We start from the raw sequence: 111,151 nt of genomic DNA, 5'->3' as shown, positions 1-111,151 counted from the left end.
CCGACGCCCCCTCGCAGCACCCACGCCCCCTCGCACGCACGTACCTACGGAGGGGCACCGACGCTGCGAGGGGGCGTCGACGCATCCCAGGCTCGTGCGAAGTGCGGACCGCCGTCAGCCTGGACCCGGTGGCGAGCCCGGCGTGCGCCACGTGTGGCGCGCATGCGCGCCTACTGTCGTCGAGGCCCCCTCGCAGCGCCCACGCCCCCTCGCACGCACGTACCTACGGAGGGGCACCGACGCTGCGAGGGGGCCTCGACGCATCCCCGGCTCGTGCGAACCGAAGTCAGCCCTGCATCCCGCGCTCGCGATGCAGCCCCGCATCGCCCGGCAGGCCGGCATCGCCCAGCGCTGCGGTCGAGGGCAGATCCGTCGCCGGCACCGCTCCCCAGTCCGCGGGGACGCGCCCCGACGCCCAGCGGCTCAGCACGCCCTCCGGCACGTCCTCGCGCACGAGCGAGAACGCGAGGTGGTCGCGCCAGTCGCCGTCGATGTGGATGAACCGACGGCGCATCCCCTCATAGCGGAAGCCGAGCTTCTGCACGACCCGCAGGCTCGGCCGGTTCTCCGGCCGCAGGCAGATCTCGATCCGGTGCAACCCCAGCTCGTTGAACGCGAGGTCGGTCGCCATCGCGACGGCGGCGGGAGTGATCCCGTGCCCCGCGAAGCGCTCGCTCACCCAGTAGCCGATCGTCGCGGAGCACAGGGATCCACGCATGACGCCCCAGATGTTGAGCTGACCCGCGATCTTGCCGTCGTACTCCATCACGAACGGATAGCCGGTGCCGTCACGGTACTGCTGCAGCAGGCGCCGGATGCTCACCCGCATGTCGATGCCCGTCTGCAGGCCGGGCAGCGTGGCCTCCCACGGCTGCAGCCAGCGCCGGTTGGTGATCAGCTCGTGCTGCAGCGAGCGCGCGTCCTTGGCCCGGATGAGCCGCAGCTCGACCGGTCCGTGCCGCATCGGTGCCGAGACGTCCACGTTCCGCTCAGATCCTCTCCGTGTACTCCTTGAGCCAGACTCGCAGGTCCGGCCCGAGGTCGTCGCGGTCCGCGGCGAGCTGCACGATCGCCTTGATGTACTCCAGCCGGTCGCCGGTGTCATACCGTCGTCCGCGGAAGATCACGCCGTGCACGCCGGGACCGTCGGGATCCGCTGCGAACTCCTGCAGCGCGTCGGTGAGCTGGATCTCTCCGCCCTTGCCCGGCGGCGTGCGCTCGAGGATCTCGAAGATCGAGGGCGGCAGCACGTAACGGCCGATGACCGCGAGGTTCGACGGCGCCTCCTCGCGCGTGGGCTTCTCGACCAGCCCCGTGACGCGCCGGACATCGTCCGACGCCCCCTCCGGGATGCCGTCGGGATCAGCCGTGCCGTACAGGTGGATCTGGTCGGGATCCACCTCCATGAGCGCGATCACCGCCGCGCCGCTCCGCTCGTGCTCGGCGATCATCGCGGTCAGCAGCGGGTCGCGCTCATCCATGAGGTCGTCGCCGAGCAGGACGACGAAGGAGCTGTCTCCGACATGCGTGCGGGCGCGGAGCACCGCATGTCCGAGGCCCTTGGGCTCGCCCTGGCGCAGGTAGTGGATGTCGGCCATGTCGCTGGACGCGACGACGCGGGCGAGCCGGCGGTGATCGCCCTTCTGAGTCAGCTTGCCCTCGAGCTCCGGCATCTGGTCGAAGTGATCGGAGATCGCGTTCTTGTTGCGGCCGATGATGACGAGGATGTCGTCGATGCCCGCCGCCACGGCCTCCTCGACCACGTACTGGATCGCGGGCTTGTCGACGACGGGGAGCATCTCCTTGGGCATCGCCTTCGTCGCGGGCAGGAAGCGCGTGCCCAGGCCGGCCGCGGGGATGACCGCCTTGATGCGTGCCTTCGTCATCTGCTCAGCTTACGGGCGCGGAGCGACTTCGGGCTGGAGCGGGCTCAGCGGCTCCCCGGTAGAATCGAGGCCATGCCGGGCGATATCGACCATGCGAAGCGCGCGCTGCGCGCCGATCTGCGCGAGCGCCGCAACCTGCTGTCGGACCAGCAGCGCGCCGCCGCCGAGACCGCCCTCACGGCGCGACTCGACCAACTGATCGCCGCGACCGGCGCTCGTTCGATCTCCTGCTTCCTCTCCACCACGACCGAGCCCGGCACGCGCGCGTTCATCCGCGCGGCTCTCACCCGGGGCATCCGGGTGCTGCTGCCGATCACCCGCGAGGACGGCCTGCTCGACTGGGCGGTGGCCGGATCCGACGAGGAGATCACGATGGGTCTGCACGGGCTGCCGGAGCCCACCGGCGAGATCCTCAACCCGATGGCGCTGGACGAGGTGGATCTGCTGCTGATCCCTGCAGCCGCCGTCGACCGCACCGGGATGCGGATGGGCTGGGGACGCGGCTACTTCGACCGCACGCTCGGCTCGATGCAGAAGTGCCCTCCCGTGTACGCCGTCGTCTTCGACTCCGAGATCCTCGACGACGTGCCCCACGACGTGCACGATCAGCCGGTCACCGGCGCCGTCACGCCGCTGCGCACCGTCGTCTTCCCTCTGACCTGACCCTCCGAACCGAGACCTGCGAGGCCCCATGCCCACCTACTCCTACGCCTGCACCGCCTGCGGGCACCGCTTCGACGCCGTGCAGTCGTTCTCCGACAGCACCCTCACCGAGTGCCCCGAATGTCAGGGCCGCCTGCGCAAGGAGTACGGATCGATCGGCGTGACCTTCAACGGCTCGGGCTTCTATCGCACCGACTCGCGTGCGGGATCTGGGGTTTCCTCCTCGACGGGGGCATCATCGAAGTCGGAATCGACGGCGAGCGCCACACCTGCGCCCGCCTCCGCACCGGCCTCTGGATCCTGAGGCCGACCATTCAGGGGAGAGAAAAAGCATGATCAAGGGCTTCAAAGACTTCATCCTTCGCGGGAACGTCATCGATCTGGCCGTCGCGGTCGTCATCGGCGGCGCGTTCACTGCGGTCGTCACTGCCATCGTCGACAGCATCATCAACCCGATCGTCGCCCTGTTCTACCAGCCGGACAAGAATGGCAACTTCGGCCCGACGATCCACGGCATCTACAACCAGCCGGTCACGTTCCCGATCGGCGGCCTCATCACCGCGGTGATCAGCTTCCTCGCAGTGGCGCTCGTCGTCTACTTCGTGTTCGTCGTCCCCATGAACCACTTCAAGGAGCGCCAGGCGGCGAAGGCCGGCCTGCCCGAGGACGCCGAAGCAGTGCCGACCGAGCAGGAGCTGCTCATCCAGATCCGCGACCTGCTCGAGAAGCAGAAGTCGGCCTGATCGGACTGGTTGCTGAGCGCGGAGCGCAGCGACAGGACGAAGCACCGACGCCCCGGCGCCCTCGTGGCGACCGGGGCGTCGTCGTCGGCGCGCGTCCGGCGCCTCAGTAGTGCGGCGGGACCTCGCGGCGCAGCGCCGCGTCGTTCGGACCCGAGGCGCCCTTGGCCCCGGCGCCGGACTCGCGGTCGCGCTCGTCGGGTTCGGCGTGCGTGCCGGGGGCGGGTGTCAGGCGCGCGCGGCGCGACCCTCGCACGCGCACGACGCGCTGCCGGGATCCCGAGTCGGCGGAATCCGCCTCGGCCGGCTCTGGCGACACGGACGGTTCGTCGTCAGGCATCGTCCACATCGAGCGGCTGGGTGTCGCCGTCCACGCGCGGTGCGTCGAGGGGCACCCCGAGCACCTCGCCGATCCGGCGCGCGACCCCGGCGGGATCGCTGTACAGATCGAAGGCGTGCACGCGGATGTAGTGCCATCCCAGCCGCCGCAGCACCTGGGGGCGCAGCCGCAGGGTCTCGCGGAGCGATTCGGCACGCGACTCCGGATCCGGCTCGATCACGACCGCCTTGCCGGCGTGCTGCGCCACGAGCGGCAGCAGACCGCGGTAGTCGACGTCGACCGAGACCCCGATACGGCGCAGCTCACGGGCGAGCGCGAGGGTCAGCGGATCCGCCTGGTCCTCGGCGCGCTCCTCGCGGGCGTGCCCGGCGAGATCGCCGAGGATCGACATGAGCGTGGCCGCGCCGTGATCCAGGCGCCCCTCGTCGAACGAGGACGGACGGATCGACGACACGATCACCATCGAGCGACGCGCCCTGGTCATGCCGATCGTGAGCAGGCGATCGCCGTCGGGAGAAGACAGGTCGCCGAAATCGCTGAGCACGCGGCCGTGCTTGGTGACGCCGTAGCCGAGCGAGAAGACGACGCGGTCGCGGCTCTCGGCAGCGGCCTCCTCGAGCGTCAGCACGATGAAGGGCTCCTGCGTGTCCCTGCCGACGAACTCGGCCACGTCGCTGCGGCCCGCGAAGGCGATCGACACCGCGGCGAAGACCCGCTCGGCGTGCGTGCGGCTGGCCGTGACGACCATGAGCGACTCCGTGGGGCGGTGCACCGCATGCTCGACCACGAGCGTCACGATGCGCGCGACCTCGGCCTCGGGACTCTCCATCGCGCCCGTCTCGGGGTGCGGGATGCCCACACCGCCCTCGACATAGTCCACCGTCAGCGATCCGCGGCCGAGGTAGGACCCCGCCCACGGCAGCGACACGATCTCGCCGCCGTAGAAGGCGTCGTTGATGAGCGAGGCCAGATCCTCGCCGCCGGCGCGGTAGCTGCGCGTCAGCGTGACCACGGGCAGCAGCTCGGAGAGGCGCTCGAACACCGAGACGTCGTCGAACGGCTCCTCCTCGTCGCGGTCCTCCGCGGGCATCGTGGCGACCTGGAACGCGGTCGGCTTCTGCAGCACGGGGTCGCCGAATGCGACGATCTGACGGGCGCGGCGGATCGCCGGCGTCGCCTCCGCGAGGTTGATCGCCGCGGCGTCGACGAGGATCACGGCGTCGAACTCCACGGAGTCCGGCAGATCCGGCACCTGATAGGGCGAGGCGATCCACACCGGCGCGAGCACGCGCATGAGCGTGGGGGCCGCGGCCACGAGCTCGGCGACCGTGGTGCGGTGCTGCGTGAGCCCGTGTCGGAGGTTCTGCGCCTCCGCGGCCTCGTCCACGATCGAGATCCGCCACTGGCCGCTCAGCTGCCAGGCGAGCAGCGGGCCGGCAGCCCCGGCGTGCGCCTCGTCCACGAGGCGGAAGTCGCGCTCGAGCTGGTCGACGACCGAGGTGTTCGCCCCCAGCAGGGAGCGGTTCTGTCTCAGCGCCTGCTCGAGCAGGGACTGCCACCAGGCGTACTCCAGCTCCGCGCCCACCCGATCCTCCGAGAGGTGCCGGGTGGACAGGTCGATGAGGAGCGGCTCGAGCCCGAGCCCAGCCAGCTCGTCGCGGATGCGGGCGCGCTCGATGAGGTTGTCGAAGACGTCCGACTTGGCTGCGAGTCCGGCGAGCGTGCGCAGCAGGCGCGCGACCGGAAGCGTCGCGAGCGGCTCGCGGCGTCCCAGAGCCGTGTCGAGCTCGGCGAGCTGCGCATCGACGTCGCGCCAGGCGACGGACACGTCGGCGAGTCCGAGCGGCACCTCTGGTGCGACGCCGGCATCGACATAGCGCTGCCATTCGGTGCGCTGGGACTGGATGCGCGTGAGCGCGTCGTGCATGTCTCCCACGTGCGCACCGGGGCGCACGTACTCCTTGGCGAGCTGGCGCAGCCGACGACGATTCGCGCCGGTCATCGCCGCGCTGTCCCGGCGGCTGCCATGCGCCTTGATGAGCTCCCCGAGCGGCCGCTCGAACACGGCAGGAGTGAAGTGGTCGAGCGAGTCGCGGATCCCCCGGAGCAGGCGCAGGTACTCGCCGAGCTCCGTGATCGTCGCGAACGGGCGCATGTGCGTCTGGGCGACGAGTTCGTAGCCCAGCTCGAGCAGCTCCGGCACGGTGCGCGCGTGCAGGGTCTCGGCGAGCGCGTGCACGCGGTGCGCTTCGTCCGACGAGGAGAACACGACCCCGTACCAGGGCGAGTCGTCGGGCCCGAACCGGAACTCCCCCAGCCGCGCGGCCTGCGCCAGCGCCTCGGCGGCGTGCGTGCGGTCCTCCGCGAGGTTCTGCAGCGCGGGGCGTCCGAGCCGCGCCGTCGTGGTCGGCGGCGTCGGGAGCAGCGCCAGCCGGGTGAGCATGCGGGTCGCGTCGAGCACGCTCGCGCCCAGCGCAGGATCCGTCTCGGTCAGCGCGCGGCGGTAGTCGCGCAGCACCGTCCGCAGCCGCAGCAGGGCGTCGTCGATCTCGGCCAGTTTGGGGGCCGCGGCCTTCTCGTTGCGCCCGATCGCGCGCACCAGATCCCGGCGCACCGAGGCCGGCGAGACGGCGAACCCGTCCAGCCCGATCCCGCTCAGGCGGTGCCGCACGCCGTCGAGCGTCGAGCGGCGGGGAGAGACGACGAGCACGCGCTTGCCCGCGCGCACCAGCTCGCCGATCGCGTTGATCACGGTCTGCGTCCCGCCGGTTCCGGGGAGCGTCGAGACCGTGAGGGAATGTCCTGCCGCGATCCGGGCGAGCACCTGCTCCTGCTCGTTGTCGGCATCGAGCAGGAGGTTGTCCGAAGCCGGGGCGCGGTCATCGGGCCCGGCCGTGGACGGCTGCGGTCCCGGCGCCGAGACGCGCTCGCGGTCGGCCGCGTGGCCGGCCAGGGCGTTGAGCATCGGGTGGTCGAGGTCGTGCGCGTCGCGGGCCATCGCGGTGCCGACGTCGGCGAACGTGGACACCATCATGCGCGGCTGCACCGAGAACGTGTCGACGGATGAGGTGGCCGCGCGCAGCATGTCGATCGCCGGCTGCGGCGCGAACACGCCGTTCTGGTAGGCGAGCGCTGCGAGGCGGGCGTCGTCGATTGTGATCCCGAAGTGATCGCGCGCGATGCGCACGAGCTCGGGGTTGAGGAAGAACTGCCCGTGCAGCTTCAGCTCGTAGTCCGCGTAGTGCCGGCGGATCGCGAGCGGACGCAGCAGCATCGGGGCGGCGTAGTCGACGCCGCCGATCCGCCAGGTGCACAGGCCGACCGCGAGGTGCACGGCATCGAGGCCGCGCACGGTGCGCAGCTCGGTGTTCTTCGCCGTGATCCGGTCGGCGGCGAGGCGAGCGCCGCGGAGCCCCACCTCGTCGCGGAACAGGTTGGACAGCAGCGTGGAACGGCCCGTGATGAACTGCGGCAGGCTGCCGGGGTGAGCGCGCGAGATGTCGATCCCGCCCGCGGCGATGTCGCGATAGGCGGTCAGCGGCGAGGGACCCCCGAGCTCTGCTGCTTCCGCCCTGAGACGGGCCCGTTCCGCCGTCGCCGCGTGCACCGCCTGCACGCCCGGCTCTGCCACATCGACGTCGCCGGGCGTCACGGACTTCTCCTCCGCGTTCTTCCCGTCACGTCGCCACACACGACAAAGACTAGGCGTGGTGGATGGGCAGAACCGTCAGATCCACTGGGTTTCGCCGGATTCAGGTGCTTTCCCCCTCCACAGCGGGCCTTTTCCGGATTATTCGCACCGATTGCGGATCCGGCCGTCGTGCGCGCACGCGGTGACCGAGGATGGGTGCATGACCTACCGCTACGACTTCGCCGACACCCCGTTCGGGGACGCGCTGTGTGTGTTCTCCGACGAGGGGCTGGTGGCGTTCGACCTGCCGGAGGGGATGCACCGCGGCTCCCCCTGGGCGCTCGAGGCGACCGCGCGGATGCTGCACGCCGTGCCGGAACCCGATCCTGGTGCGAGCGCGGAGATCGACGAGCTTCTGCACGCGTACTTCTCCGGAGAGCCGATCCGCTTCGATCGGGAGTTCACCCTGGACTGGCGGCTCGCGAACGGGTTCACCCGCGCCGCACTGCAGTCCGTGTGCGAGATCCCCTGGGGCGAGAGCGCGAGCTACGGCGAGATCGCGGCGATGGCGGGCAGTCCGGGTGCCGCCAGGGCGGTGGGGACCGCTTGCAGGAACACACCCTTCTCGATCGTGGTGCCTGTGCACCGCGTGGTGCGCGCGGACGGCTCGCCCGGCGAGTACGGCGCGCATCCCGAACGCAAGCGATACCTCCTCGACTTGGAGGCGGATGCGGCTGCCCGAGCCCGTCCCGTGCACGACGTCCGCCCCGGCGTGTAGGCCGCTGGGGCGGACGCTCTCCCTTTCCAGAGAGGCACTGTCGCTGTGCCGCTATTGCGCCAGCACCCGCACGTTCCGGACGCAGGGGAAATGACGGATCCGGCACGGGCTCCCTCAGCCCCGTCGGCATTCTCCGGCACACCCTCATACCTGCCCGAGTGATAGCGTCGACGCTACAAAACGACGGGGCGGACACCCCGGAAGCTGGTAGTCGGGTGAACTCGTTCGAGACCGTCGGATCCGACGCGGATCTGGTCGCGCAGGCGGTGCGCGAGCTCATCCGGCGCACCCGTTTCCCTGTCGCATTCGGCGGGCTGCTCGACAGCGGCGAAGTCCCCGTCACCGCGATCGTCGGCTCCCGCACGCGGAGCCTCGAGGGGCTCCGCGTGCAGCCGCAGCGCGGGCTCGGCGGGCGCGCGATGATCGAACTGCGCCCGCGCATGACGCACGACTACGGCGCCTCGCAGCAGATCACGCACGACTACGACGGCTTCGTCCTGGGCGAGGGGCTGCGCACCCTGCTCGCGATCCCGGTGATCGTGTCGGGGCGGCCGCGCGGTGTGCTGTACGCGGGAGCGTGGGAGGAGCCGCCGGCGGGTGGGATCACCACCGCCCCGGCGATGCAGATCGCCGATGCGCTCGCCGGTGAACTGCGCATCCGCGAGGAGGTGGAGAGACGCCTGCGCTCGGCGAGCGCGCCCACTCCCCCACCAGCGCTGAGTCCCGCGCACCGCGAGGAGCTGCGGGAGAGTTTCGCCGAGCTGCGATCGATCGCCGCCCTCGTGCCGGATGAGACCGTGCGCGAACGCCTCGGAGAGCTCGAGCGGCGACTGCTGGCCCTGTCCGCACCCTCACCGCTCCCTCGCCTTTCCGAGGTGCGCCTGTCCCCGCGAGAGTTGGACGTGCTGAGCTGCGCGGCCCTCGGGCAGACCAACGCACAGGTGGCCGCCGAGCTGGGACTGCGCGAATCGACGGTGAAGGCGTATCTGGGCACGGCGATGGCGAAGCTCGACGCCCCGACCCGGCATGCCGCCGTCGCGCGGGCGCGGAGGGACGGGCTGATCCCGTGAGCCGGGGTGCCCTGCTCCTGCCCAGGCGGCCGCGGTAGTCTCGACACAGCGCACTGCGCACCCGGACGAGGCGGGCCAGTACCCGGACAGCGAAAAGACTGGCTCTCAGGAGGCCCGCCATGGCGTGGATCGTGCTCATCATCTCCGGAGTCCTCGAGGCCGTCTGGGCGACGGCCCTCGGCAAGGCCGAGGGGTTCACCCGGCTCTGGCCCAGCATCGTCTTCGTGATCGGCCTGGCCGCATCGATGTTCGGGCTGGCCTGGGCGATGCGGGAGATCCCGACCGCCACCGCCTATGCGGTGTGGGTCGGCATCGGAGCCTCGCTCACCGTCATCTGGGCCATGATCACCGGCGATTCCGATGTGTCCTGGATCCGGATCCTGTTGATCCTCGGTCTGGTGGGATGCATTGTCGGATTGAAGTTGATCGATCCGGGACATTCATGACATTCCGCATTCCAATCATTGCCATAGACAATTCCTGCACGTAGATTTGTCGCCATGGCACGCAAAATCGTTCATCAGCTCGTCGACGATATCGACGGTTCCGTTCTTGAGGTGGGCGAGGGCGAGACCGTGCATTTCTCGCTCGACGGCTCCGCCTATGAAATCGACCTGACCAGCGCGCACGCCGCAGACCTGCGCGCGGCGCTCGCTCCGTTCATCGCCTCGGGTCGGCGCACACAGCGCGCGGCGGCCGGCCGTCCGTCCGCGGCGGCCAAGCGCCCGAACCGCAACCCGGAGACCGCGGCGATCCGCTCCTGGGCCGGCGACAACGGCTACAAGCTCTCCGAGCGCGGCCGCATTCCGGCCGATGTGATCGAGGCGTACCGCGCCGCGCACTGATCGCGAAGCATGACAGAAGGGGCCGTCCTGCGGGACGGTCCCTTCTGTTTTGCCGGCGCTCCGCATCTCCATTCGCCTGTCGCGGTCGACAAAGCAGAAGAAGACCACCCCTCCGGGGCGGTCTTCTTCTGCTTGTGCCCCCGACAGGATTCGAACCTGCGACCTGCCCTTTAGGAGAGGGCCGCTCTATCCGACTGAGCTACGAAGGCGCCCTCCCAGTCTAACGAGCGCACGCGGCTCTATGCCGCCATCGCCAGGTAAGGCTCCCAGCGGGGGTCGCCCCGTTCGGATCCGCGCACCGTCCAACCGGTCCCCCGCGGCGGGGCGGGCGTCAGCCGCAGCTCCCAGCCCATCTCCTGCGGGGTGCGGTCGCTCTTGACGTTGTTGCAGCGCAGGCAGCAGGCGACGAGGTTCTCCCAGGAGTTCTTGCCACCGCGCGAGCGCGGCAGCACGTGATCGATGGTGGAGGCCGACTTCCCGCAGTAGCCGCAGCGATTGCCGTCCCGGCGCAGCACTCCGCGTCTCGTGACGGGCGTGTACCGGGCTCTCGGCATCCGCACGTAACGGCTCAGCACGATCACGGCGGGCCGTTCGAAACGTCCGCTCGCCGCCCAGACGGGATCGTCGACGGCGCACTCGACGACGGACGCCTTCTTGTTCATGACCAGCACGATCGCGCGTCTGAACGACACGACCGCGAGCGGTTCGTACCCAGCGTTGAGCACCAGTGTGCGCATCCTGCATCCCTTCGATCCGACCGGGACGGCTTCCCGGTCTCTCGACCGTGCGCAGACGGAGGGTCCGCAGGATACGAAAACGGCGCTGTCTACGAGAGACAGCGCCGTGAACGCACGGGTGATCCGTGCAGATCCTGCGGGCAATGCCGAAGAACGAGTCGACCGAGTGCTTCCGTGGTTCGGATGCTCGGTATTCGTCCCATCGTGTTCCTCCGCCCTTGCGACGACGGAATCAGGCTAACCCATGCCTCGACGACGACGCGGAGAACTTCCGGTGAACGCCGTGTCGGATCAGCGGACGTTGACCTGGAGCCACGCGAGCGGGTCGATCTCGGTGTTGTTCACGAGCACCTCGAAGTGCAGGCAGGATCCGGACACCCAGCCCGTGTTCCCGACCTCGCCCAGGTACTGACCGGCGGTCACGCACTGACCGACCCCGACAGCCCGGCTGCCGTAGTTCATGTGCCCGTACAGCGTGGAGATCGCGGCAGATCCGCTCAGCGCCGGGTGAGCGAGCTCGATCGTCTCGCCGTAGCCGCCGTAGCTGCTCTCGGAGATCGTGACGCAGCCGTCGGCGGCTGCGTAGATCGGAGTGCCGATCGGCGCGGCGAAGTCCTGGCCCATGTGGCTGCGACCGCTGCGGGCCGCGCCGAAGCCGTCGCTCAGCGTGTAGGAGCCGGCCGCCATCGGGTAGATGACCTGCCCGGGATTCGCGATCGGCGCCATGTTGCTGCGGACCGACGCGACGGTCGGCTTGGCGGCTGCGGCTTCCGCCGCGGCCTTGGCGGCGGCGACGGCGGCCGCCTCCGCCTTCTTCTGCTCGATCTCCTGCGGAGTCGTCGCGGTGAAGGAACCGCGCGTGCCGGCGACGGCCGTCGCCTCGGACGCGACGACGATCGACTGCGCGTGGCCGGCGGCGATCTGCTGAGCGGTCGCCGGTGAGGCAGTCGCAGGTGCGGCGCCGGTCGCGAGGGCGGGCAGGGCGATCGCGGTCACCAGTGCTCCCACCGCGGCGAGGACCGCGAAGGTGCGGATCGGGCGCACCACGGATCGGGAGACCGGGTTCTTCGCACGCTTCGGGGTTCGCGTGTCGACGGACGTTTCGGTCTGTTCGATTTCTGCAGCCAAGGGCTTCCTCCAGGCCTCGGCGCCGTGCGTCGGCTCGTCCGCATTCACGTGCACGTCGGGATTTCGACGCACATCAGGATGACCACGGCGGTGACGAGCCGGGAGGCGGCCGCCGAGGTTATCGCCGACGGGCTTCTCGTCGGCGACCTCCCCGACGTTACCCGATCGTGATGAATCTGTCACCCCCTGATCCGGGATGACCGATCCGAGCGACCGGCGGAGACGGCGGATGCCGGTCAGCCCGCGTTCGCGGCGAGCCAGGGCTCGGGGTCGATGACCGAGCCGCCGATGCGCACCTCGAAGTGCAGGTGGGATCCGTAGGAGTTGCCGGTATTGCCGACGAGACCGATGAGCTGGCCCGCGGAGACCTGGTCGCCCGCCTCCACCATGCGGCTGCCGTAGACCATGTGACCGTAGCGGGTCTCCACCATGGTGCCGTTGAGATTGCTCATGATCATCATCGAGACGCCGTATCCGCCGATGCTCTCGGCCGAGGCCGTCACCGTACCGGCGGCGGCGGCGTAGATCGGGGTGCCCTCGGGGGCGATCATATCCCAGCCCTCGTGGCCGCGACCGGAGCCGGGGCCTTCGCCAGGGGTGAAGCTGGTGACCGGGTAGCGCACTGCACCGGAACCCGGGGCGACCAGTGCCATGCCGGCGAGGGACGGACGGGAGCTGCTGGTCGACGCGGTCGACGCGGCGGCGGCAGCAGCAGCCGAAGCGGCCCGCGCTGCAGCGGCTTCTTCGGCCTTGCGCTTCTCGATCTCGTCAGGAGTGGTCGCGGTGAACTGCCCGCGCGTGCTCGGGGCCTGTGTGGCCTCGGACGCGACCACGATCGACTGCGCATTGCCTGCTGCCAGCTGCTCGGTGGTCACCGGAGCGGCATCCGCCGCACCGCTCGTCGAGACGAACGCCGGGAGAGCGATCGCGGCGACCAGGGCGCCGACCGCACCGAGGATGGCGACGGTCCGCACAGGGCGCACGAATGCACTGGACCGGGTCGCGGCCTTCTGGCGCGTGGTGGCGTCGGCGCTCGTCTGGCTCGTGGTCTCGATCGTGGTCTCAGGCAAAGTCTGTCCTCCGGCCTCTGCGCCTCGGGCGCCGGTCCGTCGTCGATCGGGTCGGTCCGCACAGGGTTCGGACGCATGTCTCCCACGGCGGCGACGGGCCGATGAGGCGAGCGCCGTGGAGTCCGTCGACGGGCTTCTGCCGACGGCCCTCTCGACGCTACCGGAAAGTCACGAACGTGTCACGCTGCCCCAAGGATCCGCTGAACGCCTGTTTCCTGCGGATCCCGCGGTGCGCACACAGGCGATGTCCAGCCGGCGAGCCTCTCAGACGGCCGCAGAGCCCCTCAGGCGACCAGGAAGATGTGCGAGGCGAGCTCGACCGGGAGCTCGAGCCCCTCGTCCTGCCCGTCCACCTCGATGAGCACGTAGCCCTCGTTGAAGCGGAACCGGCCACGCGCACCCGGGACGACGCCCGCATCGCGCAGCTGCTCCAGCAGCTCGGGATCCACCTGCGCGGGCTCGGCGAGACGGCGCACCGTGCCCTCGGTGGGCGTGCCGACAGTGTTCATGTGCTCGACGAGGCCGATCACGCCCTCGTCGAAGGTGCGTGCCGGGGCGCCGCCGAGCTGGTCCAGACCGGGGATCGGGTTGCCGTACGGCGACTCGGTGGGGTGCCCCAGCAGCTCGACCAGACGGCGCTCCACCTGCTCGCTCATGACGTGCTCCCAGCGGCAAGCCTCCTCGTGCACGTAGGCCCAGTCGAGGCCGATCACGTCGGAGAGCAGGCGCTCGGCGAGACGGTGCTTGCGCATCACGTCCACCGCCTTGCGGCGCCCGGCCTCGGTGAGCTCGAGGCGACGATCCTCTGAGACGACGACGAGGCCGTCGCGCTCCATCCGACCGACCGTCTGCGACACCGTGGGACCGGAGTGCCCGAGGCGCTCGGAGATCCGCGCGCGCAGGGGGACGATGTTCTCCTCCTCGAGTTCGAGGATGGTGCGGAGGTACATCTCCGTGGTGTCGATCAGATCTGCCATCGATCCCCCTTGTCGTGCCGCGGATGCGGTCGCCTGCTGTTAGGCAAGCCTACCTTCTGCGGATATGCTCCGGCTCTGCACCGCGACGCGGCATCGCATGCCCGGCAGCGCAGGATCGCCGTGCGACGACGCAGAGCCCGTCGCACGGTGTCACACGGGCAGGGTCGCCCTCTCGACGGCACCTAGAATCTGTGCATGGCGATCGAGATTCCCCGCGAACTTCTGCCCGTCGACGGCCGCTTCGGATGCGGCCCGTCCAAGATCCGTCCCGAGCAGGTGAGCGCACTCGCCGCCGTCGGGTCGAGCCTGCTGGGCACCTCGCACCGCCAGGCGCCGGTGAAGAACCTCGTCCGCAGCGTCCGCGAGCAGCTCGCCGCCCTGTTCCGCCTCCCCGAGGGCTACGAGATCATCGTCGGCAACGGCGGATCCACCGCGTTCTGGGATGCGGCTGCCTTCGGTCTCATCGAGAACCGCGCGCAAAACCTCGTCTCGGGCGAGTTCGGCGGAAAGTTCGCGAAGGCGGCGGCGGCACCGTGGCTGCAGGCGCCCGATGTGCGCAATGCCGAGCCCGGATCGCGCGCGGCGGCCGAGATCGTCGAGGGCATCGACGTCTACGCCTGGCCGCACAACGAGACCTCGACCGGTGTCGCCTCCCCGATCCGCCGGGTCGCCGCGGACGGCGCGCTCACCGTGATCGACGCGACCAGCGCCGCAGGCGGGATCGACTTCGACGTGACCGAGACCGACGTCTACTACTTCGCCCCGCAGAAAAACCTCGGATCCGACGGGGGTCTCTGGTTCGCTGCCGTGTCGCCCGCCGCCGTCGAGCGGATCGAGCGGATCGCCGCGTCCGGACGCTACATCCCCGAGTTCCTCAGCCTGAAGAACGCGGTCGACAACTCCCGTCTCGAGCAGACGCTCAACACCCCTGCCCTGACCACGCTGCATCTGCTCGACTCGCAGCTGCAGTGGATCAACGGCAACGGCGGACTCGCCTGGGCCGCCGCACGCACGAACGAGTCCTCCCAGGAGCTGTACCGCTGGGCGGAGGAGAGCGCCGTGGCGACGCCGTTCGTCGCCGACCCCGCAGACCGCTCCCCCGTCGTCGCCACGATCGACTTCGACGATTCGGTCGACGCGGCGGCCGTCGCCAAGACGCTGCGCGCGAACGGCATCGTCGACACCGAGCCGTACCGCAAGCTCGGCCGCAACCAGCTGCGCATCGCGACCTTCGTCTCGATCGAGCCGGACGATGTGCGCCAGCTCATCCGCTCGATCGACTACGTGCTGGAGCACCAGGGCTCCTGAGCCCCGGCTGAGATACGAGAGAAGGCGCCCCCGGCAGGGGGCGCCTTCTCTCGTATCGAGTCTCACCCGGGCGCTGCCCGAGGGGACGGATGCTCACTCCTCTTCGGAGTCGTCGTCCTCATCGTCGGAGTCGTCATCGGAGTCGTCCTCGTCATCGGAGTCGTCCTCGTCCGAGTCATCCTCGTCGTCCGAGTCATCGTCGTCGTCCGACGAGTCGTCGAGCTCATCGATGTCCACGCCGTCGAGGTCGCCGGCGTGCAGACGCGGCGCCGCCTCGTCGTCGTCCAGCTCATCCTCGTCGAGCTCGTCCTCGTCGAGATCGTCGTCGTCGATGTCGTCGACGTCGGATCCCTCCTCGAGGTCATCGCCGGGAAGCTCATCGGATCCGCTCGCCTCCGCGTCGTGCTGGGCCGAAGCGGCGAGCTCGGCCTGGTGCGCGCGGTAGTCGGCGAGACGCTCGGCCCACGGCACCCACTCTGGCGCGAGCAGGGCGCCGTCGCCCGGCAGCAGTTCGGCCTCCAGCACGGTCGGCTCCTCGTCGCCGACCTGGGCGACGGACACGGTCCAGTACCAGCCCGGATAGCCGCCGAGCCTGTTCTCGAAGCGCAGCGAGACCACGCCGTCGACCTCGGGGAGGTAGCCGGCGGCCGGCCCCACGGACGCTGCGGGGGTGATCTCGTGCAGAGCGGCGAGCGCGAGATCGCGCGCGCCCAGCAGGCGCTCGCTCACGAACGGGGCGGCAACGGGCTCATCGATCGAGAAGCGCTCCTCGACCGCGGGCGCGATCGTCTCGGCCGCGGTCTGCCCCGGCTCGACCGGCTGGGCGCCGGTGCCATCGCTCTCAGGCATCGAAGTCCTCGGCCACGTTTCGCAGCACGGCGGCGATCTTGCGGCCGTGGCTGGACGAGGGATAGCGGCCGCGGCGGAGATCCCCGCCGATGCCGTCGAGCAGCTTCACGAGGTCCTCGACGATCACGGCCATGTCGTCCGCGGACTTGCGCTTGGTCTTCGCGAGGCTCACGGGAGCCTCGAGTACGCGTACGGACAGCGCCTGCAGACCGCGCTTGCCGTCGGCGACACCGAATTCGACTCGGGTGCCGGCCTTGACCGCGGACCCGGCGGGGAGGGACGTGGCGTGCAGGAAGACGTCCTGGCCGTCATCGGTGGTGATGAAGCCGAACCCCTTCTCGTCGTCGTAGAACCTGACCTTGCCGGTGGGCATGGGAGAACCTCGCTGCATTACTCGGGCGCCGGATCCGTGCGGATCCGATCGGGACGCGTGCGGAAGCCCCGCACCCCACCAGCCTACCGGTCACGGAGCGGGTAGGCTGGGACGGATGAGCACTCGGCAGCCTGCCCCCGAGCCCGAGATCCGCCGGATCGATCGGTTCCTGACGTTCGGCGCGCTGACGCTGGCCGCACTCTCCGTGATCTGCTTCTTCGTGATCATCATCGCGACCGCGGTGGGGATGAAGCAGGCCGACTTCGCGCACGGCGCGTGGCCGGTCGTCGGGGTCTTCCCGTTCTGGGGTCTGCCGATCGCCTTCGTGATGATCGTCGTGCTGCTCATCATGAGCTTCGTGCGGAGAGGCCGCGCGGCGCGGCGCTCCTGACGCCGCCGCGAGCTGTTCTCCCCATGAGCACCCATGCGCGCCTTCTCGCCGAGGCGCTGTCCGCGCGCACCGACGAGGAACTCGCCGCGCTCTTCGGTCGTCGAGAGGTGCGCCCCGAAGCCGGCTGGAACGACTTCTTCGACGCCGCGGAGGCGCTGCTCGATCCGTCATCTCTGATGCGCATCCTGCCGCGGCTGACCCGCGCCGAGGCCCGCGGACTCGTGGCAGCGGCATCCGGCGCGGATCCCGGTCCCGTCGCGGAGGCCCTCCGCTCGCTCGCGCTCCTCTCGCCCTCGGGTGCGACGCTGCCGCCGTCGGTGGCGGCCGCGGTCGCCGGACGCGATGCACCGGCCGCAGCGGTCGAGGCCGCCCCGGCATCCGGCGCCCTCGCCGGGAACGCCGAGGAGCCCTCGGCGGCCCGGGCGGCCGAACGAGCGTTCACGACGGTCGCCACCCTCGCCGACGCTCTGCTCCTCGCCGAAGAGGGGCCGCTCGCGCTGCTCGCCGGAGGCACGGTCGGCCTCTCCGAGAAGCGCCGGCTGAGCGAACGCGGCCTCCCCGACGACCCGGCGCTCCTCGACGACGTGCTGGCGGTCGGCACGGCCGCCGGCCTGCTCCGGCCGATCGATCGCACCCTGCTCCTCTCCGCCGCCGGCGCGGCATGGCTCCGGCTCCCCGGCCCGGAGCGGTGGTCGCAGCTGGTCTCCGGCTTCCGCGACGCACTCCCCGATGTGCTGCGGACCGCGGACGGCGGCTGGATCCCGCTGCGGGCATGGGCGGACGAGCACCCCTGGGACTCCGCCTGGCCCGCTCGTACCGGCGCCCTGCTCCGGCAGGCGCGGCTGCTCGGCCTCGTGATGGACGAGCGCGCGAGCCCCGAGGCTCTCGAGACCCCGTGGGCCGAGGCGCCGCGGCGCGGAGCGGATCCGGATCCGGCCGCCCTCGCCGCCTACGTTCCCGCAGAGGTCGATCGGATCTTCCTGCAGAACGACCTCACCGCGATCGCACCGGGGCCCCTGCTGCCCGCCCTCGACCTGCGGCTCCGTGGCATGGCCGCGCGGGAGTCGGCCAGCCAGGCCTCCTCCTACCGCTTCACCGCCGATTCGCTCAGCACGGCGCTGTCCGCCGGCGAGACGGAGGACGGCGTCCTGGCGTTCCTCGAGGAGATCTCGCTCACCGGCGTGCCTCAGCCGCTGCGCTACCTGCTGGCGCAGAGCGCGAGCAGGCACGGCCAGGTGCAGGTGGGCACGGACGCGGAGACCGGGCGCACCCGCGTACGCAGCCGCGACCCGCACCTGCTGCAGGCGATCGGCGTGGATCAGGCCCTGCGTCCGCTGGGGCTCGTCCCCGAGGACAGCGCGGAGGACGGCATCGTGCTGACCACGCGCGTCAACCGCGACACCGTGTTCTGGGCGCTCACCGATGAGCACTACCCCGCCGCCCTCGTGGATGCGGAAGGGGCCGTCGAGCGTCCGGTGCGCACCACCGCGGAGAGCGCACCCGCGCCGCCCTCCGACACGCAGCGCTACGAGGCGCTCCTCGCGCATCTGCGCGAGGCCCGTGAAGGCGACGCGGACGCCGCCTGGCTGGAGCGCGAGCTCGAGCACGCCGCGAAGCAGCGCGCCGTGCTCGCCGTCGAGGTGGCGATGCCCGATGGCACGGCACGGGAGCTCGTGCTCGAGGTGACCGGTTTCGGCGGCGGACGCCTGCGCGGCCGCGATCGCGCGAGCGACGTCGAGCGCACCCTGCCCATCCGCTCGATCCTCTCCACCCGCGCGATCGAGGACCCCGGATCCTGATGCGGCCCCGTCGGCCGCGCGGTTCGAGGGTGCCCCGCGACGACCGCGCCCGGTGGCGGGCGCCCGCTCCCCGGGACGACCGGTAGACTGATCCGCTATGTCTGATGGCCCGCTGATCGTCCAGAGCGACCGCACCGTACTGCTCGAGGTCGCGCACCCCGACGCCGAGAGCGCCCGGCACGAACTCGCGATCTTCGCCGAGCTGGAGCGCGCGCCCGAGCACATCCACACCTACCGGGTCACCCGGCTGGGACTGTGGAACGCGCGCGCGGCCGGGCACACGGCCGAGGACATGCTGGAGACCCTGGACCGCTGGTCGCGGTTCCCGGTGCCGCCGTCCGTGTCGGTCGACATCCGCGAGACCGTGAACCGCTACGGCAGGCTCGTGATCGAGCGGGACGACGAGGGCCTCCTCATCCTGCGCTCCACCGACCCCGCCGTGCTCACCCAGGTCGCCGGGAACAAGCGGATCCAGCCGCTGCTCGTGGGGCACCCCTCCCCCGATACCTACGTCATCGACGCCTGGGCCCGCGGGCAGATCAAGCAGGAGCTGCTGAAGATCGGCTGGCCCGCCGAGGACCTCGCCGGCTACACACCGGGCACCCCGCACGAGATCACCCTGGCCGAAGACGGCTGGACGATGCGGCCCTATCAGCAGGATGCGGTCGACGCGTTCTCGAAGGACGGATCCGGCGTCGTCGTGCTCCCCTGCGGCGCCGGCAAGACGATCGTCGGCGCCGGCGCGATGGCCGCGACCAAGACCACCACGCTCATCCTCGTCACGAACGCCGTCTCGGCACGGCAATGGCGCGACGAGCTCATCAAGCGCACCAGCCTGACCGCCGAGGAGATCGGCGAGTACTCCGGGCAGGTGAAGGAGGTCAAGCCGGTCACGATCGCGACCTACCAGATCCTCACCGCGAAGCGGAAGGGCCAGTACGCGCACCTGTCGCTGCTGGACGAGATGGACTGGGGACTCGTGGTCTACGACGAGGTGCACCTGCTGCCCGCTCCGGTGTTCAAGCTCACCGCCGACCTGCAGGCACGGCGTCGGATCGGCCTCACCGCCACGCTCGTGCGCGAGGACGGCCGTGAGGGCGACGTGTTCAGCCTCATCGGGCCGAAGCGCTTCGACGCGCCGTGGAAGCAGATCGAGGCGCAGGGCTTCATATCCCCCGCCGCCTGCTACGAGGTGCGAGTGGACCTGCCGCCGGACGACCGGCTCGAGTACGCCGCCGCAACGGACGACGAGCGCTACCGCCTCGCCGCCTCGGCGCCGGCCAAGATCACCGCCGTGCGCGAGCTCATCGCGAAGCACCCCGGGGAGCGCATCCTCGTGATCGGGCAGTACCTCGACCAGCTCGAGGAGCTGTCCCAGGCGCTCAACGCGCCGTCGATCACCGGGGCCACCCCCGTCGACGAGCGCGAGGCGCTGTACCGCCAGTTCCGCGAGGGCGAGATCGAGCTGCTCGTGGTGTCGAAGGTCGCGAACTTCTCGATCGACCTGCCGGAGGCCTCGGTCGCGATCCAGGTCTCCGGATCCTTCGGCTCCCGACAGGAGGAGGCGCAGCGGCTCGGACGCCTGCTGCGCCCCAAGCAGTCGGGGCACACGGCGAGCTTCTACACGCTGATCGCCCGCGACACGGTCGATCAGGACTACGCGCAGAACCGCCAGCGCTTCCTCGCGGAGCAGGGCTACAGCTACACGATCCTGGACGCCCACGAGCTCGAGGCCGCCTGACCTCGCCCCCTTCTTGCCCCTCTCTCTTCCGCGAGACTCCAACTCCGCGACGAGACTGCAGGCCTCGCGCGCAGTCTCGTCGCCCATTTGGAGTCTCGCGGTAGGACGCACTCATGCCACGACCTCAGGCGGACGGATCCTCGCCCGGCCTGAGCCCGCAGCGCCAGCAGGGTGCGGCCGGGTCATCCAACAGCGCGCCGCACTCGGGGCACACCTTCGAGAGCCAGCACGCCGCGTCTCCTCCGCGCTCGTCATCCACGGTCCCCGCGCTCCTTCCTCCCCCGGCCATGACCGCGCCATGACCGCGAGACTGCAACTCCGCGACGAGACTGCAGCCCACAGGCGCAGTCTCGTCGCCCATTTGGAGTCTCGCGGTCAGGATGGGGCCCAGCGCGGGGGGCCGGCGGGGTCAGGTCTGCGGGATGACCGTCAGCACGCGGGCGGTGAACTCCGCGAAGGCGGCCATGAACTGGCGCAGGAACTCCTCGGTCCCGGGCGTCGTGACACGGCCGTCGTCGTCGATGAGGCCCGGCGAGTAGTGGATGTAGGCCTCGGGCGCGGTCATCTGCCGGGCGTTGAGGAAGCCCAGCGTCGCACGCAGCGACTGCTGACCGACCGCCGTGCCGATCGCGCCCATCGACGCGCCCACGACGCCGGTCGGCTTGTGCGCCCACACGTTCTGCCCCCACGGCCTGCTGCCCCAGTCGATCGCGTTCTTCAGGGGCCCCGGTAGCGAACGGTTGTACTCCGGCGTGACGAACAGCACCGCGTCCGCGCTCGCCACCGCCGCCTTGAAGTCGAGGGCGACCTGCGGATAGTCGGCGTCGAAGTCGCGGTTGTACAGCGGCAGGTCGGCGTAGGAGATCTCGAAGAACTCGAAGCCCTCTGGAGCCAGATGCTTCAGCGCGTTCGCGAGTCGGCGGTTGATGGATTCCCGGGAGAGGCTGCCGATGACGACGCCGACACGGTACGGTCCTTCGTGCTCGATGATGTCGATCTTCATGGGACTCACTCTGCACCCGGAGGAGGCCGATCGTCACGCATCCTGAGCCGTCGCATAGCCATTCCCTAGGGAAGTTCCGCCCGCAATCAGCGCGAACACGGATCGGGTCACCATAATGGGGGCATGACTGAAGCGCGCATCCTGGTCGTCGACGACGAACCCAACATCCGCGATGTCCTCTCCACGGGCCTGAGCTTCGCCGGCTTCTCGGTGAAGACCGTCGCCAACGGCGCCGCCACGATCTCGGCCGTGCTGGAGGAGGAGCCCGACCTCATCATCCTCGACGTGATGCTCCCCGACATGAACGGGTTCAGCGTCACGAAGCGACTGCGAGGCGCCGGATTCACGGCGCCGATCCTGTTCCTCACGGCGAAGGACGACACCGAGGACAAGATCGAGGGCCTGAACGCCGGGGGCGACGACTACGTCACCAAGCCCTTCGCCCTCGACGAGATCGTCGCTCGCGCCCAGGCGATCCTGCGTCGCACGATGCAGGCGGATGAGGAGTCCGTGATCCGCGCCGGCGAGCTGTCGATGGATCAGGACACGCACGACGTGTTCGTCGGATCCAGCCCGATCGAGCTCAGTCCGACGGAGTTCAAGCTCCTCCGGTACCTCATGCTCAACCCCAACCGCGTGCTGTCGAAGGCACAGATCCTCGACCACGTCTGGGAGTACGACTTCAACGGCGACGCGGGCATCGTGGAGAGCTACATCTCGTACCTCCGCCGCAAGATCGACCCGCACACCGAGGAGCCGGTCATCCAGACCAAGCGCGGCTTCGGCTACATGCTCAAAGTGGGGAAGTCCGCGTAACGGATGGCAGAGCCCGACGCGATCACGCGATGGTGGCGCCGGATCAGCCTTCGTGCGAAGGTGACCGGCGTCACCGTCGGCGTGCTCGCGCTCGGCCTGGTCGTCACCGGGATCGGCACCATGCCGATCCTGCGCAACCTGCTCATCGACAACGTCGAGTCCCAGCTGCCGACCCTCGTGACGAGCGACCTCGCCACGATCACCCCTGACGGATACGGCGCGTTCAGCGTCACCCTCAAGGACGAGACCCTCGGCCTCGCCGACTACTTCGTCGCCGTCTACGACACGGGCGGTGCGCTCGTGTACGCGGGCGGCGGCGCGCCGAAGGCCGTCAAGCCCGAGTTCCCGACCTCCTATCCCCTGGCCCGCGCGACGCTCGACGCCGGACGCACGGAGCCGATGGTCCTGCGAGGCGCGGACGGATCCGAGTTCCGCGCGGCGGTCGCCGTGCGCGAGGATCCCAGCACCAACATCACCTACACGCAGATGGTCGCGGTCTCGCTGGACGAGCCGGACCGGATCCTCGCGACGTTCTTCGGCGTGTTCACCACCGTGGCGCTCGTGACGATCATCATCGCCGCGCTGGCGACCCGAGGACTGGTGACACTGGCGTTCCGCCGACTGGGGCGCGTGGAGTCCACCGCGATGGCGATCGCCGCGGGCGACTTCAGCCAGCGTCTCACGGACCTCGAGCCGACCACCGAGGTGGGGCGGCTGAACGGCGCCATCAACACGATGCTCGACCGCCTCGACGCGGCGATCTCCCAGCGCGACCGCTCCGTGCAGCAGATGCGCCGCTTCGTCGGCGACGCCAGCCACGAGCTGCGCACGCCGCTCGTGAGCGTTCGCGGCTACGCCGAGCTCTACCGGATGGGCGCGATCAAGCCCGGTGAGGACACCGCGCGCGCGATGGACCGGATCGAGAAGGAGGCGCTGCGGATGGGCGTGCTCGTCGAGGATCTGCTCGCCCTCGCCCGCCTGGACGAGCAGCGCGAGCTGACCATCGAACCGCTCGACCTGCGCCCGCTCGCGCAGGACGCCGCACTCGACCTGCGCGCGGCCGCACCGGAGCGCCCCGTCACGGTCGTCGACATGACCGCAGAAGCGCATCCCACGGATCCGCCCGTTCGTTCCGCCACTGCGATCACGCGGCCTGCCCCCGTGACGCGCAGCACGCCCACGCGCGGCCGCATACCGGCGATCCTGCGCCGTCGTCCGAGGGACGGCGACCCGGTTCCCGAGATCGACTTCTCCGAAGCGATCGTCGCCCCCGTCTCCACCCCGCCGATCGTGCTCGGCGAGGAGAACAAGGTGCGCCAGGTGATCGCGAACCTGCTGGGCAACGCCCGGCGCTTCTCCCCCGGCGATTCCCCGATCGAGGTCGTCGTCGGCGCGGATCGGCGCAGGGACGTGGGCTGGTTCTCGATCGTGGATCACGGCGAGGGCGTCCCCGAGCAGATCAGGGATCAGATCTTCCAGCGCTTCTGGCGCGCCGACTCCTCGCGCACCAGGGACACCGGCGGCGCCGGCCTCGGCCTCGCGATTGTGGCGTCCATCGTGCGGGCGCTCAACGGTTCTGTGCAGGTGACCGAGACGCCGGGTGGCGGCGCGACGTTCACGGTGTCGCTGCCGCTCGCTCCGCCGCGGGCGACGCCCGAGCACCTCCTACAGGACACGCAGCCCATCGAGCCGCTCGATCTCTCGCGCTGAGCGCGCTCCTCGCCGATGCCCGGATGGGTCCGCACATCTCTGGCTCCCGCGGGGCTCCGCACGGATTGCGTGATGAGCCCGCACCGGCGTCGTCCTGATCCTTATCGTCGAACGCATCCGATGCACCTCGACGAAAGGATCCCCATGACCGTCTTCAGCGTCGACACCGACGCGGTCTCCGCCACCAGGCTCTCCGCCCAGGCCACCGCCGACCGGCTGCAGAGCGACGCGGCGACCATGCTCTCGCAGATGACCCTGCTGCAGTCGTCCTGGCGCGGCCCCGCCGCGCTCGCCTGCCAGAACGCCACCGAGCAGTGGCGGGGCGCGCAGGCCCACGTGGAGCAGGCCCTCGCCGCGATCGCGCATGCCCTCGGATCCGCCGAGCAGTTCTATGCCCAGGCCGAGATCGAGTCCGCCGCGCTGTTCCGCTGACCAGGCACCGGGCGCGGCGACGAGCCGCGGACGCACCACGGACCCGCGCCGCCGCGCGCTCGCTCCGCGCACGGAGAAGGCCCCCGGGACGGATCCCGGGGGCCTTCTCGAAAGGGGGATGGACTCAGAAGTCCATGCCGCCGGACGGGTCGGCCGGCATGGCCGACGCCTTCTCCGGCTTGTCGGCGACGACGGCCTCGGTGGTGAGGAACAGGCCGGCGATCGACGCGGCGTTCTGCAGCGCCGAGCGGGTGACCTTGGCCGGGTCGATGATGCCCTGTGCGAACATGTCGCCGTACTCGCCGGTCGCGGCGTTGAGGCCGTGACCCGTCGGGAGCTCGGAGACCTTGTGCGCGACGACACCCGGCTCGAGACCGGCGTTGAGCGCGATCTGCTTGAGCGGCGCCTCGATCGCGACGCGAACGATGTTCGCGCCGGTCGCCTCGTCGCCCGCGAGCTCGAGGCTGTTGAGGGCCTTCGTGCCGGACTGGATCAGCGCGACGCCACCACCGGCGACGATGCCCTCCTCGACGGCAGCCTTCGCGTTGCGGACGGCGTCCTCGATGCGGTGCTTGCGCTCCTTGAGCTCGACCTCGGTGGCCGCGCCCGCCTTGATGACGGCCACGCCGCCGGCGAGCTTGGCGAGGCGCTCCTGCAGCTTCTCGCGGTCGTAGTCGCTGTCGGTGTTCTCGATCTCGCGACGGATCTGGGTGACGCGACCGGCGATCTGCTCGGCGTCGCCGGCACCCTCGACGATCGTGGTCTCGTCCTTGGTGACGATGACCTTGCGCGCACGGCCCAGCAGGTCGAGGGTCGCGTTCTCGAGCTTGAGACCGACCTCCTCGGTGATCACGGTGCCACCGGTGAGGATGGCGATGTCCTGCAGCTGCGCCTTGCGACGGTCGCCGAAGCCCGGAGCCTTGACGGCGACGGACTTGAAGATGCCGCGGATCTTGTTCAGCACCAGGGTCGCGAGGGCTTCGCCCTCGACGTCCTCGGCGATGATGACGAGCTCCTTGCCGTCCTGGATCACCTTGTCGACGACGGGCAGAAGGTCCTTGATGTTGGAGATCTTCTGGTTCGCGATGAGGATGTACGCGTCCTCGAAGACGGCCTCCTGGCGGTCCGGGTCCGTGACGAAGTACGGGTTCAGGTAGCCCTTGTCGAAGCGCATGCCCTCGGTGAGCTCGAGCTCGGTGCCGAAGGTCTGGGACTCCTCGACCGTGACCACGCCCTCCTTGCCGACCTTGTCGATGGCCTCGGCGATGAGCTCGCCGATCTCCGGGTCGGCGGCCGAGATCGACGCAGTGGCGGCGATCTGCTCCTTCGACTCGATCTCCTTGGCGGAGGCGAGCAGCTCGGCGGTGATGGCGGCGACGGCCTTCTCGATGCCCTTCTTCAGGCTGATCGGGTCGGCACCGGCGGCCACGTTGCGCAGGCCCTCGCGGACGAGCGCCTGTGCGAGCACGGTGGCGGTCGTGGTGCCGTCTCCGGCGACGTCGTCGGTCTTCTTCGCGACCTCCTTGACGAGCTCCGCGCCGATCTTCTCGTACGGGTCGTCGAGCTCGATCTCCTTGGCGATGGACACGCCGTCGTTCGTGATCGTGGGGGCGCCCCACTTCTTCTCGAGCACGACGTTGCGGCCACGCGGGCCGAGGGTCACCTTGACCGCGTCGGCCAGGATGTTCAGGCCGCGCTCGAGACCGCGGCGGGCCTCCTCATCGAAAGCGATGATCTTTGCCATGAGTTCTGTCGTCCCTCCTGGACGTAGACATTGGGTTTAGCACTCAGAACAGTCGAGTGCTAAACCCAGTCTGGCACTCGCCCCCTGTGAGTGCAAGCCGCGGAGGGAGCGACCGGGCTCAGCCCGTCGAACCGTCGCCCGAGGTGTCCGCGGGGGTCGGCTCGGTCGTCGGAGCGTTCTTCGCGAGATCCTGCCCGAGCACCACCGTCAACTGCTTCTGGCCGGCCACGACGTCGTCGCCGTACTGGTCGCTCACGGCGATCTTCGTCGCTCCGATGAGGTTCGCGAGCGCCTGCGCCGCTGACTTGTCCGCCTCGGTCTTGTAGTAGACCGTCGTCGCCGGGAAATCCTGCGTGCTGGCGTCGCTCGCGGCCACCGCGTTCCCGGCGAACCCGGCGGCGACGATCGTGTCGCGCGTGCTCGCGGCGAGGCCGTTCGCCGTGGTTGCATTCAGCACCAGCACGGCGTACGACGTGTCCAGCGCCGGAGCGGAGGCGGTCGCCGTCCGTGAGACGCTGGGCATCGGCGTGCCGCTGTCGAAGCTGATCCTGCCCATGGCGAGCATCGCGGCGAAGATGCCGATGGCGATGAGCACCGCGGTCGCCACGGCGGCCCAGAGCAGCACGAACCAGCCGCGCATCCCGGGGTTCTCGGCGCGGTGGGCGCCGACCCGGCCCTGGGCGTGCGGGATCACGTCGAATCGGTCGCGGGCGGATTCAGGCATTCCATGATGTTATCCGGGGTGCTCCTGCGGTTTCCGTGAACGACAGGCCGGAGTACGAGCGAGTCCTCGGCTCAGCGGGCGGAGAGCGCGGTGCGTCCGGCCCGTCGTGCGGCCGCATCCTCGCGGATCCGGCGAAGACGACGCACCAGCATCGGATCCTCGACCAGCGCCTGCTCGGAATCGATGACCCGGTCCAGAAGCTGGTAGTACCGCGCCGGGGTGAGCTCCAGCTCGGCCCGGATCGCCTCCTCCTTGGCACTGGAGTGCCCGGGGCGCCGTGCCTCGAACGCGAGGATGACGCGCTCGCGGTCGCTCAGGAGGTCGGTCACCATCCCAGGCTACGTCCCGAGAGATGCCGTTCGAGGACGGCGCGCCTGCCCGTGGCCCCTCGGCGCGCGGAACGCGGGAGAATGGATCCGACCCCGGGAGGATCCATGTCGCATCGCGTGACCAAGACCGACGCCGAATGGCGGGCCGAGCTCGACCCGCAGCAGTACGCCGTGCTGCGCGAGGCCGCGACTGAACGGGCGTGGACCGGCGAGCTGCTCGACGAGCACCGCGCAGGCCTCTACACCTGCGGCGCGTGCGGTTCCGAGCTGTTCCGCAGCGGCACGAAGTTCGACTCCGGCTGCGGCTGGCCGAGCTTCTACGAGTCCGTCCGCCCCGAGGCCGTGCAGCTCATCGAGGACACCAGCCTCGGGATGACCCGCACCGAGGTGCGCTGCGCGAACTGCGGTTCGCACCTGGGCCACGTCTTCCCGGACGGGTTCGGCACGCCGACCGGGGACCGCTACTGCATGAACTCGATCGCGCTGTCCTTCCAGCCGGACGAATCCGCCACCGAGGCATGAGCGCGCTCGAGGCCGTCCGACGCCGGCAGTCCTGGTCCAAAGTGACCCCGGAGGCGCCGACGCGCGAACAGCTGCTGCCGCTGATCGCCGCCGCCGGCCGGGTCGCCGATCACTCCTCGCTCCGGCCGTGGCGCCTGATCGAGCTGCGCGGGGAGGACCGGGAGCGGCTGGGATCCGCGATCGCGGAGGCGACGGGCGACTCCTCTCCGTCGTCCAAGCCGCTGCGCGCCTCCCTTCTGATCGCCGTCGTCGCCAGCTACCGGCGCAGCGACAAGGTGCCGCGCTGGGAGCAGGAGGCGGTCGCCTCCGGCGTCGCGCACGTGCTCAGCCTGCTGCTCGACGAGGCCGGCTGGGGCGTCATCTGGCGCACGGGCGGCTACACCCGCACCGCGGCCGTGGCGCGCACGCACGGGCTCGGACCCGACGAGGAGCTGCTCGGATGGCTCTACGTGGGCGGCAAGCCGGGCAAGGAGCCGGGTCGACGCTCGCCCGTCGATGCCGAGGCCGTGCTCTCCCGCATGCCGGCCGAGCGCGCGGACGACGACGACGGGCCGGCGCAGGATCCCGGAAGGCCCGACGCCTGCGGGAAGAAGGCGAAGAAGAAGGCGAAGAAGAGGGCGAAGAAGGCCGCCAGGAAGGCCGAGAAGCGCGCCGAGAAGCGGAAGAAGGCCGAGAAGGCGGAGCGAAGGCTCAGGCAGGCCGAGAAGCGGAGCTGAGCCGACGGCGGCTCCGCCACGGCAGCGCGGCCAGCACCGACAGCACCGCGGCGAGCACCATGACGACGACCTGCCATGCGGCGGGTCCCGCAGCAGGCGGCCAGATCAGATCGATCAGCACCGACACCGCGAGCTGACCGAGTACCGCGCCGAGCCCCATCAGCAGCACTCCCGTACGGGCCACGATGACGACGCCCAGCAGGATGTAGGACGCGCCGAGCAGCCCGCCCAGGTAGAGCCACAGATCGCCGGGGAACGCCGCCGGCAACGGCTCTGGCGCTCCCGTGACGAGCAGGCTCGCGCCCGCCGACACGGACAGGACGAGCACTCCCCCGACGAAGCTCATGTACGTCGCGCCGAGGGGCGAGGCGATGCGCTGTCCGAGTCTGCCGTTCACGGCGGACTGGAACGCGATGCCCGCGCCGGTGAGGAACGGCAGCACCAGCATCCACCACGGCGCCCGGCCGAGCACGTCTCCGCCGAGCGAGACGCCGACCGCGATGAGGGCGCACGCGCCGCCGATGAGCCTTCCGGGGGTGATGGCCACCACGCCGGCAGGCCCGAAGCCGAACCGGTCCAGCAGCAGGCCGTGGAGCGTCTGACCAGCCACCACGCCGACGCTGAACAGGGCGACCCCGAGCACGCCCGCGACGAGTCCCTGCGTCGACACGGTCAGCGCGCCGCAGGCGCCGCCCAGCAGCATCCACCACGGCACGTCTCCGGTGCGGATCCCGCGCCAGAGGCGCCCGAGCGCCGCGCGTCCGGAGCGCGTGAGCAGCACGGGGAAGCTGAGCAGCACCAGGCCCACGGCGAAGGACACCCAGCCGGCGAGGATCCCGTTGTCGAGGTGCACCCCCAGCTGCCCGTTCACGCGCGCCTGGATCGCCGTCATCGCACCGATCGCGACTGCTCCGCCGAGCGCCAGCGCGGTGCGGCCGCGCCTCGGCGTCGGGGTGTGCACTGTCACTGTCCCGAGCCTACCGCCGCACGTCGGCGCTCTGCCCTCGCCGATGTCCGAGGGCGGAGGTACGCTCCCTCCATGTGCGCGAGCTACGGTCTGGATCCCCGGTTCAGCGATCAGCAGCTGATCGAGGAGGCCGACGACGAACTCATGGAGGGCATCCGCGCCTGGGCGCGGCGAAACGCGGATGAGACCCTGCGCCCCACCGGACGACTGCTGCGCAATCTCAATCCGATCCTCGTGCCCTCGGAGTCGCGGACGCCGCAGCTCGAGGAGGCATGGTGGGGCTTCCTCGTCGATGGCAGACCCTCGCGCTTCCCGTCCATCAACACGCGCTCCGAGCGCCTGCAGGAGCGTCCGGGAAGCCTGCGCGGTCGAGCGATCGTGCCCGCCACGCGCTGGTTCGAGATGCGGAAGCCGTCGAAGACCTGGCACGAATTCGGCCTGGACGGCGCTCTGTTCGGCATGGCGGCGGTGACGCAGCGCGGGCGCGCCGAAGACGGATCCTGGTTCACGTGCTACTCGATCGTGATGCAGCCCGCGCCCGCGCGCCTGGCCGGGATCCACGACCGCATGCCCGTTCTGCTGCCGGCGGCGTTCGCACAGGACTGGCTGGACGGCGCACCCACGCGCGAGCTCATGGACGACGCGCTGCTGGCCTCGGCGGACGCGACGCAGTGGGTGCAGACCGCATCCATGACCGCGTCCCCCTGAGCGGGATCGGAGCCTCCTGCCGGACTCGAACCGGCCACCTGCGGTTTACAAGGCCGCTGCTCTACCAGATGAGCTAAGGAGGCGAGAGTGGCCCGAGAGCCGCTCCCAGCGTAGCAATGCGCGACGCCCCGGCACGCACGCACCGGGGCGGATCCGCACGCTACTTCGCGGTCGAGGGCGACGGCGTGGGCGAGACCGTCGGGGCGCTCGTGCCGTAGTACGAGTCGCTCGCGACGGACAGCACGAACTGGCTGAACTCGGCGGCGTCCGTGAGGGACCCGGCGTAGACCTGGCCGTTCACGACGATCGTCGGCGCGCCACTCAGGGCGCCCTTCTTCGAACCGGGCAGCGGGCCGTCCACGGCCCGCTGCGTGACGTCCTTCACCCAGGAGTCGTAGGTGCTCTCGTCGACGCAGTTCTGCAGGCCCTTGGCGTCCTTGACGCCGCTCGAGACGGCGAGGTCGATGAGTTCCTTGTCGCTCTTGCCGTCGGTGTCCTGCTTCGGCTGATCGATGAGGAGCGCGTGGTTGAACGCGTAGAAGACGTCGGGCTGCATCGAGGCGACGCAGGCCGCGGCGGACGCGGCGCGCAGCGAGTACTTGGTGCCGTTGGAGTTCGCGGTCAGCAGCGCGACGGGGTGGTACGTCACGGTGGCCGCATCCTGATCGACCCAGGTGGCGAGCTGCTTCGCGTTCGCGCGCTCGAAGTCGCTGGCGCCCGGCGAGAGGTAGTCGACGTAGACGTGAATGTCGACCGTGCCCGCGGTGGCCGTCGGATCGGGCGTCGGCGAAGCGGTTTCGGTCGCCGCAGGCGTGCCGGCGGTGGACGGAGACGGAGTGGGGGTGCTCGCGGACCCGGCGCGCGCCGCGGCGAGATCCTCCTTGGTCACGACGACGCCGTCGTCCTGGAGATTCGACGGGGTGAGCGACGGCTTCGACACGGCGGAGCCCACGGCCCAGGCCACGGCGCCGCCCGCGGCGCCGACCACGACGATCGCGACCACGGCGATGATCACTCGTCGCATGATCCGGGCGCGGGACTGCTTGGCGTTCACCTGCTGGGCCTTCTCCCGCACGGCCGCACGAGAGTGCGAGGGCGTGGGGACGTTCGGCGTTTCGTCGCTCGACATCGTTCCTCTTGATTCCTCGGGATGGGCATCCCCGTTCGCCAGCACCGACGGGAGCGGCACGGCACGGGTTCGATGCTAGCCAGGGAGGCTGAGAAATGACCAGACGGCCCCTGGTCGGAGCCTGCGAGATCCCGTTCGGAAAGCGCTTCGCCGGTGACGCTGGACCGGTCGGGAGCTCTCATGTCATACTGATCCCGGTCCGATGGCGGGCCACGGCGGGTTCACCCTCGTCGCTTTTTCACTACGGATCGTCCGGCACGTACCTGCCGGTGAAGGAGAAGACAATGGCAACTGTGACCTTCGACGAGGCCACCCGGCTCTACCCCGGCGGCACCCGCCCCGCGGTCGACAAGCTGAACATCGAGATCGCCGACGGCGAGTTCCTGGTTCTGGTCGGCCCCTCCGGCTGCGGAAAGTCCACCTCCCTGCGCATGCTCGCCGGCCTCGAAGAGGTCAACGCGGGCCGCATCCTCATCGGCGACCGCGACGTGACCGACGTCCCGCCGAAGGACCGCGACATCGCGATGGTGTTCCAGAACTACGCGCTGTACCCGCACATGACCGTCGCCGAGAACATGGGCTTCGCGCTCAAGATCGCCGGCGTCGGCAAGGAGGAGCGCGCCGCCCGCGTCCTCGAGGCCGCCAAGCTGCTCGACCTCGAGCCCTACCTGACCCGCAAGCCGAAGGCTCTCTCCGGCGGCCAGCGTCAGCGCGTCGCCATGGGCCGCGCGATCGTGCGCCAGCCCCAGGTGTTCCTCATGGACGAGCCGCTGTCGAACCTCGACGCCAAGCTCCGCGTGCAGACCCGCACCCAGATCGCCTCGCTGCAGCGCCGCCTCGGCGTCACCACGGTCTACGTCACGCACGACCAGACCGAGGCGCTCACCATGGGCGACCGGATCGCCGTGCTGAAGGACGGCCTGCTGCAGCAGGTCGGATCGCCGCGCGACCTGTACGAGAACCCGCAGAACGTCTTCGTCGCCGGCTTCATCGGCTCCCCCGCGATGAACCTGTTCACCTCCGACCTCGCCGACGGCGGCGTGCAGTTCGGCTCCGAGGTCGTCCCGCTCGACCGTGAGACGGTCAGCGGCGCCACGGGTTCGCAGGTCACGATCGGCGTGCGCCCTGAGGACATCACCGTGGGACCTGCCGACGGCAAGGGCCTCTCGGTGGTCGTCGACCTCGTCGAGGAGCTCGGCGCGGACGGCTACCTCTACGGACACACCGAGATCAACGGCAAGCGCACCGACCTGGTCGCGCGCGTCGACGGTCGCAACCACCCGAACGCGGGCGAGACCGTCACGCTCGCGGCGAACCCGGGCCACGCGCACGCCTTCGACCTCGAGTCGGGCGAGCGCCTGAACAAGAAGCCGATCGCCGCTTCCTGATCACCGTCTGATCGACGCGGCGCGGGGGATTTCCCCCGCGCCGCGTCGTCGTCTCCCCCGCCGATCCCCCCGAGGAGCACCGTTGAAGGACGCGCTGACCATCACCGCGAGCGCCGTGGATCCCGGCCTGCTGTCACTGCCCTGGTCGCAGCCGCTGTCGAAATGGCCGTCCGAGGTGATCGTCTCGCTCCCGAAGGGTCTCTCCCGTCACCTGGTGCGCTTCGCGGATCTGTCCGGATCCGTCGTCGCGGTGAAGGAGACCACGGAGGAGATGGCGCGCCGCGAGTACGAGATGCTGGGCAACCTCGCCCGCCTCGACGTGCCCTGCGTGTCCCGCGTCGCGGTGATCGCCGGTCGCACGGACGGCAAGGGCGAAGCTCTGCCGGCGGCCCTGGTGACCTCGCACCTGCGCTTCTCGATGCCGTACCGGGCGCTGTTCACCCGGGTGCTGCGGCCGGACACCGCCACACGCCTCGTCGACGCGCTCGCGCTGCTGCTCGTGCGGCTGCACAACGTCGGCTTCTACTGGGGCGACGTATCGCTGTCGAACGCGCTGTTCCGCCGCGACGCCGGGGCGTTCGCGGCCTACCTCGTCGACGCCGAGACCGGCGAGCTGCACGAGGAGGGGCTGACCGACGGCCAGCGCGCCTACGACCTGGATCTGGCCCGCACCAACATCGCAGGGGAGATCCTTGATCTCGCCGCCGGCGGACGGCTCGAGCGGGGCGTGGACGCGGTCGCGATCGCGGACGGCATCGTGTCGTCGTACCGGTCCCTGTGGGCCGCGCTGACCGCGCACGAGTCGTTCGCCGCGGGCGAGGCCTGGCGGATCACGGAGCGCGTGGAGCGGCTGAACGCGCTCGGCTTCGACATCGGCGAGATGTCGATCCAGACCACCGCGGACGGCACCAGGGTGGAGATCGAGCCGAAGGTCGTCGACGCCGGCCACCATCAGCGCCGGCTCATCCGCCTGACCGGCCTCGATGTTGAGGAGAACCAGGCCCGGCGACTGCTGAACGACCTGGACGAGTTCCGCGCCCGCTCCACCAAGCAGTGGGCGGACGAGGAGATGTACGCGCACGAATGGCTCACGCGCGTGTTCGAGCCGGTGGTGCGCGCGATCCCCTACGACCTGCGCGCCAAGCTCGAGCCTGCCGAGGTGTTCCACCAGGTGCTCGAGCACCGCTGGTACATGTCGCAGGCGCGGGGGCGGTCGGTGCCCCTGGCCGAAGTGCTGACCTCGTACATCAACGACGTGCTGCGGCATCGCCGCGACGAGGCGACGATCATGGGCCCGCCGACCGAGACCATGTCGCTCCCGGTGATCACCGGATCCGTCCCCGTCGACGACGATCCCGACATCGACTGGCGCGACCTCGTCTGACCCCCCGGGATCTTGCTGCCCCTATCGACCGCGAGACTCCATCTGGGCGACGAGACTGCGCTGCTGGAGCGCATTCTCGTCGCGGAGATGGAGTCTCGCGGTCAGATCGGTGGTGTCGGGCGGGGTCAGTAACCGACGGTGAAGCGCTCGCGGCTGTGCTTGCCGTTCTCGATCTCGTCGACGACGGCGATCGCGAAGTCGGCGCCGGAGATGGTCGAGTTGCCGTCGGCGTCGCGCACGACCACGTCGCCGCCGTCGCGGTAGGAGCCGGTGCGCTCGCCCTCGGCCCAGGGTCCGAAGACCTCGGCGGGGTGCACGAAGAACCAGTCCAGCGAGGCGTCGGCGTTCTGCAGCAGCGCGAGGGAGTCGACGCCGACCTGCGCCTCGTGCTTGTACTCGTCGGGGAAGTCGAGATCGATCAGGCGCGGGCCGCCGGGCGCCGAAAGGCTGCCGCCGGCGCCGCCGACGACGCTCACGCGCGTGGCCGTGCCGCTGAGCTTGTCGACCAGCGCGGACAGGGCGGGGAGGACGGCCTGCTCCATGTCGCCGCGCGGGGACAGCGCGGACACCACGACGTCGGCGTTCTCGAACACGTCGCCGAGGGTGTCGAGGTCGGTCACCGAGCCCTGCACGTTCGTGACGCCGTCGACGGGAGCGGACGGCTCGGAGCGCGAGATCGAGACGACCTCGTGTCCGCGCGACGCGGCTTCCTGGACGATGTGACGACCGGCGTAGCCGGTTCCTCCGATGACGACGATGCGAGCCATGCGCGTTCCTTCCGTTCCCGTCCCGGTTGTTTCTGCACCGGGTACGGGAGATGCAAGGATCCGCGACCGCGCGCTATTCCGCGTCGGACGGATCCTGCACGGATGTGCACGGGCGGTCAACGCGATGCGCTGTCGGTCATGCGCCCCGCGGCACGCGCCCTGGGCCGCGCCGGCCCGCCCGCGCACGCGCCCCGCACGGCACGGCACGCCCACGGCGCCGTGCGGTCTCGCGGAGGTCAGCCCTTCGCGGCGCGGACGGTCGAGACCTGGTACAGCGCGACCGAGGCGGCGATGCCGGCGTTGAGCGACTCGGTGGCCGCCGAGATCGGGATCGAGACGATCTGGTCGCAGGTCTCCGTGACGAGGCGCGAGAGGCCCTTGCCCTCGGATCCGACCACGATGACGACGGGTCGATCCGCGAGCTCGATCGCCGGCAGCGAGACGTCGCCGCCGCCGTCGAGGCCCAGCACGAACACGCCCTGCTTCTTGAACTCCTTGAGCATGGACGTGAGGTTCGCGGCGAGCGCGACGGGGATGCGGGCCGCGGCTCCGGCGCTGGTCTTCCACGCGGCGGAGTTCACGCTCGCCGAGCGGCGCTGCGGCAGGATCACGCCGTGCCCGCCGAACGCAGCCGTCGAGCGGATGATCGCGCCGAGGTTGCGGGGGTCGGTGATCCCGTCCAGCGCCACGAACAGCGGGGTCTGGCCGCGGTCGATGATCTCCTCGAGCAGGTCCTGCGGGTGCGCGTACTCGTACGGCGGCACCTTGAGCGCGACGCCCTGGTGCACGCCGTCGAAGCCGGCCATGCGGTCCAGCTCCTGACGGGTGACCTCGAGCACGGGGATCTCGCGGTGCCGGGCGATCGCGAGCATCTCCTTGACGCGGTCGTCCATCTCCACGCGCTGCGCTATGTACATCGTGGTCGCGGGGATCTTGGTGCGCAGCGCCTCGAGCACCGAGTTGCGCCCGGTGACCGTCTCGGTGTCGTTCGAGGCCGAGGACGAGGACACGCGACGGTTCGGGTTGGATCCACCCTGCGGCTTCTGACCCGCGCCCGATCGTGCGCCGGGGCGACCCTTGCCGCCCGCGGCGGCGAAGCGCTCCTGCGCCGCCTTGCGCTTGCCGGCGACGTGCCAGGCGCGGTCTTCGGCCTTCGGCGTGTTGCCGCGGCCCTCGAGAGCCTTGCGGCCGTTGCCGCCGCTGCCCTTGGTGGCGCCCTTCTTCTTGCTGTTGCCCGCTCCGGGCCTGCTCGGCTTAGCCATCGATACTCCAATGAGTTCCGTCTGGAGTGTCCTCCAGGGTGATGCCCGCCGCACCGATCGCATCGCGGATGCGGTCGGCGGCGGGCCAGTCCTTGTCCGCACGGGCCTGCGCGCGCTGGGCGATCATCGCCTGCACGAGCGCGTCCAGCGCGGTGGTGGTCTTCGTGTCGGATCCGGACGCCCGCCACTCGGGCGAGAACGGATCGATCCCGAGCGCGCCGGTCATCGCCCGCACGGCGCTCAGCGATGCACGAACCCCGTCGGCATCGCCGCGGTCCAGCGCAGCGTTGCCCGCGCGCACGGTCTCGTGCAGCACGGCGAGCGCCTGCGGCACGCCGAGATCATCGTCCATCGCGGACGCGAACGAGGCAGGAAGCGATCCCGTCGCCACCCCGCCGTGCCCGCCGTGCCCGCCGTGCCCGCCGACGATCCGCTGCGCCCGCTCCAGGAAGGTGCGGATCCGGCCCAGCGCCGCCTCGGCCTCGCTCCACGACGAGTCGGAGAGATCGAGGCTCGAGCGGTAGTGCGCCGCGGCCAGCGCGTAGCGCACGACGAGCGGATCGTGCTGCCCGAGCACATCGGCCGCGAGGGTGAAGTTGCCGAGCGACTTCGACATCTTCTGCCCGTCGACGGTCACGAGGCCGTTGTGCACCCAGTACCGGGCGAACGCGTCGCCCGCCGCGGTCGACTGCGCCAGCTCGTTCTCGTGGTGCGGGAAGCGCAGGTCGAGACCGCCGCCGTGGATGTCGAACTCGGCGCCGAGGTAGCGCCGCGCCATGGCGGAGCACTCGATGTGCCAGCCGGGACGCCCGGCGCCCCAAGGGGACGCCCAGGTCGCATCGGCCGGCTCGCCGGGCTTCGTTCCCTTCCAGAGGGCGAAGTCCTGCGGGTTGCGCTTGCCACGAGGATCCGCGTCCTCCGCGGCCTCCATCGCGTCGACGGACTGATGCGTGAGCTCGCCGTACCCGGCCCAGCTGCGCACGTCGAAGTAGACGTCGCCCGATCCGTCGGCGGCCGGGTAGGCGTGACCGCGCTCGATGAGGCGCTGGATGAGCTCCTGCATCTGCGGGATCGAGGCCGTCGCCCTCGGCTCGTACGTGGGCGGCTGGATCCCGACGGCGGCGTACGCCGCCGAGAACTCCTGCTCCATCCGGTAGGCCAGGCCCCACCACGGTTCGGCGTCGGTCGCGTTCGCGAGCACCTTGTCGTCGATGTCGGTGACGTTGCGGACGAACGTGACGCGTCCGTAGCGCAGCTGCAGCCAGCGCCGCAGCAGGTCGAAGCTCAGCGCCGCGCGCACGTGCCCGATGTGCGGGCCGGACTGCACCGTGGGTCCGCACACGTAGATCGTCACGTTCGAGGGATCGAGCGGAACGAAGTCGCGCAGTTCCTGCGCGCGCGTGTCATGGAGGCGGATCGTCACCGCACAAGCCTACCGGGGCGCCCCTGCGAGACCGCGGCGGGTTTCCGAGGCGATCGCGCGAGAGGCTCGCGCGATCGCCCCTGGGGTCCGTCCGCGATCAGGGACGCAGCAGGATCTTGCCTTCGCGCCCGGCGCGGAGGTTGTCCTCCGAGGCCTCGGCGACCCGGTCGAACGGGAGCACGGCGGAGACCGGGAGGGTGAGCACGCCCTCGCGGATGCGCTGCAGCAGCTCTCCGAAGAGCGCGCCGCGCTGGTCCGCGGGCATCGCTGCGGCGACCTTGGAGCCCCAGAAGCCGCGCACGGTCAGCTGCTTGAAGATCACGTCGCCCGAGGAGATCCGCATGGTCGGCGACGCCATCGCGCCGAACACGACGAGCAGACCGCCCTCGCCCAGCATCGCGGCGACCTGACCGCTCGCGTCGCCGCCGACGGAGTCGATGCCGGCGCGGATCGCCGCGCCGGCGGTGAGTGCGCGCACCTGGTCCTGCCAGTCCTCCGCGTCTGTCGCGACGACGTTCTGCACGCCCTGCGCCTCGAGCTCCGCGATCCCCTCCGCGCGGCGGACCAGGCTGACCACGTGCACGCCGCGGGCGGCGCCGAGCTGTGCGACCATGCGCCCGACGGCGCCGTTGGCCGCGTTCTGGATCATCCAGTCGCCTGCCGCGAGGCCCAGCGAGTCCAGCACGCTGATCGCGCTGAACGGCATGGATCCGAGCTGCGCGGCCTGCTCGTCCGGGATGTCGTCCGGCACCGGGATCAGCCCTGCGGCGGGGGCCAGCACGAACTCCGCCCAGGCGCCGAAGGCGCCGCCTACGGTGACCCTGCGACCGAGAAGCGCGGCGTCGACGCCCTCGCCGACCGCGTCGACGATCCCGACCGCCTCCGTGCCGGAACGGGCCGGCAGCTCGGGCTTGTAGCCGTAGAGGCCGCGCACGGTCAACAGGTCGTGGTTGTGCACGGTGGCCAGCAGCACCCGCAGTCGCACCTGCCCCGGCCCGGGCTCGGGTGTCGGCACGTCCTGCACGGACAGGACTTCGGCGGGATCCCCGAAGGAGGAGTGGACGAGTGCGCGCATGACGATGACCTCTCTGCGACGTCTGCTGAATGCGGCGGGTGGCCGCGGCATCCAGCGTAAGCACGTGCGCACCGGATCGGATCCGAATCCGGAGGATCCCTACGGTTATGGATTCAGCTCTGGGCGATCGGATGCACGAGAGCCACAGCCGTGACCGCGATGCCCTCGCCGCGCCCCGGGAAGCCGAGCCCGTCCGTCGTCGTGGCGGAGACCGCGACGGGCACCCCGCCGAGCGCCGCTGACAGGGCCTGCTCCGCCTCGGCGCGACGCGCGCTGAACCGCGGCCGATTGCCTTGGAACTGGACCGAGACGTTGCCGATCGCGAACCCGGCCTCGGCGAGGATCTCGGCGGTGCGGGCGAGGAACACATCGCCGTGCGCGCCCGCATATTCGGGGTGCGCCGTGCCGAAGTGCTGCCCGATGTCACCGAGCCCGGCCGCACCCAGCAGCGCATCCACGATCGCGTGGGCGACCGCATCGCCGTCCGAGTGCCCTTCGAGTGCGGGCTCGCCCGGCCAGTCCAGGCCGGCGAGGCGCAGGGTGCCCTCCGAGGCGAAGGCATGCACATCGGTGCCGATGCCGATCCGAGGGACCACGGGCCCCGAGACCGGGTGCTGTGCCGAGGACGAGAGGATCATGCGGGCGCGCTCCAGGTCGTGCGGGGTGGTGATCTTGAAGGCCTCCTCGGATCCGAGGACGTGACGCACCACTCCCCCGGCAGCCGCGAAGAGCGCCGCATCGTCGGTGTACTCGACGCCCTCGTCCGCGGCCCGCGCGTACGCGGCCACGAGCTCCGCCCGAGGGAAGCCCTGCGGCGTCTGCGCCGCGGCGAGCTCTGCACGGTCGACCGGGGCGACCACGTCCTCGCCGTGCACGCGCTTGAGCGTGTCGACGACCGGCAGCGCGGGGATCACGCCGACGCCGGGACGGACAGCCGTCGCCACCGCGCCGAACTGCGCGGGCGGGGTGAGCGCGCGGGCGGCGTCGTGCACGAGCACCGCGTCGATGCCGTCGGCGAGTAGAGAGAGCCCCGCAGCCACCGAGTGCTGCCGAGTGTCGCCGCCCGGGACGATCTGCACGGGCCCGTCGCCCGCCATCGCCGAGACCTCGGCCTCGCGCCCAGCAGGCACGACGAGGATCACCTGGGACGGCGCCGCGGCGAGGACGCCCTCGAGCGCGTGCTCCAGGATCGTGCGGGGGCCGAGCGGCACGAACGCCTTGGGCGCGCCCGCCGCGAGCCGGGTGCCGGAGCCGGCGGCCACGATGATCACGGCGACGCGTGCGAGCGGCGAAGGGAGGTCGTTCACGCTCTCACGTTAGCGCCGGATCCTCCGCTCCCCCGCGTCCGGATCTTCTCGCAAGAAAACCTTGCGTGAACGAGTACTTGATCTGATACAGTACTTGACATGAACGATGACGCCTTCTCCGCGGACCTTCTGCGCGGGCATACCGACACGATCGTGCTCGGCATGCTCCGCGGCGGCGACCGCTACGGCTTCGAGATCTACAAGACCATCCGGGACGCCACCGGAGGGGACCACGAGATCAAGGAGGCCACCCTGTACGCGACCTACCGCCGTCTGGAGAAGGACGGGCTGGTCGAGTCCTATTGGGGCGACGAGACGCAGGGCGGCCGTCGCAAGTACTACCGGATCACCGACGCGGGCCGCGCGGTGTACCGACGTAACGTCGCGGCCTGGGTCGCCACCCGCCGCGTGATCGACACGCTTCTGGACGCGAAGGACTGAGCACATGAACACCGACATCCACCGCCTCCTGGACGAGGCCTTCGCCGGGATCGAGATGACTCCGGCCGCACAGGACCTGAAGGAGGAGATCCGCGCGAACCTCGCCGCGCAGGTCGACGAGCGGATCGCCGCAGGCGCCTCGCCCGCCGAAGCCGCGCAGAGCGCGATCGCCGAGCTCGGCGACGTGCGCGCGCTGCTCGAGGACGAGCCTTCCGCCGGCGCATCCGATGCGCCGGGCTGGGAAGCGCTCACCGCCCGCAACAGGGTGCGGCCGAAGCCAGGGTTCGTGGTGCGCACCGTGCTGCTGAGCCTCATCGCGGCGGCCGCCCTCGTCGGGATCCTCCTCACGGTGCTGCTCGTGCAGCCTGCCGCGCCGCTCGCCGTCGCCGGGCTCGGTGCCGTCGTCGCGGTCGCGCTCGGCATCGTCACGGCGGACGCCCTGCTGCAGGAGACCACGACGAACCACCCGCTGCCGGCTTCCCGTGCGGTCGGCTTCGGCCTGGCCACCGGCGGCACCCTGCTCGCGCTGGGCCTCGGCGGCGGCTTCGCGCTGGCCCTCGACCAGCTCTGGCTCGTGATCCTCGCGGCCGTGCTCCTGGTCGGATCCATCGCGCTGTTCTCGTACCTCGGGGCGACGCAGACCAACCGGCACAAGGCCTGGACCCGCGGCGCCATGAGGCAGATGCCGCCGAACCGCTTCGAGACGGAGCCGGAGTCCGCCGCCCGCTTCGGGATCTACACGGCGGTGATCTGGTTCCTCACCCTCGCGGTGATCGTCGTGCTCGTCTTCACGGTCGGCTGGTGGTGGGCGCCCGTCGCCTTCATCGCAGGCCTCGCCGCCATGATGCTGCTCGTGGCAGGCATGCTCTTCGCACCGCGCAGCGGCGACCGCCGCTGACCGGTCCGGCGGATCCGGTCCCGTCACTGCGGTGAGACCGGATCCACCCTCCCCCACAACCCAGAGAAACCCTCAGAACGGAAGGGATGTTCGTCATGCCCGCACACCAGCGCATCGACGGCGACGCGATCGTCGCCGAAGACCTCGTCAAGGAGTACCGCGGCCGCGGTCGCCGCCCCGCCGTCCGCGCCCTGGACGGCCTGAGCTTCGCGGTTCCGGCCGGACGCGTCTTCGGACTGCTCGGCCCGAACGGCGCCGGCAAATCCACCACCACCAAGATCCTCACCACCCTGTCCCGGGCGACCGCCGGCCGCGCCCGCGTGGCCGGACACGACGTGACCGACGCCCCCGGCGACGTGCGCGCGGCGATCGGCTACGTCTCGCAGGGCACCGGAACGGATCCGAATCTCACGGCGACGGAGAACCTCGAGATCGCCGGACGCATGCGCGGCCTGGGCGGCTCCGACGCCAGGGCGCGCACCGCGCGACTGCTGACCGAGTTCGGACTCGACGACGCGACCCGCCGGCCCGTGCGCACGTTCTCGGGCGGGATGCGGCGGCGCCTCGACGTCGCTGCGGCCCTCGTGCACCGCCCGCAGGTGCTCTTCCTCGACGAGCCCACCACGGGCCTCGACCCCGAGGCCCGTGCGGTCATGTGGGCCGAGATCCGGCGCCTGTCCGGCGAGGAGGCCCTCACCGTGGTGCTCACCACGCACTACATGGAAGAGGCGGACCGGCTCGCCGACGAGCTGCTGCTGGTGAACCGCGGGCGCGCCGTCGCCCAGGGCACACCGGACGAGCTCAAGGCCGCGCTGCACGGCGACGCGGTCCGCGTGACGCTCATCGAACCGGATCCGGTCGCCGTCCGCGCCGCGGTCTCACGCGTCCCCGGGTTGCGCGACGTGCTCGTGGAAGCAGCCGGCGTCGACGGTCTGCTCGTCGCCCGCACGGACGACGCCGCCTCCGCGGTCGGCGCGGTCATCGCCGCCCTCGACGGCGCCGGGATCCGCTACGGCCAGGTCGCGGCATCCCACCCCACCCTCGACGACGTGTACCTGCACTTCGTCGGCCACACTTTCGGCGACGCTCCCGCGTCCGCCCTCACGGAAGAAGTCGCCGCATGAGCGCGATCACCCTCTCCCCCGCCTTCGTCGGCGCCCCTGTGCGGCCCGACTGGTTCACGCAGACAGGTCAGGTGCTGCGCCGCTGGTCGATCGTCTCGATCCGTCAGGCCTGGGGCCCCGTCATGAGCCTCATCCAGCCGGTCATCTGGATCCTGCTGTTCGGGCAGGTGTTCCGCACGCTGGGCGCCCTCCCGCAATTCGGCGGACACGGCTACATCGACTACCTGGTTCCGGGGATCCTGATGATGACGGTGCTGTACTCGGGCGCATGGGCCGGCACCGGCTACATCGACGACATCGACTCCGGAGTCATGGACCAGTACCTGACCTCGCCGCTGCGGCGCTCGTCGATCATCGCGGGCCAGCTCCTGCAGCAGCTCGTGATCAACGTCCTGCAGTCGCTCGTGGTCCTCGGCATCGGCTGGCTCGGCGGCGCCCGCTACCCCGGCGGCATCGGCGGTATGCTCGTCGCGCTGGGCGTCGCGACGCTGCTCGCGACGATCTTCTGCTGCGCCTCCACGGCGGTCGCGCTCATCTCGCGCAGTCAGATCGCACTCATCAGCCTGTCGCAGCTGATCGTGCTGCCTGCGACGTTCCTGTCGACGACGATGATGCCCGCGACGGCCATGCCGGAATGGGTGCAGAACGTGTCCCGGTGGAACCCGATGACCTGGGCGGTCGAACTCGGTCGCGGCGGCCTCACCGGCTCGTATCCGGCCCAGGGCTGGTGGCAGGCCGGCGGCCTCGTCGTGCTGGCCGTGCTCGCGTTCACCTGGGCGCTGAGCGCGATCCGCAGCTACCAGCGTTCGATCTGACGCCCGCCGGTCCTGCCGCAGGCGCGAAGAAGGGGTGGATGCCATCGCATCCACCCCTTCTCACGCAGAACTCAGGAGGCGAGGACCTCGTCGAGCAGCGCCCCGGCCTTCTCCTCGTCGGTCTTCTCCGCGAGCGCGAGCTCGGAGGTGAGGATCTGACGGGCCTTGGCAAGCATGCGCTTCTCACCCGCGGACAGCCCGCGGTCCTGGTCACGGCGCCACAGGTCGCGGACGACCTCGCTGACCTTGATCACATCGCCCGAGGCGAGTTTCTCGAGGTTCGCCTTGTAGCGGCGCGACCAGTTGGTCGGCTCCTCGGTGAACGGGGCGCGCAGCACCTCGAACACCCGGTCCAGCCCCTCTTGTCCGATCACATCGCGAACGCCGACCAGGTCGACGTTCTCCGCAGGCACCTCGATGATGAGGTCTCCCTGCGTGACGTTCAGCTTCAGGTACTTCTTGGTCTCCCCCTTGATCACACGGTCCTTGACCTCGATGATCGTCGCGGCGCCGTGGTGCGGATAGACCACGGTCTCACCAACCTCAAAAAGCATAAAGTCGTGTCCTTTCGGCAACCTCCAGGATACCACAGCGGGAATGCGCTAAGGTTCGCGCCCCCCGCACCGGCCGACCGTCCCGCGCGCGAGCGGGGCGAGCCGTGCGGCGCGAGCGCGTGCCCCTAGAATGGTGCTGGATCATCACGTGAATTTTCTGGAGGACCCGTGAAATCGCGCCTTGCTGCGTCCATCGCCCTCAGCGCCCTCGTCATCGTCGGCGCCACCGGGTGCGCCGGGATCACTCCGCAGGCGACCACCATCGACTACTCCGCCTCCGACGGCGCGAACGTGCCGAAGAGCGGTCCGATCGAGGTCCGCAACGCCTTCGTCGTCGTGGATGAGGCCGGCACGCTCGGCAACCTCGTCGCCGGCCTGGTCAACACCACCTCGGACGCCCAGACGATCCACATCTCGATCGGCGACGGCCCGAGCCAGAGCGTGCGCATCGCGGGCCAGAAGTCGGTCAGCCTCGGAGGCGACGACGCGAAGCCGATGACCTTCGAGAACCTCGAGACCAAGGCTGGGGAGACCATCGACGTCTACTTCCAGTCCGGCGACGCCGAGGGGATCAAGTACGCGATCCCCGTGCTCGACGGCACCCTCCCGTACTACTCGCAGCTGGTGCCGACCGCGCAGCCGAGCCCGACCACGAAGCCGGTCGCGCCGGCGGTCGAGCCGACCCCGACGGCCAGTGAGACCCCGGTCGGCTGAGCCCTTCCCGTTCTCCGCAGAGAGCCCCCGCATCCGTGAGGATCCGGGGGCTCTCTCGTGCGCGTCGGCGATCCGCCGCGAGCGGCGGATTCAGCCTTCGAAGCGGTATCCGAGCCCGCGCACGGTGACCAGCATCACCGGCTCGGACGGGTTCTGCTCGATGCGCGAGCGGATCCGCTTGATGTGCACGTCGAGCGTCTTGGTGTCGCCGAAGTAGTCGCTGCCCCATACCCGGTCGATCAGCTGGCCGCGGGTGAGCACCCTGCCGGAGTTGCGCATGAGCACCTCGAGCAGCTCGAACTCCTTGAGGGGCATGTTGATCACCTCGCCGTCGACGGCGACGGTGTGCCGATCGAGATCGACGGTGACGCGACCGCCCTCGAGGATCCGCTCATCGACATCCTCCTCGGCCTGCACGACCCGCCGCAGCACGGCGCGCATACGGGCGAGCAGCTCGCGCGACGAGTAGGGCTTGGTGATGTAGTCGTCGGCGCCGAGCTCGAGCCCCACGACGATGTCCACCTCGGAGTCCTTCGCGGTGAGCATGATGATCGGCACGGCGGATCCGGTGCGGATCTGCCGGCACACCTCGGTGCCGGGCATCCCCGGCAGCATCAGGTCGAGCAGGACGATGTCGGCCCCGCTCTCGCGGAACAGGGCGAGAGCGGTGGGACCGTCCTCGGCGATCTCGACCTCATAGCCCTCGCGGCGCAGCAGGTACGCGAGAGGGTCGGCGAGATCGGGTTCGTCTTCGACGAGGAGGATGCGGGTCATACGAGTTCTCCGGTATCGGTGCGGATCGGGTCCGTGGTCGTCGCGGGCGACGCGGCGAGGCGCGCTGCCTTGCGCGCCTGGCGCTTCTTCTTGCTCTTGTCCTTGGGCGGCTTCTTGCGCTTGACCCCGTCGTCATCGACATCGGGCGCCGCGATCTGCGGCAGGCGCATGGTGAAGGTGGATCCGCGGCCGGGGCGCGACCACAGCCGCACCTCGCCGCCATGTCGCTGCGTGGCGTGCTTCACGATCGACAGTCCGAGACCGGTGCCTCCGGTGCGCCGCGAGCGGGCTTCGTCGGCGCGGTAGAACCGCTCGAAGATGCGGTCGCGGTCGGCCTCGTCGATGCCGATCCCCTGGTCCGAGACCGAGATCTCGACCACGCCGTCGCCGACCCGCACGCCGACACCCACGCGCGATCCGCGCGGCGAGTAGACGATCGCGTTGGCGATGAGGTTGCCGACCGCCTCGATGAGGATCTGCACGTCGCCCTGCACCCACGCGCCGCGGTCGCCCCCTCGGGTGAGTTCGACGCCTGCGGAGGCCGCCTGCACCGCATGGCCCTCGACGCTCGTGGCGATGACCTCGTCGATCGCGACAGGGCCGAACGCGCCGAGTCCGTCGGAGGACTGCAGCCGGGAGAGGCTCATGATCCGCCCGGTGAGCTGTCCGAGTCGTCCCGCCTCGGCCTGGATCCTGGTGGCGAACGCGCGCACCTGAGCGGGATCCTCTGCGGCCGACTCGATCGCCTCGGCCAGCAGGCTCACCGCTCCGACCGGGGTCTTCAGCTCGTGACTCGTGTTGGCGACGAAGTCGGTGCGCATCTGCTCGAGACGCTCCTGCTCCGTGACATCGCGGATGATGAGCAGGCTCAGCCGGGGTCCGATGCGGCTCGCCCGCGCCGCGACCAGGCGCGGATCGAGGTTGCGTCCGCCGCGCGTCAGGCGCAGCGTGCTCGTCTGCGAGCCGCCCTCGCGCACGGAGCGCACGAGCTGGCGCAGCTCCGGATTCTCCAGCGTGGCCCCGACTCCGATGCCGAAGCGTGCGGCCGCCGTGCTCGCGGCCGTGACGAGACCCGAGGGGTCGACCGCGCAGGCCGCGTCGTCCATGGCCGCCAGCACGTCGGTGAGGCCGTCCGGAAGCTCGCTGGACGCCTGCTGCTCCGCGGCGGTCCGCGCCCGCATCGCGGCCACGATCATCGCGGCGATGCCTGCGCCGATCGCGACTCCCAGCCCGAGGGCGAGGAGGGCGAGCAGAGTGCTGTCCATGGGTCCAGCGTAGAGGTCGTTCACCCCCCGGATCCGCGAGTTCCCGCCTCTCGCACCCCCTGGCGCGCTAGTGTTCACGAGGACGGCACCAATCGTTAACCTTCGCCGAAGAGAATCGCCACGTGCGTGTCACGACCCGTGACGGGCACCGTCCCGTGCCCGCTCTGCGGGCCGCCGTGCGACTCAGACCATCCGGTGCCCCGGGTCACAGAACGAAAGGTGCGCAGCCATGCGCGAAGTCTTCCACCAGTCCCTCGAGGACCTGCAGTCGCAGCTCGTCGAGATCGCCGACCTCGTGGCCGTGTCGATCGAGAAGGCCACCCGCTCGTTCGCGACCAGCGATGTCGCCCTGGCCGAAGAGGTCATCGCCGACGACGCCCGGATCGACGAGCTCGCGGTCGCGCTCGACGAGCAGGCCATCGAGATCCTCGCCCGCCAACAGCCGGTCGCCCGCGATCTGCGCATCGTCGTCACCGCGCTGCGCGTGAGCGCCTCGCTCGAGCGCATGGGCGACATGTCGGAGCACATCGCGCAGCTCGCGCGGCTGCGCTTCCCCGAGCGCGCCATCCCGAAGGGCCTCAAGGGCACCTTCACCCGCATGGGCGAGCTGGACGTGGAGATCGCGCGCACCCTCGCCGCGCTGCTCCGCACACAGGACCTGCGCTACGCGGACACCATCCGCAACGCGGACGACGACGTGGACGAGCTGCACGCGAGCGTCTTCGAGAAGGTGCTCAGCGACAACTGGAAGGGCGAGGCCGGCGCGACGGTCGACGCCACCCTTGCCAGCCGGTACCACGAGCGCTTCGCCGACCACGCGGTCGCCGTCGCGAAGAAGGTCGTCTACCTGGCCACCGGCGACTGGGCCGTCGACGAGGAGGACATCGCCCTCGCCGTCGAGGCGCAGCACGAGGCGGAGTCCGGATCCGGCCACGCCTGATCCCCCGGCTTCGAAGATCCGCCCCACCGTTCGATTCGGTTCGGGGCGGATCTTCTCGTTTCGGGGCGCACCACGGCCGGGAATTCCGGGAGGGCGCGCCCCGAAACGACGGATCCCGCCCCGAACCGGCTCAGAGAACCGGTAGGGACGGGATCGACGTCTGCGGGGTTACTTCTTGCCCTGGTTCGCCACGGCGGCGGCGCCGGCGGCGGCGGCCTCCGGGTCGAGGTAGCGGCCGGGCCCGGTGGGGACGTTGTTCTCGTCGAGCTCGTAGACCAGCGGGATGCCGGTGGGGATGTTCAGCTCGGCGATGTCGTCGTCGCTGATGCCCTCGAGGTGCTTCACGAGTCCGCGCAGCGAGTTGCCGTGAGCCGTCACGAGCACGGTCTTGCCCGCCTCGAGATCAGGCACGATCGCGGAGGACCAGTACGGCAGCAGCCGGTCGATGACGAGCTTGAGAGACTCGGTGCGCGGAACCTCGCCGTCGATGCCCGCGTAGCGCGGGTCGTTCACCTGGCTGTACTCGCTCGCGTCGTCGAGCGGGGGCGGCGGCACGTCGAAGGAGCGACGCCACAGCTGGAACTGCTCGGGACCGAACTCCTCGAGCGTCTGCGCCTTGTCCTTGCCCTGCAGAGCGCCGTAGTGGCGCTCGTTGAGCCGCCAGGAGCGGGTCACGGGGATCCACAGCCGGTCGGCGGCGTCGAGCGCGATGTCCGCGGTCTGGATCGCACGGCTGAGCAGCGAGGTGTGCAGCACGTCGGGCAGAATTCCCGACTCGGCCAGCAGCTCTCCGCCGCGGCGGGCCTCGTTCTTGCCCTGCTCGGTCAGGCGGACGTCCACCCAGCCGGTGAACAGGTTCAGTTCGTTCCATTCGCTCTGCCCATGACGGAGCAGGATGAGGGTGCGCGTCATGGTTCCAGCCTACGGCGTGCACCGCGCCGCTCCGAAGCCGGGGGTCCTCGCATGACGGAGATCGCTTAGGCGGCGCATAGCAGGCGCACAGGCCGGGACCCGGTCGCCCCGAGAGGATCCTTCTGTCAGCCACGAGAGGATCCGGACATGAGCACCTTCCCCGACCCGACCCGCACCCCGGATGGCCCCGCGTACGAGGGCCGCCTGCTCGACCGCCCGGACGAGGAGGTCGTGGATCAGGGTGCACCGTTCGACATCCGCACCCTGATGTCGCGTCGCATGGTGCTGAGCATCGTCGGGCTCGGCGCAGGCGGCGCCGTGCTGGCGGCGTGCGCGCCGCTCGCGTCGAGCGCCGCATCGACGGCGACCTCGACGGCGGTCCCCACGGTCACCAGCACGCCGGTCCCCTCCGCGACGCCGACCGCGACCACGGCGGTGCCGGCCGCGGAGGTCCCCGACGAGACGGCGGGTCCGTACCCCGGCGACGGTTCGAACGGTCCGGATGCCCTCGCCGACTCCGGGATCGTGCGTCAGGACATCCGCTCGTCGATCGGCGGCGGCGCCACGGCACCTGGTGTGCCGCTGACGTTCTCCCTGAACGTCCTCGACATGGCGAACGGGGATGCGCCGTTCGCGGGCGTGGCCGTCTACGCGTGGCACTGCAACGCCGCAGGCGGCTACTCGATGTACTCGTCCGGCATCCAGGACGAGACGTATCTGCGCGGGGTGCAGGTCGCCGACGCGGACGGGCGGGTGTCGTTCACCTCGATCTTCCCCGGCTGCTACTCGGGCCGGTGGCCGCACATCCACTTCGAGGTGTATCCGAACGCGGCCGCCGTCACGGATTCCGCGAACGCGATCGCGACCTCCCAGATCGCCCTGCCGCAGTCCGCCTGCGAGACCGTGTACGCGACCGGGGGCTACGACGGATCGACGCAGAACCTCGCACAGACCTCGCTCTCGTCCGACAACGTCTTCGGAGACGACGGCGGCGCACTGCAGATCGCCGCGATGACCGGCGATGCCACGAGCGGCTACACGGCCACGCTCACGGTGCGCGTCGACACCAGGACGGCTCCGACCAGCGGATCGATGGGCGGCGCCCCGCGCTGACCCTCGGGGCTACGGCCCCGTCGGCGTCTGCTCAGCCGCCGACGTCAGGTCCTTCCGGTACCAGCGATCGGCGTACGGCTCGGCGTTGAACGCCTCGACCGAGCGGAAGCCGAGCCCCTCGTACATCGCACACGCCTCGACGAGATCGGAGCGGGTGTTCAGCCGCAGCGAGCGAGCGCCACGGTCGCGAGCCGCCTCCTCGAGCGCGAGGATCAGCCGACGCGCGATCCCCCTCCCCCGCGCCGACGGCAGGGTGAAGACCTTGGTGAGCTCGGCGTCGCCTTCCACGAAGCGCGCCCCGGCGCACGCGACCGCGGCTCCGCCGTCCCGGGCCAGGAGCAGAATCCCGGTGTCGCCCTGGAGGTCGTCGTACGGCTCGTCCGCGAGTGCCACGGAGAGTTCGCCGTCCGTGGCGGGCCTGCCGTGGTACCTCGAGACCACCTCGGTCAGGTAGGTGCGCACGATCCCGTCCGCATCCGCCGTCCCGGGGACCCCGATCTCGATCGTCTGCACAGAGACAAGCCTAGGACGCCGGGACCATGCCGGACGCCGGGACCGGGCAGGATGGAGGCATGGCGTCCTCTCCGCTCGGCCGGCCCACCCGCGGCACGACCGGCACCAACCGGCTGCGGCGCAACGACCGCTGGATCGCCGCGTCACCCGCCTTCCGCCGCGCGGCGGATCCACTCGTGATCGATCTCGGCTTCGGGGCGAGCGGGGTGACCGCGTTCGAGCTCGCCGCCCGGCTCGTCCGGGTGCGCGCGGACGCCGAGGTGCTCGGGCTCGAGCTGGATCCGGCACGTGTCGCCACGGCACGGGCGCAGCTCGCCGAGCTCCGCGGTGGCGCGGGGCACTTCGCCGCCGACCTGCCGGTGTCCTTCGCTCGCGGCGGCTTCGAGGTGCCGCTGCCCGACAGCCGGCGCCCCGCGGTGATCCGCGCCATGAACGTGCTGCGGCAGTACGACGAGGGCGACGTCCCGGACGCGTGGGCGCGGATGGCGTCGCGCCTGGCACCGGGCGGGCTGCTCGTGGAGGGCACGTGCGACGAGATCGGCCGCATCGCGAGCTTCATCGACGTGGATCCCGACGGTTTCGCGCAGCGCTTCACGCTGTCGCTCCGGCTCGCGGATCTGGATCGGCCGTCGATCGTCGCCGAGCGCCTGCCCAAGGCCCTCATCCACCACAACGTGCCGGGCGAGCGGATCCACACCCTGCTCGCGGATCTCGACCGCGAGTGGGAGCGCGCCGCTCCCCTGTCCGCGTTCGGGGCGACACAGCGCTTCCTCGCCGCCGTCGCCGCTCTCCGCGACGCCGGGTATCCGGTGCTCGGCACGCGCTCCCGCTGGCGCCTCGGCGAGCTGACGGTGCCGTGGAGCGCGGTCGCAACCGGCTGAGCATCCTGCACAGCGAGGCCGAAGAGCCGTCTCTGCACAGATCTCGAACGACGCCCCCGTGGGTACAAGTGCCCGTCTATGCTGGCCCTCATCGCGGCGGATGCACAGAATGGAGGCATGTACATGTCCACGGACACTCTCGCGCTGATCGGCAGCGGCCTCGGCGGCCTGCTGACCCTCGGCGTCGCGATGTTCGCGGGCTTCGCCTGGGTGATCCGCCGGATCGACACGGTCGAGCGGAAGCTCGACGCGAGGATCGACACCCTCGAGCAGAGACTCGACGCGAGGATCGACGCGGTCGAGCGGAACCTGTCCGATTTCCGGACGACCGTCGAGCACGAGTTCACCGACGTCAAGGTCGCGATCGCCCGCATCGAGGGTCCCCGCCCCCGCCTCATCGTCGGGCGTTAGCGCCGGGCCTCCTCAGGCCTCAGGGAATGTCGCGCCGGTCAGCCGCAGGAGCGGCCGGGCCTTGACCACGGTCTCGGCGTACTCCTCATCGGGGTCCGAGAGCGAGACGATCGCCCCGCCGACGCCGTAGTCGAAGCCGCCGTCGTGCGCGACCAGGGTGCGGATCACGACGCTGAGGTCCACCGAGCCGTCGAACGAGAAGTAGCCCAGGGCGCCGCTGTACAGTCCACGCGCGGCGCCCTCGAGCCGATCCAGGATCGTCATCGTGCGCAGCTTCGGCGCGCCGGTCATGGAACCGGGAGGGAACACGGCGCGCACGCACGCCACAGGGCTGTCGGCGAGCCGGGAGCGCACGGTGCTGACGAGCTGATGCACCGTGGCATAGCTCTCCACCCGGAACAGGCCGTCGACGTGCACGGATCCGAGCTCCGCCGTGCGCCCGAGGTCGTGGCGGACGAGATCCACGATCATGAGGTTCTCCGCGCGGTCCTTCTCCGACGCGGCGAGCTCCGCACGGATCCGCTCGTCCTCCTCCGGGGTGCCGCCGCGCGGACGGGTGCCCTTGATCGGACGGGACTCGACGGCGCCGTCCGCCGTGATCCGCACGAACCGCTCGGGCGACGTGCTCAGCACGCTCACCCCGCCGATACGCAGGAACGCGCCGAACGGCGCCGGGTTCTGCGCGCGCAGCGCGAGGTAGGCGGCGAGCGGATCCCCCGCGCCGGGCGCTGCGGCGTGCAGCAGGTTGGTCAGGCAGGCCTCGTAGGTCTCGCCCGCCGCGATCTCTTCCTGCGCCTCGGCGATCAATCGCAGATACTCGGCGCGGGAGTGCCGGGCGGTGAGAGCGAGCGGCGGCGCGACGAAGGGATCCTGATCCGGTCCCGCCGAGTCGGACGACGCCTCGAGCGCGGCGATCCTGGCCGAGGTGCTGATGAGCCAGGCCTCGTCGTCGAGGGAGAGCAGATGGATCCGCTCCTCCTCGTGGTCGACGACGACCGCGCGATCGAGGCGGACCAGCACTGCGTCGGGCGTGGCCGCGCGACGCTGATGCGGGGATCCGCACTCCGCGCGCAGCTCGTAGCCGAGCGCTCCGACCCACCCCAGAGCGAAGGGCAGGTCGCCCTGCTCGGTCGCGGTGGCCGCGAGTTCGGCGTCGAGCCAGTCGAAGAATCCGGTTCGCAGCTCGCGCTCCTGCGCGCCGTCGCGCACGGTCACCGTGCCCGCCTGCACGTCCGCGATCGCGGTCGGCAGGTCCTCCCCGCCGCCGAGGATCGAGTACCGCGCCCGGGGATCCCCTGGGCGGTTCCCGTCCAACCACACGGCCTGCGCCGCCTCGCCGAACAGACCGGTGAACAGCCGCTCGGTCGTGACGCGCAGGGGCAGCGCGCGCCGCCGCAGGGCGCGTCGCGCGACCGGAGCGTGAGATACGGGCGCCGAGGACACATCCATGGGAGCAGGCTGGGTCCGCGGCGACGCCGTCGCCCGCGCGAACGCGACGAAGTTCGCCATCATGTGCGTGCCGTCGAACGTCCCGATCGACTCGGGGTGGAACTGCACCCCCCACAGCGGCAGCTCGCGGTGCCGGATCCCCATGATCACGCCATCGTCCGCGCGCGCGGTGACGACCAGCTCGTCCGGGACGTCGTCGATCATGAGCGAGTGATAGCGCACCACCTCGACGGGTGACGGGAGGCCTTCGAACGGACCGGTGCCGTCGTGCGCGACCGGGGAGGGCCTCCCGTGCCGCGGTTCGGGGGCGCGCCGCACCGTGGCGCCGAAGGCGTGCCCGATCCCCTGATGCCCGAGGCACACCCCGAGCAGCGGGATGCGCCGCTCGGCCGCGATCCGGATCGCATCGGCGCAGATTCCGAAGTCCCCGGGGACGCGGGGATCCCCCGGTCCCGGCGAGAGCACGACCGCGTCGTACCGGTCCAGGACGGACGGATCCCACTCGGCCCAGTCGTTGTGCACGACATCGGGCGCCCGGCCCGCGGTCGCCGCGATCTGGTGCACGAGGTTGTACGTGAACGAGTCGTAGTTGTCGATCAGCAGGATGCGCAGCGACCGGGGCTCACCGCGCTCCGCCCCCGGGGCGGCGTCGGTCCCCGCGCTCTCGATGTCCGAGCCCACCGGTCGCACCGCGTCAGTGCGCGTCGCGCGGATCCGGCGCCGACGGGCGGCGCGACAGCCGCGTCAGCCGCGGGATCTCGGCCGTCGCTCCGGCGTCGCCGGGGACGATGACCTCCTGCGCGGCCGCGATGTCGCCGTCCGGCGTGCGCACCACGAGGTCTCCGACCGGCGCGCGACGCGACAGGATCGCCAACGCGATCGGGCCGAGCTCGTGGTGCCGGGCGGCCGAGGTGATGTGCCCGACCTCGTCCTCGGCGCCATCCGCCCCGACGACCAGCACCGGAGCGCCCGCATCCGGCAGCAGGCTCTCGCTGCCGTCCAGGTGCAGGGCCGCGATGCGGCGGGGCGGATGCCCGAGGTTGTGCACCTTCGCCACCGTCTCCTGGCCCCGATAGCAGCCCTTGTTCAGATGCACGGCGCTGCGGATCCAGTCCGTCTCGTGCGGGAGCGAGCGCTCGTCCACCTCGGCAACCCAGCGGGGGCGCCAGGCGGCGATCCGCAGGGCCTCCGCGGCGAGCGCGCCGGCCCAGATCGTCTCGGAATCCGCGGCGAGCACGGCCGCCGCGGGCTCGTCGAGCACCGCCGTACGCCAGTGGTAGCCGGAGCCGGGGTGCTCGCCGACGTGGTACTGATGCCCGCCGGGCTGCACGGTCGGCCACGGATCCGTCCAGACGACGGCCTGCTGCTGGGGGGCGAGCGCGGCGCTCTCCGCGCGCCGCTCCGCGCTCCCGCCGGCGAAGAAGCCGACGACGAGAAGTTCCGGTCGCACCGCGACCTTCACGTCCGCACGGAACACCATGCGCTGCAGCCAGGTCGCCAACGGCTCGGCGTCGGCGGTGTCGGCGATGAGCCAGGTCGAGGAGCCGTCGTCGAAGACCGCGGCGACGTGCTCGACGCGCCCCTGCGGATCCAGCACGAGCAGCTCGGTACTCTGCCCGGCCCGCAAGCGGGCGACGGCCTGGGTGGTGATCGAGTCGAGCCAGGTGAGCCGCTCGGATCCGGTGAGCTCGATCACGGTGCGGTCGCCGAGCGGCACCAGTGCCTCACCGCGCTCGAGCGCGCGCTGCTCACGGGAGGGATCCCCGAAGTGCAGGACGACCCCGCCGTCCGCGATCGCCCCGGAGAGGGGCGGGAAGCCGGCCACGATCAGACCTTCGCAAGCCGGGCGGACGCGTGCGAGCGCAGTCCCGCTCCGAGCGCGGCGATGTCCCAGGCCCAGAGCAGGTGGCCGTCGACCAGGCCGTACATCCGGGTCGCGGCGCCGTACTCCTTGGCGCCTTCTGCGCGGACGACGGCATCGGTGGCGATGTCGATGCGCGGTCCGTCGATGCGGCCGAGGTAGAGCTCGAGCATGCCGTCCGAGTGGGCGATCGACACCTCGATCGCGAAACCGCCCTCGGGCCGTCGCAGCGCTTCCACGTCGTCCACGGTGCGCTCGGCGGTCCGGACCTCGCGCGGCGGGAGCAGCCCCGGCCCCGAGTCCTGCGCGTCCGCGGGGCGCGCCAGGCGCCAGAACCCGGTTTCGGCCACGAGCGCCATCGGCTCGCCGTCCTCCGGGGTGAAGGTCGCGGTCGCCGCGTAGTTCAGGAACGGCCCGCCGTCGTGGCTGAAGCTCACGCGGTGCGCGAACTCGCCCTGGTAGCGGTGCGCGTCATCGTCGCCGTCGGGTCCTGGGACCTCGTAGTCGATGACGCCACTGCCCTCCCAGACGCCGAGCAGCCAGGACAGCGGCACGATGTCGGCGGGCAGGTCGGAGGGGAGATCGAGCACGAGAAGCCTTCTCTCAGCAGTTGTCGCGAGGCGGGCGCTGATCAGCGCTGACCGCGGAACAGGTTGACCAGAACGGCCCCTGCGCAGAAGGTGATCGCGAGCCCCGCGAGGACCAGCAGGCCGACGAAGAAGAGTTCGAGCGCGACGATGTCCATGCGACTACTCTATGCCGTCCGAAGCCCCTGCCGCGCCGGGCAGGGCCTCCTGTGACGCACCAGGGTTCAGGCGCCGAACAGCGCCGCGATGCCGAAGCCCGCGGAGACGATCCCCATCACCAGGAGCGCGCCGAGGCTCCCGGCGGAGACGCGCAGGATGAACCCGCGGGTCTCGCCGCGGAAGAGCTGGACGGCGAAGGACAGCAGCACGCAGATGCCGAACCCGATCGCGTACCAGGTCATCAGGCGGTCGTCTGGTGCGACGACCCCGATCAGGATCGCCCCCACCGCGGCGACGGCCCAGGTGACGACGAGCCCGACGAAGGGACTGCGCGGAGCGAGGACGGGATCGGCCATGCGCCCATTGTCACCCATCCGCGCTGTGCGTGCGGTCCTGAGTAAGGTGTCAGCAGGAAAGGATCCGCGTGGCGCAACTGCTGGTTCTGACGTCGTCTCCTGCCGAGGCGCCGGTTCTGCCCGCCCTGGAGCTGCTCGGACATCGTGTCCGCACGATCCCGGCGCAGCCCGCGGAGCTCGTGACGGCCCCCGACGCGGATGCCGTGATCGTGGATGCGCGCACCGACCTCGTGGCGGCCAAGTCGCTGTGCACGCTGATCCGCACCACGGGACTGCGCGGGCCTCTGCTGCTGGTCGTGACCGAGGGCGGGATGACCGCGGTGAACGGCGAATGGCGCATCGACGACGTGCTGCTCACCGATGCAGGACCCGCGGAGATCGACGCCCGCATCCGGCTCGCCCTGTCCAGGGAGGCTCCGTCCGCCGAGCCCGTCAAGGTGCAGACATCGGGGCTGACGATCGACGAGCAGTCCTACTCGGCCAAGCTGCGCGGCACCCCGCTGGATCTCACGTACAAGGAGTTCCAGCTGCTGCACTTCCTCGCCACGCACCCCTCCCGCGTGTTCACGCGCGAGCAGCTGCTCAGCGAGGTCTGGGGCTACGACTACTTCGGCGGCACCCGCACGGTCGATGTGCACGTGCGGCGGCTGCGGGCCAAGCTCGGCGACCAGGAGCACATCATCGGCACCGTGCGCAACGTCGGCTACCGCTTCAACGTCGACGAGGACGAGGTCCGCCCGGTCGCCCCCGGCCCCCGCTGAGCGGGCCCCGCGACGGCACGACCCCGCCCTGGGCACGGATCTCGGATCCGGATCTCGACGCGTTCACCTCCAGGCAACGTCATCCTGCAATGATGGGCGCATGATCGATCCCGCACTGGCAGACTCCGGACTCGGCGACGCCGAGGACGATGACTTCGACGAGCTCATCGCGCCGGACGACTCGCTCCTCCCGGAGTCCCGCTACCTCGACCGCGAGCTGAGCTGGCTGGCGTTCAATCAGCGCGTGCTGGAGCTCGCCGAGGACGAGACGCTCCCCGTGCTCGAGCGGGCGAACTTCCTCGCGATCTTCGCGAGCAACCTGGACGAGTTCTTCATGGTGCGCGTCGCCGGCCTCAAGCGCCGCATCGTCACGGGCCTGGCCGTGCCCACCAACGTCGGCCGAGCCCCCGCCGACGTCCTGGCCGACATCTCCGCGGATGCGCACACGCTGCAGCGGCGCCATGCCGCCGCATGGACCGGGATGATCCGCCCGGCGCTGGCGGCCGAGGGCATCACGATCGTGGACTGGGACGACCTGGACGGCGAGGCCAAGGCCGAGCTCACCGACTACTTCCAGGCCAACGTCTTCCCGGTGCTGATGCCGCTCGCCGTCGACCCCGCGCATCCGTTCCCGTACATCTCGGGCCTGTCGCTGAACCTCGCGATCCGGATCCGCAACGCCCGCACCGGCCGCCAGGAATTCGCGCGGCTCAAGGTCCCGCCCATGCTGCCTCGCTTCGTCGAGGTGCCCTCGGTGGATGGCGAGCTGCGCTTCATCCGCCTGGAGGAGCTCATCGCGAACCACCTCGACGACCTCTTCCCCGGGATGGAGGTGCTCGACCACCATGCGTTCCGCCTCACGCGCAACGAGGACGTGGAGATCGAGGAGGACGAGTCGGAGAACCTCATCCAGGCGCTCGAGGCCGAGCTGCTGCGCCGCCGCTTCGGCCCCCCGATCCGCCTCGAGATCACCGACGACATGGACGACGTGACGCTCGATCTGCTCATCAACGAGCTCGACATCACCGACCAGGAGGTCTACCGGCTCCCCGGGCCCCTCGACCTGCGCGGCCTGTTCGGGCTGGGCCGGATCGATCGCCCCGACCTGCGGTACACGCCGCACGTGCCCACGACCGCGCTCGCGTTCAAGCCGGGCGCGAACGAGCGCATCGACATCTTCAAGGCGATCCGCAAGGCGGACGTGCTCGTGCACCACCCCTACGAGTCGTTCACGACGAGCGTCGTGGCGTTCCTCGAGCAGGCGGCGCGGGATCCGCACGTGCTCGCCATCAAGCAGACGCTGTACCGCACCTCGGGAGACAGCCCGATCGTGCAGGCGCTCATCGACGCCGCAGAGTCCGGCAAGCAGGTGCTCGCGCTCGTCGAGGTGAAGGCCCGCTTCGACGAGGCGAACAACATCGTCTGGGCGCGCAAGCTCGAGAAGGCCGGCGTGCACGTCGTGTACGGCCTGGTCGGGCTGAAGACGCACTGCAAGCTCGTCAACGTCATCCGCGAGGAGGACGGTGTGCTGCGCAGCTACAGCCACATCGGCACGGGCAACTACAACCCGAAGACCAGTCGCATCTACGAGGACTTCGGGCTGTTCACAGCCGACCCTCAGGTCGGCAAGGACCTCACCCGTCTGTTCAACGAGCTCAGCGGCTATGCGATCGAGAAGAAGTTCAAGCGTCTCCTCGTCGCCCCGCTGCACCTGAGGAAGGGCCTGCTCCGGCACATCGAGAAGGAGCGCGAGAACGCTCTCGACGGCAAGCCGGCGCACATCCGGATCAAGGTGAACTCGATGGTCGACGAGCAGATCATCGACGCCCTGTACCGGGCGAGCGCGGCGGGCGTGCCCGTAGACGTGTGGGTGCGCGGCATCTGCAGCCTGCGCACGGATCTGCCAGGCATCACCGACAACATCACCGTCCGCTCGATCCTCGGGCGCTACCTCGAGCACTCGCGCATCTTCGCGTTCCACAACGACGGCGATCCGCAGGTCTTCATCGGCAGCGCCGACATGATGCACCGCAACCTCGACCGCCGGGTCGAGGCGCTCGTGCGGGTCACCGATCCGGCCCACATCGACGAGCTGCTGGGGTTCTTCGACCTCGCCCTCTCCCCCGAGACGTCGTCCTGGCACCTGGGAGCAGACGGGGTATGGACCCGGCGCGCGTTCTCCGAGGTTGGCGCTCCGCTCGTCGACCTGCAGGATAGGACCATGTCGCAGATCCAGCAGCGTCGCAGGGCCAGGGCGGTGCGATGACCCCCAGCCCCCTCGGACCCTCCGCCGCCACCGCGGACACCACGGGTGTCACCGTCGTCGCAGACCGCCCCGACCGCGCCGTGTACGCGGCCGGCGGCCTGGTGTGGCGTGTCGTGGAGGACAAGCTGCGGATCCTGCTGATCCATCGCACGAAGTACCGGGACGTGACCCTCCCCAAGGGAAAGGTCGACCCTGGCGAGATGCTCGCGGAGACCGCGGTGCGGGAGATCTTCGAGGAGACCGGGATCCGGGTCTCGCTCGGTGCTCCGGTGGGCGTCTCCCGGTACACGATGGCCAACCGCAAGCAGAAGGTCGTGCACTACTGGGCTGCGGAGGCCACCGACGAGGCCGTGCGGGCGTCCGCGTTCGTACCCAACCGCGAGATCGCCGCCCTCGAATGGGTGAGCCTGAAGAAGGCGCGGGCGCGGCTCAGCTACCCGGTCGACGTCGAGATCCTGGACGCGTTCGCGAAGCTCGTCGACGACGGAGCCCTGCGCACCTTCCCGCTCGTCGTGCTGCGGCATGCGAAGGCCGCCAACCGCGGGGTGTGGCTCGGATCCGACGCGTCGCGTCCGCTGACCCCGCGCGGCCACGCCCAGTCGAAGGCGATCGTGGGGCCCCTGCGGGCGTTCGGCGTCGAACGGATCGTGTCCAGCGACGCCCGTCGCTGCGTGGAGACCGTGATGCCCCTGTCCAAGGCCATCGGGCACAAGGTCCGCAAGACCGATCTGCTCAGCCAGGACCTCTGGGAGGAGGGCCTGTCGGATCCGCGCACCGTGATCGGGAAGCGCGTGCGCTCGGGCAAGCCCGCCGTCCTGTGCAGTCACGGACCGGTGCTGCCCGACATCATGCGCGAGATCGCGCTGGCCACGGGCACGATGCACGGCTCCTATCTCGGCAGCGCCTCCGCCCTCGAGGTCGGGGCGTTCAGCGTGGTGCATCTCAGTGCGACCAACCCCGGATCCGGCATCATCTCGATCGAGACGCACCTGCCCAAGATCTGAACGGGCGCAGATCGTCGTTCACCCCCCGTTTACCTTCGATCTTTGATCGCGTAACAGACGACGCATATCGTCTGGCGTGGCCCTGCACCAGGGCACACTCGACACAGCGAAGGACTTACATAGTGAAGCTCAACCGCATCACCACGATCGGCGCAGCCGGCGTGCTCGCCGCGATCGCGCTCGCGGGCTGCTCCTCGACGCCCAGCAGCACGAGCAGCGACTCCCCCTCTGCGGCTCCGACCTCGAGCGCGATCACCTCGAAGGTCGACGCCTCACTGACCGGCACGATCACCTCGGGTGGCTCGAGCGCTCAGGCGAACGCGCAGGCTGCGTGGACCGCTGCGTACAACGCTCAGGTCAAGGGCGTCACCATCAACTACGACAAGTCCCAGGGCTCCGGCGGCGGCGTCACCAACTTCCTCAGCGGCGCGTACGACTTCGCTGGTTCCGACTCGCCCCTGAACGCCGACCAGACCACGCAGTCGAAGGCCCTGTGCACCGAGGGCGGCATCAACATCCCCGTCTACCTCGACGGCGTCGCCATCGTCTTCAACGTCCCGGGTGTGACCGACCTCAAGCTCAGCGGCGAGACCATCGCGAAGATCTTCTCCCTGAAGATCACCGACTGGTCCGACGCGGCGATCACCAAGGACAACGGCACGGCGCTCCCCGCCGGCAAGATCACCACGGTGGCGCGCTCGGACGGCTCTGGCACCACGGCGAACTTCACCAACTACCTCGCCGGCACGCAGTCTTCCGTCTGGACCTTCCCCGCGGGCAAGGACTGGCCGGTCGAGGGCGACGTCTCCAAGCAGAAGGGCGGCTCGGGCGTCGTTCAGGCTGTCGAGGCCGGCTCGGGCACCATCGGCTACGCCGACCACTCCGCGATCGGCAAGCTCGCCAGCGCGTCGATCCTGCAGGACGGCAAGGCCATCGCGTTCAGCCCCGAGGCCGTCTCGAAGACGTTCGACGTCGCCGCGGTCGACGCCTCCAACGGCGTCAAGGGTGACCTGTCGAAGAAGTTCGACTACTCGAAGCTGACCGCCGAGACCTACCCGATCCCGCTGGTCTCCTACGCGATCGCGTGCACCACGTTCAAGACCCCGGCCCAGGCCGCACTCGTGAAGAGCTACATCGGCTTCATCGACAGCACGATCGGCCAGCAGGTCGCCGTGAAGAACGCCGGCGCCGCGCCCCTCCCGGACTCCGTCCTGAAGGCGGCCCAGGAGTCGCTCGCGACCATCAAGTAAGCATCAGGCCGGCCCGGGTCGGCTCTTCGGAGCCGACCCGGGCTGGGCAGGGCAGCCGACCCGCTCGGAGGCCCTGCCGAGTTTTCGTGCTGGCCCGATCCCTCTCCTGCCCTTGGCCGGAGCACAAAGAAAGACGCGCACACACATGCGAGATCTAGAGTGGCACCGTGACTGACGTCGCGCAGCGTGAACAGGCGACCACGGTCGCCCCCGAGAAGCTCATCGGCAAGCGTCGCGCCGGCGACAGGTTCTTCCTCGGTCTGTCGACGACGGCCGCCGTGTCCATCATGGTGATCCTCGCCGGTGTCGCGATCTTCCTGATCCTCAAGGGACTTCCCGCCATCACGGCGAACTGGGAGACGAACTCCGACCTCGCCGGCTACCAGAACAAGAACTGGGGCAGCTTCTGGAACTACGTTGCCCCGCTGCTCTGGGGCAGCATCTGGTCGGCGCTGATCGCTCTCGTCCTGGGCGCCCCCGTCGCGATCGGCATCGCGCTGTTCATCTCGCACTATGCGCCCCGCCGGCTCGCCAGCGGCCTCGCGTATGTGGTCGACCTGCTCGCCGCCGTGCCGTCCATCGTGTTCGGCCTGTGGGGCGTCATCGTGATGCGCCCCTTCCTGCTGCCGCTCGCGGAGTTCCTCAACCAGTACTTCGGCTGGATCCCCCTCTTCCAGGGGCCGGTGTCGAGCACGGGCTCGACCATGCTCGCCGGAGGCGTCGTCCTCGCGGTGATGATCCTGCCGATCGTCACCGCGCTGACCCGCGAGATCTTCCTGCAGACGCCGCGGCTGAACGAGGAGGCCGCCCTCGCGCTCGGCGCGACGCGCTGGGAGATGATCCGGCTGGCCGTCTTCCCCTATGCGCGCAGCGGCATGGTCTCCGCCATCCTTCTGGGACTCGGGCGGGCGCTCGGCGAGACGATGGCGATCGCGCTGATCATCTCGCCGTCGCTGCTGTTCTCGGTCGCCGTGCTCACCGACGGATACAACTCCCAGACGATCGCCGCGAACATCGCGAACAACTTCCCGATCGCCACCGACCTGCAGCGCTCCGCGCTGATCGGCACCGGCCTCATGCTCTTCGTGGTGTCGCTCGCCGTCAACATGATCGCTCGCGGCATCCTCGGCCGCTCCGACCGCAAGGCACGCACGTCGCCGAAGATTGGAAAGCGCGTATGACCGCCGTCAGTCCTGCGCCGGCCGCGGCACAGCCGCTGAGCCTCACCAGCGGACAGCTGCCCCGCTGGATCGAACCCGTGCTCGCGATCGGCACCGCCGTCGTCGTGGCGGCCGTGCTCCTGGTGATCCAGCTGTTCAACCCGGCGGTGTGGCTCGTGCTCACCGCCGTGATCTACCTCATCGCCGTCGGCATCGGATCCGGCATCGTTGAGGGCCGCCGCAAGGCCGTCGACCGCATCGTCCGCGGCCTCGTGGTGTGCGCCTTCGTCCTCGCCGTGGCTCCGCTGATCTCGACGCTCTGGACCGTGGTGGCGCAGGGGCTCAAGGTGCTGACCTGGGACTTCGTGACCAAGGTCGGCGGAAGCGTGTTCGATCCGAACACGCTCGCCGTGACGAACACCCCCGGCGCGCTGCAGGCGGTCGTCGGAACGCTGATCATCACCGGGATCGCCGCGCTGATCTCGGTGCCGATCGGCATCCTCGCCGCCGTCTACCTGACGGAGTACGCGCAGCCGAGCAACCCGCTGCGCCGCACGATCACGTTCCTCGTGGACGTCATGACGGGCATCCCCTCGATCGTGGCCGGTCTCTTCGCATTCTCGCTGTTCGCGCTCATCGTCGGCCCGAAGGCGTTCAGCGGCTTCTCCGCCTCGATCGCCCTCTGCGTGCTGATGATCCCGATCGTGATCCGCTCCACCGAGGAGATGATCCGGCTGGTGCCGAACGAGCTGCGGGAGGCCTCGCTGGCGCTCGGCGTGCCGCGAGCGACGACCATCATCAAGGTGGTGCTCCGCACGGCCGCGAGCGGCATCGTGACGGGCGTCGTCCTCGCGGTGGCCCGCGTCATCGGCGAGACCGCACCGATCTTCATCGCCGCGAGCTTCACCGACAACTTCAACGCGAATCCCTTCAGCGGGCCTATGCAGACCCTTCCGGTGATGGCCTACACGGCCTACAGCTTCCCGGGCAAGGACATCCCGGCCTCTCAGGCGCAGGCCTGGGGCGCCGCCCTGCTGCTGGTCATCGTCGTCGTCATCTTCAACCTCATCGCTCGGATCGTCGCGAAGGCATTCGCGCCGAAGAGCCGCTAACTCAGGAAGGCACGCAGCGTGTCCAAGAGCATCGAAGTCAACGATCTGAACGTCTTCTACAGCGACTTCCTCGCCGTCGAGGGTGTGTCCATGAACATCGAGCCCCGCACGGTGACCGCTTTCATCGGCCCGTCGGGCTGCGGGAAGTCGACGTTCCTGCGCACCCTCAACCGGATGCACGAGGTCATCCCCGGCGCGACCGTCAAGGGGAACGTGTACATCGACGGCGAGGACCTGTACGCGCCCGGCGTCGACCCGGTGCTCGTGCGCCGCCAGGTGGGCATGGTGTTCCAGCGGCCGAACCCCTTCCCGACGATGTCGATCAAGGAGAACGTGCTGGCCGGGGTCCGCCTCAACAACAAGCGGATCTCCGCCTCCGACGCGAACGACCTCGTCGAGAAGTCGCTGCGCGGCGCCAACCTGTGGAACGAGGTCAAGGACCGCCTCGACAAGCCGGGAGCGGGTCTCTCCGGCGGTCAGCAGCAGCGTCTCTGCATCGCGCGGACCATCGCCGTCTCCCCGCAGGTCGTGCTGATGGACGAGCCCTGCTCGGCCCTCGACCCGATCTCGACCTTCGCCATCGAGGAGCTCATCACCGAGCTGAAGAACGAGTTCACGATCGTGATCGTGACGCACAACATGCAGCAGGCCTCGCGCGTGAGCGACAAGACGGCCTTCTTCAACATCGCCGGCACGGGCAAGCCCGGCAAGCTCATCGAGTTCTCCGACACCGCGACGATCTTCACGTCGCCGAAGGAGCAGGCGACCGAGGACTACGTCTCCGGCCGCTTCGGGTGATTCCGGCCTGATCCGTCACGAGGGGCTCGGCGCTGCGGCGCCGGGCCCCTCGTGCGTCGCGGGACGCCGCGATCAGCGGTACTCGGGATTGGCCTCGTAGCCCCAGCGTTCGCCCTCGTTCCAGGCTTTGCGGAGGTTCCCGTAGGCGGGGATGCCCCCGGCATCCTTGAGCCGGCGCGCGGTGTGCAGCAGATTCCAGGTCATGAACGTGGTGTTGCGGTTCGTGAAGTCGTTCTCCGGGCCGCCCGAACCCGGATCCAGATAGCTCGGGCCGGGTCCGATGGCACCGATCCAGCCGGCATCCGCCGCGGGCGGGATCGTGAATCCGATGTGCTGCAGGCTGTACAGGATCGACATCGCGGCGTGCTTCACGCCGTCCTCGTTGCCGGTGATGATCGCGCCGCCGGCCTTGCCGTAGTAGACGTACTGGCCCTTGTCGTTGAACAGACCGCTCATCGCGTAGAGCCGCTCGATGAGCTTGCGGGTGATCGAGGCGTTGTCCCCGAGCCACAGCGGCCCGCCCACCACGAGGATGTCCGCAGCGTCGATCAGCGGCCAGATCCCGTCCGGCCACTCATCGCTCGCCCAGCCGTGCTCGCGCATGTCGGGATAGACGCCGGTGGCGACGTCGTGATCGATGAAGCGGATGTTGTCGACGGTGACGCCCTGTGACCGCATGAGCGCGATGCTGCGATCCATCAGGCCCTGTGTGTGGCTGAGTTCGGGGCTGCGTTTCAGGGTGCAGTTGACGAACACGGCGCGGAGATCGTCGTAAGCCGCCGGAGCGGACGGTTGCTCTGCCATGGGGGCAGACTACGACCATCCCCCTCGGCCGACCAGCCCTCTCGCGAAGCTCCCCGCCACCCGGAGGCGAGGATCCGTGCGAGCGACGCGGAAGGCCTCCGGACCTTCCCTCGTCCGGAGGCCTTCTTCATCGCATGTCGGGTCAGATACCGGGCATCTCGATAAGCTGATCGGCTGCCGGCGCCTCGATCGTCACCGGCTCACCCCACTGGGAGTACTCGATCGTCGTCTTCGCAGCGCCCATGTTCATCACCGCGCGACGGATCAGATCCTTGCCGTCGATGTACAGATCGTAAGTGAGCGTGTCACCGATCTGCGCTGCCTGAGCCGCCTGCACTCCCTGTGCGGCAAGCAGCTTCTTGGTGTCGAGGGTCAGGGCGTAGTGCGTGGTGTCAGCCCCGTCGACCTTCTCGGTGCCGGCGACCGTGAATTCCTTCACTGCCGCAGCGGCGTTCTTCATCTGATTCGCCGCGTTGCTCTGCCCGAGCATGGCCTGCATCTGAGCGGCGAGGGGGTTGCTGCCATCGGTCGAGATCTTGACGTACTTGTCCTGGGTCATCGCGCCCATGTTCATGTAGAAGGTGCCGTCGACGAGGAACACCTTGACCTCCTGCCCACCGACGGACATGTTCAGATGCATGCGCAGCTTCTGCGGATCCGGGTCCATCATCAACTCGCCGGTCGAGGACACGTCCTTCCCCTGCGTCGACATGGTCTGGGTGATGTGCGCGGTCTTCGCCGCCGACATGGCGTCACTCACCCGCTGAGCGAAATCGCCTGCCGTCATCGGCTTCTTGCCGGTCTGCTGCTGTTCGACGGAGCTCTTGGTGCTCTCGGTCGCGGTGCCTCCCCCGGAACTGCAGGCGGTGATGCCGAATCCTGCGACAAGAGCGATGGTCGTCGTCGCGACGGCGCGTTTCCAGAGTGAGCTCATGGGGGAATTCTATGGGTGCGCTGAGACCGCTCCCGGCCAGCGACGCGCCCGACCCGCGCGCCGGAGCAGCTCAGTCGCGCGCGGAGAGGAGGTAGGCGTTCAAGCCGTCGGTGAAGGCGTGGTCGACCGCGAGGCCCACGCCGTCGATCGCTGTGATCGGTGCGGCGAGGCGCACGCTGGAAAGGAGCCAGGCCTGATCGGCGGTCGCGAGATCGGCGGTGGGCACGGTCGCGTACTCCGTGGCATACCCCTGCGCCTCCAGATGCGCGAACAGGCTGATCTGGGTGGTGCCCTGAAGGATCCCGCCGTGCGGGGCGGGAGTGACGAAGCGGTCGCCGCAACGCAGGATGAGCGATGCGGTGGGCGCCTCGAGCACGACGCCGTCCGTGGTGACGAAGATCGCGTCGTCGGCTCCGCGCAGGTGGGCCTCGCGGAGGGCCGCCATGTTCACCGCGTACGAGAGCGTCTTCGCCCCGAGCAGCAGCCACGGCGAGCGCTCGGCGGCGCCGCTGTCGTAGCCGCGGTCGAGCGTGACGACGCGGATGCCCTCCGTGCGCGCGGCGGCGAAGTCCGCGGCCGGCGCGGCGGTGACCCAGGCGGTGGGCGCCGGTCCGTGATCGACGCCGCGGCTCAGGATGAGCTTGATCACCCATTCGCCGGGGCCGCACTCCGCGGCCGCGAGCGCCACAGCCTGCCGCCATTGCTCGCGGTGCGGCTCGGGCAGGTCGCACAGCGCGGCCGAATGAGCCAGTCGCTGCACGTGCGGCTCGACCTCCTGGGCGTGGCCGTCGATGACGCCGATCGACTCGAAGATGCCGTCGCCGCGCTGCGTGCTCAGCTCGCCCACGCTGAGCGCCGGAGCGCTCGGATCGATCCTGCGGAAGCTGTCGCTGAAATCCGCCCGCTCCTCGTCCGTGGACTCGGCGGGCGTGATCAGCAGGGCGAATCGGGCTGCGGCCATGGTCCGAGCCTAGGGCGTGGACGACCCGCCCGGCGTCGGGGACGACGGGAATACCGCCGCCCCCGACGCGTTACACTTGATCGGCCGGGCCGCATAACCCCGGGCTCCATTTTTCGCCGCTGCGAGCGGCCTTCCGCCGAGAGGCGTTCTTGCGGCCCGGCTTCTTCATGCCCCGGCCACTGCGGCCCCCGATCTCACAGGTACGGGCGCGTGATCAGCTCGAGATAGTGCCCTGACGGATCCAGCAGGTACACCCCTCGGCCGTCGTGCTCGTGATTGATCTCGCCCGGCCTGGCGCGCTGCGGATCCGCCCAGTGCGCGATCCCCCGCTCGGTGATCGTCGCGTAGGCGCGATCGAAGAGCTCGTCGTCGACGAGATAGGCGTAGTGCTGCGGCGGGAACTCGATCGGCGGGGCCGCGAACTGCAGCAGGATCCCGCCTCCGATCTGCACGTTCGTGAACGGGCCCCAGGACGGGGCCTCATCGGCTTCGAGCAGGTCGCGGTAGAACTCCGCCATCTCCGCGGCGTCGGTGGACGCGATGATCGTGTGGTTGAAATGCGCTGTCATGTCTCTCCTCTGTGTCTGTTCTGCACTGTCGGGGACGGGCAGAGCGAGGAGGGGCGCGGCTCAGTCGGCGACCAGATCGCCGATCCGGGAACGGCCCGCGCGGGCCTGACTGGTCATCATCGGCTCCAGCCTAACCCGGGAGCCGGCCGGGATCCGCTCAGTTCAGCGATCCGTCGCGCCAGGCTCCGGCGGAGGCGGTGAGGTCCTGCGCATAGGCGCTGAGGCGCGACGCGCGGGTGGTGAGTTCGCTCGCGCGCGCCGGTTCGGTGTGCTCGTAGTCGTCGGCGACGTGGGTCGCGCCCGAGGCCTGCACCCGGCAGAACGCGGCCGCCCGCTCGAGCGCGATCGCGAAGTCGCCGGAGAACGCGCCGTGCAGGATCGTGTCGATCAGCCCGACGAGCTCCTCCGGGCCGGCCGGCACCGGCGCCCCCGCGACCAGTGCGTCGACCGAGGGCAGCTCGATGCGCCCCCGCTCGTGCAGGAGCGCGGCCAGGGAGGCGTCGGCGTGGATCGACGCCTGCAGCAGATACAACCGCCAGAGTGCCCCGGGCAGGGACACGGCGGGACTCTTCGCCCAGAGTTCCGCGACCTCGTCGATGCCGTGCTCGGTCGCGTACGCGACAAGACGCTCCGCACTGACTCCGCTGTCGTCCGCCCTCACCCGTGTCAGGAGCGCCGACGCCGTGGCGTGCGCCATCCGCGTCTGCTCCGCCGGATCGTGGGATCCGAGCAGGTAGTCGAACGTCTCCGGCGAGAGGCGGACGGGGCGGTGGAAGGGTGCGGGCACCGACCCAGGCTACGCGCGCTGCCCGACGCAGGGCACCCAGTCGCGACCGATAGACTCGGGAGTACGGGCCTCTAGCTCAGTTGGCAGAGCATCGGACTTCAACACAATAGGAGCGCCTCGGGGGAAACCCCGGGGATGACACCACTCAAAGTCGGGGAACCCTTCCTGGGAGACCAGTTGGCAATCCCGAGCCAAGCCGGACGCGAGTCCGGAAGGTGTAGAGACTGGACGGGTGGCACCTACAGCGAAAGCCAGGGTGAAGGGACAGTCCAGACCACGAACGCCCACCGGGCGGCGGCGAAAGCCGAAGTGGCAGGTTAATCCGCGGGTCGTGGGTTCGAGCCCCACGGGGCCCACCGTGAAGAGGGGCCCGGTCATCGAATGACCGGGCCCCTCTTGTCACTCTGATCGCCGGAACGTCCGCGGTTCCGCTTATCGTCCTGTCATCGACGGGAGGGCCGAGCATGAGGCAGAACCGTGAGCAGGCTGAAGCGACGGCGTCCGAAAAGCGGTGCGGCACATGTAATCAGGTCAAGCCGCTGACAGAGTTCAATCGAAAGTCATCGCGCATCGATGGTCGCCAAGAAGTGTGCCGTGCTTGCAATCGTGAATCTTCGCGGCGCTACTACAGGGAGAACCGCGACCGCCACTTGGCCGTCATCCGCGCGCGAACGCACGCCCAGCGCCACGAGAGCCGCGCGTTCGTGGCGGACTACCTCGCCGATCATCCCTGCGTCGGCTGCGGCGTCGAAGATCTACGAGTGCTTGATTTCGATCATCGGCCGAACAGCGGTAAGCGCGACGGCGTCATGCAGCTCGTGCGCGACGGGTTCAGCATCGCAATCATTGCGGACGAGATCGCGAAGTGCGATGTCCGCTGCCGCAACTGCCACGCGATCGTCACATATGAGCGGATGGGAGGCAACTGGCGAAGCATCGCGATGGCACTCCGTCATGTGGATGCTTGTGCCGCCACGGCTCCCACTCTGTGAGACGACCGGCGGAGGGCCGTCCCCTCAGCTTCGGTGCACAGCGCCGAGACGTCGAGGCGATTGCCATTGTTCACTTCTGCGATGCATATGCAGGTCTAGGACCAACCCCGTCGGCTATCAGCACCCCGCCGCGTCGGAGCGCGGCTCACGCCGGGTCGGGCTGCCCGCCTTCTCCGAGAGTCGGCAGCATCCAGCGCACGAGCTCGCGGACGGTGCCGCGGAAACGCACATCGTCGGGCTCACTCGCCCAGGTGCGCAGGCGCAGCAGCGTGTCGGTATCGGTCGGGTCGAGCTCGGTCAGGAGCATGTCGACCTCGGCGGCCGACGCCTGCTGCGCGCGCCGGGCGGTGGCCGCGCTGGCCATGGTGACGCCGATCAGCGCCTCGTAGCAGGCGGCGGCGCGCTCGACCGTGAGCCCCCGCTCCAGGAACTGACGGAGCAGCGCGTTGACCATGCCGACCATCTGCGCCCAGGGCCGGGAGTCGAGGCGCGCGGGGATGGCCTCGGGGTGGGCGATGAGCAGGACCCGCAGATCCACGAACAGCGCGACCAGGGCGCCGACGGGGTCGGCGGCGATGGCGAGGTCGGGAACGCGGATGTCGTCGAGCATCCGGGAGACGGCGGCGTCCGCGATCTCCTCGACCGACGCGAAGTACGAGTAGAGCGTCGAGGAGCGCACACCCAAGCGCTTCGCCAGCGAGCGGGTCGAGAGCGATGCGAAGCCGTCCTCGACGATGAGCGAGACCGCGGCGTCGATGACGGCGTCAGCCGTGAGCTTGCGCGGTCGGCCCCTCGCTGCGGGCGGATGCTCTGAAGTCACGCTCCCCACTTTACAGATCGGATGATCGGAATATAATTCCGATCAACTGATCGAAAAGGAGCGCTCATGAGCGAGTGGGCAACGAGGCCTCTTCGGGTGGCGCTGGCGATCCGGGGCGCGATCGTCGCCCCCGTCCGCCGCGCACTGATCCGACTGACCCGCCGCACGGCGGTTCCGCCGACCTGGCGGACGCCCACCGGTCCGCATCCGGTCGGCGTGCGGGATGCCCTGATCTCCGGTCTCGGCCCTGCGCCCACCGACGGGGTGATCCGGATCTGGTATCCGGCGGTCGCGGGAACCGGCGGGGATCCGCGCGAGTACTTCGGCGGCCCGGACGAACAGCGGACGATGGTGCGCGGGCTGCGCGCACTGCTCTCCGCACCAGGGGTGCGCGCGCTCGGCACGCGGCGCACGGCCTCGCGTCCCGACGCCGCACCCGCGACGACGGGCGCACCGGTCGTCGTTTTCTCCCACGGCTTCACGGGGTTCGTCGGGCAGAACACGCATCTGTGCGAGCATCTGGCGTCGGCGGGGTACGTCGTCGTCTCCGTCGCCTATCCCGGAGCCGCCGCCGCGATCGCCGGCCCGGACGGATCCGAGCGCGTGATGACCCCGACGGAGCGACGCCGGCTCACCAGCCCCGAGTTCATGCGCACGATCGCGGCCCTCCTGACCGCCCGGACCGTCGCCGCCGAAGACGCCGCACTGGCCCGTGCGGCCACGGTCGATGCGCAGGCCGCCGAGAACGCGCGGTGGATCCGTCACCTCTCCGCCGTCCTCGATGCGCTGACCTCCGCGGAAGGGCGTGCGCGGCGCGTGGACGCCACCGCCGCACAGCTGCTCGACGCCGCCGACTGGTCGCGCCTGGCGCTGGTCGGCATGTCGTTCGGAGGGTCGACGAGCGCGAACCTCGCCCAGGTCGACCTGCGGGTCTCGGCCGCGGTCAACCTCGACGGACTGCAACAGGGAGAGCTGCTGCGTCTGCATGACGCCCGGGTCCCGATGCTGGTCATGTCGTCTGCCGGGTCGCGACTGCGCTCCGGCAGGGTCATCACCGACCTCCACTACGCGGCACCGGGATCACACGCCCCGGTGCAGCGCGTACTCGTCCCCGACGCCCGGCACCACGCCTTCACCGACCTGGTCGAATTCGGCTCCGGTCCCGCCCGTCGGCTGCTCGAGCTGGGCACGGTCGACGCCGGACGGATGCTCGCCCTGGTCGCGGACAGCACGCTCGAGTTCTTGGACCATGCGCTGCGCCCTGTCGCCTCGGCGAGCGCCGCAGGAGAGGTCGGACGATGAGGCTCGACGAGTACGCACGTCAGGACGCGACCGGCCTGGCGGTCCTCCTCCGCAAGGGCGAGGTCAGACCGGCTGAGCTCTCCGCCTGCGCGGCGTCGGCCGCCGAGGCCGTGAACCCCGCGATCAACGCTCTCGTCGGCCCGATCGACGAGGCCGCGCCGTGGACGCCCGGCAGCCCCTTCTCCGGCGTGCCCGTGCTCAGCAAGTCCGGGCATGGCAGGGCCGGTGGTCCGCTCGGAGCGGGGTCGCGCCTGCTCGCGGGCCGGACCGTTCCCGCCGATGACCTGTTCTCCGCTCGTATCCGCGCGACCGGTGTCGCCTTCGTCGGCGCGACGACGGCGCCCGAGTTCGGCCTCTACGCGGTGACCGAGTCGCGGCTGCACGGCGCGACACGCAACCCCTGGGATCCCTCCCGGTCGTCGGGCGGATCCAGCGGCGGGGCGTCTGCGGCCGTCGCCGCGGGCATCGTTCCTGTCGCCACGAGCGGGGACGGCGGCGGTTCGATCCGCACCCCCGCGCATTGCACCGGGGTCTTCGGCTTGAAGCCCAGCCGTGGCCGGACGCCGTTCGAGGCCAACCACTTCTTCAACCTCTCGGTGAACCATGTCACGACGCGCACCGTGCGCGACTCGGCCGCGTTCCTCGACGCCACGCAAGGGGCGCATCCGGGGGCCCGGTATCTGATCCCGCCGGCGTCCCGGCCGTTCGCGACCGAGGTCGGCAGGGAGCCGGGGCGGCTCCGCATCGGCTTCGCCACTGCGCTCCCCGGCTTCGCGACAGCGGGCCCGGACTGCGCCGAAGCCGTCGGCCGCACCGCGGCCCTGCTCGAAGGCCTCGGCCATGACGTCGCCGAGGCCTCCCCGGCCGTCACCTGGGCCGGGTTCTTCGACGCGTTCCTGCGGGCGTGGACGCACGCCGTGCCCTGGTCGATCGATCGCCTCGAGCGGATGCTCGGGCGGCCCGCCGGACCAGAGGAGCTGGAACTCATGACGTCGCGCTACCGGCGCCATGGCGAGACGGTGACGGTGGCCGACCTGCTCGACGCCGATCAGGTCTTCCGCGCCGCGACGCACGCGGTCGACGACTACTTCGCCGCGTTCGATCTCTGGCTGACCCCCGCTGCCGTCACACCGGCACCGCTGATCGGCGAGTTCGATCCCTCCGGCACCGACGAGACCGCCGTCGACTACTCGTACCGGGTGCTGCGCGACTACTCGGCCTTCACGCCGCTCCTGAACGTGACAGGGCACCCGGCCGCTTCGATCCCGGTCCCGCACAGCACCGGCGGCCTGCCGATCGGCGTACAGCTCGTGGGGCGCGCCGCGGGCGAAGCCGAGCTGCTGCGTCTGTGCGCCCAGCTGGAAGCGGCGAGCCCGTGGCAGCGGCGAACACCGCCGATCTGGGCCGGATCGACGTGGAGAGGAGGGGAGGCATGACCACTCACGCCGACTCCCCTGTCCGGCCCGGCGGCGATTGGCGGCTTCTCGCCGGAGCCTCGCTGGTCCTCGCCTTCAGCGCCGTCGGATTCCTCGTGCAGACCTTCGGCGTGTTCTCCGCGGCGATCGAGCACGAGTTCGGCTGGTCGCGCACCGAGACCTATGGCGTCCTCACGATCGCGACGCTGCTCTCGCCTGTGCTGATCCCCGTGACCGGATGGGCCGCCGACCGCCTGAATCTGCGCGCGCTGGTCATCACGGCGCTGATCGTCGAGGTGGTGTCCCTGCTCGCCGTCGGCCTTCTGCCGGTCGGCCGGATCGGGTTCGCCGTGGGGTTCCTCGTGACCTATGCCGCGAGCTTCGGCGCAAGCGCGGTCCCCCTGGCCAAAGCCGTCGGCGCCGCGTTCTCGGAGCGCCACGGCGCCGCCCTCGGAATGCTGTTCGCCGGCGCCTGCCTCGGCGCGATCGCCAACCCCCTCATCGCCGGCGCGCTCATCGGCGCCATCGGCTGGCAAGGAGCCTTCGCCGCGCTCGGCGTGCAGACCGCGGTCCTCGCCGCGCTTCCCGCGCTCCTGTTCATCCGGCCTGCGCACACGGGCGTCTCGTCCCCCACCGGCACGACCCGCCCCGCAGGCTGGGGCACCCTGTTCCGCAGCCGCACCCTCTACGCGATCCTCGGCTGGGGCTTCTTCGCCGCGCTCGGGTACGGCGGCATTCAGGGTCACCTCGTGCCTCTCCTGGAGGAGCGGACGCACACCGCGGCCGAGGCGGTGATGGGGCAGAGCCTGCTCGGCGTCGGACTGCTGGTGGGCAACCTCGCGGCCGGGCTGCTGCTCGATCGCATCCCCACCCGCCCCCTCGCGAGCCTCATGCTCGCCATCCCGGTGACGGCGCTGCTCGCCCTGGCTCTGCTGCCCCCTGGGCCGTCCGACATCGTCATCACCACCGGAATCGGCGTCGCGACCGGGACGGAGACGGCGATGCTCGCCTTCGTCGTGTCGCACTATCTGCCGAGCGCGGTCAACGGGCGCGCGCTGAGCGTCGGCATGGTGGCCGTCGCACTCGGAGGAGGCGTGAGCACCCTGCTCGGAGCCGTGACGCACGACACGACGGGCGACTACCGACTCTTCCTCCTGCTCTGTGCGGCATTCCTCGCCGTCGCGGCGGCGTGGCCGTGGGGGCTTCGCGAGCAGGCGGCAGAAGCGCGGCCTCTCGCAGCGCCGGCACCTGCGGGCGAGGCGGTGAGCTGACGGCTACTCCCGCGCCGCACCTCCGGGCAGCGGCGCACCAGCCTGCCGCGCGAACAGGGCGATGGCCCGCTCCGCGTCGGCGACCGAGATGCTGCCGCCGGCCACGATGTGCAGGCCGTAGGCGTCTTCCAGGGCGACGAAGTTCATCGCGATGTCGTCGATCGGGCCGGTCAGCGCGAAGTCTCCGCCGTCCGCACCGGCCTGCAGGATCCGCCGGTACAGCCCGAGCTGCTCGCCGTAGAGCCGCTGCACGAGCTCGTCGTGCAGCGGCGACTTGCCCGCGAGCACGTCGAACTCGTAGAGCAGTCGCATGAGCGCGTCGTCCGGGCCGCTCGGCAGACCGGCGCGGATCGCGATCGCGAGCTGCTCGGCCGGGCGCTCCGCCTGGGCCACGAGAGCCTCGCGCTCTTCGCCCACCCGGCGCATGCCGGCGGCGTGGGCCTCGACCAGGATCGCATCGAGATCCTCGTAGTAGTACAGCAGCGCGCCCCGGGTGACCCCGGCCTGATTCGCGACATCCGTCAGCGAGAGGTTGCGCAGCCCGTGCTCGGCGGCGGCGTCGAGCGCCGCGTCGACCACTTCGCGACGGCGCTGCTCCTGGGTGCTCGGGCGTGCCATGAAGCCAGTATCGCAGTCCCGTCGAGGGATCCGGATCCGATCGGAAGAGTTTCTTGACATCTGAGTGAATTAATTTACTCTTGAGTCAAAGAACTGCGGCGGCTCCTCCTGAGCAGCGCCGCCCCGAGACGTTGGAGCACCGACATGGCGGTCGACACCCTCTACACCGGCGGACGCGTCCGCACCTTCGATCCCGAGCAGCCGTGGGCCGAGGCCATCGGCATCACGGGCGACCGGATCACCTACGTGGGCTCCGCTGCGGAGGCACCGGCGAGCCTGCGCACGGTCGCGCTCGAGGGCCGCCTGGTCACCCCCGGCGTCGCCGACACCCACAACCACCTGCTACTCGGCTACGACGACCTCGCCGTGAGCCTCGACCAGGTGCAGAGCCTCGACGTCGTGCGCTCGCGCATCGCGAAGTTCGCCGAGGCGCACCCCGGCCTGGAGTGGATCTGCGCCGAGAACGCCCTCTACTCGGTCGTCGAAGGGCGCCGTCCGCGCGCCGATGACCTCGCCGGCGTCACCGACAGGCCTGTCTTCATCACCACCTACGACCAGCATTCGGTGTGGCTGAACCGGCCGGCGCTCGCGAAGCTCGGCATCCTGGGCGGCGGCGACATCGCCTGGGGCAACCCCGAGATCGACCACCGCACGGGCGAGCCGACGGGCTGGGTCACCGACTTCTACACGAGCGCCATGACGACCGACGGCCTCGCCGAGCTGCAGCGGGACATCCCGATGTACTCCCCCGACCGGCGCTACCGCAAGATCGTGAACAGCCTCGACATGGCCCGGCGCTTCGGCATCACGACCGTGGTCGAGCCGCAGGTTCCGCTCGCCGAGCTGCCGCTGTTCGACCGGGCCGAGCGCGAGGGCAAGCTCACCTCGCGGACGATCGCGGCGATCTACCACCCGGTGGGATCCGACGGCGATTTCCGCTCCCGGATCACCGAGGCGATCAAAGAGACCCCGCAGCACGACCGCTTCCGTCTGGGCATGGTGAAGCTGTACGCCGACGACGTGATCGAGCCGCACACCGCGGCGATGCTGGAGGACTACGCGAACCGTCCCGGTCATCGCGGGCACACGAGCCTCGAGCCGCTCGAGTTCACCCGGCTGTTCGTCGAGCTCGATCGCCTGGGCTACCAGGTGCACACGCACGCGACGGGCGACTGGGGAATCAGGCTCACCCTCGACGCGATCGAGGCCGCCCAGCGCGCCAACGGCACGCGAGACGCCCGGCACGGCATCGTGCACGTGGAGTGCCTGGCCCCGGAGGACCTCCCCCGCTTCCGCGACCTGGGCGTCGTCGCGGCGATGCAGCCTCGCCACGCCTCCCCCGACCTCGTCGCAGGCACCTGGATGGAGAACGTCGGAGAAGCACGCTGGGATCGTGCCTGGCGGTTCCGCTCCATGGTCGACTCCGGCGCGCGCGTCACGTTCTCGAGCGACTGGCAGGTGGGCGAGATGGATCCGCTCGTCGGCGTCTACAGCGCGATGACCCGCGCGCGTCTCGACGGCGGCGACGCCTGGACCGCCGATGAGCGCCTCGATCTCGACCGCACGCTCGAGGCTTACACGAAGGGCGGCGCGGGAGCGTTCCACCACGAGAACAGCCTCGGGATGCTCCGCACCGGATACCTCGCCGACCTCGTCGTGTGGTCGGGCGATCTCTACGCCATGGAGCCCGCGGAGATCCTCGCCCAGCGCGCCGACCTCACCGTCGTCGGCGGCACCGCGGTGCATGACGCCCGCGGCGAGCTCGGCGGCGCCGCGGCCGCGGCGCCCGTCCAGGACCCGGGCGGAGCCGGGCAGAGCTGCACCGAGCCCGCCGCCGACCACCACTGCCACTCGCACACCCACTGAGGACGATCCCCACGATGTCAACGCTGCCATCCCATTCCGCTGTCGCCGCCGGCGACGATCAGCTCGCCCACGTCGTCACGCACGAGCAGGGAGCACTCAAGCGCACCCTGAAACTGCGCCACCTCGTCTTCATCGGCCTCGCCTACATGGCGCCGCTCGCGGTGTTCGACATGTTCGGGATCGTGGCCGACCAGACCAGCGGCCACGTGCCGCTCGCCTACCTGGTGGTGCTGGTCGCGGTCCTCTTCACCGCGTTCAGCTACTCGCGCATGGTCCGCTTCTTCCCGATCGCCGGATCCGCGTACACCTATGCCAAGGAGAGCATCCATCCGTCCGTGGGCTTCCTGGTGGGCTGGGCAGCGACCCTCGACTACCTGCTGCTGCCCATGATCAACGCGATCCTCTCCGGGATCTACATGGGCGCGATCGCCCCCGGCGTGCCGTTCTGGGTATGGGTGCTGCTCACCGTCGGCATCTGCACGGCGCTCAACCTCGTCGGCGTGCGTCTCGCGGCCAGCATGAACGTCATCCTCGTCGGGATCCAGCTCGTCGTCGCCGTGCTCTTCGTGGTGCTCGCGGTCGTGAACATCGCGAACGGCGCCAACGGTGCGGCGTTCACGATGCGACCGTTCTTCTCCGACGACGTCCAGGCCGCGGCCCTCGCCGGCGGCGCCGCCATCCTGGCCCTGTCGTTCCTCGGCTTCGATGCCGTCTCCACCCTCGCGGAGGAGGCGAAGCGTCCCACCAAGGACATCCCCCGGGCCATCTTCATCATCGTCGCCGCAGCCGGTGCGTTCTTCCTCACCGTGACCTACGTGATGCAGACACTGTTCCCCGACGTCACGAAGCTGGAGAACATCGTCGGCGCCTCCCCCGAGATCGCCAAGTACATCGGCGGCGCCGCATTCCAGGCGATCTTCGTCGGCGGCTACATGATGGCGGTGCTGGGCTGCGGCATCACGCAGCAGATGAGCGCGGCGCGCCTGCTGTACGCGATGGGCCGCGACGGCGCCCTGCCCAAGCGCCTGTTCAGCCGCGTGAACCCGCGCACCGGAGTCCCGGTCGCGAACGTCCTCATCGTCGCCGCGATCGCCCTGACCGCGCTGTTCGTGAACCTCGCGCAGGCGTCGTCGATGATCAACTTCGGCGCGTTCATCGCCTTCACGTTCGTGAACCTCTCGGTGATCTTCGTGTTCTTCCGGTTCATCTCGAAGCGCACGATCGGATCCTGGATCGGCTTCGTCGTCATCCCCGCGATCGGCGTCGTGATCAACGTGGCACTCTGGCTGAGCCTGGACGGGATCTCGATGATCATCGGCGGCGCCTGGACCGCGATCGGGGTCGTCTACCTGCTCGTCAAGACGCGCGGCTTCCGGGCCGCTCCGCCCGACCTGACGGGTCCGATCAACGTCGGCATGTACGACTGACGGCCGGGCTGAAGGGCCGCCGGCATCCCCGGCCGGCGGCTGAAGTCGCGGACTCAGTCCACGATGGGCGCGGCGCGCGCCTCCTCGACCCCGACTGAGGCCACCGCCTCCAATGCGCGTTCGAGGACCTGCAGGTCTTCGACGGTCTCGACCGAGGACACCCGGCCCCACACCAGCGTCATGAACTGGAAGACCGTGTTCTCGTAACGAGTGCCGTCCGGCAGGTCACCCGAGACAAGGGACCGCACGGCGATGCGCGTGTTCCAGGGGCCGCCGTTCACGAGCACGTCCTGAACCTCGAATCGCGCACCCGGTAGGAGTCTCACGACGCGTTCCCACCAGCGCAGCATCGACTCCCTGGACGTGCGAACCCCGCCGAGTGCGTGGTCGCCGTGGAAGCGATAGGTGAACGAGGGGGCGAGCCCGTCGACCATCGTCCGATAGTCGCCGTCGTTGATCTGGTCGAACGTGGCGCGCACTCTCGCACGGACGATCCGCGTGTACACCATGGTCCCGCTCCTCATCGATGATTATATACGTTACGATGAGTCACATTATGGTGACCGCCGGACGTCCCCGCAAGAGCTCGATCGACGACGCGATCCTGCTGGCCACCGCCGAACTCATCTCGGAACGCGGGTACGCCCGCCTCACGGTCGGTGCGATCATCGAACGGGCCGGCACGAACAAGCCGGCGTTCTACCGCCGCTTCCAGAACGTGGCCGAGGTCGTCCCCCACGTGCTGGCGTACCGCCACGGCGTCGATACCGACATCGACACCGGCTCCCTCGTCGACGACCTGATCGAAGTGCAGCGACGCCAGAAGAGCCTGTTCACCGACCCGGTGGTGACGCGGGGCATCGCGGGCTGGCTGGCCGAGGTGGAAGCCGATCCTGAACTCGGTCGGCCCTTCTTCGAGCACTACCTCGGCCCTCGCCGCGCTTACACCCGAGTGATCCTGGAACGCGCCGCGTACCGCGGGGAGATCACGCAGGTCGGCGATTCCGCCTGGATCGCCGACCTGCTGACCGGTCCGCTCCTCATGCGCGTGGCCTTTCCCGGCATGCCACCGATCGATGGCGCACTCCTTGCGCTGACCATTCACAGTGCGCTCGACTCCCTCGGCTATTCCGGCGATCGGCTGCCGCTGTCCTCGCTCGACCGCGCGCAGGAGAGGCGGATCGCCGGCGACTCTCTGTAACACCGCTTGCATGGAAAACCTGAGTCATCTAGGTTTTCAGGCGAACTGGTGTCACCCGACTTGTGCTCAACGGTGAGCACGAGCGGACACCGTTCCAGCCGAAGGAGGCAGAGCGATGAGTTCAGTCAGCGGGTCAGCCGCAGGCAATCCCTCAGGGATGACGGCGGCGAGCACGGTCGTTTCACACGAACATCACTGGTTCAAGGAGCCCAATGAACCGGCCCCGAAGAAGTACGTCGCGTGGTTGTTCATCGCGCAGTTCGTGTTCTTCGTCGCACTGCTGGGGCCGGCGATCGTGGGCGTCGGCATCAAGATCTCGTCACTCGTGGCGTCCGGGGCCATCCCCGAGAACGGCGCCACCGGCGCGGCGGCCGTCCTCGGCGGATTCGGCGCCCTGTTCGCCACGGCCGCGAACGTCATCTTCGGACGGTTGTCCGATCGCACGACGAGCCGCTGGGGTCGCCGACGCATCTGGATCGTGGGCGGAACGCTCATCATGACGGTCGGCCTCGGGGTCATGGCGGTCGGTCCTGACCTGCTGTGGGCGACCGTCGGCTGGTCGATCGCACAGCTCGGCGCGAACATGACACTGGCGCCGTTCATCGCGACCCTCGCGGACCAGGTTCCGCGCGTCCAGCGCGGATCGGTCGCCGCCTGGCTGGGCATCGCTCAGAACGCCGGCGTCGTCGGCGGCGTCTACGTCGCGCAGTGGTTCCTGAACAATCTGGTGATCATGTTCGTCGGTCCGGCGCTGCTTGCGATCGTCGCCATGGCGCTCTTCGCCTTCGTCCTCCCCGACAAGGTGCTGCCCGTCAAGCCGCCGGCCGCGACGTTCCGGGACTGGTGGGAGACCTTCTGGGTGAGCCCGCGGAAGTACCCCGACTATGCGCTGGCCTGGTGGTCCCGATTCCTCATCACGTTCGCCAGCTTCGGCTTCACCGCGTTCCGCTTCTTCTACCTGCAGAATCACATCGGCATCAAGAACCCCGCGGACATCGTGGGAGTCATCTCGCTCAGCACGCTGATCTTCACCGGCACCCTCGTCGTGGCCGCCTACGCGGCGGGAAAACTGTCGGACAGGCTCAACCGCCGCAAGATCTTCGTGTGGAGCTCGACGGTCCTGTTCGCGATCGGCACGGTGTCGTTGATCCTCATCAAGGACGTGCCGTCGTTCTACATCCTCGAGGCACTGATGGGCGTCGCCTATGGCATCTACGTCGGAGTCGATCTGGCGCTGGTCGTCGACGTGCTCCCCAACCCCGACGACTCCGGAAAGGACCTGGGCGTGTTCAACATCGCGAACGCGCTCCCTCAGACGATCGCCCCGATGGTGGGCGGCATCCTCGTGTACGTCGGCGACCCGACGGGCAACAACTACACCCTGTGGTTCTCGGTGCTGGGCGTGGCCGCATTGATCGGCGCTCTGGTGATCTTCCCCATCAAGAAGGTCCGGTAACCGCGGGATCAGGCGTTCGGGAGCGGCAGCCGCCAGCGTCGGTGCCCGCCGCTCCCGCTCGCCGTCGGCTCCTGATGCCGCATCGCCTAGACTCCGACCGAGGCAGTTCTGCGTCAGGTGCGCTGCCGCACGGATGACGGTTGTTGTGGAGGGCCAATGGTTCGCGGCTCATATGCCAAGGGCATCGCCAAGCGGGCGGAGATCCTCGAGGTCGCACTCGATGTGGTCGCCGAGATGGGGTGCCGCAACGCACCCAACGTCGAGATCGCTCGTCGGGTCGGGCTGACCCAGGCGGGGCTCATGCACCACTTCGGCTCCCGAGAGGAGCTGTACATGGCCGTGCTCCGTGCTCGCGACGAGCGCGACACCGAGGCCCATTGGATCAACGAACCGAACTTCGCCGGCTTCCTCCGCGTGATCGAGCACAACACGACGGTTCCGGGACTGGTGCAGTTGTACGTCGAGTTCTCCGCAGAGGCGAGCATCGGCAAGCACCCGGCGCACGAGTTCTTCGTCGAGCGCTACGAGTGGGTCCGGCAGTCGACGAAGCAAGCGGTGCGAGTCGCACAGGACAGCGGTGAGTTCGGACCGAACGTCGATGCCGACATCGTCGCCGACCTCGTCGTCGCCACCGCCGACGGCCTGCAGCAGCAGTGGCTGCTGGATCGCTCGATCGACATGGTGGCGAGGCTCCAGACGCTGTGGAACGGGATCGCCACCCTGTCGAAGCTCCCCCGCGAGAACTAGCCCCCCTGGACTTCCCCTCTCCTTCCGAGTCGTCCCCGTCAGCGCACGCCATAGGGTGCGCTGACGGGGACGACTCGGTGGTGGGGAGTGTGCTCCCAGGGTTCAGCTGAGTCGTCGGGGTGCAGATGACGTCGAGGCCACGCATTGTTGCCCGGAACACGGGTTGCCGACGCGGCGATCCCGTGCGCTCGGCAGTCCGCCGTGCGCTCGGCGGGCAGCGGCCGGCTGCGACAGCAGGATCGGCGGAGGATCCCGCCGTTCCAGAAACACGCTTGCCATCGAATACCTGAGCATGGCAGGTTTTGAGCTGCGGGCCCCGATCTCGTCACAGAGCCGTGACGAGCACCCCGCAGATTGAGAGAAGCATTCATGAGAAGAAGCCTCATCCGCGTCGCCGTGGCCACCGCGGCCATCGTCGCGGCGACCACGCTCACCGGACTGCCGGCCACCGCAGCCCCGACGAGCGACACTGTGAGCGCGGGCAACGACAAGTCCGACAAGAAGGCGGTCGTCATCTATCTGACCCGTCATGGACGCACCATCCTGAATCAGACCGACACCGTGCAGGGCTGGGCGGACTCGCCGCTGCTCGTCGGCACCCAGCCCGTGGCGACCGCGCCTGTCGCGAAGCTCGATGAGGGCCGCCCGCTGGCGGCCGCGGTCGGCGCGCGCCTCAAGGCGACGGTGAGCAGGTTCGACGCGGCGTACTCCGGAGATGGGAAGCGTCATTTCGAGACCGCGACCTATCTCCTGCAGGGCGCAGACCAGGCCCGGCTCGCGGTCACCCAGGACTGGCGCCTGCGCGAGATGAACTTCGGCCGGTACGAGGGCAAGGAGAACAAGGAGATGTGGTCGGCCGCGGTCGAGCACCTCGGCTACACGATCGATCACGACGCCGCGCCGACGGCCCCCGCCGACGCGACGGGACAGAACGGCGGTTGGCAGACGATGCAGGGAATCGCGATCACGCAGCAGGGCCTGTACGGCATGATGGCAGCGATCAAGGCCGTGGCCGATGCTCCGCAGCTGGGCCTTCCGGCCGAGGACTGCGCAGACGTGAACTCCCGGATGACCGCGGCGCTGACCGAGATCGCCACGAAGGCCAAGAAGAAGGACAGTGCGATCCTCGTGGTGTCCAGCGGCATCTCGATCAAGTGCTTTGCAAATGGACCCGACATGCGCACGGTCGATGGCGGAACACCAGGAATGCCCCCGGCAGGCGTCCCGAACCTCGGCGTGACGAAGGTCATCTACAAGGACGGCGGCTTCAGGATCGACGGGGCCGTCGGAAGCAAGGACTACTACCCGCAGCCGTGACCAGCACACCCTGATCGTCATGAGCGGGGGTCAGGACTCCGTCCTCCTTCCTGACCCCCGCTTCGGCGGCACGCCGGAGTTCGCGTTCTACACTCGTCGCGCGCGGTGCCTCCGCACGGCGTCGCGATTGGCGCAGCGCACGGAGCAGTAGCGCTGCCGTCCGTTGCGGGTCACATCGGCCACGACGTTCGTGCACGGCGCTGCCGCGCAGCGCCCGAGCCGGGACATCCCCCGCGTGACCAGGTGCAAGGATGTGCCGACCATGATCACGGCGCGCAGCACGCGCGGCAGCGAATCCTCCTCGCCGCGGTAGTGCAGATGCCAGCCCTCGCCGTCGTGATCCGTGAGCCGCGGATACGCCGCCGCGGCCGCCATCTCCGCGTTCAACAGCACCGCGCGCTCTTCCGGCGCCGACGCATCAACGACGCGGAGCCAGTCGTCGATCACCCTTCGCGTGTCGGCGTGATCCCCGGGACCCGCGGGGAAGACCATCGTCATCCCGAAATCGCGGGTGCGTTCCTCGATGCCGGCACGATCGGACGGCCAATCGTTGGCGAGCGATGCGGCCATCAGCACCGCGTACTCACCGTAAGGGTTGAGATGCATAATGGCATTACATCATCGTGGAGGCATGACCGCCGCATCCTCTGCCGACACCGCGTCGATTCCGCTCGCGCCTCCGGATCCGTCTCGTCCCGCCCTGGCACATGAGCACGCCTGGGTGACGCGATCTCGACACCGAACGACCGACGGCACGCTGCTGTACGTGCACTGCGTGGGGTGCGGCGCGCAGCGTGTGGACCTGCTTGCGACGGGCGCCGCAGCCCCGACCGCGCTCAGTCGCGCGCTAGGAGCCGGCGAGACCTCCGCGCCCACCGAGCCCGCCGAGGCTGTCAGCCGGCCGTGAGCTCGACGAGCTTCCGCACCGTCCGCAGATTGCGTGCCGTGCCGGCCACGCCCAGTGCGCGATCCAGGACTGGGCGCGTGAGCTTGCTGGAGTGCACTCCTCCGGCACCGAAATCGATCCAGAGGTCGCGTCCGCGCAGGGCGATCCGCTCGCCGGGCTGCAGTCGCGCGATGAGCGTCTCGACCGCATCGGCCTGTGGCTCCCCCTCGAGGAACATCGCGTGCAGCATCTTGTCGGCGGCGGCGTCGGGGAAGGGGTTCGCCGCGATCGCGCGGACCAGATCGTCATGCGTACGCAGGATCACCGGGGTGTCCACGCCGAACGCGTCGTGGATCAGCGCCCGCACCTCCGCGCACACCGCTGCGGGATCCGCGGGAGCATCGCAGATGACGTTGCCGCTCGCGATGTAGGTGGTCACCGCGCCGAATCCCCCACGGTCGTTCATGAGTGTGCGCAGCTCGGCCATCGGCACCCTGTTCGCACCGCTCACGTTCACGGCGCGCAGGAGCAGGGCGCAGCGTTCCGCGGTCACTCCGCGGGGCCATTCGTCGGCGCGGTCGAGCCATCGGCGGCAGGCACGAGCTCCGCCCCGGCGTGCGCGAGCTCGGCCAGTGCAGCCGCGCTCGATTCGGCACCGACGCCGGCGACGAGGCCCGTGAGGATCCGCACGTGCACGCCGTGCGCGATCGCGTCGGATGCCGAGGCGCGCACGCAGTGGTCGGTCGCGATGCCGACTACGTCGGCAGTGAGCACGCTGTGCGCGGAGAGGATCCCGGCGACCGTCTCATCCGCCTCCGTCACACCCTCGAACATCGAGTAGGCGGGGCGTCCCTGCCCCTTGCGCACGTGATGCGTGACGGCCGCCGTCTCCAGCAACGGGTCGTAGTCGGCCCCCTCGGTGCCGGCGACGCAGTGCACGGGCCAGCTGTCGACGTAGTCCGGCGCGTCGGAGAAGTGCCCTCCATTGTCCCCCGTCGCGTCGTGCCAGTCCCGGGAGGCGACGATGATCTCGTAGTCGGACGCGTGGTCGCGGAGCAGCGCGGTGATGCCGCGGGCGACGTCGTCGCCTCCCGCCACGGCGAGGGCGCCGCCCTCGGTGAAGTCGTTCTGGACGTCGACGATCAGCAGCGCGCGGGACATGCTCCGAGCGTACGCCGAAACGACGAAACCCCCTCCGAGGAGGGGGTTTCCGGTGGAGCCGCCCAAGGGAATCGAACCCTTGACCTTTTCATTACGAGTGAAATGCTCTGCCGACTGAGCTAGGGCGGCGCACACCCCGAGAGGTGCGCATGCGGTGAACCGCACGATCAACGATCTTACCCTGTCCGCGGGTGTGCTGCGAACCACGCGCACCCCGGGCGCGGCCCGGTCACGGCGATGACCGTTTCCGGGCCGCAGAGGGCACTATTCGCAGCGGATCCCCGCCTTGTCCGGCACGGTGCTGTCGACGAAGTACGCGTCAACGGCGTCGTCCACGCACGAGTTGCCCTTGTTGTAGCCGGTGTGGCCTTCGCCGACGCGGGTGATGAGGATCCCGCCCTCGAGCTGCTTCGCGAGCGATTCGGCCCAGGCGTACGGTGTCGCGGGGTCGTTGGTCGTGCCGACCACGAGGATGGGACCGGATCCCGCCGCTGTGATCTCCCCGCGCTTGCCGGTGGGCGGGTACGGCCACTGCTCGCAGGGGTCGGGGCCGTCCCAGTACGGGGCGATGGTCGGCGCTTCGGCCTTGATCTTGGCGTCGGACGCGGCCTTGGCCGCCGCATCGTCCTCCAGCGGGTAGTCCATGCAGTTGTACGCACGGAACGCCTCTGTCGAGTTGTCGGTGTACTTGCCGTTCTCGCGGTTGTTGTAGAAGTCCGCGAGCTGGAAGGCCACCGACGGGTCGCCCTTCAGCACCGCGGTCAGCGACTGCGTCAGGTAAGGCCAGCTGTCCTGGGAGTAGAGCGCCGCGACGATCGAGGTCATCAGGGTGTCCGCGCCGAGCATGCGACCGTCCGCGTTCTTCTGCGGCGAGCGGTCGACGCCGGCCAGGAGGGCACTGAGGTCCTTCATGGCCTCATCGACGGCGCCCTGGAACGGGCACTTCTTGTCCTTCAGGCAGTCGGCCATGTACGCCCGAAGAGCGGATTCGAATCCGACCGCCTGCGTGGTGCTGACGTCGAGGCTGGAGACGGCCGGATCCAAGGCGCCGTCCAGCACCAGGTGCCCGACCCGCTCGGGGTACAGCTGGGCGTAGGTCGCGCCGAGGAAGGTGCCGTAGGAATAGCCGAGGTAGTTCAGCTTCTTGTCGCCGAGGACGCCGCGCAGCAGGTCCATGTCGCGTGCGGAGTTCACCGTCGTGATGTACGGCAGAATGCCGTCGCTGTTCTGCGCGCAGGCGTCCGCGAAGCCCTTGTTGGCGGTCTTCTGCGCGGCCGTCCACTCATCGCCGCCGCGAGCGCCGGGGCGGATCCCGTACAGGTAGTCGTCCATCTGCGAGGCATCGAGGCACTTCACAGCGGTGGAGGATCCGACGCCGCGCGGGTCGAAGCCGATCACGTCGTAGTTCTTGATGAGCGTGGGGCTGACCGCGTAATCGAGGCTCGACTTGATCAGGTCGAGGCCGCTCGCGCCGGGACCGCCCGGATTCGTCAGGAGCGAGCCCTTGGCGGCACCAGTGGCCCTGTGGCGCACCACGGCGAGGTCGAGGGATCCCTTCCCCGGGTCCTCCCAGTCCAGCGGCGTCTTCACGGTGGTGCAGTCCATGCCGCTGCCGCAGGCCGACCAGTTCAGCTTCTGCCCGTAGAAGGGCTTGAGGTCTTCTGCGATGCCCGACGTGTCGGGGCTCGCCGTCGGCCCCGCCGACGTGGACTGCGCGGGGATCATCGAATACAGGCAGCCCGACAGCGCGATCGCGGCGACGACGAGACCCGCCACCACCACCGAGATACGGCGCAGGCGCGAGGGGGAACGCGTGTTCATGGTCTCCTCCCGCTCGTGACGGTCACGAGCAAGCTCTCGAGGGCGAGCGCCGGGGCGACGTTGCGCTCCAGTGCTTCCCTGGTCTCGGCGAGATGGTCGAGCACGACGAGCGTGCGTTCCGGCCGCCAGGCGGCCGCGAGGGCGCCGAGCTCGGGCGCGAGTTCGGCGTTGATCAGCACGTCGTCGCGGCCGAACTGCAGCATCACCACATCCCGGAACAGCGACTGCAGATCGGTGAGCACACGGTCGAGACCGTCGCGCACGCTGCGCTTGGCGCGCTGCTTCTGCTCGTCCTCGAGAGCGTTGATCTGCGAGCGCACGGCGGGCGGCACAGCCTGTCCCTCGGCGATCCCCACCGTGTGCAGCAGGGAGCGCCGTTCGGCCTCATCCCGCTCGGCCGTGAGCGCCTTCGCATCGTCCGTCGCCGCCTGCACGATCTGCCCGGCGACCTCGACGGCGTCGTTGACGCCGCGGGTGCCCAGCACCGCACGCAACGTCTGCTCGCGGCGCGCGCGGGCGGCGGGGTCGGTCGCGAGCCGCTGCGCCATGCCGATGTGCCGCTGCGCATGCCGTGCGGCCTGCTCGGCGACGACGGGATCGGCTCCGGTACGGCGCACGATGAGCTCCGCGACCGCGGACACGTCGGGCTCGCGCAGCCGCAGCGACCGCACGCGGGACCGGATCGTGGGCAGCAGATCCGCCTCGCTCGGTGCGCACAGGATCCACACCGTCTGCTCGGGCGGCTCCTCGAGCGCCTTCAGCAGGACGTTCGAGGTGCGCTCGGTCATGCGATCGGCATCCTCGACGACGATGACGCGATACCGACCACCGGACGGGCCGAAGTATGACCGCTCGACGAGCGCGCGCGCTTCGGCGATCGAGATGATCACCTTCTCCGTGCGCAGCACCGTCACGTCGGGGTGAGTGCCTGCGAGCACCTGGCGCATGGTCTGCTCGTCATCGGGGTGCTCGGCGATCAACGACGCGGCGAATGCGGTGGCGAGCGTCGAACGACCGGATCCGGGCGGGCCGGTGATGAGCCACGCGTGCGACATCGCGGCGGGATCGGCGACGGCGGTGCGCAGCGTCTCGACGGCGGCGTCCTGCCCCCACACGTCCGTCCACGGAAAGGGAGCGAGAACGGTGGCCGGCATGCGGTCAAGCCTAACCGGGGAGAGCGACATCGCACGCTCCGCCCAGGAGCGAACGGGTCGGACCCGGCTCAGGCCAGCAGCGTCGCCACCCTGGCGCGCACCGCCGCCGCGATCTCGTCCGCATCCTGCGCGGCGTCGACGACCAGGAAGCGCTCGGGCTCGGCCGCCGCCAGCGTGAGGAACGACTCGCGCACGCGCCGATGGAACTCCTCGCGCTCGGCCTCGAGCCGGTCGAACGGCTTCTCCGCCGAGTCCAGGCGACGGCGCGCGATGACGGGATCCAAGTCGAGCAGCACGGTCAGATCGGGCAGCGCGCCTTCGGCGCCCCATAGCGACAGTCCGCGCACCTCGTCCGCATCCAGCACCCGGCCCGCGCCCTGGTAGGCGACAGAGGAGTCCAGGTAGCGGTCCTGGATCACGACCTCGCCGCGATCGAGCGCGGGACGCACGACCGTGGCGACGTGGTGTGCGCGGTCGGCGGCGTACAGCAGTGCCTCGGCACGGGGCGCGATGTCGCCGCGGTGATGCAGCACGATGTCGCGGATGAGCACGCCGACCTCGGATCCGCCGGGCTCGCGCGTGCGCAGGGCCTTCCAGCCCTGGCTGCGCAGCCACTCCTCCAGCAGCGCGGCCTGGGTGGTCTTGCCCGTCCCGTCGCCGCCCTCGAGCGTGATCCAGAGGCCGCGGCCCGCGCTCACGCGCCGGCCTGCTTCTTCGCCGCGTTGGCGGCCCTCGTGGCTGCGGCCTTCTTCGCCGCGGCGGAGCGGGCAGCAGCCTTCTCGGCGTCGGTCGCCGCCGCCTTCTTGGCCGGCGCCTTCTTGGCCGCGGTCTTGGCCGGCGCCTTCTTTGCGGGCGCCTTCTTCGTGGCGGTCGCACGGGATCCGCGCTTGGGCGCCGGTCCCTTCGCGCGCTTGTCCGCCAGCATCTGCACCGCGATCTCGAACGTGACGTCCTGCACCTGCTGGCCGCGCGGGATCGTCACGTTGGTCTCGCCGTCGGTCACATACGCGCCGAACCGGCCGTCGCGGATCCGGATCGGCTTGCCGCTCACGGGATCCGCCTCGAACTCGGCGAGCGCGCTCGACGCACGCCGGGCACCGTACTTGGGCTGGGCATAGACCGCCAGCGCCTGCTCGAGGTCGATGTCGAAGATCTGCTGCTCGCTTTCGAGCGAGCGCGAGTCCGCGCCCTTCTTCAAGTACGGCCCGAAGCGGCCGTTCTGCGCGGTGATCTCCTCCTCTGTCGCCGGGTCGACACCCACGACGCGCGGGAGTTCGAGGAGCTTGAGAGCCGTGTCGAGGTCGATGGTGTCGACCGACATCGAGCGGAACAGCGACCCGGTACGCGGCTTGGGGGCCGCTTCCTTCTTGGCGCCGCGCTTCGGCTTGGGGGCCTCGACGACCTCGCCGGTGGCCTCATCGACCTGGTCGTCGTCCGAGACCGGATCGTTCTCCTGGATGTACGGACCGAACCGGCCGTCCTTGACGACGATGACCTTGCCGTTGTCCGGGTTCTCGCCGAGCACGCGGTCGCCGGCGACGGGGGCGTCGATGAGCTCCTGCGCCTTGACCGCCGTCAGCTCATCAGGGGCGAGATCCTCCGGCACGTTGACGATGCGCGGCTTCGCGTCGGGCTGAGCGGGATCCGCGACCTCGAGGTAGGGGCCGTACTTGCCGAAGCGGAGGGTCGCCGTGTCGGTGATCCGCGTCGCGTTCAGCGCCCGCGCATCGATCTCACCGAGGTTGTCGACCACCTGGCGCAGACCCACATGCTCGTCGGATCCGAAGTAGAAGGAGTGCAGCCACTCGATGCGCTTCTGCTCGCCACGGGCGATCGCGTCGAGGTCGTCCTCGAGCGCCGCGGTGAAGTCGTAGTCGATGAGGTCGGCGAAGTGCTGCTCCAGGAGCCGCACGACGCTGAACGCCATCCACGTCGGCACGAGCGCCTGACCGCGCTTGGTCGCGTAGCCGCGGTCGATGATCGTGCCGATCGTGCTCGCGAACGTCGACGGGCGGCCGATCCCGTGCTCCTCGAGCGCCTTGACCAGCGACGCCTCCGTGTAGCGGGGCTTCGGCGTGGTGCGGTGCGGCTTGGCCTCGGCATCCGCGACCCCGAGCACGTCACCCACGGCGACCGCGGGCAGCGACTGGTTCTCGGCGGCATCGGCGGCGTTGCGGCGCTCGTCCTTGCCCTCCTCGTACGCCTCCAGGAAGCCCTTGAAGGTGTACACGGTGCCGGACGCGGTGAACTCCGCGGTGCGACCGTCCGCGTCCACGGCGATCGTGACGGTGGTGGTCTCGTACTTCGCGTCGGACATCTGGCTCGCGACCGTGCGCTTCCAGATGAGGTCGTAGAGGCGCTGCTCCTCGCGGTCCAGCTGCGAGGACACCGACGAGGGCGTGCGGAACTGCTCGCCCGACGGGCGGATCGCCTCGTGCGCCTCCTGCGCGTTCTTGCTCTTGGACTTGTAGACGCGGGGCTTGAGCGGCACGGCGGCGTCGCCGTAGAGCGCGACCGCCTGCGACCGGGCCGCCTGCACCGCCTGGGTGCTGAGCGCGGTCGAGTCGGTGCGCATATAAGTGATGAAGCCCTTCTCGTAGAGGCGCTGGGCGACGCTCATCGCCTGCTTCGCGCTCATCGAGAGCTTGCGTCCCGCCTCCTGCTGCAGCGTGGAGGTGGTGAACGGCGCGTAGGGGCTGCGTGTTCCGGGCTTCGCCTCGACCTTGGAGACGGTGCCGGATCCGACCGCCTCGACGGCCGCGGCGAGCGCGGCGGCGGCCTTCTCATCGAGGACGACGACGGCCTTCTTCAGTGCGCCGTTGTCGTCGAAGTCGGTGCCGCGGGCGATCGCGCCGCCATCGAGGCGCACCAGGCGCACGCTGAACGAGGTGCCAGAGGCCGCGGCCTTGGCGTCGACGTCCCAGTACTCGGCGGACACGAACGCCATGCGCTCGCGCTCCCGGTCCACGATCATGCGGGTCGCGGCGGACTGCACGCGACCGGCGGAGAGCCCGGACTTCACCTTGTACCAGAGGACCGGCGAAACGTCCCAGCCGTACAGGCGATCCAGGATCCGGCGGGTCTCCTGCGCGTCGACGAGCGCGAGGTCGAGCTCGCGGGTGTTGCCGACAGCGGCCTGGATCGCGTCCTTGGTGATCTCGTGGAACACCATCCGCTTGACCGGGACCTTCGGCTTCAGGGTCTCCAGCAGGTGCCACGCGATGGCCTCGCCCTCGCGGTCCTCATCGGTGGCGAGCAGGAGTTCGTCGGCGGTCTTGAGCGCGCGCTTGAGCTCGGCGACGGTCTTGGTCTTGCGATCGGAGACGACGTAGTAGGGATCGAAGTCGTTGTCGACGTCGATCGAGTACTTGCCGTATGCCTGCTTGTCAGCGGCGGGGATGTCCTTCTTGTCGGCGAGGTCACGGATGTGACCCACCGAGCTGAGCACCTCGAAGCCGTCGCCGAGATAGCCCTGAATGGACCTCATCTTGGTCGGAGACTCGACGATGACAAGCTTCTTGCCTTGCGCCACGGGTGCGTCCTTTCGTCGAAGCACACCATACACACCGCACCGGAGCCGGGGACTCAGCGCGGTCATCCGTCGCCGGCAGGAAGTTCGGGTGGTCCTGCACGGGATCCGGCGACAGCCGGGAATCCAGCGTACGCCGCCGAGACATGCACGATGACCACGGCGCCGTCGATGCGGCAGTCCTGCAAGGCCACGGCGTTCGCCTCGGCGACCCTGGCTGCAAGGGCGCACGGCTCCTCTGAGACGGGGATCGCACCGGAGAGAGCGTCGGCGCCCGCGAGCGCTGCGGCATCGGCCCCGGCCGCCAAGCGCTGCGACGTCGCTCCGGCTCCACCGACCATGACCGCGCCGAGCCCGAAGGCCGCGAACACGGCGATCCCGCCGACCGCGAGGACGGAACCCGCCATCACCGGCCTCCGTCCAGCGCGCAGCCGGTCGCCCGGATCGGCACGACGATGCCGCCGAGGAGGCGGGTCTCGGCCGACGCCGTCACGCAGACGAGCGACTCGGACCTGGCCACCGCAATCCCCGCGACCGGATCCGCGCGCGCCACCGCGGCTCCTGCATCGCCCGCATCGTCGCCGCGCCCGAGGATGCGTGCCGCGTCGGCCACCGCATCCTGCAGCACCACCATGCGCATGCCCGCCCCGAGCCCCCCGACGCCGAGAAGCAGCGTCAGCACGACGATCGGCAGTGCCACTGCGAGCTCCGCCGTCGCGGAGCCGCGCTCCCTGTCGGCGCGTGCCGGGATCACCCGGTCGCCGCCGGCGCGGATCGGCGGCGCCGGGCGCCTCGGCCGGCTCATGCCACCGTCAGCGCCCGGCGCACGAGGTCCGTCAGGATCCCGCGCACCTCATCCGAGCGCATGATGACGACGAGCAGGCCCGCGAAGGCCACCGCGGCCATCGTCGCGATGGCGTACTCCGCCGTCGCGGCGCCGGTGTCGTCGCCGAACAGCAGAGCTGCGCGCCCTCGCGTGAGCGGCGGCAGCGCTCGCGCGACCGGCGTCATCGGGGCAACGGCCTTCTGCGGTGCCGACAACCGCGCCGCGGGCGCGGCAGGAGGGATCTGATCGTTCATGATGTTCCTTCTTTCTTCTTCTTCCGGAATGACGGCGCCCGATCGAGCGCCATCGGACTCAGGCGAACGGCAGCGGGGTCGTGGACAGCACGCTGAGGATCAGGGGTGCGACGCCGAGCAGCATGAACGCAGGCAGCGTGCATGCCCCGAGCGGGAGGAGCAGGCGCGAGCTCAGCCGTGCAGCCCCGATGCGGCCGGCGGTGCGGGCGTCGCGGCGCGCGCGATCTGCCTCCGCCCGAAGGAGCTCGACGGCGGGCACTCCAGCGGCGACGGAGAGGCGCAGCACGCGCTCGATCGTCTCCTCCGCTGCCGCGGGATCATCGCCCGCGCCGGTCTCCTGCTCGACGAGGGCACGGGCACGGGGAATCGCGGTTCCGCCGGTGAGTGCGACGACGAGCAGTTCCGCGCGGAATCCAGGGATGCCGGCTGCGGGCGCAGCACGGCGCACGAGCGACCTCGTCCACGCCCGGGCGACCAGCAGCAGCCCGAGCCCCGTGGCCAGGCAGATCCACCCCGCGGGCTGCGTGAGCAGCATCGTCACCGTGTCGAATCCGAGCGCGGTTCCGAGCAGCAGCCCCACGAGCGGCAACCACAGCATGAGACGGGCGGTACCAGCGGGTTCGGCGAGCGCGACCGAGATCTCGGCTCTGATCTCACCAGCGCCCTCGAGCGCCGCCGCGATCGCTCGCAGCACCTCGCCCAGGGGCGCGCCGACGGTCGAGGCGATCCCCCACGCCGCGCCGACCATGCGCCAAGTCCCGTCCCTGGTGCGGATGGCGTCGGCCAGAGCACGCCCCTGCTCCACGTCGGCGAGCACCTCGACGGCCTCGGACGAACCGCTCTCCGCCAGGTGCCGCCAGGCCGTCAGCGGGGCGGCGCCGGCCTGCAGCAGGACCGCGAGCGTCCGCACGACCTCGGCGACCTCGGCCTCGGAGGGCTCCGCTCCGCGCCGACGCACACGCTGCACGCGGCAGCTTCGGGGACCGAGACGCCCCCGCCCGCCCTTCACCATGGCCGGACCTCCTCGATGCCGAGATGCTCTCCATCCCGTCGCAGCACGCCCACCTGGGTGAGCCGGCGCAGACCGCCCGGGTCGCGCACGAGATGCAGCACGTACGCGAACGCACTCACGGCCTGGCGCGCGAGCGCCGGCGGATCCATCCCCGCCAGTGCGCCGAGCGCCTCCAGCCGTGCCGGCACGTCGGCGAGTCCGCTCGCGTGCAGCGTGCCCGCGCCGCCGTCGTGGCCCGTGTTCAGGGCGGTCAGCAGCTCGCGGATCTCCTCACCCCGGCACTCCCCCACGATCAGCCGGTCGGGCCGCATCCGCAGCGACTCGCGCACGAGCCGCGCGACGCTGATCGCGCCGACGCCTTCCAGGTTCGACTGCCGCGCCTCGAGCGAGACATGGTGCGGGTGCCTGGGACGCAGTTCTGCGACGTCCTCGATGGTCACGATCCGCTCGTGCGGCGGGACGTGCGCGAGCAGAGCAGCCAGCATCGTGGTCTTGCCGGTGCCGGTGCCGCCCGTGATCAGGACGTTCTTCCGACCGTGCACCATCTGCTCGAGCCAGGCCCGCTGCGCCAGGTCGATGGCCCCGAGCCGGCCGAGGTCGTCCAGATCCGCCGCGTGCACCCGGGGGATCCGCACCGAGACGGCCGTGCCGCCGGTCGAGACCGGGGCGAGCACGGCATGCACGCGCACACCCGACGCGAGCCGCACATCCACGCAGGGGGCCTGGTCGTCGAGATGCCTGCCCCCCGAGGGCCACCAGGCGCACGGCGAGCTCCCGCACCTCGCGCTCGGAAGCCGTCCATGCCGGCACCGCCTCGGCGCCGGCGCCGCGATCGCGGAACAGCCCGGCGGCGCCGTTCAGGAACAGATCGGTCACCCGCGGATCGGCGGCATGCACGGCGAGGTCGCCGAAGGCCGGATCCAACGCCGGCCGCTCGGCGGCGGCTGCGGATCCACGCGGGACGATCACGAAGGGCGAGGCCATGTCCCGACGCTAGGCACCCGCGTTGCGGCTCGGGACGCGGTCCGCGCAATCCGTGCACAACCCGCTGCGCCGCGAGCCTGTGCGGAACGAGTACCCGCTGCGGAAGCGTGCGGCTGTGGGCAGCGAGTCCGGGCGGCGATCCCACAGGAGAATTGCCACTCCGAAGGACGGATCCGGCGTGGACGCGACCAGACGCGACGGAGGAAGAGGAGTGGGCGGCACCCCACGGGGGGAATGGGATGCCGCCCGTCTGCGGCCGACGGAGGGGGACCGTCGGAGCCGCAGGAAAGCCGGATTCGATTGATCGGCCGTCGGACAGTGTACGTCCGAAAGGGCACCGTACAAAACGGATCTCACTACCGACTTCCGTCGGTAGTGAGAGACGATGGGCACAGCTAGATTCGCCGATGTCCCGGCTCACGCCGCGATCCCCCCGCCGCAAAGGAGCGCCCTCTCACCATGAGCAGCCAGATCGATCACGTCTTCGACGAGACCCGGGTGTTCCCGCCCTCCCCCGAATTCGCCGCGGCGGCCGTCGCTCAGCCGGAGATCTACACCGAGGCGGCCACCGATCGCGAGGCGTTCTGGGCGAAGCAGGCCCGGGAGCTGGACTGGCACACGCCGTTCACCGAAGTGCTGGACTGGTCGACCCCGCCGTTCGCGAAGTGGTTCGCCGACGGCGAGATCAACGTGGCCTACAACTGCCTCGACCGCCACGTGGAAGCCGGCAACGGCGACCGCGTCGCCCTGCTCTGGGAAGGCGAGCCCGGCGACGAGCGGCGCATCACATACGCCGAGCTCACCGACGAGGTCAAGCGCCTCGCGAACGTGCTCGAGGGCCTCGGCGTCGGCCACGGCGACCGCGTCGCCATCTACCTGCCGATGATCCCCGAAGCAGTGGCCTCGATGCTCGCGGTCGCGCGCATCGGCGCGATCCACTCGGTCGTGTTCGGCGGGTTCAGCGCCGACAGCCTGCGCTCGCGGATCGACGACGCCGGCGCGAAGCTCGTCATCACCGCCGACGGCGGCTACCGCAAGGGCAAGGCATCCGCGCTCAAGCCCACGGTCGACCAGGCGCTCGCCGATCGTGGCGAGGGCGAGCAGAACACGGTCGAGCACGTGATCGTGGTCAAGCGCTGCGAGAACGAGATCGACTGGAACGACGAGCGCGACCTCTGGTACGGCGACGTCGTCGGTGCGGCATCGAACGCGCATGAGGCGCAGGCGTTCCCCGCCGAGAACCCGCTGTTCATCCTCTACACCTCCGGCACCACCGGAAAGCCCAAGGGCATTCTGCACACCTCCGGCGGGTACCTCACCCAGGCGTCCTACACGCACCGTGTCGTCTTCGACCTGAAGCCTGAGACGGACGTCTACTGGTGCACCGCCGACATCGGCTGGGTCACCGGACACTCGTACGTGACGTACGGACCGCTCGCGAACGGCGCCACCCAGGTCATGTACGAGGGCACGCCCGAGACTCCGCAGCAGGGACGCTGGTGGGACATCATCCAGAAGTACGGCGTGACCACGCTCTACACCGCCCCCACCGCGATCCGCTCGTTCATGAAGCTCGGCCGCGAGATCCCGAACCAGTACGATCTGGCCTCCCTGCGCCTGCTCGGCTCGGTCGGCGAGCCGATCAACCCCGAAGCCTGGATCTGGTACCGCGACGTGATCGGCGGCAGCCGCACGCCGATCGTGGACACCTGGTGGCAGACGGAGACCGGAGCGATCATGGTCTCCCCGCTCCCCGGCGTCACCGCGACCAAGCCGGGCTCGGCGCAGGTGGCGCTCCCGGGTGTGTCGATCGACGTGGTCGACGACGACGGCAGGCCTCAGGGCGCGGGCGGCGGCGGACTCCTGGCGATCACCGAGCCGTGGCCGAGCATGCTCCGCGGCATCTGGGGCGACCCGGAGCGGTTCAAGGAGACGTACTGGGACAAGTTCGAGAAGCAGGGCTATTACTTCGCCGGCGACGGCGCGCGCTTCGACGAGGACGGAGACCTGTGGCTGCTCGGCCGGGTCGATGACGTGATGAACGTCTCCGGCCACCGCCTCTCCACCGCCGAGATCGAATCGGCGCTCGTCGCGCACGAGGCCACCGCCGAGGCCGCCGTGGTCGGCGCTTCCGACGAGACCACGGGCCAGGCGGTCGTCGCCTTCGTGATCATCAAGGAGAGCTACCTCAAGGCGCACGCGCCCGAGGGCCTCGCACAGCTGCTGCGCGGCTGGGTCGGCGAGCAGATCGGCCCGATCGCCCGCCCGCGCGACGTCTACATCGTCGCCGAGCTGCCCAAGACCCGCTCCGGCAAGATCATGCGCCGCCTGCTGCGCGATGTCGCCGAAGGCCGTGAGGTCGGCGACACCACGACGCTCGCGGACACGATGGTGATGTCGACGATCTCGGCGCAGGTGAAGTAGGTCTCCGAACCCGTCGAGGTCCGAATCCCCGGACGACAGAAGGGGCGCTCCCCGAGGAGAGCGCCCCTTCTGTCGTGAGAACTCAGGCGAGGGTGAAGACCACGTCGACCTCGACCGGGCTGTCCAGCGGAAGCACGGCCACACCGACCGCCGCGCGGGCGTGCTTGCCGGCGTCGCCGAAGATCTCTCCGAGCACCTCGCTCGCCCCGTTGATCACGCCGGGCTGGCCGGAGAACGACGGGTCGGAGGCGACGAAACCGCCGACCCGCAGCACGCCGCCGAGACGGTCAACGCCACCGGCCGCATCGGCCGCCGCGGCGATCGCGTTGAGCGCGCACAGGCGGGCGAGGCCCTTGGCGTCCTCCGCGGGGATCTCCGCGCCCACCTTGCCGGTCGCGGGCAGGGAACCTGCCACGAACGGCAGCTGGCCGGAGGTGTACACGAGACCCGCGTGCACACGGGCAGGCACGTAGGCGGCCACCGGAGCGGCGACGGACGGGAGCTCGATGCCGAGCTCGGCGAGACGGGCGCTGATGGTCATGCGGATTCTCCTTCGAACTGACGCGCGGCCTCTGCCGCCGCGGAAAGACCGGTGTTGGCGGCCGCTTCGCCGCCGACCGGACGCTTGAGGTACGCGACGAGCCCGCCCTCGGGCCCCGTCACCACCTGCACCAGCTCCCAGCCCTGCTTTCCCCAGTTGTTCAGGATGGCGGCGGTGTTGTGGATCAGCAGCGGTGTGGTGAGGTATTCCCACGTGGTCATGGCTCTCCTGGAGGGACGGACGCGCTCTGGCGCGTCAAAGTTTGCGTTCAGGGAACTCCCCTACGATCAAGCGTATGCCTCAGACCAAACGCACGCTCACCGGTGTGCTCAGCGGCCTGGCCGGCCTTGTCGGTCTCAGCGTCGTCGCCGGTGTGCTCGTCACGGCCACCGTCACTCCGGTGTTCGCCGTCACCGGTGCTGCCGCCGCTCAGTCGATCGACCTGTTCGAGGGTCTGCCCTCGAATCTGAAGGTCGACCGGCCGATGCAGCCGACCACGATCTACTCCAAGGACGCTGCCGGCAACGATCAGGTCATGGCGCGCTTCTACGACCAGAACCGCGTCCCGGTCAAGTACGACCAGGTCGCACCTGTACTGATCGACGCCCTGCTGGCCAGCGAGGACAAGAACTTCTACACGCACGGCGGTATCGACATCACCGGCACGCTCAAGGCGGTGGTCGGCAATGTGACCGGCTCCACCACGAACGGCGGATCCTCGATCAGCCAGCAGTACGTCAAGAACGTGCTGCTGCAGGAGTGCGAGCAGGGCGTCCCACTCAAGGACAAGGATCGCGACGCCAAGCTCAACAAGTGCTGGGACGATGCGGCCGCGACGGTGGGAAGTTCCGGCATCGCGCGCAAGCTGCAGGAGATCCGCTACGCCACGGCGATCGAGAAGCAGTACTCCAAGAACGACATCCTCATCGGGTATCTGAACCTGGTGAACTTCGGCGGTACGGTCTACGGCATCGAGGCCGCTGCGCAGCGCTACTTCAGTGTCTCCGCCTCGCAGCTCAATGCGGTGCAGGCCGCGACCCTGGTCGGCATGGTGCAGAACCCCAACGCCTTCCGCATCGATCTGCCTGGTGGCACGTACGACTGCGACAAGGACGGCAACAACTGCAAGAACTCCCAGGCGGACGGCTACGCCGACACCCTCGTGCGTCGGAACTACGTGCTCAGCCGCATGGAGGTGCTCGGCAAGATCACCAAGGAGCAGTTCGAGGCCGACAAGGTGCAGCCGATCACCCCGGCGATCAAGACCCCGACCTCGGGCTGCGGCGACGCGGGCGGCAACGCGTTCTTCTGCCAGTACGTCAAGGCGACGCTCGAGAACGACGCCTCGCTCGATTCGGTGCTCGGCCCGACAAAGGATCGCGCCGACAAGCTCTTGCGCGGTGGCCTGAACATCTACACCACGCTCTCCGCCCCGATGCAGGGCGCGGCTCTGCAGGCGATGGCCGACCACACCACCCCGACCATCCCCGGCATGGACTTCGGAGCCGCTGCGGTCACCATCGACCCGAAGACGGGCCGAATTCTCGCCCTCGCGCAGAACACCGGCTTCACCGAGGAGCAGACCGATACCGCCACGAGCGGCCTGACGTCCATCGTCTACGGCGCCGACACCGCGCACGGTGGAGGCATCGGCTTCTCCGTGGGTTCGACGTACAAGATCTTCACGCTCATCGACTGGCTGGAGAAGGGCCATTCGGTCCGTGAGACCCTGGCGGCTCCGGTGAAGAACTACACCATGAAGTGCGGCAACTCCACGATGACGACGGACACGCCGATCAAGAACTTCAACAACCAGAGCGGCTACACCGGAACGCCGATGCAGTTCACCCGCGACTCGCTGAACTCGGGCTTCCTCTCGATGGCTTCCAAGCTGGATCTCTGCGAGATCAACCAGGTCGCGCAGCGCATGGGCGTGCACCTCGGCGACGGCGGCAGCGTAACGGATCAGAACGTGCCTTTCGATGTGCTCGGATCGAAGAACATCGCGGCGCTCGACATGGCATCCGCCTACGCGGCGGTCGCCAACAACGGCACCCGCTGCGCGCCGTATGCGATCGACAAGATCACCGGCCCCGACGGCACCGACATCCCGCTTCCGCCGCCGGCCTGCACCGAGGTCATCAAGCCCGAGATCGCGGCTACTGCGGCGTACGCGCTGCAGGGCGTCATGAACTCGGGCGGCACCGGATCGCGCGCGAACCCCGATGACGGAACCCCGCTCATCGGCAAGACGGGTACGCACGAGAGCGCGCAGACGATGCTGGTGGATTCGTCCACCGCGGCGACCACCGCCGTGTGGGTCGGTCAGGCCAACGGCGACGCGGACATCTACGACTTCTACTCGCACGACGTCAACGTCCCCGACATCCGCTACGGGCTCAGCCGCCAGATCACGGGCGCTGCAGATCAGTTCTTCCCCGGCGGCGCCTTCCCCGACCCGTCGCAGAGCCTGCTCAAGCAGTCGTACACCAACCTGCCCAGCGTGGTCGGCATGACGGTCGACCAGGCGACCCAGACGCTGGAGAACTCCGGCTTCGCAGTGTCCGTGGGGCCTGCCGTGCAGAGCAACTTGCCGACCGACCAGATCGCCCAGCAGGATCCGGGTGCAGGCCAGGTCATCACGGGCAGCACCGTCACGATCTCGCCGAGCAATGGGCAGGGCGCTTCGGTGCCGAACGTGGTCGGGATGACCATGGGCGACGCCGCCAATGCGCTCAAGGCGGCGGGCTTCCAAGCAGCCAAGGGCACCTGTACCCCCGGCAACGGCGATGACACCGGCACGGTGTCGGCGACGTCCCCGGCGGCCGGAGCGGCCGCCGCCAAGGGCTCCTCCGTCACACTCAACTACGTGAAGAAGAACTGCCAGGGATGACGTCCTCACGCACCACCCGTTCGGCCCTCATCGCACTCGGTGCGGTGGGGGCCGCCGGTGTCGCGGCCGCCACCTGGGGCATCGGCATCGAGCGCTACCTCTTCACGTTGCGGCATGCCACGGCGCGGTCGCTGCCCGCGGGATCCCGTCCCCTGCGGATCCTGCACGTCTCCGACGCGCACATGGCACCCTGGCAGCATCGCAAGCAGCGCTGGCTCGCCTCCCTGGCGGAGCTGCGCCCCGACCTCGTCGTGAACACGGGCGACAACCTCGGCCATGAGGACGGCCTCGAGGGCGTCCGTGCGGCGTTCGCTCCGTTCGCCGGAACGCCGGGCGTCTTCGTGCACGGATCCAACGACAAGTTCGGGCCATCACCCCGCAACCCGTTCCGCTATTTCATGGGCCCTTCGGCGCGCTCCATCACGGCCCCGAAGCTCGACACCGAGGCGCTGGACAGCTTCTTCACCGACGACCTCGGCTGGGTCGACCTGGACAACACTGCCGCCACACTCCAGATCGCCGGATCCCGGGTGGATCTGTTCGGCGTCGACGATGCGCACCGCGACTGGGATGAGCTCGACGCGCTTCCCGCCGCGATCGACGCTCTGGGCGCACGCCCCGCCGATGTGCCGATCCTGGGGGTCACGCACGCGCCGTACCAGCGCGTGCTGAACTCGTTCACCGATCTGGGCGCGGACGCGATCCTGGGCGGCCACACGCACGGCGGCCAGGTGTGCATCCCGGGCTTCGGCGCGATCGTCGCCAACTGCGACATCCCCCTGAAGCAGGCGAAGGGCCTCAGCACCTGGTCTCACGCCGGCCGCACCGTGCCACTGAACGTGAGCGCCGGCTGCGGCCACTCGATCTACGCGCCGGTCCGCTTCGCGTGCCGCCCCGAAGCGACCCTGCTGACGCTGCTGCCCCGGACCTGACGGTCTCGCCGCCTCCGCGCCACGCGCGGGTTCCGCCTCGATTCGCCCCTCGGCTCGTCTCCGTATAGACTTGAACGGTTGCCACGGGGTGTGGCGCAGCTTGGTAGCGCGCTTCGTTCGGGACGAAGAGGCCGCAGGTTCAAATCCTGTCACCCCGACCAACGCCAGAGGGACCGGCCCGCAGGGTCGGTCCCTCTGGCGTTGTTTCGTGATGTCGGGCGGGGCCCCCAGCGCAGAGGCTCCGCGCGTCGCGAATGCGACGTGTGGAGGAGCGGCTGGGGATGCACCCCGACCAGCACGAGAAAGGGACCGACCACTAGGTCGGTCCCTTTCTCGTTGCCGCGGTACTGCCGATACGTCTCCAGGACCCTTCACACCCCGATCCTCTACGCTGGAATCGCTATGACGACGCCCCGCCTGGTCGCCTTCGACCTCGACGACACCCTCGCCCCCTCCAAGGCCGCGATCGATCCCCGCATCGCCGAGCTCCTCCTCGCCCTCGCCCGCCGCGTCGAGGTCGCCATCATCTCCGGCGGCAATGAAGAGCAGTTCCGCACGCAGGTCATCGCCCGGCTCGGCGACGCCGATGCGGAGCTCCTCCAGCGCATCCACCTGCTGCCGACCTGCGGCACGCGCTACCTCCGCCACGACGGATCCGGCTTCTCCCTCGTCTACGCCCGCGACCTCAGCGATCGGCAGAAGACCGCCGCCCTCAGCGCCCTCGAAGAGGAGGCACGCCGCCTCGGACTCTGGGAGAGCGAGACCTGGGGGCCGATCCTCGAGGACCGCGGCTCGCAGATCACGTTCTCCGCCCTCGGCCAGAAGGCGCCCCACGATGCGAAGAAGGCCTGGGACCCCGACGGATCCCGCCGCGCCGCTCTCCGTGACGCGGTCGCACCGCGTGTGCCCGATCTGGAGGTCCGCTCCGGCGGATCCACCTCGATCGACATCACGCGCGCCGGCATCGACAAGGCCTACGGCATGACCGAGCTCGCCGAGCGCACGGGCATCCCCTTCGAGGAGATGCTCTTCTACGGCGACCGCCTCGACGAGGGCGGCAACGACTACCCCGTCAAGGCCCTCGGCGTGCCCTGCGTCGCCGTGGACGGCTGGGAGGACACCGCGGACCACTTGGACGCCCTGCTGCCCGCGCTGGCGGCCGCTCCGGCGACCCCGCACGCGCTCTGAGTCCGCCGCAAGCACACTGACGCGCTCCGTCTGACCTCCGACGCCTCGGACGCCCCTGGCGCCTCAGGACGGCGACAGGAGCGCGCCCGAGGCGCCAGGAGTCATCGCGCTGCGATCGCCGCCGCTCCCGGCGCCACGGGCACCATGCGGGTGAGCTGCGTGACGTGGCGGGGCTCCAGCTCGGCGAGCGAGGAGACGCCGAGCAGGCGCATGGTGCGCTCGATCTCGCTGCGCAGGATCGCGATCGTGCGGTCGACGCCGCGACGCCCGCCGGCCATGAGGCCGTAGAGGTAGGCGCGGCCGATGAGGGTGAAGTCGGCGCCGAGCGCGACGGCGGCCACGATGTCGGCCCCGTTCATGATGCCGGTGTCGACCATGACGGTGAAGTCGTCGCCGACGGCCTTGCGCACCTGCGGCAGCAGGTGGAACGGAATGGGCGCGCGATCGAGCTGGCGACCGCCGTGGTTGGAGAGCACCACGCCGTCCACGCCGTGCGTGTCCTTCAGCCGCAGCGCGTCTTCGACGGTCTGCACGCCCTTGACGAGGAGCTTGCCCGGCCAGATGCCCCGGATCACCTCGAGGTCGTCGTAGCTGATCGTGGGATCCATCGCCGCGTCGAGCAGCTCCCCGACCGTGCCGCCCGTCGTCGACAGCGATGCGAACTCGAGCTTCGGGGTGGTCAGGAAGTCGATCCACCACCACGGCCGCGGAATCGCGTTGATGATCGTGCCGAGCGTGAGCTGCGGCGGGATCGAGAAGCCGTTGCGCTTGTCGCGCAGGCGGGCGCCGGCGACCGGGGTGTCGACCGTGAACATGAGCGTGTCGAAGCCGGCCTCGGCCGCGCGACGGGTGAGGCCGTAGGAGATCTCCCGGTCGCGCATGACGTACAGCTGGAACCAGTTGCGCCCTGCGGGGTTGGTCTTCTTCACGTCCTCGATCGAGGTCGTCCCGAGCGTGGACAGCGTGAAGGGGATCCCCGCGGCGGCTGCGGCGCCGGCGCCGGCGAACTCGCCCTCCGTCTGCATGAGACGCGTGAATCCGGTCGGCGCGATCCCGAACGGCAGCGCACTCTGTCCGCCCAGGATCGTGGTGGAGGTGTCGAGCTCGGGCGCCGGCGCGAGGATCCCGGGGTGGAACTCGACGTCCTCGAACGCCTGGCGGGCGCGCGCCAGCGACAGCTCGCCCTCGGCCGCACCATCGGTGTAGTCGAAGGCAGCCTTGGGCGTGCGACGCTTCGCGATCGTGCGCAGATCCGAGATCGTCAGTGCGCCTTCGAGGCGGCGCTTCGTGCCGTCGAGCTCAGGGGCCTTGAACTTCATCAGGTCGAAGATCTCGGCGGGGTTGGGGAGCTGTCGCTGCACCATGGGTGGGTCCTTCCGATCAGGGAGTCGTGCCGCCGGCACCGGCCAGGCCGGTCGCGGCGTAATAGCCGGTGATGTGGTCGTGGACGAGGGCTGCCGCCACCTCGGCGCGGCCCTCGTCGATCGCGCGGACGATGTCGCGGTGCTCGGCGCGGAGCCGCGCGGCCATGCCGGCCCAGTCCTCGATCCCCGCGGATCCGGTCCGCACGTAGGATTCGATGCTGTCCCGCAGCCCCGTCATCATCGCGGCGACGACGGCGTTGCCGCTGGCCTCGGCGAGCGCGAGGTGCAGCTGCGCGTCGAGCGCCAGGAAGTCGGCGGCGCTGAGATCGGCGTCCATCGCGTCAAGGAGACGGTGCACCTCGGCGGTGTCGCCGTCTCCCGCGGCGAGCGCCGTGACGACGGCCTGCTCGAGGATGAGCCGGGTGCCGACGACATCCGCGATCGGGAAGCCCTGCGCGGCGACCTGCAGTCGCAGGAGCGCGGACAGGCCCCCTCCCGGCGCCGCGATGACGATCGCGCCCGCCTGCGGGCCGGATCCGGTCGAGGTGCGGATGAGCCCCATCACCTCGAGCACGCGGATCGCCTCACGCACGCTGGAGCGCCCCACGCCCAGTTCTGCCGCGAGGTCGCGCTCGCTCGGCAGCCGGTCCCCCGGGCCGAGCTCGCCGTCGAGCAGGCGCTGCTCGACATGCTGCAGCACCGTGCGCCAGGTGCGCGCCGGCGCATCCGCACGTTCAACCATCCGTCCTCCTGTGGTCAGACCACACGATACCTCGCTGTGGTCAGACCACGCAACACCCCCTCCACAACAGAGTCGTCCCCCTCAGCGCACGCCATGGGGTGCGCTGAGGGGGACGACTCGGAAGATAGGGGTCAGCCCAGGCGGCCGTGGGACTCCTCGAGGTAGCAGTGGCCGCAGAGGGACTCGTAGGCGACCGGCCCCTGGGCCTGCCTCAGGGCGCCATCGATCGCGACCTGGTCGCCGTCGAACACGAAGCGGTCGCCGATCCGACGGCCATTGAAGACCGCCTTGCGCCCGCAGCGGCAGATCGTCTTGAGCTCCTCGAGCGTGTGCGCGATCGCGAGCAGCCGACCCGATCCCGGGAAGGCATGCGTGAGGAAGTCGTTGCGGATCCCGTAGGCGAGCACGGGGATGTCGTCCTCCACCGCGATCCGGAACAGGTCGTCGACCTGGTCCGGCTCCAGGAACTGCGCCTCGTCCACGAGGAGGCAGGCGACGTCGGATCCGCCCTGCTGCGCGCGGGCCCGCTCGCTGCGGAACAGCTCCCGCGCACCCTCCCCCGCGGCGATGAGGAAGTCGACCTCGCGGGTCATGCCGAGGCGGCTCTCGATCTGCGAGGCGCCCTTGGTGTCGATCGCGGGCTTCGCGAGCAGCACCTGCTGGCCGCGCTCCTCATAGTTGTAGGCGGCCTGCAGCAGCGCCGTGGATTTGCCGGAGTTCATCGCCCCGTAGCGGAAGTACAGCTTGGCCACGGCGCGGGATCAGGCCGTCAGATCGAGCGTCTTCGCCGTGGCGCCCATCGACGCGCGCGCATCGGCGGCGGAGTCGTTGAGCTTCTCGCCGAGAGTCGGGATCAGCTTCTGCAGCTTCGGCTCCCACTCTCCGTACTGCTCAGGGAAGCAGCGCTGCAGCACGTCGAGCATGACGGGCACAGCCGTGGATGCACCGGGAGAGGCGCCCAGCAGGCCCGCGATCGTACCGTCGGCGGCCGCGACCACCTCGGTGCCGAACTGCAGCTTGCCGCCCTTCATGACCTGCGCGCGCTGACCGGCCTGCAGCAGCTCCCAGTCGCCGTCCGCCGCGGTGGGCATGAACTCGCGCAGCGTCGAGACCTTCTTGTGGTGCGTCTTCAGCAGCTCGCTGACCAGGTACTTGATCAGGTCGAAGTTCGTGAACGCGACCTTCAGCATGCTGCCCAGGTTGTGCGGGCGCACCTGGGTCACGATGTCGAGCATCCCGCCCTGCTTGAGGAACTTCGGGCTGAAAGTGGCGAACGGGCCGAACAACAGGCTGGTCTCGCCGTCCACGACACGGGTGTCCAGGTGCGGCACCGACATCGGCGGGGCGCCGACGGGAGCCTGCGAATAGACCTTGGCCTGGTGCTTGGCGACGATGGCCGGGTTCGAGGTCTTCAGCCACTGCCCGCCGATCGGGAAGCAGCCGTAGCCCTTGATCTCGGAGATGCCGGATCCCTGCAGCAGCTTGAGCGCCCAGCCACCCGCGCCGACGAACACGAAGCGCGCGTTGATCTCTCCGGGAGTACGCCCGATCACGTTGCGGTAGCGGACGTCCCAGGTGCCGTCCTTGCGCTGCGAGAGCTTGCGCACCTCGTGGTTACGCCGCAGGCTGAAGCGGTCGTCCTCGGTGAGGTGGTCGAACAGCTGATGGGTGAGGGATCCGAAGTCCACGTCCGTGCCGCTCGGCACCCGGGTCGCGGCGAAGGGCTCGCCCTTGCGGCGCTGCTCCATGAGCAGCGGCGCCCAGGTGTTGATGACGCGGGAGTCCTCGCTGAACTCGATCCCCGCGAACAGCGGCTGCTTCTTGAGCACCTCGTAGCGGTGGCGCAGGTAGTCCACGTCCTTCTGCCCGCGCACGAACGTCATGTGCGGGGTGGAGTTGATGAACGTCGTGGGGGCGTCGAGAACCCCGCGGTCGACGAGCGTGGACCACAGCTGCCGGCTGAGCTGGAACTGCTCATTGATGCCGATCGCCTTCGCCGGATCGAGCACGCCGTCCTTGCCCTCGGGCATGTAGTTCAGCTCGCACAGGGCGGCGTGCCCCGTGCCCGCGTTGTTCCACGCGTTGGAGCTCTCCTCCGCGACGTCTCCGAGTCGCTCGAAGGCCACGACCTTCCAGTCGGGCTGGAGTTCGCGGAGCAGGGTTCCGAGGGTGGCGCTCATGATGCCACCGCCGATGAGGACGACGTCGACGGATTCAGTCACCCGATCAGTCTAGTTCGCCGCGAGGCCGCCGATATTCGCCGTGGCGGCCATCCGGCGACCGGAATTCGCCGGGACGGAGGTCAGTCGCCGAGGCGAGCGGCGACGAGCTCCGCGACCTGGACCGCGTTCAGCGCGGCACCCTTGCGCAGGTTGTCGTTGCTGATGAACAGCACGAGCCCCTTGCCCTCCGGCGCGGACTGGTCGGCGCGGATCCGCCCGACGTAGCTCGGGTCCTTGCCCGCGGCGTACAGCGGCGTCGGCACCTCTTCGACCACGACGCCCGGTGCGGTGGCGAGCACATCGTACGCGCGTGCAGGGGTGATGTCGTTCGCGAACTCGACGTTGATCGACAGCGAGTGCCCGGTGAAGACCGGCACGCGCACGCACGTCCCCGCGACGCGGAGGTCCGGCAGGCCGAGGATCTTTCGGCTCTCGTTGCGGAGCTTCTTCTCCTCGTCGGTCTCGTTGAGACCGTCGTCGACCAGGGACCCGGCGAGCGGGATGACGTCGAAGGCGATCGGCGCCACGTACTTCTCCGGCTGGGGGAAGTCGAGCGCGGATCCGTCGTGCACGAGCTGCAGGGTGTCGCCCTGTGCCAGCACGCCCTCGACCTGACCGAGCAGCTCCTGTGCACCGGCGAGACCGGATCCGCTCACGGCCTGGTACGTGCTCACGATCAGGCGCTCGAGCCCTGCTTCGGTGTGCAGCGCCTTGAGCACGGGCATCGCGGCCATCGTGGTGCAGTTGGGGTTCGCGATGATGCCCTTGGGGGCGTCCGCGATCGCCTCGGGGTTGACCTCGCTCACCACGAGGGGCACCTCGGGGTCCATCCGCCAGGCGCTGGAGTTGTCGACCACGACGGCGCCGGCCGCGGCGAAGCGAGGAGCGTAGGCGCGGCTCGCGGTGGCGCCCGCGGAGAAGAGTGCGATCTCGACACCGGCGGGATCCGCGGTCTCGACGTCCTCCACGATCACCGGCGTGCCGCCGAAGTCGATCGCCGTGCCGGCCGAGCGGGCCGAGGCGAACAGGCGCAGCTCGCGGATCGGGAACGAGCGCTCCGCGAGGATGTCGCGCATGACGGTGCCGACCTGGCCGGTGGCGCCGACGATCGCGACGGAGAATCCTGAGTCGGAGATGCGGGTCATGGGGGTGCTTCCTTGGCTTCGTGCCGTGGCGGGTGCCGGACGGCGGACGAGGCGGAGGCGCGGTCGCCGGGTGTGGCGGATCAGTCCGCGCCTGGCGCCGGTGTCAGGGTTTGGGCGATTCTACCGGGTTCGGAGGGGAGCCCGGCGCAGAGGCGATCGTGCGGGACGGGTCAGCGACCGGTGCCGGCGGCGACGACGGCCTCGACCTCGCCGTCCAGGCCGTACGCGGCGTGCACGACGCGCGCGGCCTCGGCGAGCTCGTCGCCGCGCACGACGACGGAGATCCGGATCTCGGAGGTCGAGATCATCTCCAGGTTCACGCCCGAGGTCGACAGCGCCTCGAAGAGGATCGCGGAGACGCCGGAGTGCGTGCGCATGCCCGCGCCCACGACCGAGAGCTTCCCGATCTGGTCGTCGTGCAGGAGGCTCTCGAAGCCCACATCGGCCTGCTCTGCGGCGAGCGCCTTGAGCGCGGCGGAGGCGTCGGACTTCGGCAGCGTGAAGGAGATGTCGGTGCGCCCCGTGGACGCGGCCGAGACGTTCTGCACGATCATGTCGACGTTCGCGCCGGACTTGGCGACGATCTTGAAGATCTCCGCGGCCTTCCCCGGCACGTCGGGAACGCCCGCGACGGTGACCTTGGCCTGGCTGAGGTCGGTGGCGACACCGGCGACGATCGGCTCTTCCATGACTGCTCCCTCGGATTCGCGGGGGTTCTTCATGCCCTCGCCCAGAACGTAGGTGCCCTCGGTCGACGTGAAGCTCGACCGGGCGTGGATCAGGACGCCGTGCCGGCGCGCATACTCGACGGCGCGGATGTACAGCACCTTGGCACCGTTCGCGGCGAGTTCGAGCATCTCCTCGCTCGACACATGCGAGAGCTTGTGCGCGAGCGGGACGACGCGCGGATCCGCCGTGTAGATGCCGTCGACGTCACTGTAGATCTCGCAGACGTCGGCGTCGAGGGCGGCGGCGAGGGCCACCGCGGTGGTGTCGGATCCGCCGCGGCCGAGGGTCGTGATGTCCTGCGTGTCGTCGTTGATGCCCTGGAAGCCGGCGACGATGACGATCGCGCCCTCGTCGAGCGCCTCGCGCAAGCGCGTCGGGGTGACCTCGACGATGCGCGCGGATCCGTGCCGGCTGTCGGTGCGCATCCCCGCCTGCGGACCGGTGAAGGAGCGCGCGTCGAAGCCCATCGAGTGGATCGCCATCGCGAGCAGCGCCATCGAGATGCGCTCTCCGCTGGAGAGCAGCATGTCGAGCTCGCGCGGCGCGGGGATCGGCGCGACCTGGGCCGCGAGGTCGAGCAGCTCGTCCGTGGTGTCGCCCATCGCGCTCACGGCCACGACGACGTCGTGCCCGGCGCGGCGCGTGTCGACGATGCGCTTCGCGACGCGCTTGATGCTCTCTGCGTCGGCGACGGACGAGCCGCCGTACTTCTGCACGATGAGGGCCACGGATCACTCCTGGGGGATGCCGGGCGCCGGAGGCGGCGCACCACCGCACATTCTACGAGCGCACTCCATGCCGGATCCGGTATGTGACGGCGGCGGCAGGTGCTGACGCCGTTCGCCGTGCTCGCCGGGTATGGCGCGACCGGGCCGTTTTGGGGCGAGTTTCGGCCTTTCGGGGCGCGCCACGACACCGTGGCCGGGGATGGTGCGCCCCAAACCGACACGGCACGCCCCAAACCGGGAGTGGAGCGGGGCAGGCCCGCGGCGAAGGTCGGATCCGGCGTGGGAAGCGGATCCGGTGCGGGGAGGTCGGATCCGGCGTGGGGAGGTCGGATCCGGAAGGGGCGCGGATCCACGGTGCTGAGGTTGGGCCCGGTTTGGGGCGCAGTCCTGCCGTTTGGGGCGCCCGACGACGCGTTCACTGGGGGTGGCGCGCCCCAAAACGGAACAGTGCGCCCCAAAACGCGCGTGGATCCCGGGGTGGGAGCGAAAGGGCCGGCTCGCGCGGTCAGAGCAGGCCGCGGCGGCGGGCCTCGGAGACGGCGCCGGTGCGACTCTCCGCTCCGAGCTTGTCGAGCAGGTGCACGATATGCGTCTTGACCGTGGCCTCCGTGACGAACAGGCGCACCGCGATCTCGCGGTTGCTGAGCCCCTCCGCCACGAGTGCCAGCACCTCCTGCTCACGCGCGGTGAGATCGACCCGTGGCGCGCGCAGGGCGGCCACGAGGCGTTCGTCCCCGCCCGGGGTGGGAACGGCGGATCCGGCCGCCGCATCCACGATCGCGCGGGAGATGACCTCGACGCCGACCTCCTTGAGCAGGTATCCGGCGGCGCCCGCCTCCACGGCGCGGACGATCTGGGCATCGTGGTCGAAGGTGGTGAGGATCAGCACCGCGGGCGGCGCAGGGAGCGCTCGCAGCGCCGCGGTCGTGGCGACGCCGTCCATGCCCTCGCCGAGACGCAGGTCGCAGAGCACCACGTCGGGATGCAGCTGGCGGGCAGCCTCGACGGCCTCCTCTCCGGTGCCGACCTCGGCGAGGACATCGAAGCCCCGCGCCTCGACGACCGCGCGGATCCCTGCACGCACGATCGGGTGGTCGTCGACGATGATCAGCCGAACGCTCATACCGCTCCCCCGTCCGCGCCGCTGCCCGCGGCAAGACCGGTGCCCGCCCCGAGCGGCAGCATCGCCTCGATCGTGGTCCCGGCGCCCGGCGCGGATCGGATCGTGAGTTCTCCGCCGCCCTCCCGCAGTCGCGAGCGCATCGCGGCGAGGCCGTAGGACGCGTCGGAGGGGCGCACGGCCTGGTCGAACCCGACGCCGTCGTCCTCGAGCCGCAGGCGCACGGATCCGCCGCCGGACGTCAACGCGACCTGGACGGTCTGCGCCTTCGCGTGCTGGCGCACATTGGCGAGCGCGGATTGGGCGACCCTCAGCAGGGCGACCTCCACCGGCGTCGACAGGGCGGGGAGGTCCGGATCCACCTGCAGGGCGCCGCTGATGCCGGACTCGTCGCGCAGGGCGTCGAGCATGCGGGCCAGGGCCGCCGCGAGGGCGGACTCGTCGAGGTCGGCGGGAGCGAGGGCCGCGACGATGCGGCGCAGCTCGGTGAGCGAGTGCTGCGCGAGCTGCTCGATCTGCGCGGTGCGATCCTGGCGCACCCCGACGACAGGCGCCGCCGGATCCGCCGCGACGCCGTCCGCGCCGGCCGACGGCTCCAGGCGGGCGAGCATGACGATCGTGCTGAGCTCCTGGGCGATCGTGTCGTGCAGGTCCCGGGCGAGCCGGGTGCGCTCCCGCGTCGCTCCGGCCTCGCGCTGGCTCGCGGCGAGCTCGTCGTGCAGGCGCTCCGCTTCGTGCTGGGCACGCAGCATCGAGTCGATGAGGCGCTCCCTCTCGGCCGCGTCGCGCAGCATCGCGTCGTAGCCCAGCGACACCGCGAAGGCGAAGCCACCGCCGACGAGGGGTCCGATCAGGTGTGCGAGCAGCGTCCCCGGCTGCACCGCGCCCGGGTGCAGCATCGGTGCGACGATCGAGGCCGCGAGCACCACGATCATGAACGCGAAGGACCACGGCAGGCGCAGCACGTGCCCGGCGAGCAGCAGCAGCGGGAACGCGAGCCAGACGAATTCCGCGGACAGGGCGAGCATGCCGATCCAGATCGCGAGCAGCCCCAGCATCCACCAGACCGCGGCGCGCTTGTGCGCGAACCCGGCACCGGCGCCGTACCAGGCGAGGTACACGGCGGCGACGAGCAGAACCGGGAGCAGCTCGCCCTCGA

Annotated in this window: 110 protein-coding genes, 4 tRNA genes and 1 riboswitch (1 of these 115 running past the window's edge); of the genes, 51 read left to right on the top strand and 63 right to left on the bottom strand. The window is 70.0% G+C overall.

The features are described from left to right. Positions 1 to 286: 286 nt before the first annotated feature. Together RS86_RS17340 and galU are read right to left on the bottom strand one after the other, a co-directional pair. Positions 287 to 964 carry a GNAT family N-acetyltransferase gene (locus RS86_RS17340; RefSeq protein WP_082076882.1) on the bottom strand — a complete coding sequence of 226 codons (678 nt, stop codon included), beginning with the start codon at positions 962 to 964 and terminating at the stop codon, positions 287 to 289. A 25-nt stretch (positions 965 to 989) separates the two neighbouring features. Continuing rightward, positions 990 to 1,886, bottom strand: coding sequence for a UTP--glucose-1-phosphate uridylyltransferase GalU (gene galU, locus RS86_RS17335; RefSeq protein WP_045273497.1), 897 nt, complete (start codon positions 1,884 to 1,886; stop codon positions 990 to 992). Positions 1,887 to 1,958: 72 nt separating this feature from the next. Here galU and RS86_RS17330 point away from each other — a divergent pair, with 72 nt between their 5' ends. From RS86_RS17330 to mscL, 3 genes are read left to right on the top strand one after another with little or no spacing between them, the layout of a single operon-like run. Next, entirely contained in the window at positions 1,959 to 2,549 is a 591-nt protein-coding gene (locus RS86_RS17330; protein ID WP_045273496.1) for a 5-formyltetrahydrofolate cyclo-ligase, read from the top strand. 28 nt (positions 2,550 to 2,577) lie between these two features. Then, positions 2,578 to 2,853 (top strand): FmdB family zinc ribbon protein, encoded by a 276-nt coding sequence (locus RS86_RS17325; RefSeq protein WP_045273495.1) that lies wholly within the window; start codon positions 2,578 to 2,580, stop codon positions 2,851 to 2,853. 28 nt (positions 2,854 to 2,881) lie between these two features. After that, positions 2,882 to 3,292 carry a large conductance mechanosensitive channel protein MscL gene (mscL, locus tag RS86_RS17320; RefSeq protein WP_045273494.1) on the top strand — a complete coding sequence of 137 codons (411 nt, stop codon included), beginning with the start codon at positions 2,882 to 2,884 and terminating at the stop codon, positions 3,290 to 3,292. Between the two features lie 103 nt (positions 3,293 to 3,395). On the opposite strand, the gene RS86_RS17315 is transcribed toward mscL, so the two are convergent. Both RS86_RS17315 and RS86_RS17310 read right to left on the bottom strand, forming a co-directional pair. After that, entirely contained in the window at positions 3,396 to 3,629 is a 234-nt protein-coding gene (locus tag RS86_RS17315) for a hypothetical protein (RefSeq protein WP_235281818.1), read from the bottom strand. Continuing rightward, positions 3,622 to 7,320, bottom strand: a complete 3,699-nt coding sequence (locus RS86_RS17310) for an ATP-binding protein (protein WP_045273493.1) — start codon at positions 7,318 to 7,320, stop codon at positions 3,622 to 3,624. The genes RS86_RS17315 and RS86_RS17310 overlap by 8 nt, the downstream gene beginning before the upstream one ends. A gap of 160 nt (positions 7,321 to 7,480) precedes the next feature. Between RS86_RS17310 and RS86_RS17305 the strand changes: the two genes are divergently transcribed. From RS86_RS17305 to RS86_RS17290, 4 genes are all read left to right on the top strand, one after another. Further along, on the top strand, positions 7,481 to 8,038 hold the full coding sequence (locus tag RS86_RS17305) for a methylated-DNA--[protein]-cysteine S-methyltransferase (RefSeq protein WP_045273492.1): 558 nt from the start codon (positions 7,481 to 7,483) through the stop codon (positions 8,036 to 8,038). Between the two features lie 215 nt (positions 8,039 to 8,253). After that, positions 8,254 to 9,108, top strand: coding sequence for a LuxR C-terminal-related transcriptional regulator (locus tag RS86_RS17300; protein WP_045273491.1), 855 nt, complete (start codon positions 8,254 to 8,256; stop codon positions 9,106 to 9,108). 43 nt (positions 9,109 to 9,151) lie between these two features. Next, a riboswitch (guanidine-III (ykkC-III) riboswitch) is annotated at positions 9,152 to 9,216 on the top strand. 11 nt (positions 9,217 to 9,227) lie between these two features. After that, positions 9,228 to 9,554 carry a DMT family transporter gene (locus RS86_RS17295; RefSeq protein WP_045273490.1) on the top strand — a complete coding sequence of 109 codons (327 nt, stop codon included), beginning with the start codon at positions 9,228 to 9,230 and terminating at the stop codon, positions 9,552 to 9,554. A gap of 54 nt (positions 9,555 to 9,608) precedes the next feature. Beyond that, complete coding sequence (locus RS86_RS17290; RefSeq protein WP_045273489.1) at positions 9,609 to 9,953, top strand: histone-like nucleoid-structuring protein Lsr2; 345 nt, start codon at positions 9,609 to 9,611, stop codon at positions 9,951 to 9,953. Between the two features lie 135 nt (positions 9,954 to 10,088). Here the strand turns inward: RS86_RS17290 and RS86_RS17285 are convergent. The 5 genes from RS86_RS17285 to RS86_RS17265 all read right to left on the bottom strand — a co-directional run bounded on the left by RS86_RS17285 (position 10,089) and on the right by RS86_RS17265 (position 13,865). Further along, positions 10,089 to 10,162 (bottom strand) — tRNA-Arg (locus RS86_RS17285). A 30-nt stretch (positions 10,163 to 10,192) separates the two neighbouring features. Further along, positions 10,193 to 10,690, bottom strand: coding sequence for an HNH endonuclease (locus RS86_RS17280; protein WP_045273488.1), 498 nt, complete (start codon positions 10,688 to 10,690; stop codon positions 10,193 to 10,195). Between the two features lie 291 nt (positions 10,691 to 10,981). Beyond that, the gene (locus RS86_RS17275) at positions 10,982 to 11,818 is read right to left on the bottom strand and encodes a M23 family metallopeptidase (RefSeq protein ID WP_082076881.1); all 837 of its coding nucleotides are present in this window, start codon (positions 11,816 to 11,818) and stop codon (positions 10,982 to 10,984) included. A 236-nt stretch (positions 11,819 to 12,054) separates the two neighbouring features. Then, the gene (locus RS86_RS17270; protein WP_082076862.1) at positions 12,055 to 12,888 is read right to left on the bottom strand and encodes a M23 family metallopeptidase; all 834 of its coding nucleotides are present in this window, start codon (positions 12,886 to 12,888) and stop codon (positions 12,055 to 12,057) included. Positions 12,889 to 13,172: 284 nt separating this feature from the next. Further along, entirely contained in the window at positions 13,173 to 13,865 is a 693-nt protein-coding gene (locus RS86_RS17265; protein ID WP_045273487.1) for a metal-dependent transcriptional regulator, read from the bottom strand. A 195-nt stretch (positions 13,866 to 14,060) separates the two neighbouring features. On the opposite strand from RS86_RS17265, the gene serC reads away from it, so the two are divergent. Then, positions 14,061 to 15,173, top strand: coding sequence for a phosphoserine transaminase (gene serC / locus RS86_RS17260; protein WP_045273486.1), 1,113 nt, complete (start codon positions 14,061 to 14,063; stop codon positions 15,171 to 15,173). Positions 15,174 to 15,266: 93 nt separating this feature from the next. Here the strand turns inward: serC and RS86_RS17255 are convergent, their stop codons facing one another. Next, a complete protein-coding gene (locus RS86_RS17255; RefSeq protein WP_082076861.1) occupies positions 15,267 to 16,022 on the bottom strand; it encodes a DUF3027 domain-containing protein in 756 nt (251 codons plus the stop codon). Then, positions 16,015 to 16,395 (bottom strand): cold-shock protein, encoded by a 381-nt coding sequence (locus RS86_RS17250; RefSeq protein WP_045273485.1) that lies wholly within the window; start codon positions 16,393 to 16,395, stop codon positions 16,015 to 16,017. The genes RS86_RS17255 and RS86_RS17250 overlap by 8 nt, the downstream gene beginning before the upstream one ends. Before the next feature lie 115 nt (positions 16,396 to 16,510). Between RS86_RS17250 and RS86_RS17245 the strand changes: the two genes are divergently transcribed. From RS86_RS17245 to RS86_RS17235, 3 genes are all read left to right on the top strand, one after another. Beyond that, positions 16,511 to 16,786, top strand: a complete 276-nt coding sequence (locus RS86_RS17245) for a hypothetical protein (protein WP_045273484.1) — start codon at positions 16,511 to 16,513, stop codon at positions 16,784 to 16,786. 23 nt (positions 16,787 to 16,809) lie between these two features. Continuing rightward, positions 16,810 to 18,585 carry a helicase-associated domain-containing protein gene (locus RS86_RS17240; RefSeq protein WP_045273483.1) on the top strand — a complete coding sequence of 592 codons (1,776 nt, stop codon included), beginning with the start codon at positions 16,810 to 16,812 and terminating at the stop codon, positions 18,583 to 18,585. A gap of 97 nt (positions 18,586 to 18,682) precedes the next feature. After that, positions 18,683 to 20,326 (top strand): DNA repair helicase XPB, encoded by a 1,644-nt coding sequence (locus tag RS86_RS17235; RefSeq protein ID WP_045273482.1) that lies wholly within the window; start codon positions 18,683 to 18,685, stop codon positions 20,324 to 20,326. 409 nt (positions 20,327 to 20,735) lie between these two features. Here the strand turns inward: RS86_RS17235 and RS86_RS17225 are convergent, their stop codons facing one another. Beyond that, positions 20,736 to 21,329 (bottom strand): NADPH-dependent FMN reductase, encoded by a 594-nt coding sequence (locus RS86_RS17225; RefSeq protein WP_045273480.1) that lies wholly within the window; start codon positions 21,327 to 21,329, stop codon positions 20,736 to 20,738. A gap of 123 nt (positions 21,330 to 21,452) precedes the next feature. On the opposite strand from RS86_RS17225, the gene RS86_RS17220 reads away from it, so the two are divergent. The 3 genes from RS86_RS17220 (at position 21,453) to RS86_RS17210 (ending at position 24,287) form a co-directional block, all read left to right on the top strand. Continuing rightward, positions 21,453 to 22,145: a response regulator transcription factor gene (locus tag RS86_RS17220; RefSeq protein ID WP_045273479.1), complete on the top strand. Its 693-nt coding sequence runs from the start codon at positions 21,453 to 21,455 to the stop codon at positions 22,143 to 22,145. Between the two features lie 3 nt (positions 22,146 to 22,148). Further along, positions 22,149 to 23,855, top strand: a complete 1,707-nt coding sequence (locus tag RS86_RS17215) for a sensor histidine kinase (protein ID WP_045273478.1) — start codon at positions 22,149 to 22,151, stop codon at positions 23,853 to 23,855. A 144-nt stretch (positions 23,856 to 23,999) separates the two neighbouring features. Further along, entirely contained in the window at positions 24,000 to 24,287 is a 288-nt protein-coding gene (locus RS86_RS17210) for a WXG100 family type VII secretion target (protein WP_045273477.1), read from the top strand. Positions 24,288 to 24,411: 124 nt separating this feature from the next. On the opposite strand, the gene groL is transcribed toward RS86_RS17210, so the two are convergent. The 3 genes from groL to RS86_RS17195 form a co-directional block, all read right to left on the bottom strand. Next, the gene (groL, locus tag RS86_RS17205; RefSeq protein WP_045273476.1) at positions 24,412 to 26,031 is read right to left on the bottom strand and encodes a chaperonin GroEL; all 1,620 of its coding nucleotides are present in this window, start codon (positions 26,029 to 26,031) and stop codon (positions 24,412 to 24,414) included. A gap of 118 nt (positions 26,032 to 26,149) precedes the next feature. Further along, entirely contained in the window at positions 26,150 to 26,755 is a 606-nt protein-coding gene (locus tag RS86_RS17200; protein ID WP_082076860.1) for a LytR C-terminal domain-containing protein, read from the bottom strand. Positions 26,756 to 26,826: 71 nt separating this feature from the next. Further along, complete coding sequence (locus RS86_RS17195) at positions 26,827 to 27,084, bottom strand: DUF3263 domain-containing protein (RefSeq protein WP_105686332.1); 258 nt, start codon at positions 27,082 to 27,084, stop codon at positions 26,827 to 26,829. A gap of 105 nt (positions 27,085 to 27,189) precedes the next feature. On the opposite strand from RS86_RS17195, the gene msrB reads away from it, so the two are divergent. After that, the gene (gene msrB, locus RS86_RS17190) at positions 27,190 to 27,606 is read left to right on the top strand and encodes a peptide-methionine (R)-S-oxide reductase MsrB (RefSeq protein WP_045273474.1); all 417 of its coding nucleotides are present in this window, start codon (positions 27,190 to 27,192) and stop codon (positions 27,604 to 27,606) included. Beyond that, entirely contained in the window at positions 27,603 to 28,322 is a 720-nt protein-coding gene (locus RS86_RS17185) for a nitroreductase family protein (RefSeq protein ID WP_082076859.1), read from the top strand. Before msrB ends, RS86_RS17185 begins: the two co-directional genes overlap by 4 nt. Here the strand turns inward: RS86_RS17185 and RS86_RS17180 are convergent. Then, positions 28,297 to 29,289 (bottom strand): DMT family transporter, encoded by a 993-nt coding sequence (locus tag RS86_RS17180; protein WP_235281816.1) that lies wholly within the window; start codon positions 29,287 to 29,289, stop codon positions 28,297 to 28,299. The two genes, RS86_RS17185 and RS86_RS17180, sit on opposite strands and share 26 nt — an antisense overlap. 72 nt (positions 29,290 to 29,361) lie before the next feature. Between RS86_RS17180 and RS86_RS17175 the strand changes: the two genes are divergently transcribed. Further along, positions 29,362 to 29,997: an SOS response-associated peptidase family protein gene (locus RS86_RS17175; RefSeq protein WP_045273473.1), complete on the top strand. Its 636-nt coding sequence runs from the start codon at positions 29,362 to 29,364 to the stop codon at positions 29,995 to 29,997. 10 nt (positions 29,998 to 30,007) lie between these two features. Here RS86_RS17175 and RS86_RS17170 read toward each other — a convergent pair. Both RS86_RS17170 and RS86_RS17165 read right to left on the bottom strand, forming a co-directional pair. Further along, a tRNA-Thr gene (locus tag RS86_RS17170) sits at positions 30,008 to 30,080 on the bottom strand. A gap of 77 nt (positions 30,081 to 30,157) precedes the next feature. Continuing rightward, entirely contained in the window at positions 30,158 to 31,126 is a 969-nt protein-coding gene (locus tag RS86_RS17165; RefSeq protein WP_045273472.1) for a DsbA family protein, read from the bottom strand. Between the two features lie 284 nt (positions 31,127 to 31,410). Here RS86_RS17165 and RS86_RS17160 point away from each other — a divergent pair, with 284 nt between their 5' ends. Beyond that, positions 31,411 to 32,514: an ABC transporter ATP-binding protein gene (locus RS86_RS17160; RefSeq protein WP_045273471.1), complete on the top strand. Its 1,104-nt coding sequence runs from the start codon at positions 31,411 to 31,413 to the stop codon at positions 32,512 to 32,514. Positions 32,515 to 32,596: 82 nt separating this feature from the next. After that, positions 32,597 to 33,898 (top strand): DUF4032 domain-containing protein, encoded by a 1,302-nt coding sequence (locus RS86_RS17155; RefSeq protein WP_045273470.1) that lies wholly within the window; start codon positions 32,597 to 32,599, stop codon positions 33,896 to 33,898. 125 nt (positions 33,899 to 34,023) lie between these two features. Here RS86_RS17155 and RS86_RS17150 read toward each other — a convergent pair whose 3' ends face one another. The 5 genes from RS86_RS17150 to ispD all read right to left on the bottom strand — a co-directional run bounded on the left by RS86_RS17150 (position 34,024) and on the right by ispD (position 39,732). Beyond that, entirely contained in the window at positions 34,024 to 34,665 is a 642-nt protein-coding gene (locus RS86_RS17150; RefSeq protein ID WP_045273469.1) for an NAD(P)-dependent oxidoreductase, read from the bottom strand. 236 nt (positions 34,666 to 34,901) lie between these two features. After that, a complete protein-coding gene (gene rlmB / locus RS86_RS17145; RefSeq protein ID WP_045273468.1) occupies positions 34,902 to 35,927 on the bottom strand; it encodes a 23S rRNA (guanosine(2251)-2'-O)-methyltransferase RlmB in 1,026 nt (341 codons plus the stop codon). Beyond that, positions 35,920 to 37,350 (bottom strand): cysteine--tRNA ligase, encoded by a 1,431-nt coding sequence (gene cysS / locus RS86_RS17140; RefSeq protein WP_045273467.1) that lies wholly within the window; start codon positions 37,348 to 37,350, stop codon positions 35,920 to 35,922. The genes rlmB and cysS overlap by 8 nt, the downstream gene beginning before the upstream one ends. 97 nt (positions 37,351 to 37,447) lie before the next feature. Beyond that, positions 37,448 to 38,425, bottom strand: coding sequence for a zinc-binding dehydrogenase (locus RS86_RS17135; protein WP_045273466.1), 978 nt, complete (start codon positions 38,423 to 38,425; stop codon positions 37,448 to 37,450). Between the two features lie 113 nt (positions 38,426 to 38,538). After that, positions 38,539 to 39,732, bottom strand: a complete 1,194-nt coding sequence (gene ispD / locus RS86_RS17130; protein WP_045273465.1) for a 2-C-methyl-D-erythritol 4-phosphate cytidylyltransferase — start codon at positions 39,730 to 39,732, stop codon at positions 38,539 to 38,541. A gap of 99 nt (positions 39,733 to 39,831) precedes the next feature. Between ispD and RS86_RS17125 the strand changes: the two genes are divergently transcribed. The 4 genes from RS86_RS17125 to RS86_RS17110 all read left to right on the top strand — a co-directional run bounded on the left by RS86_RS17125 (position 39,832) and on the right by RS86_RS17110 (position 43,010). Then, positions 39,832 to 40,173: a PadR family transcriptional regulator gene (locus tag RS86_RS17125; RefSeq protein WP_045273464.1), complete on the top strand. Its 342-nt coding sequence runs from the start codon at positions 39,832 to 39,834 to the stop codon at positions 40,171 to 40,173. Positions 40,174 to 40,177: 4 nt separating this feature from the next. Then, the gene (locus tag RS86_RS17120; RefSeq protein ID WP_045273463.1) at positions 40,178 to 41,071 is read left to right on the top strand and encodes a permease prefix domain 1-containing protein; all 894 of its coding nucleotides are present in this window, start codon (positions 40,178 to 40,180) and stop codon (positions 41,069 to 41,071) included. Positions 41,072 to 41,166: 95 nt separating this feature from the next. Next, complete coding sequence (locus RS86_RS17115; RefSeq protein ID WP_045273639.1) at positions 41,167 to 42,195, top strand: ABC transporter ATP-binding protein; 1,029 nt, start codon at positions 41,167 to 41,169, stop codon at positions 42,193 to 42,195. Then, positions 42,192 to 43,010, top strand: a complete 819-nt coding sequence (locus RS86_RS17110) for an ABC transporter permease (protein ID WP_052680348.1) — start codon at positions 42,192 to 42,194, stop codon at positions 43,008 to 43,010. The genes RS86_RS17115 and RS86_RS17110 overlap by 4 nt, the downstream gene beginning before the upstream one ends. 71 nt (positions 43,011 to 43,081) lie before the next feature. Here the strand turns inward: RS86_RS17110 and RS86_RS17105 are convergent, their stop codons facing one another. Next, on the bottom strand, positions 43,082 to 43,564 hold the full coding sequence (locus RS86_RS17105; protein WP_045273462.1) for a CarD family transcriptional regulator: 483 nt from the start codon (positions 43,562 to 43,564) through the stop codon (positions 43,082 to 43,084). Between the two features lie 168 nt (positions 43,565 to 43,732). Here RS86_RS17105 and RS86_RS17100 point away from each other — a divergent pair, with 168 nt between their 5' ends. Then, on the top strand, positions 43,733 to 44,278 hold the full coding sequence (locus RS86_RS17100) for a hypothetical protein (RefSeq protein WP_045273461.1): 546 nt from the start codon (positions 43,733 to 43,735) through the stop codon (positions 44,276 to 44,278). Between the two features lie 90 nt (positions 44,279 to 44,368). On the opposite strand, the gene RS86_RS17095 is transcribed toward RS86_RS17100, so the two are convergent. Both RS86_RS17095 and RS86_RS17090 read right to left on the bottom strand, forming a co-directional pair. Then, positions 44,369 to 45,052, bottom strand: a complete 684-nt coding sequence (locus RS86_RS17095; RefSeq protein ID WP_045273460.1) for a response regulator transcription factor — start codon at positions 45,050 to 45,052, stop codon at positions 44,369 to 44,371. Further along, positions 45,049 to 46,317 carry a sensor histidine kinase gene (locus tag RS86_RS17090; RefSeq protein WP_045273459.1) on the bottom strand — a complete coding sequence of 423 codons (1,269 nt, stop codon included), beginning with the start codon at positions 46,315 to 46,317 and terminating at the stop codon, positions 45,049 to 45,051. Before RS86_RS17090 ends, RS86_RS17095 begins: the two co-directional genes overlap by 4 nt. A 229-nt stretch (positions 46,318 to 46,546) precedes the next feature. Between RS86_RS17090 and phoU the strand changes: the two genes are divergently transcribed. Then, the gene (gene phoU / locus RS86_RS17085) at positions 46,547 to 47,257 is read left to right on the top strand and encodes a phosphate signaling complex protein PhoU (protein ID WP_045273458.1); all 711 of its coding nucleotides are present in this window, start codon (positions 46,547 to 46,549) and stop codon (positions 47,255 to 47,257) included. Positions 47,258 to 47,425: 168 nt separating this feature from the next. On the opposite strand, the gene RS86_RS17080 is transcribed toward phoU, so the two are convergent. Then, the gene (locus RS86_RS17080) at positions 47,426 to 48,169 is read right to left on the bottom strand and encodes a phosphoglyceromutase (RefSeq protein WP_045273457.1); all 744 of its coding nucleotides are present in this window, start codon (positions 48,167 to 48,169) and stop codon (positions 47,426 to 47,428) included. Positions 48,170 to 48,316: 147 nt separating this feature from the next. On the opposite strand from RS86_RS17080, the gene RS86_RS17075 reads away from it, so the two are divergent. After that, a complete protein-coding gene (locus RS86_RS17075; protein ID WP_045273456.1) occupies positions 48,317 to 49,282 on the top strand; it encodes an intradiol ring-cleavage dioxygenase in 966 nt (321 codons plus the stop codon). A gap of 9 nt (positions 49,283 to 49,291) precedes the next feature. Here RS86_RS17075 and RS86_RS17070 read toward each other — a convergent pair whose 3' ends face one another. Next, positions 49,292 to 49,795 (bottom strand): GNAT family N-acetyltransferase, encoded by a 504-nt coding sequence (locus RS86_RS17070; RefSeq protein WP_045273455.1) that lies wholly within the window; start codon positions 49,793 to 49,795, stop codon positions 49,292 to 49,294. 59 nt (positions 49,796 to 49,854) lie between these two features. Between RS86_RS17070 and RS86_RS17065 the strand changes: the two genes are divergently transcribed. Both RS86_RS17065 and RS86_RS17060 read left to right on the top strand, forming a co-directional pair. Next, positions 49,855 to 50,676 carry a class I SAM-dependent methyltransferase gene (locus RS86_RS17065; RefSeq protein WP_045273454.1) on the top strand — a complete coding sequence of 274 codons (822 nt, stop codon included), beginning with the start codon at positions 49,855 to 49,857 and terminating at the stop codon, positions 50,674 to 50,676. Between the two features lie 117 nt (positions 50,677 to 50,793). After that, a complete protein-coding gene (locus tag RS86_RS17060; RefSeq protein ID WP_235281815.1) occupies positions 50,794 to 51,087 on the top strand; it encodes a hypothetical protein in 294 nt (97 codons plus the stop codon). A gap of 12 nt (positions 51,088 to 51,099) precedes the next feature. Here the strand turns inward: RS86_RS17060 and pabB are convergent, their stop codons facing one another. The 4 genes from pabB to RS86_RS17035 all read right to left on the bottom strand — a co-directional run bounded on the left by pabB (position 51,100) and on the right by RS86_RS17035 (position 55,499). Then, a complete protein-coding gene (gene pabB / locus RS86_RS17055) occupies positions 51,100 to 53,217 on the bottom strand; it encodes an aminodeoxychorismate synthase component I (RefSeq protein ID WP_200892829.1) in 2,118 nt (705 codons plus the stop codon). Positions 53,218 to 53,230: 13 nt separating this feature from the next. Beyond that, positions 53,231 to 54,361 (bottom strand): YgfZ/GcvT domain-containing protein, encoded by a 1,131-nt coding sequence (locus tag RS86_RS17050; protein ID WP_045273453.1) that lies wholly within the window; start codon positions 54,359 to 54,361, stop codon positions 53,231 to 53,233. Positions 54,362 to 54,363: 2 nt separating this feature from the next. Continuing rightward, positions 54,364 to 54,987, bottom strand: a complete 624-nt coding sequence (locus RS86_RS17045; protein ID WP_045273452.1) for an FABP family protein — start codon at positions 54,985 to 54,987, stop codon at positions 54,364 to 54,366. A 221-nt stretch (positions 54,988 to 55,208) separates the two neighbouring features. After that, complete coding sequence (locus RS86_RS17035) at positions 55,209 to 55,499, bottom strand: hypothetical protein (protein WP_045273450.1); 291 nt, start codon at positions 55,497 to 55,499, stop codon at positions 55,209 to 55,211. 68 nt (positions 55,500 to 55,567) lie between these two features. Between RS86_RS17035 and RS86_RS21030 the strand changes: the two genes are divergently transcribed. From RS86_RS21030 to pstB, 7 genes are all read left to right on the top strand, one after another. Then, the gene (locus RS86_RS21030) at positions 55,568 to 56,260 is read left to right on the top strand and encodes a winged helix-turn-helix transcriptional regulator (protein ID WP_045273449.1); all 693 of its coding nucleotides are present in this window, start codon (positions 55,568 to 55,570) and stop codon (positions 56,258 to 56,260) included. Positions 56,261 to 56,360: 100 nt separating this feature from the next. Continuing rightward, positions 56,361 to 58,526, top strand: a complete 2,166-nt coding sequence (locus RS86_RS17025; RefSeq protein WP_045273448.1) for an RNA degradosome polyphosphate kinase — start codon at positions 56,361 to 56,363, stop codon at positions 58,524 to 58,526. Then, positions 58,523 to 59,530 (top strand): NUDIX hydrolase, encoded by a 1,008-nt coding sequence (locus tag RS86_RS17020; protein ID WP_082076858.1) that lies wholly within the window; start codon positions 58,523 to 58,525, stop codon positions 59,528 to 59,530. The genes RS86_RS17025 and RS86_RS17020 overlap by 4 nt, the downstream gene beginning before the upstream one ends. Before the next feature lie 122 nt (positions 59,531 to 59,652). Beyond that, positions 59,653 to 60,780 carry a PstS family phosphate ABC transporter substrate-binding protein gene (locus RS86_RS17015; protein ID WP_045273447.1) on the top strand — a complete coding sequence of 376 codons (1,128 nt, stop codon included), beginning with the start codon at positions 59,653 to 59,655 and terminating at the stop codon, positions 60,778 to 60,780. Positions 60,781 to 60,947: 167 nt separating this feature from the next. Further along, a complete protein-coding gene (gene pstC / locus RS86_RS17010; RefSeq protein ID WP_045273446.1) occupies positions 60,948 to 61,961 on the top strand; it encodes a phosphate ABC transporter permease subunit PstC in 1,014 nt (337 codons plus the stop codon). Continuing rightward, positions 61,958 to 63,052 (top strand): phosphate ABC transporter permease PstA, encoded by a 1,095-nt coding sequence (pstA, locus tag RS86_RS17005; RefSeq protein ID WP_045273445.1) that lies wholly within the window; start codon positions 61,958 to 61,960, stop codon positions 63,050 to 63,052. Before pstC ends, pstA begins: the two co-directional genes overlap by 4 nt. An 18-nt stretch (positions 63,053 to 63,070) precedes the next feature. Next, positions 63,071 to 63,850: a phosphate ABC transporter ATP-binding protein PstB gene (gene pstB / locus RS86_RS17000; RefSeq protein WP_045273444.1), complete on the top strand. Its 780-nt coding sequence runs from the start codon at positions 63,071 to 63,073 to the stop codon at positions 63,848 to 63,850. 72 nt (positions 63,851 to 63,922) lie between these two features. Here pstB and RS86_RS16995 read toward each other — a convergent pair whose 3' ends face one another. The 5 genes from RS86_RS16995 to RS86_RS16975 all read right to left on the bottom strand — a co-directional run bounded on the left by RS86_RS16995 (position 63,923) and on the right by RS86_RS16975 (position 67,905). Further along, entirely contained in the window at positions 63,923 to 64,654 is a 732-nt protein-coding gene (locus RS86_RS16995; RefSeq protein ID WP_045273443.1) for a flavodoxin family protein, read from the bottom strand. A gap of 142 nt (positions 64,655 to 64,796) precedes the next feature. Beyond that, complete coding sequence (locus tag RS86_RS16990; RefSeq protein ID WP_045273442.1) at positions 64,797 to 65,588, bottom strand: DUF6612 family protein; 792 nt, start codon at positions 65,586 to 65,588, stop codon at positions 64,797 to 64,799. Between the two features lie 70 nt (positions 65,589 to 65,658). Continuing rightward, on the bottom strand, positions 65,659 to 66,549 hold the full coding sequence (locus RS86_RS16985) for an aminodeoxychorismate lyase (RefSeq protein ID WP_045273441.1): 891 nt from the start codon (positions 66,547 to 66,549) through the stop codon (positions 65,659 to 65,661). 194 nt (positions 66,550 to 66,743) lie between these two features. Continuing rightward, entirely contained in the window at positions 66,744 to 67,118 is a 375-nt protein-coding gene (locus RS86_RS16980; RefSeq protein WP_045273440.1) for a VOC family protein, read from the bottom strand. A 157-nt stretch (positions 67,119 to 67,275) separates the two neighbouring features. Then, positions 67,276 to 67,905, bottom strand: a complete 630-nt coding sequence (locus RS86_RS16975) for a hypothetical protein (RefSeq protein ID WP_045273439.1) — start codon at positions 67,903 to 67,905, stop codon at positions 67,276 to 67,278. A 464-nt stretch (positions 67,906 to 68,369) separates the two neighbouring features. On the opposite strand from RS86_RS16975, the gene RS86_RS20490 reads away from it, so the two are divergent. Beyond that, positions 68,370 to 68,897: a hypothetical protein gene (locus RS86_RS20490; RefSeq protein WP_152642217.1), complete on the top strand. Its 528-nt coding sequence runs from the start codon at positions 68,370 to 68,372 to the stop codon at positions 68,895 to 68,897. Between the two features lie 145 nt (positions 68,898 to 69,042). Here the strand turns inward: RS86_RS20490 and RS86_RS16965 are convergent, their stop codons facing one another. Next, entirely contained in the window at positions 69,043 to 69,717 is a 675-nt protein-coding gene (locus RS86_RS16965; protein ID WP_160299708.1) for a TetR/AcrR family transcriptional regulator, read from the bottom strand. A 66-nt stretch (positions 69,718 to 69,783) separates the two neighbouring features. On the opposite strand from RS86_RS16965, the gene RS86_RS16960 reads away from it, so the two are divergent. Genes RS86_RS16960 through RS86_RS16950 form a run of 3 tightly spaced genes read left to right on the top strand, consistent with a single transcriptional unit; the run spans position 69,784 to position 73,705 of the window. Beyond that, positions 69,784 to 71,019, top strand: coding sequence for a dienelactone hydrolase family protein (locus tag RS86_RS16960; RefSeq protein WP_082076856.1), 1,236 nt, complete (start codon positions 69,784 to 69,786; stop codon positions 71,017 to 71,019). After that, positions 71,016 to 72,455, top strand: coding sequence for an amidase (locus RS86_RS16955; RefSeq protein ID WP_045273436.1), 1,440 nt, complete (start codon positions 71,016 to 71,018; stop codon positions 72,453 to 72,455). The genes RS86_RS16960 and RS86_RS16955 overlap by 4 nt, the downstream gene beginning before the upstream one ends. Further along, positions 72,452 to 73,705: an MFS transporter gene (locus RS86_RS16950; RefSeq protein WP_045273435.1), complete on the top strand. Its 1,254-nt coding sequence runs from the start codon at positions 72,452 to 72,454 to the stop codon at positions 73,703 to 73,705. Before RS86_RS16955 ends, RS86_RS16950 begins: the two co-directional genes overlap by 4 nt. Before the next feature lie 3 nt (positions 73,706 to 73,708). Here RS86_RS16950 and RS86_RS16945 read toward each other — a convergent pair whose 3' ends face one another. Beyond that, positions 73,709 to 74,323, bottom strand: a complete 615-nt coding sequence (locus RS86_RS16945; RefSeq protein WP_045273434.1) for a TetR/AcrR family transcriptional regulator — start codon at positions 74,321 to 74,323, stop codon at positions 73,709 to 73,711. A gap of 144 nt (positions 74,324 to 74,467) precedes the next feature. Between RS86_RS16945 and RS86_RS16940 the strand changes: the two genes are divergently transcribed. Together RS86_RS16940 and RS86_RS16935 are read left to right on the top strand one after the other, a co-directional pair. Further along, complete coding sequence (locus tag RS86_RS16940) at positions 74,468 to 76,189, top strand: amidohydrolase (RefSeq protein ID WP_045273433.1); 1,722 nt, start codon at positions 74,468 to 74,470, stop codon at positions 76,187 to 76,189. 14 nt (positions 76,190 to 76,203) lie between these two features. Continuing rightward, positions 76,204 to 77,616, top strand: coding sequence for an APC family permease (locus tag RS86_RS16935; RefSeq protein ID WP_045273432.1), 1,413 nt, complete (start codon positions 76,204 to 76,206; stop codon positions 77,614 to 77,616). A 53-nt stretch (positions 77,617 to 77,669) separates the two neighbouring features. Here the strand turns inward: RS86_RS16935 and RS86_RS16930 are convergent, their stop codons facing one another. Further along, positions 77,670 to 78,125: a nuclear transport factor 2 family protein gene (locus tag RS86_RS16930; protein ID WP_235281814.1), complete on the bottom strand. Its 456-nt coding sequence runs from the start codon at positions 78,123 to 78,125 to the stop codon at positions 77,670 to 77,672. Between the two features lie 35 nt (positions 78,126 to 78,160). Between RS86_RS16930 and RS86_RS16925 the strand changes: the two genes are divergently transcribed. From RS86_RS16925 to RS86_RS16910, 4 genes are all read left to right on the top strand, one after another. Next, entirely contained in the window at positions 78,161 to 78,817 is a 657-nt protein-coding gene (locus RS86_RS16925; RefSeq protein WP_160299707.1) for a TetR/AcrR family transcriptional regulator, read from the top strand. A gap of 115 nt (positions 78,818 to 78,932) precedes the next feature. Next, positions 78,933 to 80,273, top strand: a complete 1,341-nt coding sequence (locus RS86_RS16920) for an MFS transporter (RefSeq protein ID WP_045273431.1) — start codon at positions 78,933 to 78,935, stop codon at positions 80,271 to 80,273. Positions 80,274 to 80,429: 156 nt separating this feature from the next. Continuing rightward, positions 80,430 to 81,020, top strand: coding sequence for a TetR/AcrR family transcriptional regulator (locus RS86_RS16915; protein WP_045273430.1), 591 nt, complete (start codon positions 80,430 to 80,432; stop codon positions 81,018 to 81,020). Between the two features lie 369 nt (positions 81,021 to 81,389). After that, on the top strand, positions 81,390 to 82,337 hold the full coding sequence (locus RS86_RS16910; RefSeq protein ID WP_045273429.1) for a histidine phosphatase family protein: 948 nt from the start codon (positions 81,390 to 81,392) through the stop codon (positions 82,335 to 82,337). A gap of 87 nt (positions 82,338 to 82,424) precedes the next feature. Here the strand turns inward: RS86_RS16910 and RS86_RS16905 are convergent, their stop codons facing one another. Then, positions 82,425 to 82,943, bottom strand: coding sequence for a CGNR zinc finger domain-containing protein (locus RS86_RS16905; RefSeq protein WP_045273428.1), 519 nt, complete (start codon positions 82,941 to 82,943; stop codon positions 82,425 to 82,427). Between the two features lie 25 nt (positions 82,944 to 82,968). Between RS86_RS16905 and RS86_RS16900 the strand changes: the two genes are divergently transcribed. Further along, positions 82,969 to 83,244, top strand: coding sequence for a hypothetical protein (locus tag RS86_RS16900; RefSeq protein WP_235281813.1), 276 nt, complete (start codon positions 82,969 to 82,971; stop codon positions 83,242 to 83,244). On the opposite strand, the gene RS86_RS16895 is transcribed toward RS86_RS16900, so the two are convergent. The 12 genes from RS86_RS16895 to RS86_RS16840 all read right to left on the bottom strand — a co-directional run bounded on the left by RS86_RS16895 (position 83,231) and on the right by RS86_RS16840 (position 93,693). Further along, complete coding sequence (locus RS86_RS16895; RefSeq protein WP_235281812.1) at positions 83,231 to 83,776, bottom strand: DUF1697 domain-containing protein; 546 nt, start codon at positions 83,774 to 83,776, stop codon at positions 83,231 to 83,233. The genes RS86_RS16900 and RS86_RS16895 overlap by 14 nt on opposite strands. Continuing rightward, positions 83,773 to 84,384 carry an isochorismatase family protein gene (locus tag RS86_RS16890; protein ID WP_045273427.1) on the bottom strand — a complete coding sequence of 204 codons (612 nt, stop codon included), beginning with the start codon at positions 84,382 to 84,384 and terminating at the stop codon, positions 83,773 to 83,775. Before RS86_RS16890 ends, RS86_RS16895 begins: the two co-directional genes overlap by 4 nt. A 53-nt stretch (positions 84,385 to 84,437) precedes the next feature. Beyond that, positions 84,438 to 84,513: transfer RNA gene (locus tag RS86_RS16885), tRNA-Thr, on the bottom strand. A 135-nt stretch (positions 84,514 to 84,648) separates the two neighbouring features. Further along, complete coding sequence (locus tag RS86_RS16880; protein WP_045273426.1) at positions 84,649 to 86,205, bottom strand: alpha/beta hydrolase; 1,557 nt, start codon at positions 86,203 to 86,205, stop codon at positions 84,649 to 84,651. Further along, positions 86,202 to 87,359: a DNA polymerase III subunit delta' gene (locus RS86_RS16875; RefSeq protein WP_045273425.1), complete on the bottom strand. Its 1,158-nt coding sequence runs from the start codon at positions 87,357 to 87,359 to the stop codon at positions 86,202 to 86,204. The genes RS86_RS16880 and RS86_RS16875 overlap by 4 nt, the downstream gene beginning before the upstream one ends. A 68-nt stretch (positions 87,360 to 87,427) precedes the next feature. Continuing rightward, positions 87,428 to 88,057 (bottom strand): dTMP kinase, encoded by a 630-nt coding sequence (tmk, locus tag RS86_RS16870; protein WP_045273424.1) that lies wholly within the window; start codon positions 88,055 to 88,057, stop codon positions 87,428 to 87,430. Next, positions 88,054 to 90,891, bottom strand: coding sequence for a type I DNA topoisomerase (gene topA, locus RS86_RS16865; RefSeq protein ID WP_082076854.1), 2,838 nt, complete (start codon positions 90,889 to 90,891; stop codon positions 88,054 to 88,056). The genes tmk and topA overlap by 4 nt, the downstream gene beginning before the upstream one ends. Positions 90,892 to 90,953: 62 nt before the next feature. Next, a complete protein-coding gene (locus tag RS86_RS16860) occupies positions 90,954 to 91,295 on the bottom strand; it encodes an Rv3654c family TadE-like protein (protein WP_045273423.1) in 342 nt (113 codons plus the stop codon). Further along, complete coding sequence (locus tag RS86_RS16855) at positions 91,295 to 91,693, bottom strand: TadE family type IV pilus minor pilin (protein ID WP_235281811.1); 399 nt, start codon at positions 91,691 to 91,693, stop codon at positions 91,295 to 91,297. Before RS86_RS16855 ends, RS86_RS16860 begins: the two co-directional genes overlap by 1 nt. Further along, a complete protein-coding gene (locus RS86_RS16850; protein WP_045273627.1) occupies positions 91,690 to 91,899 on the bottom strand; it encodes a DUF4244 domain-containing protein in 210 nt (69 codons plus the stop codon). The genes RS86_RS16855 and RS86_RS16850 overlap by 4 nt, the downstream gene beginning before the upstream one ends. A gap of 127 nt (positions 91,900 to 92,026) precedes the next feature. Beyond that, entirely contained in the window at positions 92,027 to 92,935 is a 909-nt protein-coding gene (locus tag RS86_RS16845) for a type II secretion system F family protein (protein ID WP_045273626.1), read from the bottom strand. A 38-nt stretch (positions 92,936 to 92,973) separates the two neighbouring features. Continuing rightward, a complete protein-coding gene (locus RS86_RS16840; RefSeq protein WP_419177710.1) occupies positions 92,974 to 93,693 on the bottom strand; it encodes a CpaF family protein in 720 nt (239 codons plus the stop codon). 730 nt (positions 93,694 to 94,423) lie between these two features. Between RS86_RS16840 and acs the strand changes: the two genes are divergently transcribed. Next, complete coding sequence (gene acs, locus RS86_RS16835) at positions 94,424 to 96,388, top strand: acetate--CoA ligase (RefSeq protein ID WP_045273422.1); 1,965 nt, start codon at positions 94,424 to 94,426, stop codon at positions 96,386 to 96,388. An 82-nt stretch (positions 96,389 to 96,470) separates the two neighbouring features. Here acs and RS86_RS16830 read toward each other — a convergent pair whose 3' ends face one another. Next, entirely contained in the window at positions 96,471 to 96,929 is a 459-nt protein-coding gene (locus RS86_RS16830) for a RidA family protein (RefSeq protein WP_045273421.1), read from the bottom strand. Further along, on the bottom strand, positions 96,926 to 97,150 hold the full coding sequence (locus tag RS86_RS16825; RefSeq protein ID WP_045273420.1) for a hypothetical protein: 225 nt from the start codon (positions 97,148 to 97,150) through the stop codon (positions 96,926 to 96,928). Before RS86_RS16825 ends, RS86_RS16830 begins: the two co-directional genes overlap by 4 nt. Positions 97,151 to 97,224: 74 nt before the next feature. On the opposite strand from RS86_RS16825, the gene RS86_RS16820 reads away from it, so the two are divergent. From RS86_RS16820 to RS86_RS16805, 4 genes are all read left to right on the top strand, one after another. Further along, complete coding sequence (locus tag RS86_RS16820; protein WP_045273419.1) at positions 97,225 to 99,822, top strand: transglycosylase domain-containing protein; 2,598 nt, start codon at positions 97,225 to 97,227, stop codon at positions 99,820 to 99,822. Continuing rightward, on the top strand, positions 99,819 to 100,754 hold the full coding sequence (locus tag RS86_RS16815; protein ID WP_045273418.1) for a metallophosphoesterase: 936 nt from the start codon (positions 99,819 to 99,821) through the stop codon (positions 100,752 to 100,754). Before RS86_RS16820 ends, RS86_RS16815 begins: the two co-directional genes overlap by 4 nt. A gap of 84 nt (positions 100,755 to 100,838) precedes the next feature. Further along, positions 100,839 to 100,915, top strand: a tRNA-Pro gene (locus RS86_RS16810). 241 nt (positions 100,916 to 101,156) lie between these two features. Next, positions 101,157 to 101,942 (top strand): HAD-IIB family hydrolase, encoded by a 786-nt coding sequence (locus RS86_RS16805; protein WP_045273417.1) that lies wholly within the window; start codon positions 101,157 to 101,159, stop codon positions 101,940 to 101,942. A gap of 101 nt (positions 101,943 to 102,043) precedes the next feature. Here the strand turns inward: RS86_RS16805 and RS86_RS16800 are convergent, their stop codons facing one another. The 8 genes from RS86_RS16800 to RS86_RS16765 form a co-directional block, all read right to left on the bottom strand. Beyond that, positions 102,044 to 103,306: an alpha-hydroxy acid oxidase gene (locus RS86_RS16800; protein WP_045273416.1), complete on the bottom strand. Its 1,263-nt coding sequence runs from the start codon at positions 103,304 to 103,306 to the stop codon at positions 102,044 to 102,046. Between the two features lie 16 nt (positions 103,307 to 103,322). Then, positions 103,323 to 104,048, bottom strand: coding sequence for a FadR/GntR family transcriptional regulator (locus tag RS86_RS16795; RefSeq protein WP_045273415.1), 726 nt, complete (start codon positions 104,046 to 104,048; stop codon positions 103,323 to 103,325). 131 nt (positions 104,049 to 104,179) lie between these two features. Then, positions 104,180 to 104,800: a thymidine kinase gene (locus RS86_RS16790; protein ID WP_045273414.1), complete on the bottom strand. Its 621-nt coding sequence runs from the start codon at positions 104,798 to 104,800 to the stop codon at positions 104,180 to 104,182. 9 nt (positions 104,801 to 104,809) lie between these two features. Next, positions 104,810 to 106,270, bottom strand: coding sequence for a malate dehydrogenase (quinone) (gene mqo / locus RS86_RS16785; RefSeq protein WP_045273413.1), 1,461 nt, complete (start codon positions 106,268 to 106,270; stop codon positions 104,810 to 104,812). A gap of 80 nt (positions 106,271 to 106,350) precedes the next feature. Then, the gene (locus RS86_RS16780; RefSeq protein ID WP_045273412.1) at positions 106,351 to 107,415 is read right to left on the bottom strand and encodes an aspartate-semialdehyde dehydrogenase; all 1,065 of its coding nucleotides are present in this window, start codon (positions 107,413 to 107,415) and stop codon (positions 106,351 to 106,353) included. Positions 107,416 to 107,585: 170 nt separating this feature from the next. Continuing rightward, a complete protein-coding gene (locus RS86_RS16775) occupies positions 107,586 to 108,872 on the bottom strand; it encodes an aspartate kinase (RefSeq protein ID WP_045273411.1) in 1,287 nt (428 codons plus the stop codon). A gap of 505 nt (positions 108,873 to 109,377) precedes the next feature. Then, positions 109,378 to 109,995, bottom strand: a complete 618-nt coding sequence (locus RS86_RS16770; RefSeq protein WP_045273410.1) for a response regulator — start codon at positions 109,993 to 109,995, stop codon at positions 109,378 to 109,380. After that, positions 109,992 to 111,151, bottom strand: partial view of a sensor histidine kinase gene (locus tag RS86_RS16765; RefSeq protein WP_045273409.1) — the 3' portion only. Its footprint extends 109 nt past the window's final position; 1,160 of the gene's 1,269 nt are visible here — the last part of the coding sequence; its start codon lies off the right edge, out of view — the gene reads right to left on this strand; its stop codon occupies positions 109,992 to 109,994. Before RS86_RS16765 ends, RS86_RS16770 begins: the two co-directional genes overlap by 4 nt.

The organism is Microbacterium azadirachtae, from assembly GCF_000956505.1.
Classification (GTDB): domain Bacteria; phylum Actinomycetota; class Actinomycetes; order Actinomycetales; family Microbacteriaceae; genus Microbacterium; species Microbacterium azadirachtae_A.
This window is presented reverse-complemented; position numbering and strand designations above follow the sequence as displayed.

What these genes read in the sequence shown, in the direction of transcription:
- RS86_RS17340 (WP_082076882.1), bottom strand. Translation starts at nt 964, where the DNA reads ATGCGGCACGGACCGGTCGAGCTGCGGCTCATCCGGGCCAAGGACGCG.
- galU (WP_045273497.1), bottom strand. Translation starts at nt 1,886, where the DNA reads ATGACGAAGGCACGCATCAAGGCGGTCATCCCCGCGGCCGGCCTGGGC.
- RS86_RS17330 (WP_045273496.1), top strand. Translation starts at nt 1,959, where the DNA reads ATGCCGGGCGATATCGACCATGCGAAGCGCGCGCTGCGCGCCGATCTG.
- RS86_RS17325 (WP_045273495.1), top strand. Translation starts at nt 2,578, where the DNA reads ATGCCCACCTACTCCTACGCCTGCACCGCCTGCGGGCACCGCTTCGAC.
- mscL (WP_045273494.1), top strand. Translation starts at nt 2,882, where the DNA reads ATGATCAAGGGCTTCAAAGACTTCATCCTTCGCGGGAACGTCATCGAT.
- RS86_RS17315 (WP_235281818.1), bottom strand. Translation starts at nt 3,629, where the DNA reads ATGCCTGACGACGAACCGTCCGTGTCGCCAGAGCCGGCCGAGGCGGAT.
- RS86_RS17305 (WP_045273492.1), top strand. Translation starts at nt 7,481, where the DNA reads ATGACCTACCGCTACGACTTCGCCGACACCCCGTTCGGGGACGCGCTG.
- RS86_RS17295 (WP_045273490.1), top strand. Translation starts at nt 9,228, where the DNA reads ATGGCGTGGATCGTGCTCATCATCTCCGGAGTCCTCGAGGCCGTCTGG.
- RS86_RS17290 (WP_045273489.1), top strand. Translation starts at nt 9,609, where the DNA reads ATGGCACGCAAAATCGTTCATCAGCTCGTCGACGATATCGACGGTTCC.
- RS86_RS17280 (WP_045273488.1), bottom strand. Translation starts at nt 10,690, where the DNA reads ATGCGCACACTGGTGCTCAACGCTGGGTACGAACCGCTCGCGGTCGTG.
- RS86_RS17265 (WP_045273487.1), bottom strand. Translation starts at nt 13,865, where the DNA reads ATGGCAGATCTGATCGACACCACGGAGATGTACCTCCGCACCATCCTC.
- serC (WP_045273486.1), top strand. Translation starts at nt 14,061, where the DNA reads ATGGCGATCGAGATTCCCCGCGAACTTCTGCCCGTCGACGGCCGCTTC.
- RS86_RS17255 (WP_082076861.1), bottom strand. Translation starts at nt 16,022, where the DNA reads ATGCCTGAGAGCGATGGCACCGGCGCCCAGCCGGTCGAGCCGGGGCAG.
- RS86_RS17250 (WP_045273485.1), bottom strand. Translation starts at nt 16,395, where the DNA reads ATGCCCACCGGCAAGGTCAGGTTCTACGACGACGAGAAGGGGTTCGGC.
- RS86_RS17245 (WP_045273484.1), top strand. Translation starts at nt 16,511, where the DNA reads ATGAGCACTCGGCAGCCTGCCCCCGAGCCCGAGATCCGCCGGATCGAT.
- RS86_RS17240 (WP_045273483.1), top strand. Translation starts at nt 16,810, where the DNA reads ATGAGCACCCATGCGCGCCTTCTCGCCGAGGCGCTGTCCGCGCGCACC.
- RS86_RS17235 (WP_045273482.1), top strand. Translation starts at nt 18,683, where the DNA reads ATGTCTGATGGCCCGCTGATCGTCCAGAGCGACCGCACCGTACTGCTC.
- RS86_RS17225 (WP_045273480.1), bottom strand. Translation starts at nt 21,329, where the DNA reads ATGAAGATCGACATCATCGAGCACGAAGGACCGTACCGTGTCGGCGTC.
- RS86_RS17220 (WP_045273479.1), top strand. Translation starts at nt 21,453, where the DNA reads ATGACTGAAGCGCGCATCCTGGTCGTCGACGACGAACCCAACATCCGC.
- RS86_RS17215 (WP_045273478.1), top strand. Translation starts at nt 22,149, where the DNA reads ATGGCAGAGCCCGACGCGATCACGCGATGGTGGCGCCGGATCAGCCTT.
- RS86_RS17210 (WP_045273477.1), top strand. Translation starts at nt 24,000, where the DNA reads ATGACCGTCTTCAGCGTCGACACCGACGCGGTCTCCGCCACCAGGCTC.
- groL (WP_045273476.1), bottom strand. Translation starts at nt 26,031, where the DNA reads ATGGCAAAGATCATCGCTTTCGATGAGGAGGCCCGCCGCGGTCTCGAG.
- RS86_RS17200 (WP_082076860.1), bottom strand. Translation starts at nt 26,755, where the DNA reads ATGCCTGAATCCGCCCGCGACCGATTCGACGTGATCCCGCACGCCCAG.
- msrB (WP_045273474.1), top strand. Translation starts at nt 27,190, where the DNA reads ATGTCGCATCGCGTGACCAAGACCGACGCCGAATGGCGGGCCGAGCTC.
- RS86_RS17185 (WP_082076859.1), top strand. Translation starts at nt 27,603, where the DNA reads ATGAGCGCGCTCGAGGCCGTCCGACGCCGGCAGTCCTGGTCCAAAGTG.
- RS86_RS17175 (WP_045273473.1), top strand. Translation starts at nt 29,362, where the DNA reads ATGTGCGCGAGCTACGGTCTGGATCCCCGGTTCAGCGATCAGCAGCTG.
- RS86_RS17165 (WP_045273472.1), bottom strand. Translation starts at nt 31,126, where the DNA reads ATGTCGAGCGACGAAACGCCGAACGTCCCCACGCCCTCGCACTCTCGT.
- RS86_RS17160 (WP_045273471.1), top strand. Translation starts at nt 31,411, where the DNA reads ATGGCAACTGTGACCTTCGACGAGGCCACCCGGCTCTACCCCGGCGGC.
- RS86_RS17150 (WP_045273469.1), bottom strand. Translation starts at nt 34,665, where the DNA reads ATGGCTCGCATCGTCGTCATCGGAGGAACCGGCTACGCCGGTCGTCAC.
- rlmB (WP_045273468.1), bottom strand. Translation starts at nt 35,927, where the DNA reads ATGGCTAAGCCGAGCAGGCCCGGAGCGGGCAACAGCAAGAAGAAGGGC.
- RS86_RS17135 (WP_045273466.1), bottom strand. Translation starts at nt 38,425, where the DNA reads ATGCGCGCACTCGTCCACTCCTCCTTCGGGGATCCCGCCGAAGTCCTG.
- RS86_RS17125 (WP_045273464.1), top strand. Translation starts at nt 39,832, where the DNA reads ATGAACGATGACGCCTTCTCCGCGGACCTTCTGCGCGGGCATACCGAC.
- RS86_RS17120 (WP_045273463.1), top strand. Translation starts at nt 40,178, where the DNA reads ATGAACACCGACATCCACCGCCTCCTGGACGAGGCCTTCGCCGGGATC.
- RS86_RS17115 (WP_045273639.1), top strand. Translation starts at nt 41,167, where the DNA reads ATGCCCGCACACCAGCGCATCGACGGCGACGCGATCGTCGCCGAAGAC.
- RS86_RS17110 (WP_052680348.1), top strand. Translation starts at nt 42,192, where the DNA reads ATGAGCGCGATCACCCTCTCCCCCGCCTTCGTCGGCGCCCCTGTGCGG.
- RS86_RS17105 (WP_045273462.1), bottom strand. Translation starts at nt 43,564, where the DNA reads ATGCTTTTTGAGGTTGGTGAGACCGTGGTCTATCCGCACCACGGCGCC.
- RS86_RS17095 (WP_045273460.1), bottom strand. Translation starts at nt 45,052, where the DNA reads ATGACCCGCATCCTCCTCGTCGAAGACGAACCCGATCTCGCCGACCCT.
- RS86_RS17090 (WP_045273459.1), bottom strand. Translation starts at nt 46,317, where the DNA reads ATGGACAGCACTCTGCTCGCCCTCCTCGCCCTCGGGCTGGGAGTCGCG.
- phoU (WP_045273458.1), top strand. Translation starts at nt 46,547, where the DNA reads ATGCGCGAAGTCTTCCACCAGTCCCTCGAGGACCTGCAGTCGCAGCTC.
- RS86_RS17080 (WP_045273457.1), bottom strand. Translation starts at nt 48,169, where the DNA reads ATGACGCGCACCCTCATCCTGCTCCGTCATGGGCAGAGCGAATGGAAC.
- RS86_RS17075 (WP_045273456.1), top strand. Translation starts at nt 48,317, where the DNA reads ATGAGCACCTTCCCCGACCCGACCCGCACCCCGGATGGCCCCGCGTAC.
- RS86_RS17065 (WP_045273454.1), top strand. Translation starts at nt 49,855, where the DNA reads ATGGCGTCCTCTCCGCTCGGCCGGCCCACCCGCGGCACGACCGGCACC.
- RS86_RS17060 (WP_235281815.1), top strand. Translation starts at nt 50,794, where the DNA reads ATGTACATGTCCACGGACACTCTCGCGCTGATCGGCAGCGGCCTCGGC.
- RS86_RS17035 (WP_045273450.1), bottom strand. Translation starts at nt 55,499, where the DNA reads ATGGCCGATCCCGTCCTCGCTCCGCGCAGTCCCTTCGTCGGGCTCGTC.
- RS86_RS17025 (WP_045273448.1), top strand. Translation starts at nt 56,361, where the DNA reads ATGATCGATCCCGCACTGGCAGACTCCGGACTCGGCGACGCCGAGGAC.
- RS86_RS17020 (WP_082076858.1), top strand. Translation starts at nt 58,523, where the DNA reads ATGACCCCCAGCCCCCTCGGACCCTCCGCCGCCACCGCGGACACCACG.
- pstA (WP_045273445.1), top strand. Translation starts at nt 61,958, where the DNA reads ATGACCGCCGTCAGTCCTGCGCCGGCCGCGGCACAGCCGCTGAGCCTC.
- RS86_RS16995 (WP_045273443.1), bottom strand. Translation starts at nt 64,654, where the DNA reads ATGGCAGAGCAACCGTCCGCTCCGGCGGCTTACGACGATCTCCGCGCC.
- RS86_RS16990 (WP_045273442.1), bottom strand. Translation starts at nt 65,588, where the DNA reads ATGAGCTCACTCTGGAAACGCGCCGTCGCGACGACGACCATCGCTCTT.
- RS86_RS16985 (WP_045273441.1), bottom strand. Translation starts at nt 66,549, where the DNA reads ATGGCCGCAGCCCGATTCGCCCTGCTGATCACGCCCGCCGAGTCCACG.
- RS86_RS16980 (WP_045273440.1), bottom strand. Translation starts at nt 67,118, where the DNA reads ATGACAGCGCATTTCAACCACACGATCATCGCGTCCACCGACGCCGCG.
- RS86_RS20490 (WP_152642217.1), top strand. Translation starts at nt 68,370, where the DNA reads ATGAGGCAGAACCGTGAGCAGGCTGAAGCGACGGCGTCCGAAAAGCGG.
- RS86_RS16960 (WP_082076856.1), top strand. Translation starts at nt 69,784, where the DNA reads ATGAGCGAGTGGGCAACGAGGCCTCTTCGGGTGGCGCTGGCGATCCGG.
- RS86_RS16955 (WP_045273436.1), top strand. Translation starts at nt 71,016, where the DNA reads ATGAGGCTCGACGAGTACGCACGTCAGGACGCGACCGGCCTGGCGGTC.
- RS86_RS16950 (WP_045273435.1), top strand. Translation starts at nt 72,452, where the DNA reads ATGACCACTCACGCCGACTCCCCTGTCCGGCCCGGCGGCGATTGGCGG.
- RS86_RS16945 (WP_045273434.1), bottom strand. Translation starts at nt 74,323, where the DNA reads ATGGCACGCCCGAGCACCCAGGAGCAGCGCCGTCGCGAAGTGGTCGAC.
- RS86_RS16940 (WP_045273433.1), top strand. Translation starts at nt 74,468, where the DNA reads ATGGCGGTCGACACCCTCTACACCGGCGGACGCGTCCGCACCTTCGAT.
- RS86_RS16935 (WP_045273432.1), top strand. Translation starts at nt 76,204, where the DNA reads ATGTCAACGCTGCCATCCCATTCCGCTGTCGCCGCCGGCGACGATCAG.
- RS86_RS16930 (WP_235281814.1), bottom strand. Translation starts at nt 78,125, where the DNA reads ATGGTGTACACGCGGATCGTCCGTGCGAGAGTGCGCGCCACGTTCGAC.
- RS86_RS16925 (WP_160299707.1), top strand. Translation starts at nt 78,161, where the DNA reads ATGAGTCACATTATGGTGACCGCCGGACGTCCCCGCAAGAGCTCGATC.
- RS86_RS16920 (WP_045273431.1), top strand. Translation starts at nt 78,933, where the DNA reads ATGAGTTCAGTCAGCGGGTCAGCCGCAGGCAATCCCTCAGGGATGACG.
- RS86_RS16915 (WP_045273430.1), top strand. Translation starts at nt 80,430, where the DNA reads ATGGTTCGCGGCTCATATGCCAAGGGCATCGCCAAGCGGGCGGAGATC.
- RS86_RS16910 (WP_045273429.1), top strand. Translation starts at nt 81,390, where the DNA reads ATGAGAAGAAGCCTCATCCGCGTCGCCGTGGCCACCGCGGCCATCGTC.
- RS86_RS16905 (WP_045273428.1), bottom strand. Translation starts at nt 82,943, where the DNA reads ATGCATCTCAACCCTTACGGTGAGTACGCGGTGCTGATGGCCGCATCG.
- RS86_RS16900 (WP_235281813.1), top strand. Translation starts at nt 82,969, where the DNA reads ATGACCGCCGCATCCTCTGCCGACACCGCGTCGATTCCGCTCGCGCCT.
- RS86_RS16890 (WP_045273427.1), bottom strand. Translation starts at nt 84,384, where the DNA reads ATGTCCCGCGCGCTGCTGATCGTCGACGTCCAGAACGACTTCACCGAG.
- RS86_RS16880 (WP_045273426.1), bottom strand. Translation starts at nt 86,205, where the DNA reads ATGAACACGCGTTCCCCCTCGCGCCTGCGCCGTATCTCGGTGGTGGTG.
- RS86_RS16875 (WP_045273425.1), bottom strand. Translation starts at nt 87,359, where the DNA reads ATGCCGGCCACCGTTCTCGCTCCCTTTCCGTGGACGGACGTGTGGGGG.
- RS86_RS16860 (WP_045273423.1), bottom strand. Translation starts at nt 91,295, where the DNA reads ATGGCGGGTTCCGTCCTCGCGGTCGGCGGGATCGCCGTGTTCGCGGCC.
- RS86_RS16855 (WP_235281811.1), bottom strand. Translation starts at nt 91,693, where the DNA reads ATGAGCCGGCCGAGGCGCCCGGCGCCGCCGATCCGCGCCGGCGGCGAC.
- RS86_RS16850 (WP_045273627.1), bottom strand. Translation starts at nt 91,899, where the DNA reads ATGACGCCGGTCGCGCGAGCGCTGCCGCCGCTCACGCGAGGGCGCGCA.
- acs (WP_045273422.1), top strand. Translation starts at nt 94,424, where the DNA reads ATGAGCAGCCAGATCGATCACGTCTTCGACGAGACCCGGGTGTTCCCG.
- RS86_RS16830 (WP_045273421.1), bottom strand. Translation starts at nt 96,929, where the DNA reads ATGACCATCAGCGCCCGTCTCGCCGAGCTCGGCATCGAGCTCCCGTCC.
- RS86_RS16825 (WP_045273420.1), bottom strand. Translation starts at nt 97,150, where the DNA reads ATGACCACGTGGGAATACCTCACCACACCGCTGCTGATCCACAACACC.
- RS86_RS16820 (WP_045273419.1), top strand. Translation starts at nt 97,225, where the DNA reads ATGCCTCAGACCAAACGCACGCTCACCGGTGTGCTCAGCGGCCTGGCC.
- RS86_RS16815 (WP_045273418.1), top strand. Translation starts at nt 99,819, where the DNA reads ATGACGTCCTCACGCACCACCCGTTCGGCCCTCATCGCACTCGGTGCG.
- RS86_RS16805 (WP_045273417.1), top strand. Translation starts at nt 101,157, where the DNA reads ATGACGACGCCCCGCCTGGTCGCCTTCGACCTCGACGACACCCTCGCC.
- RS86_RS16800 (WP_045273416.1), bottom strand. Translation starts at nt 103,306, where the DNA reads ATGGTGCAGCGACAGCTCCCCAACCCCGCCGAGATCTTCGACCTGATG.
- RS86_RS16795 (WP_045273415.1), bottom strand. Translation starts at nt 104,048, where the DNA reads ATGGTTGAACGTGCGGATGCGCCGGCGCGCACCTGGCGCACGGTGCTG.
- RS86_RS16780 (WP_045273412.1), bottom strand. Translation starts at nt 107,415, where the DNA reads ATGACCCGCATCTCCGACTCAGGATTCTCCGTCGCGATCGTCGGCGCC.
- RS86_RS16770 (WP_045273410.1), bottom strand. Translation starts at nt 109,995, where the DNA reads ATGAGCGTTCGGCTGATCATCGTCGACGACCACCCGATCGTGCGTGCA.